Genomic DNA, 115,343 nt, shown 5'->3' with positions numbered 1-115,343 from the left:
AAAGGTAATCGCCTACATAAAGTAAGTTTCTGGCATTAATGTTCCAAAGTGTAGCAATAGCATTTAAAGCGCTGGGATCTGGTTTTGCAGGTGCATCGCTTCGCGTTAAAACTGTGCTAATAGGAAGTGGGTTATTTTGTAATTTAATTGCAGCCGCTTTATCAAAATTGCGAGTAACAATTGCCATCGGTATATTTTTAGACTTTAAAGCATTAATAGCTTCACTCACGCCGGGTAAAATACTGGCATGTTGTGCATCTATTAATTCGTGTTGGTGAACTATATTCATTGCCTCTTCACGCATATACGGTGAGGGCAACTGAGCGATGTAATCAAGCAAGTCTTGCTCGCAAGGGCAACCTATTTGGGCTTTAATTAATGTAAAATCTAGTTCGGATGAAACTAATGTTCCATCTAAATCAAAAATTACTCCAAAAATAGCCTCAACCTGAGTAGTCATATCATTCCCTGAATTTAGTTATTACTAAATAAAATTTAAACATAAAATTCTCTACTGCTTATGCCCAAGCCAGTTATAGCTAAAGGGATAAATGAAACTAACTATATTTAAATTATTTATTTGCACTGCTATCAATCTATTGATAATACAGTAAATATAATTGGTAGTTGTAGCATGCGCAAATAATGGTAAATATACAAATTGAACTACCAATTTTTACGTAAATTTACATATACCAGATCAAAAATGAACGCAGTTTAAACGTATGAAGAAAACGCGCACATTAACTGCAGTGCGCGTTGGTTGGGGAAGTTTTAACTGTTAATTTTGCTCAAAGCGAGCTTCGAGCCAAGTATCATCTTGTGCAAAGTTTAAAGTTTTAATCTTACCTTTGCCCTCAACGTTTACCATATTTACCTGAGATGGCCATAAATCACGAAGCGCGCCATTGCTCATTTTAATTCCTTCAATGTTTTCAGGAATTGGTGCTTCTTGGTAAACCCAAAAAAACTTACCATCAACTTGTGCTCCCACAAAGTTAAGTGGTAAAGGTTCACCACTTAACGTTTGTAGAGCAACATGCGATTCAACATACTTAGCAAAACGTTGTTGGTCGGCTTTATTACTAATAATATCGATTTTGCCTTCAAATAATGTTCCTACGGCGTGTTCGGTATCATGTAAATAAAAGCGATGCATTAACTCAATATTATGCGTTCGTTTATTAAAAAGCACGGTTGTAACTGACGATTTTAGTTGATGCGCCACACTCGGCGCAGCAACTAAAAGGCAAACAATAATAAGCAAAAAGCGCATTATTGCGGCTCCTCACCGTTATCTTTTTCGTCTTTCTTCTCATCAGTTTTAAGCTCAGTTTTAATATCTTGCATGATATCGCGACTTACTTTAGCTTTACTCTTTTCCTTTTTAAACACTTCAATACGTGAAGGAATAATACGACGAGGGTAGTTATTATTTTCAATATCTACATCCGCAGTTTCCCAATTAGGATCTACAGTAACTGATACAAGCGGTTTGTTTTTATCGGTAACAATTAGCTTTTGAACATTTTTATAATTACGACGCCAAATTTCAGCAGGAATATAACGCTCTTCAGTTGTGCCATCTTCATATGTTAGCTCAAGTAATATAGGCATTACCAAACCACCAAGGTTTGAAAATTCCATAACGTAATAGTTTTTATCTTCTTCTAAAGCACGCTCAAGCGTTTTACGCTCCCACGGCTCTAAGCCTTTCAAAAACTTATTGTACGAGTTACGTTCTTTATTGGTTACAGTAAAACGGTCGTTTTCGTCATAAAAATCGGTAACATCAGGGTTTTGCTCAACCCATGTTTTTTTACCTTCGGCGCGGTTACGCTCAACAAATAATGACGTAGGCTTATCTGCTTCAATATCACGTAAACGGCTGTAATCAATATCAGGGTTTTTAGTGTCTAAACGTAGTTGATATACTTTATCTAAAGAGATATCAACATGGTCTGTGGTGTAAAACCAGCCACGCCAAAACCAATCTAAATCAACACCAGAAGCTTCTTCCATTGTGCGGAAAAAATCAGCAGGGGTAGGGCGCTTGTATTTCCAGCGCTGAGCATACTCTTTAAATGCAAAGTCGAATAAGTCACGGCCTAAAATTACTTCACGTAAAATATTAAGGGCTGCGGCAGGTTTAGTATAAGCATTAGGGCCTAAACGTAATACGCTGTCTGACTGAGTCATAATTGGTACTTGGACTTCAGACTTCATGTAGCTCACTATATCGCGAGGCTCAACACCCCAAGGAATAGTAGGATCCCATTCACGACCAGCAACACCATCTAAAAAGCTGTTTAAGCCTTCATCCATCCACGTCCATTGGCGCTCATCTGAGTTCACAATCATCGGAAAGTAAATATGACCAACTTCATGAATAACTACGCCAAGTAAAAAGCGCTTTTCAGCCTGAGAATAAGTACGAGTGCCGTCATCTTGTAACTTAGTACGCGGACCGTTAAAGGTGATCATTGGGTATTCCATACCACCAACGGGGCCATTAACCGACTGTGCAGTTGGGTACGGGTAATCAAAAGAATACTTAGAGTACACTTCCATTGTGTGTACTACCGCTTCAGTTGAGTACTTTTTCCATAAGTCACCACCTTCTTTAGGGAAGAACGACATTGCCATAACTAAAGGCTGAACGTCACCACCTTGCTGATAACCCTTTGCATCCCACATAAACTTACGAGACGACGCCCAGGCAAAGTCACGTACGTTTTGCGCTTTAAAGTGCCACGTTTTAGTTTTGTCGGTGCCTTCTTTTTCGTTTTCTAGCGCTTCTTCTGCGTTAACAATAAACACAGGACGCTTAGATGTTTCAGCTTGCTTTAAACGTTTGCGCTGAGTACTTGTAAGTACTTTACTCGCGTTATCAAGCTTACCTGTTGCCGATACAATGTGATCCGCAGGAACGGTAATCTCAACATCGTAATCACCAAACTCAAGCGTAAACTCACCAGAGCCTAAAAATGGCTTGTTTGTCCATGCTTCGTAATCGGTATAAGCCGCTAAGCGAGGGAACCACTGAGCAATTAAGAATATGTCGTTGCCATCTTCTTCAAAGTGCTCGTAACCAGAACGTGCACCTACAGCATCTTCTTCAACAATGTTGAAGGCAAAGTTCATGCTAAATTCTACTTCTTTACCTGGTTTTAATGGCTCGTTTAAATCAATGCGCATTAAAGTATCAACTACAGTTACGCGTAGCTCTTTACCATCGTCATCCTTTACGCCACTGATTGTATAACCCAGTTCGTTGTCGCTCATAAATTGCTGACGGCGTAAGTCACCTAAACTTAATTTAGCAGGCTTTTGAGCTGGTAGACTTTCTAAAGTGCTTTTAAACGTTTTAGTTGTTTCGGCAATAGAATCACTTTTAAAAATATTTTGATCTAACTGTAACCATAAATATTTAAGTGTATGCGGAGAGTTATTTTTATATTCAATGCTTTGGCTACCGGTAATACGGTGCTTTTTTTCATCTAGATTTACATCAATATCGTAGTTTACACGTTGCTGCCAGTATTTTTCACCTGGTTCGCCAGCGGCACTACGATAAACGTTGGGTGTAGGAAGCGCTTCGTCTAATTGACGAAATTTATCAACAAAAGAACCTTTTGTTTGCTCAACCGAAGACGCCATAACCGCACTAGATATTGCCAAAGGCAATACAAAAGCACTTAGCGTAAGACCTATTTTTTTCATTGTTAGTCCTAATATAATTTTGTGAGCATACTTTGACAAATATACTAGTTAGCTTCAATAAATTAGCGACCAAGTACCGTATTTTTAGGGTGATGTTCACTTAGTTTATTAGATTGAAAAGTACAATTATTTTGTAACAAAATACGAATAAATAAAAACTGTAAAGGGGGTTTACAAAAGTGGGTTTTAATAATGGTTTTGAGCTATTAAATACAAGTTTTAGAGCTTTGAAAAAGCACATTAACTTTACCTACTTTGCTAAAAAAGTATTGCTTTAGCATTATCAGGTAAACCAATAATCCTATGTATAAATGCCTCAAATTTGCAACAAGTAAATGAGCTAAAAGCCCACTCTACTGAACAAAAATACAGTGAAATTAGCTGAATTATTGGCTCAAATATTGCCGAACTTCCTTAATATTCGCTATTTTTACGATAAATGATAAATAGTTCAATTTTAGGTTGATCTTTAGTGCTGTTTATATTTAAAATCGCCAACCTTTTTATTTGAGGCAAATAAATTCGTCACATTTATCCTCAAATTAATATCGATTACTAGCAAGAAATGCGGTGGGCTTATGGATTTTTACATCCTAAAAAAACAACAAGAACTAATTGCGATTCCAGCAAGTGAGAATAACTGTAAGCAGTATCTCGATTCGGGTTATTTTTATATCGATAAAGTAGCAGCGTGCAACGAAACTAATGCACTAAAGGCGCTACACGCAAAACAAACTAAAACGTTAAAAATTCCATTATTAATGGCACTTTTAGCATTACCGGTTGTTTTTTCAGCTTGGTACAGTTTAACCTAAGGTAATGCACGGCTTAGGCTTGCATCTTTAACAGCCTTGGGTATATTGGCGCTCTTACGGTTTTATTAAGAGCGCGACATGAAAGTCCTCCACACCTCAGATTGGCACCTTGGCCAACAATTTTACGAACACGATCGCCGTGTTGAACATCAAGCCTTTTTTACATGGTTATTAGCCACTCTTGTTGAACAACAAATAGACTTACTTCTAGTTGCTGGCGACATTTATCATACAGCGACTCCAAGTGCTAGCGCCGAAAATCAGCTTTACCAATTTATTAAAGACGCCAAAAAGGCATGCCCACAATTACACGTAGTAATTATTGCGGGTAATCACGACTCTGCAAATCGTATTTTGGCAGCTCAGCCATTACTAGCGCAATTTGATACTCACGTAGTAGGGCGCTTTGATGTCGCAACACCCGATGAAACTGTTATTACCATAAATACCAATGGTAAACGCACTGTAATCGTCGCTATGCCATTTTTACGCGCAAGCGATGTAAGTTTACTTAGCCAAACCGAAAGCGGCCCTAGTTATGCTCAAGGCGTTGCAAAAGCTTACGAGCTTGCACTAGAACAAGCTACTAATATAAACGAGCAAAACTCACCATTAATAGTTATGGGGCATTTACACGCAAAAGGCGGGGATATCTCAAGTGATTCTGAGCGTAACTTAGTGATAGGTGGTGAGGAGTCTATTTCAGCCAATGTATTCGGTAAACAAGCCAACTATGTTGCCCTTGGGCATTTACACAAAGCGCAACAAGTCGCTAAAAGCGATATTATTCGCTACAGCGGCACACCTATCCCTATGTCGTTTTCAGAGCGTAACTACACGCACCAAGTAAATGTTGTTGAGTTTATTATTGATGAAAAACAACATATTAGTACAACTGTAAACCCCCTTTACATTCCGCGCTCTGCCGATGTAATTATTTTACCAAAAGGGGAGTGTGTGCCATTAAGCGAACTATGCGAGCAAATTAAAGCGCTCGACACCGCACAAAATACAATAGCGCCTTATTTACGGGTAAAGCTTAAATCAAGCGATACCGACACCACCTTCAGAGAACAAATAGAACAAGCACTTGAAGGCAAGCATATTAAATTTTGTGGTATTGAACGTGTACGTGAGCAATCAGCGCAAAATGATGACAACACCGTATTTGAAGATTTAAGCGAAGTTGAAATGCTCAACCCACTAAACCTATTAGAACAAGCATTCGCAAACGATAAAGACATGGCAGGGCAAAGCGTACCCGATGAGCTAAAAGCACTTTTAAGTGACGTGATAAACGAGCTTACGGAGCAAGAACAACTATGAAAATAACCGCAGTTCGTATTCATAATTTAGCTTCAATAGTTGATGCTGAAATAGACTTTACTCAAGCCCCATTAAAAGATGCAGGCTTATTTGCGATAACAGGCGATACCGGCGCTGGTAAAAGTACTTTTTTAGATGCGATATGTTTAGCCCTTTATACAAAAACAGCGAGGCTACGCGGCGATAAAGGTAACTTAATTGAGTTTAACGGCGACAGCATTAAGCTTAATGATGCGCGAAACTTGCTACGCAGAGGTACATGGGAAGGCTACGCCGAGGTCGACTTTTTAGGGCAAGATAAACAGCTTTATCGTGCGCGCTATACAATTTCACGCACCCATAAAAAAGTAACAGGCAAACTTAAAGTAGCAGAGCACACCTTAGTAACCCTGCCAGAGCAAACCTTAATAGCAGACAAAAGCCACACAATAAAAGAAGTTGAGAGCAAAATAGGGCTTAACTTTGAGCAGTTCTCCCGTGCCGTACTTTTAGCGCAACATGAGTTTGCTGCATTTTTAAAAGCCACTGGCGATGAGCGAGCACAACTTTTAGAGTGTTTAACTGGCACCGATAAATTTAGCCGTATTGGCGTGCGTATTTTTGAGCGCCATAAAGAGCAAGTAGCAAAGCTTGAAGCGCTTAAAGCAGGCCTTGAAAGCTATACCTTATTAACGAGCGAAGAACTTGAGCTACAACAAACCAAGTTAACCGATTTAAAAGCGCAAACCGAACACACTAAAAAAGAGCTGACCAAAACCGAAAAAGCACTTAACTGGTATCAGCAAGCTACAGTGCTTGAGCAAAATTTACTGCAGGCACAGCAAACCCAGCAACAAGCAAGCTCAGCGCTTGAAAGTATCGTTGTTCAAAGCGAGCAAGCAAAACAAGCTAAACAAGCGCTTGAAATAAAAGATAACCGCAGCCGTTTTACTCAATTAACCGATCAAAATACGGCGTTAGAGCAGCAAATAACATCGCTTAAAAGTGTTGATCATTTAGCGGTAATTAACGAGCGTAACACCGCGCTTGCTAAGCATACTGAGCTACTTAATAACGCCAATGAGCAAAAACAAAATGCAGCGCCCGTTATAGCAAAAGCGAGAGAGCTCGACAGCAGCATTGCTTTGCAAACCCAAGCTGTAAAAGGCACTGAGTCGCAAATAACAAAAGAGCAATCACAGTTTGATGAGCTCAATCAGCAGCTTAAACAAAGCAATAACGAGTTAGAACTCGCTAATACCGACTCAACTAAAAGCCAAAAATGGCTTAATGAGCATGCACAGCTGCACGTTTTAGCAAAAGACTGGAGCTACTATCAGCAAAGCTTTAATACTTACTTAAATGCACAGCAGCAATTAACCGCAAACGGTGCGCAAAGCCAAACTCTTAATACCGAGCTTGCAGGTCAGAGCGAGCGATTAAATACACAAAATAATAAAGTGCAGCAGTGCGAGGCGTTACTTACGAGCGAGCAGTCAGCTTTGCAGGTTTTAAATACTCAGCTTAATGAATTTAATGCAGAGCACTGCGACGCGCAGCTAAAAAGTATTGATTACTTAAAAGAGCAGCGAGAGCGCTATAAGCAATTTAATGCAGAACTAAAACAAAGTACTCAACGCCAACAAGTACTTAATCAGCAGCTAAATGAAAGCCAGCAAGCCCATGCTTTACTTAATCAGCATTTAATAACCAGCGAGCAAGCACTTAAAGGCAGCGAGTACGCACTTAACCAAGCGCGCTTAAGAGCCAGCGAAAACGTAGAGCATTTACGCACTGAGCTTCGCCCTAATGAGCCTTGTTTAGTGTGCGGCGCAACTGAGCACCCGTACGCGGTAAACCAAAATCAGCAATTAAATAACTTAATTATTGATTTTGAAAATGCTTTTAATATAGCTAAAAAGCAATTTGACCATGCACAAAGCGAGCTGCATAAGCACCAAACTCAACATGCTGTGTTAACTGCTGAACACGGACAACTTGAGCAAATAATACAAACAGCAAAAGCCAAACAGCTCGACATTAAAAATACCATGCAAGGCGCACGTAATGAGCTTAACGACTTAACGCCTGATCAGCTTGAAGTAACTTATAAGCAATTAACGCAGCAAAAAGCGCAATACTTTGAGCAACAAAAACGCCAACGTACACTGCAAACCAAAGTAAACGAGATACAAGCAGCACTTAAAGCAGAGCAGCAAGTACAGCAGCAACTTAGTAATAAACACCTTGAGCTTACACACCAGCAAAACCAGTTAACGAGTAAGCATAGCGAGCTAAGTGCGCAAATTAACGAGCTGGGTACAACGCTCAATAATCAATTTGAAAACAGTGATTTTTGGCAGCAATTACAAGCCAATACGCTTGAACTTACCGAGCTGAACAAGCAGGTTACGCAGTATCAGCAAACTCAAACGCAACTTGAGCAAAGCCAAAAGCGCCAAGACACAGCTAATGAGCAAATAAAGCAGCTTAGCCCGCTTGTTAGTAAAAACGAGCAATCGTTAAAAGCACTTAATGAAGAGTTTGTAAAAGCTAAAGCGCTATTAGACGCGGTACAAAGTGAGCGCTCAGCTTTATTTAATAATGAGCAAATAAGCGCAGACGACTATCAAACAAAACTCACAAGTGAGCAAGAGCAAAAGCAATCGCAGGTTCAAGCGAGTCAAAAAGCCTATGACGACGCGATAAAACAACGAGATGAACACGCTATAACGCTTAAAAATGTGGAGCAACGCTTACTTGAAAACAGCCAAGAACTAGCAACACTTGAGGCACGTTATAACCAGTGGTTTGCTGACTTTAAAGCGCAATACAGCGACGTTACGCACGAACAGGTCAAAATTTTACTAACGCTAAGTAGCGAGACTATTAAAGCGCATTTAACTCAGCACGAGCAGTTAACTCAAGCGTTAACAGATGCAAATGCCGCATTAAAACAGCAGCAACTTACGCTTGAAAAACACAACAGTAGCGATAAGCCAACACAAAGTGCAGAGGCTTTAAGTACGCAATTAAGCAGCTTAAATGAGCAACAAACGCAGCTGCAAAATTCATTACTAGCAACTAATACCGCTATTGAGCAACACAACCAAAACGCAAAGGCGCTTGAAGGCAAACAAGCTGAGTTAACTACGCTTAAAACACAGGTAGAGCAGTGGCATTTGCTTAATAAAGTATTGGGCGATGCAACGGGTAAAACTATGCGTAACTTAGCGCAAACACAAACGTTAAAAATATTACTGCACTATGCCAACAGCCATTTAAAAACACTCAACAAACGCTACGAATTAACCGCCATAGCGCAAACGCTCGACATTGCAATTATCGACCGCGACATGGCCGACGAGCAACGCTCTGTTAATACGCTCTCGGGCGGTGAGTCATTTTTAGTATCGCTAGCGCTTGCACTTGGTTTAGCATCGCTTTCGTCTAACAAAGTACAAATCAATTCTTTGTTTATTGACGAAGGGTTTGGTACGTTAGATAGCGAAACCCTAAGCATTGCAATGGACGCTTTGGATTCTTTGCAAGCACAAGGCAGAAAAGTAGGCGTTATATCGCACGTAACACAAATGAGCGAGCGTGTAGCCACTCAAGTGCATGTAGCCAAAAAGCCAGGTGGATATTCCACAGTTGAAGTTTTATAAGCAACATTACTGAAAACAAGGAGATACAATGCCAACGTTTACAGGCGAGCAAGCAACACAATACGATAGCCGCATAACCCGTTTAGTTCCTGGTTATGAATTATTACATCAGCTCACTAATGCGCAACTACAAGCAACGCTAAGCGATAATGCACATATTTTGGTAGTAGGGGCAGGCACAGGCAAAGAAGTACTTGCACTGGCTGCACTAAACCCTACATGGCAATTTACTGCGCAAGATACATCAGCCGATATGCTTGCTATCGCACAGCAGCAATTTGATGAACAAGGCATAACAAGCCGCGTAGATGTACATAATGGCCCCGTTGATAAGTTATCGGTTAAAGCCGATGCCGTTTTATGTTTATTAGTAATGCATTTTTTAGAAGATAACGGCGATAAAAAAGAGTTATTAAAAGCAATTAAAGGAAGCCTTAAAAAAGACGCCAACCTTTATATTGCAGATTTAATGCGCCCTGAAACTTCATTTGAGCGCGAAGCCCAGCTTACAACGTGCGCGCAATTGGGTTTAACCGAAACAGGTAAAACACAAACAGGGCACGACTTAGAGAATGAGTTTTACCCGCTTGATAGAATGCGCTTTAGCGAATTGCTAAATGAGTGCAAATTTGGCATTCCGAAGCTGTATTTTAAAGCCCTAGGTTTTAGCGGATATGTAGTTTAAGTTTCACAAGCTAAACAAGCACCCGCTATTTAGCACCAATAAAAACACCGAGTGAACAAACTCGGTGTTTTTATATAACCCTCTCTACACCCCGAAGTTTCTCTAAGCGTAGGTCGGTTAAGCGAAGCGCCACCCGACGGGCTAATATTAACATCACTCAGATTTAACCTAGTGACCTTTTTATTATTCTATATGTCCAGAAAGCTCAATTATTTTTTGATAATCCTCCCACATCCAATAGTTACAATTATCCTGGTCTTTATAGCTTATCATTTCAGAAATTGAGCTTCCTATATTATGGTTTTTACCAAATCGCACTTCTGCAAAATTCTTAGCTTGGATGCGAAGCACAGTGCGTAGTTCTGAATACTCTCTACGGCTATTATATGAGTGGCAGATTTTACTAGTAGTAGTAGTTACACAGGCAAGCATTGAATGGATAAATTCTTTTAAATGGCTATCTAACAATGATCCATCATGAAGGTTTATTGATATGGCTATATCACTTGAATTTAGTCTTATTTTTTGTTCTTTATTTTCTAGATGCTGCTCTACTAACCCAACTATAAGTACTATTGTATTTATAAGGCTATTTGGCATAGAGTATTGATTAGCTGCATAATCTAAACTTGCGAAGAACCTACCTAATATTTGCTCAACATCTCTTAACTCGATCTTGTTTGCCTCAAATAAAGCTGCAAAAACAGTAAGGTTATTTTTTTGATCTTCTTTAAAAGGGTAAAGAAGTACGCTACTGCTTTTATATTTATTAAAATCCAGATTTCTAGAAAGTAAATAATCAATCAAAGACACTGGTGGTAAACTAACTTTCCGATCGAAAAAACGACGTAAATAGAGCTGTGCGTCAAAGTCAGCTCCATATATTGACCTTACGGAATGCTCTAGTACCTCAGTATTTGTAGCGACTAAAAAGGTACAACCTTCAGTTTCAAAAAAGTGCTTTATTACTTCTAAAACTTCAACAGCATAATTAGGTCTACATCTATCTAATTCGTCAATTAGAATTACAATTGGAATGTGTAATTCATAAATTATCTTAATGAGCTCAGATAAATAAGTAATATGTTCCTTAATATCTTTAACAGCTTGAATAGAGCTAATATGATTTTTTTGAACTTCTTCAGTATATTTCTGAAATTGCTTAGAGTCGTTTAAGTCCGGTGTAACCTCTACAATTTTAGAGATGGCTTTCACCCCTGAAATTAAAGAGAGATCCCCCGTAAAAGCTGTCGCTGGCTCAGCGTACTTTAAGCATATGCCTAACTTACTTTTTAACTTATTAAATATGGTTTTTGCTTTCCCGATCTCGACAGCTTTTCCGGTGGGAGCCTTTTCTTCAAAAACATACTCAATTTGCTGTAATAATTCACTGCAAATAATAGCAAGAGGATTATTTGAAAAGTCACTTTCCCAAACATCAATGTATACAACAGGATGGTTACGTTGAGCAAGCTCTACATACAAGCGTCTAATAAATTCTGTTTTACCAGAGCCATAAATACCATTCAGATTGAGCACACGGCTTTCTGAAGTTAAAAACTGGGCTATGAACTGACCATATTCTTTTCTATTCGTTTTACATGTATCCCAATTATACGTGTCTTTCCATTGATTAAACTTGCTAGCGTGATTTGAAACATCCATATATTTTTCCGTATATTTTTAAATAGTATCTATAGTTTACAAAAATCCTAACCAATCTCTCCAAGCGCTTTCATTGCAGCTTGTGCTTTATCTGTTTGTACAAAAATATGGTCGTGATAAAACGCAGCTACCACATTAGCACTTATATTATGCTCAGTGAGCTTTGCAGATACTGCAGCGGTTAAACCGACTGCCTCTAAGCTTGAATGTACATTAAGAGTAATTAAATTATATTTACCCTCGTAAGTAATACCTGCTTTATCGGCGGTTTCAGCTTTTAAAATAAGGGTTAGCCCTTCTTCTTCAACATAAGTGGCAAGTGGCTCTAAATGAACATAATCAGCCAATTTCCCTGCTAAGCAACAAAAAATATACTCGCCTTGCTTTAGTGCTGGCTGCATTGATTTTAATAATTCGTTTAACTCTAAAATTCCGGCCATGATCGTTCCTTACAATGTGTTATTTAGTGCCTTTTAGCTGTGCGACTAGCTCGCTTAATCTCGCTATTTTTATATTACTTAGTTGCCTGTAATCAAAATATGGGCACACAATAATGTTGTTAGTTGTGTCTATTGCAAACTCGTCGTCGAGCCAATCAAATTGTGCATGTAACTTACCTTGTTGTAATAAGTTTTTAGCGTGCGTACGACCGGCAATTATGTGTAACTGGTTTTTATTGCTAGTAGCTTTATTTGCACACGTAATAGTAATGTTGGGCGCGCTAAATAGCAGGGCGTTTTTACTATTTTTTTGCAGTAAATACTCATCGCGATATTGTTGCCAAGTAGGGGCTTGTTTAGCAAATGAATAATGCTCACTTGGCAGGGCAAATAGCACTTTTGCGTACACGTTAAACACTTTGCGCCAACCATTACCACAGTGCTGGTTTATGGTATTTATTTGCTCATTTATAACCGGTTCTAGGCATTCAAGTGTTTTAAAAAACGGCATTGGCGGCGCTTTTGCTACGTATACCGCCACGCTAAATTGCGTATCACCTAAGCCAACTAATTGGGTATTCAAGTTAGTTAGCCTTGTTTTGCGCTAAAATACGGTCAAGGTTATTTGCAAAGTTTTGGCGATCGGTTTGGCTAAGTGGCGGCGGCCCACCACTCATTTCTACGCCACTTGATCGCATGGTATCCATAAAGTCGCGCACGTTAAGTATTGAGCGGATATTCTCGGTGGTATAAAGCTCGCCACGTGGGTTGAGTGCTTGCCCGCCGTTATCAATTACTTCACTTGCTAGCGGAATATCGCCTGTAATAACTAAATCGCCTTTTTCAACACGTTTTACTATTTCGTCGTCGGCTACATCAAACCCTGACGATACTTGAACGCGGCTTATGTATTTTGACGGCGGAATACGCATTGCGTGATTAGCCACTAAAATAGTCTCGATTTTCATACGCTCTGCAGCTCTAAAAAGTATTTCTTTTATAACAACAGGACACGCGTCTGCATCTACCCAAATTTTCATGCTATGGTCATTTTTATTGCTTTAGAATTAATATGATCCTATAGCAAATTTTTTTAATCGGCTAGCAAACTTTATATCCATCTATATTTAGATAATACGTACTATTTATGTAATTTAAAAAGGAGCTTACATGAAGGCTATAAAATACGGTTTACTTATTACAGGGTTGTTTTTTCTTAGTGCCTGCACCAGCCCTCCAGAGGGAATAACACCCGTTAAAAACTTTGATATACAAAAATATAAAGGCAAATGGTTTGAAATAGCGCGGCTCAATCACTCATTTGAAGAAGGTATGGAGCAAGTTACCGCGACTTATTCAATTAACGACGACGGCACAGTAAAGGTCCTTAACAAAGGGTATTTAACGGATGATAAAAAATGGGATGACGCCGAAGGCTTAGCCAAGTTTGTTGAGGGCACCGACACCGGGCATTTTAAAGTCTCGTTTTTTGGTCCATTTTATGGCGCTTACGTGATTTTTGAACTTGACCAACCCGATTATCAATATGCATTTATAACCAGTTACAACAAAGATTACTTGTGGTTTTTATCGCGTACACCAACAGTTAGCAAAGAGCTTAAAGAACACTTTTTAACTAAAGCTAAAGAGTTGGGCTTTGCTACCGATGAAATAATTTGGGTTGAGCAATAAACAATGTAAAGCCCCTTTACAGTAGTAATAAAAGAGTCACCTAACTGTAAAGTAACTTAAATATATTATGGTTATATTGTGTGTACTTGCCGTGAGACAGTAAGTATTGGAAACACTGAATATCCCCTATTGTTGGCAAGCTATATAGCTTGCCATTTTTTTTGCCTAATCTATGGGAAAGTAACGGATCACGTTTTTACTAACTAAGGCTAGTTTAATGCTAAAAACAACCCACTTAGTACAACTAACACGCTACTTAAAACACTAAACCACTTTACGTAGCCTACTAAAAAATTATAAAAAACCATTATAATTAAGACACTTAGGCTCATAAAGCCGAAAAATAGTAATGTTCCATATCCACCTTGAGTAACTATACAAAGCACCAAGCTTAGTAAAATACTGATCCAAGCAGCTAATAGCAGCTTTTTACGTTGGGATTCTGTAGGGCGTTTTTTAAATACATCTTTAAAATGATTATACTTAGCCAACGCAAAACAGTTAAAACTGAGCAGGCATAGGCTAAACCCAAGTAAATCAATCATGGTTTTTGCCTTTTAAGGTTATTAGATTGACTAGGGCTGATTATTTTTGAGTTGTTTTTAGCAGTACGTAATTTTTCGGTTTGTATAAAAAACAATATACTAAATAACAAAAACAGTGCATCAAAAGTAAATAAAGCCCACTGTTTGTGCATCAAATAGCTAACTAGATTACCGTTAGTTGTAAGTGCATTAATAACCGGTACGCTTAAACATGCAACAGCATTTATAGCTGCCATAACTCGCCATTGCAGTGTGTCGCGCTTTATAAGTGCTAAAAGAGCAACCGCTAGCCATGTTAAAAAGAACGCGAGTATTTCTTTATCGGCGCGCTCTGCGGTAGTTGGGCTAAGTAGTCTGTTAGCAATAAAAAATGCACACGTTGCCAGTGGAAGTCCCATAATAGTGGCTAGGTTTAACCCTTCAACTAGTTTTAAACCAAACGAAGGTTTAACGTTATTTTTAGTTCGCTCGCGAATTCGTTTAGCCCACATAATACAGCCAGAGCCAATCATTACACAGCCTGCAATACCGCCTAATACGTATAACCAGCGCAACAACCACGTAGCTAAACGTCCTGTATGCATTGAATTAAGTGATTCGTAAAGCGCTTTGCTGCTAGTTAGCTCGTCATCAGTTTTAGCGACCATTTGCCCTGTAGCACCACTAAATATTAAGCGTGGTGCTTGGTCACGTAGTGTTTTACCTGCGCTTACTAATACGGTAATTGTTGAAGCCGCCATATTTGGTTGATTAACTTGTACGCGAGTAATATCTGCATGAGGCCACTTAGTATAAACCTGATCCAAAATACGTTGTATTGGCACCATTGACGATTCGCCTTGGGCTTTATCGGTCATGGTGTTGCGAGGGGTTACATCGTTAAAAAAGCCACGCATGCCGTCATCATAAGACGTTTGCGCAGGGTAGGGAAATAACATAAATATGAGCGTAATCATGCCCGTGTAAGTAATCATTAAATGAAAAGGCAGGGCAAGCACAGAGCTTAAATTGTGGGCATCTAACCACGTACGGCTACCTTTATTACGTCTAAAACTAAACATATCTTTAAAAATACGCTTATGAATAACCACACCCGATATAATGGCAATTAGCATAAAAAAGCTAGCAAAGCACACAATCCAGCGTGCGGTTATTGCATCCATGTAATGTAAATCATAGTGCAGCCGATAAAAAAAGTTACCGCCTTTAGTATCTACAAAGGGCTCAAGTTCTTGCATGGTATTAGGGTTTAGCTGTGTGTTTTCAAACTTACTGCGGCGCTGACCTGGCTCTTTTGGTTTTGCATAACCATAAATTAAATAAGGAATGCGTGGCTCAGGTAATGTAATACGCCAGCTTGATGAGTTAGCTCCATGGCTAGCTAGGTAATCGAACCCTGTAATTATTTGTTGTTTTTGCGCTTCTATACGCTGTGTTTGGGCTTGCACATTATGTATGGCTGGTTGATTCCATAAGGTTATTTCGTCTCTAAAAAAGCTAAGAGTCCCTGCAAAAAATATTAAATATAATAACCAACAAACGAGTAACCCTACCCAAGTGTGCAACCAAGTCATCGATCTGAAAAAGCTGTCTTTCATACCCAACCCTTCAGTAATGCAAGCAATCCAATGAACGCTCCCGTACTTAGTAAAATACTGATCCACACTGTTTTTAATGATTTAACGCTAAAGGCATAAATAAATACAACGGCATAAATTAAAATGCTGATTGAAACACTAAACAGCACAGCGTCTTGTTTAGCTATTGGCAACACAAAGCTTAATAACGCAGTGCTTGCAGAGGTAAAAGCATAGCCACCAATTATGGCAATAAAAAAACGTAAAAATACCAAAACTCGATAACTGCTTACGCTTTTTACTATAAGCGCAATCACGTTAACCTTATCGAATGGCGCACTGTGCAAAGGTGCCTGCATAGTTAATTAATCCCTTTATTTAAAGCTGAGGATAAAACAAAGGCGCTATTATATATGTTACAAATACAAAAGATAGTTATTCTCATTTGTGATATTTAATTTTTAAGTAAGTTATGCGTACTTAGTTACTTAGTAAAATACTGATCTGATATTATTTAATGATATTGCACAGTCTCTATGTAAAGCTTAATGTTAATAAACTGAGTAAAAATAAAGAGTGAATAACTATGAGCGATCACGAAAAACTAAATTACGTTGAGTTCCCTGCATGCGACTTACCCGCAACTAAGGCCTTTTTTAGTTGTGTATTTAATTGGCAGTTTACTGACTACGGCCCAGAATACGCGGCGTTTAGTGACCAAGGGCTTGATGGTGGCTTTTTTAATGCGCCGCTTAAATCGCTAACTCAAAACGGTGCTGCGCTATTGGTTTTTTATAGTAACGACATTCACGCCACGTATAAAAAAGTACAACTGCATGGTGGCACAATATTAAAACCTATTTTTGAATTTCCGGGTGGTTGCCGGTTTCATTTTGCAGAGCCGAGCGGCAATGAATTTGCTGTATGGGCCGAGCAACACTAGGTTTTACAAGGCTTGTAGCGCGAATGAGCTTAAAGATCACGATTTTACTAACTAACGCTCGTTTTAATTAAAATAAACCGATTTTTTACCAACTCATTTATCCTAAATGGCCATTTAGGATAAATATTAAGCATTTAAGGCCAAATAAACATGAATAGTCACCAATTAATAGAGCAAGTTAGTAAATGCGTGATCTGTGAACCTCATTTACCTTTAGGGGCTCGCCCTGTTATACAATTTAACCCAAACGCACGCATTTTAATTGCAGGGCAAGCACCTGGAATTAAAGTTCACGAAACAGGTGTGCCGTTTAATGATGCAAGCGGAAACCGCCTGCGAGAATGGCTTGGGCTAACAAGGGATGAATTTTACGATGCTAATAATATAGCCATTTTACCTATGGGCTTTTGCTACCCGGGTAGGGGTAAGTCGGGTGATTTACCACCGAGAAAAGAATGTGCCCCAGCATGGCGCGAGCAATTATTGGCTGCACTACCAAATATTGAGCTGACAATAGTATTAGGTAAATACGCGCAGGCGTATCATTTACCGGAGACTAAAAAAATGCCACTTACGGAGTTAGTAAAATCGTGGCGTGAGTATTGGCCAAATTATTTAGTGCTTCCACACCCCAGTCCGCGTAATAATATATGGCTTAAAAAGAATCCATGGTTTGAACAAGATGTACTTCCGGAACTAGATAAGCACGTTGCTGCTATTTTAAATAAGTAATACTTCTAGCATTAGGATTTATTGTAAAGGGGCTTTATACCAATCCGCAGTAATACTTAATCATTTTGCGGGGCTAAACGTGTCGCTACCTGTGTTAAAAAACTCTCATTTACGACTGCATGGATGCAGAAGGTAGAGCAATGCAGGAGCAATTGCCGAGAACAACTAAATAGCGAATTTTTTGCCTAGCTATCAACACGTTTTTCCATCCTCAAAATAGATCACTTAATTAAGCGAATTGGTATACAGTTAACTTAAAAATTAACACTCTAATTAAAAACAATAACAAACGAGGCTGTCTAATTTGAATGCATCTATATTAACTGAAGTAATACTTCCGCTCGCTCTTGCACTTATTATGTTTGGTATGGGTCTTGGGCTCACAACAAACGATTTTACTCGTTTATTTAAAAACCCGCTTGGCATTGTCATGGGTTTAATAGGCCAACTTGTAGCAATGCCTTTATTAGCATTAGGGCTGTGTTATTTACTTAACCTACCAACGCCTATCGCTATTGGTTTAATGATATTAGCTGCCTGCCCAGGCGGTACTATGTCAAATGTAGTAAGTCAGCTTGTTAAAGCTAATTTAGCGCTTTCGGTAAGTTTAACCGCTGCCTCTACCGCAATTAGTATAATAACCACACCGTTTATTATTGGCTTTGCTATGAGCCAGTTTGCCCCAGCGGACGATGCTAGCTTTTCTATTTTAACAACATCGCTTGGGCTATTTTTTATTACCTTAGTGCCTGTTGCTATAGGCATTTGGTTACGTCACTTTAAAAGTGATTTTGCCATTAAAGCAGAGCCGTTTTTTAGACGCTTCTCGTTGTTTTTTATGCTTATGATGATTGCCGCACTAGTAATAAAAGAGCGCGATTTATTAGTTAACTCATTTAACAACGTATTTTGGGCGTGCATAGCACTTAATATTGGTTCAATGGTTGTTGGCTGGCTAATTGCTAAATGTTCAAAATTAAATTTAACTGATTCGCTAACGCTTTCAATTGAGGTTGGAATTCAAAATGCATCGTTAGCTCTTTTAATCGCTATTAGCTTTTTAAATAAACCAGAATACGCAGTTACCGGTGGCGTGTATGGCCTTGCCATGTTTATAGGGCCACTGTTATTAATTGGCGGGTTAAAGCTTAAAAATAAACGTACCGCTAGGGCTTTTAACTAGGACTTTTAATTAGGGCATGTTGACCACGTTACTTTAATTTATGGCTGCGGATAACGTAGCCGTAAACTCCAGCCTAAAAATACCACCAGTTAAATGTATGCACTGCACCCATCGCGTCAACAAGTTGTAGGCTTATAAAACACTCTCAAGCTTGAATATTGCGCCAGGCGCTGAGCTTGCTCGCGCAAGGAGCGAAGCTCCTAATCACTGAGGCGCATTCTAGGGGGATAAGAGTGTAAGTAATATGGTAAAAAAGCAGTTAATTATTTGGTTACTAAAACAGCGCCTCAAATATGAGGCGCTACTTTAAAATTTACTATTTGGTTTGCATGTTTTTAGCGCGTTCTTCTGCATCTATTAATGCTTGGGATTTAGGCGCGCGTTTTTTCTCTTCTATTTTGGGTTTTTCAGTCGAGTCAGGATCCCAGCTTGAGTCTAACGACAAGTTAGCAAATGGATTGTTACTGTCTGCTTTTTTAGGCTCACTTTGTGGATCATCAACTGGCGGTGTTGTTTGTGCTTGATCAGGTGTTGCGCTTTGTTTTTTAGGCATCGGCTTTTCACCAGGTAATGGTGCATCTGGGTTAAATGTACGCACCTCTGGTTCTTTAAAGTCTTGCTCTGTTGTATATGTAGTCGATTGAGCGTCAGCTATCTGCTCTGGTACGTGTAAATCTACAACAGGCTCACTCGCTGTTACTGGCTCAGGAGTACTAATAACCGGCTCTACAGTGTTATGTTCGGCTTCCATTGGCGCAGATTCCGTTACTTGCGCTGTATGGTGCTTACGCTGTTTTTTTTCAGGCTTTGCATCTGGGTCAAAGTCGCGTACCTCTGGCTCATTAAAGCTGCTGGCATTTTTAATGCGCTCTAAGGTTGTCTTGGCGGCGGCTTCAAACTCAGCTGTATTAGGCTCAGGTTTTTGTTTTACTTCGTTAAACGTAGCGGTACTTGTTTGCTCTAAAGTATCTGCTGGCTCTATTTGTGCAGGCTCAATTTCTCTTGTTTGCGATGATGTAACTACGTTGTTTTGCTCATCTGAAATTTGCGGTGGTGTATGTTCAATATCAGCATTTTGTGCAGTGTTCGTAGGCTCTAAAGGCTCTTCATTAGCCTCTACGCTGCTCTCAACTGGTTTATTATTTTGAGTTACTTCGTTGATGACAACAGGCTCAATCTCTGGCTCTTTTGTAGTTTCAGGTTTAGCTGGCGTAGCAATTTTTTCTGATTTAACTTCAGGTGGAGCCGCTATAGTCGGTTCTGCCATCGTTTTGCTTTGTTTTGCACGGCGCAAGCGCACGACGACCATAGCGCCAATAAGTACCACTATAACAAGTATTAAAGTGGGTAAAAGTAACGAGCTTGGGCTTTGTGCTACAGGTTGCGGCGCAATTACAGGCGCTGGTTTAATTAACACCGGTGCTGGTTTTACAAGTACAGGATTTTCAGGCGTAGGTTGAACGTTTTGCTCTGGCGTTGCCGGTTTTACTTGCTCTATCACAGCTTCGTTTTTTTGCTCTGTAACTACTTGCTCAGGTACTGCTGTTGTTGGCTGTGCACCAATTACTATTTCGTTACTATTGCTATTGATATTTAGCTGATCGTTTATTTGTTGTTTTTGATCATTAGTTAAATTAAGGGTTTGCTCGTTGATGCTATCTTTAACAGCTTCTTCAGTGGGTTGTATTACAGGGGCAGGTTCAACAATTTTAGGTTGCGGCTGAGTAATAATGGCTGGCTCTGGCTCTATTATTTGTGGCTTTGGTTGTGCTTGAATTTCTTTTGGCTTATTACAGTTGTTTTTGTAATCACGCGCTGCCTTACGATATTTTTGACTCGCTTTATTATTACTGTTTTGCTGCATTTCTTGTTTAATTAAAATACACATAGCTTCGTTGTATGCAGCACTTTGCGCACTATAAAGTAGGGCAAAGCAAAGGGTAAATCTAATTAGTTTTGATATCATAAAGTTATGCGCGCTTAAATATTAATAGTTTGATTTTAAGCGCAAAATTGAAAATTATCCAGAGTAATACGACTAATCAATAACCATAAGGCTGCGATATTCATCGTAAGCAAATTGGTCGGTCATACCGCTTATATAATCTTGAATTAATCTACAGCGATAATAAAATTCATACGCTGCAAAGTGATCGGGCTCTTCTTGCATCGCATCTATTGCGTGTTGGTAACTATTTAAGTGCTTTTTAGAGAGCTTTTTAACAAGTCGCGACTCAATTAATAAACGTGAATCGCCATTTAGAGCGCGCCTAAAGTCATCGCTGTTCAATTGCAGTAGCGGTTTGTAGCAATCTAGCAAGCCATTAATTATTCTATAACCTTGCAGCTCTAATTTTTCGACTTCTTTATTTGAAAAAACATGCTCAAGTGCCACTTGCTTTAGCAATTTGGTTACAGCGTGTAGATGGCTCCTATCTTCTAAAAGTGCTTGGTTAAAATCGCCATGATAAATAGGTTCTATGTTCTCAATAAAGCGTTTTGCAGCATGTCCAACTAGCGGATGTAAAAGTGCTACGCGCAGGTATATAAAAAATTCGCTGTTAAAATTATACGGTTGTGCTTTGGCGCGTTCATGTGCGTAGTCAACTGCTTTATCTACAAAAGTTTGGTGCTCTGTGTCGTCTATTGTTAGGTTTATGAGTGCTTTTTTATAATGACTTTTAATCTGTGTACATAAGAATTCGGTGCTTATGATCCCTTTTTCAACAGCATCCTCTATATCGGCTAGGCAATACGAAATGTCGTCGGCGGCTTCCATTATATAACTTGCAGGATGGCGGCAATATGGCTCAATAGTGAGCTCTTTTTGTAGTGCTTCAACAAAGTTTTTTTCGCTGTAGTAGTAACCCACTTTCTTCATTAAGTAGTTTTTATTTTGGGGTATGTCTTTTACATCAAGCCCAGCAGGGCGAGTGTATTTTAAAATACCAGCACTTTGGCTGTAAGTTAAATTAAGCGTTTGCAACGAATGAATTATACGTATGCCTTGAGCGTTGCCTTCAAAGTTACAAATATCAAGCGCAAGGTGTTTAAAAACAACACCTATACCGGTATTGGGCTCTTTGCAGCGCTCGGGTGTTACGCTTGCTAGGTTGTTATTAAACCAGTGGTTTATTGCCGCTTCGCCAAAATGTCCAAACGGTGGGTTGCCTATGTCGTGCATTAGGCAGGCCATTTCTACTAAGCTTTCTAGGGGGCGTTCTAGATCGGTTAAGCCGTAATCTTTTTGTTGTTGGTAGCTTAAATTAGCAAAAATACGTTGCACTATAAAACGACCAACCTGTTGTACCTCAAGCGAGTGAGTTAAGCGCGAACGAACAGCTGCGTTGCGCTCAAGCGGAAACACTTGTGTTTTTTGCTGAAGCCTGCGAATAGCGGCACTGTTAATAATCCGGCCACGGTCGCTTTCTAGCGCCATTTGTAAGTTAGAGGTTGTGCGATACATTCGTGCTGGCGTTATTTTTTTACTAAAATCTATGGTCATCTTTATACTTATCCTTTTTACAATTGATGACTGGCATAGTTTTTAGCACATAGTCATTTGTCTTTAATATACAGGGTTTAATCTATCAGTTTGTATCATAAAGTAACAACTTGCTTTAAAATAATTTTTTGAGTAATTGTTGTGCATTTATAGGTGTTTATAATGAAACAGTGGATTTTAAAGGCAGTATCAATTTGCCTAATGTTAGGAATGAACAGCGCATTTGCTGCAAAAGAGCAAACTGTGGTGCTTGTATCAATTGATGGCCTGCGTTGGGATTATATTGAAAAACACGGCGCACCAAATTTAAAAGCAATGGCCGAGCGCGGTGTTCGCGCACAAAAACTAATACCTGTTTATCCGACTAAAACGTTTCCTAACCATATTTCTATTATTACGGGCTTACTGCCAGTAAATCATGGCATTGTTGATAATAGCTTTTGTGATAAAGCGCGTAAAAACGACTGTTACAGCATGGGCAAAGCATTGGGCGATAGCACTTGGGTGAAGGGGATTCCGCTTTGGAATTTAGCAAAAATGCAGGGACTTAAATCGGCTACTTATTTTTGGCCTGAGTCAGATGCGTTATTTAACGGCATGACACCAGATTACTTTTATCACTATTCTAAATACAGCGATTACCAAAGCCGTGTTGATCAAATTATTCAGTGGTTAAGTTTACCAAAAGCACAGCGCCCACGTTTTATTGCGAGTTACTTTTCGCTAGTTGATAGCATGGGTCATGAGTTTGGACCAGACGCACCACAAACGCGAGATGCAGTTAAACAACTTGATGAATTAATGGGGCAATTACAAACTCGCTTAAGTAAATTAGAGCAAGAGGTAAACTTAGTTATTGTCTCGGATCACGGTATGGCGAGTATAGATCCAGATAAAAGCATTGATGTAACCACACTACCTCAAGATGAAAACTTTTTAGTTAAAAACACCGGTCCACGTTTACTTATATACACTCAACCCGATGCAATAAATGCGGATATAGCCGGCTATAAAGCTCGTTTACAAAAAGCAGCAAACGGTCGTTATAAAGTATTAACTGACGAGCAGTTAGCAGCGTATCATTACAATAAAGGCACCCGTGTAGGCGATATTGTGGTGCAAACTACAGCGCCAGCGGTATTTACCAATGGTAAAAAACCAACCTATTTAGGGACTCACGGTTATGCATATACCGAGGATATGGCTGCATCATTTATTGCTGTAGGCCCTGCATTTAAACAAGGTGTAAGCCTTAAAGAAGTGAGTAACCTTGATATTTACCCAGTACTTGCAAAAGTGATGGGGCTTAAATTGTTAAACAAAGTAGATGGCAATGGTAAAACATTAATGCCAGCAATTAAGCAAAAAGTGGTTGTGCATTAGCTTAATCTATAAGAGCGCGTAAGCGCTCTGCAGGGAAGAACATGTTAAAACTTTAAAGTGGGCTATTTAGCCCACTTTTTAATGCGTTACTTATTTAAAGTTAGCAATACTTGTTTTTGTAGCAGTAACCGTGCGAATTGCATACGCTTGGTTTGTAATACCAAATGCAATACCATTTACGCTCCAGTTAGGGTTAGAGAAGTAATCGTACTGAGTTGCGCTACCGTAAACGTGCGGGTAAGCCATAATGCTTGCAAACTCATTTTGTACGCCATGACCCATGCCATCAACATATACACCGCCAGATGTGTCACCTTGTTTGCGTGAATGCGCTAAACCTTGGTTATGACCAAGTTCGTGTACAAATGTAGTTGCACCACAATCAATTGCAGTGATTGAGTACATACGGCTGCTCATTGAGCTATATAGATTGCCATTAGTGCCTTGGCCAACCCATGCTAAACCACATGAAATAAGCCCATTGCCAGCACTTTGGCCAGTACCTAATACGGCAATCATGTCGGCTTTCCAATCGCTGCGTAAACCATCTACGTAGCTGCTATTTGTAACCGAGTCTAACCAATCCTCAGACGGCGTTACTGCGTAGTCACCTAAGTTTTGTTTGCCAGCTAAGCGTAGTGTTATATCAACGCCATTTTGGCTATATACCTGATTACTAAAAGCAATTAGTTGATTTATTTTAGTGTCAATATTGCTAGTTGCAGCAGCTGATTGGTCGGTATATAAAATACCGATATCGATTGTTTCTGCTTGCGCAACACTTGCTGCACATAATGCCGTAGCCAGTGCGGTTGTTGTGATTACTTTTTTCATTATTGTATTTCCTTACTCTTGTTGTGGTTGGAACTGTTTTTAACTTGGTTGAGATCATAAAAAGCAGACACACGAAAGCTGCCTTATAGTGCGGCTTTAATTGCTTTTTATACTTTTTGGTTAGCCATCAATTTTTGGTGCAAATATATCGATGCTTTTATCTGATTTGGGCTTTGGTGCGGCTACTTCATGCTCTATGTGGCTTTTATATAAATCGCGTTTTGCTGCAATCCATCCGTACTTACCTTTACTTTCGAATACATAGTTGCCTGAAGGTGCAGTAAATTGGCCATATACGGCATCTTTACCTACCGTTAAAACGGTATTATGCATGCGACCGTCAACACCCACTATTTTACCAAATATGCTCTTATCGCCATTTTCAGACTCAACCACATTAGTCACTTCTGCGGTGAATGTTTCGGCTGTTTGCGGAATAGCTAAATCAAAGTTTTCGCCAGTCTCTAACGCCTGTAAAGAATTTAAATCAAACTCAATATAGGCCTCGTTATGTAAGTCGGTAGGTAAAACTTTTGCGTTTATAAGCACTTGCTTTGCTTTGTCGGATAGGCGATTTACGGCATCAAATTCTTCAAACGGTAAGCTGTTGTCAGGGGCAACAATGGGTTTTACGGTAATTGGATCTTTACTCATATCAATAGGTGCAGGGGGATGTGTATTGCGCGTTTTTTGTAAATCAATAGGAACAAAATCAATAGCAACAGGCGCGATAGGTTCGCCCGTTTCATCTGCATTAAAAAATAGCCCATAAACTGCAAATGCCGATAATGGTATAGCAATTAGTAAGACGACAGAACTCTTCATTTGTTTCTCTTTTAGTGTTTTTGGTTAACTATTTGTTACGTTTTATATTATTAAATGGATTAGATCAAGATAATAAATGTAACCGAAAAGAATTATTTCTTAATTTTATAATTCCTTATAAAATATAAGGATATTTATTTTTGGTGTGTTTTTTGCTCTTTTTAGTATTGGTTTTTAGTAGTGTTTACGCGGGCTTTGGCGCAGTTATAGGTACTTGTTTGTTTAGTTAAATACAATGGTTAAAAGTGACTTTTTGACGTTAATTACAATGAAAAATAAAAAGTGAATTTATTTCACCTTTTGTAAACCAATCGCTAATTGCAATGCATTTATCGGGCACGTATGTTGTGTGCTGCATAAATGCATTACGAGGAATTTATGAAGGTGTCTGATCAGTTGCTTAACCGAATTACAGCAGGACTTGTGGCGGTAATTATTGGTTTTTCGAGTTCTATTGCATTAATTTATCAGGTAGTGATAACCCTTGGTGGTACGCCCGATTTAGTAGCTAGTTGGATTTTAATGCTCGGTTTAGTGATGGGCACAACGTCAATTGGTTTATCGTACTATTACAAAGTACCTGTTTTAATTGCGTGGTCTACCACGGGAGCTGCATTACTTATTTCAAGTGCCCAAGGGTATAACTTAAACGAGGCTATTGGCGCGTTTATGCTCAGTGCATTGCTCGTGTTTTTGTCGGGGGTTACGGGCTGGTTTGAAAAAATAATGAACCGTATTCCAAGTGAGCTTGCATGCGCCATGTTGGCCGGCGTGCTTGTTACCTTTGGTATCGATGTGTTTAATTTTATGAACGACATGCCTTTAGTAATTGGCTTAATGGTCGTTATGTACTTTATTGGTAAACGCTTTTTTGCCCGCTTTGCTATGTTAAGCGTGCTTATTATAGGTGTATTACTCGCTTGGCAAATGGGCCATATTGATACCAGCGCGCTGCACTGGAAAATGAGCGAATTTGCTTATATTGAACCCGCTTTCCACTTGCAAGCATGTATTAGTATAGGCTTACCACTTTATATAGTTACCATGACTTCGCAAAATTTACCGGGTATTGCGGTTTTAAAAGCACATAAATATAAAGCGCCTATATCTGCATCTCTTAATGTTACTGGCTTTGTAAATATGCTTAGCGCTCCTTTTGGAGCCTACTCTATTAATTTAGCCGCGATTACCGCAGCTATATGTATGAGTGATGAGGCGGATAAAAATCATGATAAACGTTATTGGGCGAGTATAGCGGCTGGCGTATTTTATATTTTAATGGCGTTGTGCGCAGCTACATTAGTTGGCTTGGTAGCAAGTTTACCCCAGGCACTTATTTTAGCTTTGGCGGGCATTGCGCTATTTGGCACCATTGCTAATAGTTTGCAGCAAGCCCTTAGTAGTACTGAATATACTGAGGCCGCAATAGTCACTTTTTTAGTAACTGCATCTAACTTAACACTGCTTTCAGTGGGGTCGGCTTTTTGGGGGATTATAGCGGGTGTGCTAACGCTTATTATCACCAGGAAAGACTAAAAACTGTGAATATGTAAAGCGAAATTATTGCTCATATAGATGATTAAAATAGTTTAACCAAGCTTATTAAAAGGCTGCAATTGCAGCCTTTAGTTTTACATAACAGGGTTTATCTAATCATAAGTATGATGGCGAGTTACGCTAAACCGATTAAGTATATGGTGCATAACATACACAACACATAAGCTTAAGATTATAGCCACAGATACCGAACTCAACCGGTACATTGCACTATAAACAAGATCTTGGCCTGGCCCGAGTGAATTTCCAAACAAAATACCAAATGTAGTCAATACACCAAAACCAATGCCAGGTATGCCTCCGCCTAAAATATGAAAGCGCGCAAAAACAAACGAAAGTATCCACAAAATAGCCATCGGAAAAAGTAAAAAATCAGAGTGACTATACAAAAATAGTTGCGATAGTAACGCTGCATTACAGCCTATAAGCGTTCCAATTGCTCGCTGCCAACCGGCCATACCTGCAGCTTTCCAGCACAACGAAAATAAAATAAGCACAGAAGCTGCCTGCGCAGATATTGAGTCCTGTAAATCAAGAACCTGAAAAACAACAAAAGAGAGCGTAGCCACGGTTGAGCATAACAATACCTCATGGCGAATACTTTCTTTTGCTTTAGCTGGCATTACTCGCCCAGGCCTTGCGGTTACATCAGGAAATAGGCCATGCATTAATGCTCCAATAATAACGGTTAAGAATATAGCCAAACCATTAGTTAAGATTAACGGATAAATACTGCTTCCTTGATCAACATAGCTGGAAAAATGTAGCTGAATAGAAAGACTGATTACGCCTAAAGCGCCAAATAAAAAGGCACTACCGCTACTCATTTTATGAAATAAAAAGCAGAAAACACCAAACACTAACAATGTCATAACGACTGGCAAGTGAGAAAACAATCCCTGCATTATCAGCACTATAAGTGCGCTAAATGCAGCAGATGCTATAAATTGATTTATAAGCCCACGACTTAACGTAGGTACCATGCCCAATATCAACATAGGATAAACGGTAAAAAATATACCATTGGGCCAGTTCATTAATTTACTAATAGTAAAGCCAAGGGTACAGCCACCTGCAATGCGCAATGCTTGGCGAAGGCCATTGGAGTCTAATTGTGGGCCTTGGCTAACAATTTGAGTCATAAAGCCTCCATTAATAAATGTAGTGTAACCAGCTAATAAACCTGATTTGTGCAGAGCCAAACCATTGCCCAATTGTTGATTCTGGTAATAACTGTACTGTTGCACGTGAGCCACTAGGCATGTTTGCTATTAAGTCTTGATGATTAATGAGCTTTAAGTGAATGCGTTGACGCTGTGCATCACGCACCCAGCGATTACTGGTTTCTGTTGTACTTAGTAAACCATTAGCACTAAGTTGACCACTGCTAACGCCTGCTTCAAATGTTTCAAGTATTGCGTCGTAAACTTCACCTGGACGGCTATCAAATACTACGCGCGCTTGGGTGCCTTGCTTCATATTTGAGAGTGACTTTTCTCTAAAGTCGGCAACTAAATCTGCCTTTTTAGCGACAATAGCTAATAATGGGCTGCCTGCAACTGCGTATGCGCCGTCTAATAATTGTAAGTTAGCAACTACGCCGTCACTTAATGCGCGCACTTTTGTGTAGGATAAATTTAGCTCAGCCTGTGCTAACTGGTTAGCAGCGTGGCGCATGGCTAAGTTTTTGTTACCTGAGTCACCTCTAGCTAAAACCGCTTCAGCTAACTGCGCTTCAAGGGCTGCAACATTTGCTTTACTCGCTTCAAAATTAGCACGAATGCTTTCAAGTTCTTGCTCCGATATAGACTTTTGCTTATAGAGCTTTTCGCCTCTGCTTTTTAATAGTTTTTGCTCATGCTGTTTAGCGTTTGCAGCACTTATTTGTGCTTCAAGCGCTTTAACATTGGTATCAAGGCGTTTATTTTGTAATTTGGCATCATCAAGGGCGAGTTGAGCTTGTTCTTTAGCTAAATTATATGGGCCTTCATCGATACTAAATAATATATCGCCTGCTTTAACTGATTGGTTATTACTAACTTGCACACTAGTGACTCGGCCACTAATTTGCGGTGATATTTGCACAACAGGGTGATAAACACGTGCTTGTGGTGTCACAGGCAAAACCATATCGGCCACTAAATAGTAAATAAATACTAAGATAAACCCTATGAGAGAAAACCTTACATAGCGTGCAAACTTTTGATCCGGTGTCATTTTTAGCCTTACTTATTAACTTGAATACATTTAAGGGCGTTTTGCTCCATTTTGATCAAACCAAATGCAATCGCATCTAGTTGCTCAACAGATAAACCGCTGTATAACTGATTTTTTATATCGGAAATAGTCTCTTGCAATGAATGTAAAATGGCATCACTTTGCTCAGTAAAATAGAGTCTTTTACTGCGCTTATCATGTTTGTCTACACGGCGAACGATTAACGATTGTTCCTCTAATTGCTTAAGCGTACGAGTCAATGAAGGCATTTCTATCCCTAAGCTATTAGCAAGTTCAAGTTGTGTTAGTCCCTCACCACGCATACTAATATGCATTAGTGCAGTCCAGCGCGATTGAGTAAGCCCTAAAGGCTCAACCGCAATGGTTACCGCTTCGCGGCATAAACGATGAACTCGGCCCATATTACCGATAACTGTTAAATCGAGTGTTTCGTGAAAAGGTTTGTGTGTAGGCATAGCCACCCCAACATAGTTAGCAAGCTAACTATTTTATCATTACTTAGCTTGCTAAGTAAATATGTGTAAGTGCGGGAAGTAGCAAAATATTTGCTAAACCTCACTTGTAAAAATGGTGAGGTTTAGCAGGAGTTTAAAAGTTAAGTAAATTAGCTGGGGAGTATTGATCGGTAAGTACTTTTGTATCTGCGGGCCAATCTTGATCGTTTTTAGTAAATTGCATAAATTGGCTAATCGCTTTTATGTCTATACCGTATTTTACTAATTTAGGGGCGAGAGCATTTACACGCGTGTTAATTTGCGCTTCGCTCGGCATTGATTTAAGTCCCGCTAAAATAATACGATTACTACGATTTTCGCGACTTACATTTATAAAGTCGCCAAATACAGCGTGGTAAGTTGCCGACTCATGTTCATAAAGTTTACTACTTGAAAACGTATTTGCAGCTATAACGCCGCCTTCGGCTAATACGCTTTGTACTTCTTCAAAAAACTCTTTAGTAAGCAAATGCTCCGGAATATAGTCGCCGTTAAATGCATCCAAAATAATCCAATCGTACTTTTGTTTTTTAATTGCGGCACGTTTTATAAAAATACGGCCATCTTGCACGCTTGATGTCACTAAATCGTTTTCTATAAAGTTAAAGTAATCGCGTGCAACTTTAGTTACTGCAGGATCTATTTCAACATTATGAATTTTTGCAGTGGGGTATAGCTCATGAATAACGTTAGAAAGCGTACCGCCTCCTAATCCTATAATAAGTACATTTTTAGGATTATCGGCTACTAAAAGGCTCGCAAAAGTAAGTTTAGTGTAATTAAAAACAAGTTTGTCGGGATTGTTTTTATACATACAGCTTTGGCTTGTTTGGCTACTTTTAGTATTAAATTTAAGGCAACGTAAGTCGCTCGTTTCTTCAACAATAATATTGCGATAAAGCGAGCGCTCTTCGTGGATAACTTTACTGCACGCAAAACCCGAAAATGCAATTAACGGCAGTAGTAAATATTTAAGCATGAGCAAGCTCCTTATTATTAGCCAAGGTATTAATTACAATCGCGACTAAACCCAGTGACCCAAGCGTTAGAGCAAAGGCGCTAATAATAGTATTTACGTCAAACGCGAGTACAAAATAAAACGAGGTAATTATAGTACCCAGTGCACTGCCAAGCGTACTTACAAAGTATAAACGCCCAGCCACTTGGCCGCTTTTATCGCTATCTGTTACCAGTAAGCGCACAGAGTAGGGCGAGATCATGCCTAAAATAACGGTAGGTATAAAAAATAAAGCAGTTGACGCTAAGAGTGAGCCGTAGCGACTATCTTCAATATGGGTAAATATAAATTCCATTATTGGCTGCGAAAATAATGTAATAGGCACCACCATAATGCTGGCTATTAAAAATATTAAACCATATTTGGTAAGTGATGCATTTTTAGTGCTGAGTTTGCCGCCAAGTAAATACCCAAAAGATAAACTAAGCATAAATACTGTAATTATACTGCCCCAAATATGTACGCTACTACCAAAAAAAGGGGCGAGAATTCTCCCTCCTAAAAGTTCAATCCCCATAATGCAAAAACCGCTGCAAAAAGCTAAAAAGTAAATTAACGCGTTTGTTTTTATGCTCATGTAATTATCGTTATGTAACTTAAGTAGAACACTATACTAACGTGATGACACGGCAGTCGCTAGTGCATTAATTAATCGCTCAGTGATTTTTTAAAAAGAAGTTTTGTTATAAAGTAACACATGCTACAATTTTGTTATACTATAACACTTTCTTAGTTAATCAATCACATGAAGTACTCTTTAATTTATTTAGCCTGCCTAGGAATTAGTGCGCCCAGTATTGCGCAAGATCCAAAAGAAGAAATCGAAAAAATATCTGTCACTTATAAACAAGCTTATCGCGGTGATATTCCTCAAAAGCAAATGCCACAATCTATAGTTAGTATTAATAGTGCTGAGCTTAATAAAAAAGGAATTACTCAACTACAAGATGCGCTTGATTTTTCAGCTAGTATTTCACGTAAAAACAATAGCGGTGCATTGTGGGATAGCTTTTCTATTCGTGGCCTTTCGGGTAACGAAAACATGCCATCGGGCTATTTAGTTAATGGCTTTAGCGGTGGGCGTGGTTTTAGCGGCCCGCGTGATGTATCTAACATTGATTACATTGAAGTACTAAAGGGCCCAGGTTCAGCACTTTATGGGCGATCAGAGCCAGGCGGGACTGTAAATATTGTAACTAAAAAGCCACAGTTTGATTCACAGGGTGAGATAAAGCTAAGCTTAGGCAGCGACAGTTTTAATCGCGTTGAAGGCGATTACACCAGCGGCATTAACGATACCACCGCGTTTAGAATAAATGGCGCATGGCAAGATAGTGACAGCTACCGCGATGAGGTATACACCAATAAAAAGGTGATTACGCCGTCTATATATCATCAAATAAACGCATCGACCAGTGTAACTTATGAGTTTGAATACGTAGATTTAGCTCAGCTATTCGACCGTGGTGTTGTCGTTCTCGATAACGATTTTGACACCCTACCAAGCTCGCGCTATTTAGGTAACCCAAACGATGGAGACACGCAGGTTTACTCTCGAGGCCACCAAATTACGTTAAATCACGATATTAACGAGGCATGGTCACTTGTTGTAGGTGCAAATTATCGAGACTCTAGCTTAACGGGTTTTTCGTCAGATGCAGAACTTGCACCATCGCGCCAATCGTTATTTGACGATGGCCGCACACTTACCCGCCAGCAGCGCTATCGCGACTACGAAGTAGAAGATTTAAGTGTAAAGTTTGAGGTAAGTGGAAGTTTAGATACAGCCGGCATTTCGCATCATTTATTAATAGGTATTGATGCATATAAATACGATTTGCGCACATCGCTTTCTCGTTATCGTGGCGGTAATGGCACTTATACTATTGATATTTTTGAGCCGGATTATTCTGGTGAACGTCCTGCTGTTTCGCTACTTTATGAAAATGATGAAGAGCAAAACGCTTACGGTATTTACATTCAAGATCAAATGGATATCACTGATAAGTTTAAACTTTTACTTGGTCTTAGATTTGATAGCGTAGACCAAGATATTTTAGAAACCAACAGCGGTGTGTTTTCAACCAGTTCTGAAAGCCAAATAAGCCCACGCGTTGGCGTAGTGTACGAACTAAATAATACAATAACCTTCTACAGCAGTTACTCTGAAGGCTTTTTACCACTGAGCGGTACTGATGCAAACGGCGACCCGTTTGGCTTTGAGTACAGCGACTCGTTTGAAGTTGGTGCTAAGTTTGAATACTTAGGTGTAAACGGTACTGTGGCATTTTTTGATGCTTCTAAAAGTAATATGTTAGTGGCAGATCCTGTAAACGTTGGTTTTTCGGCTCCCATTGGTAAAGCTGATAGCAAAGGGGTTGAGCTTGATTTAAATACCTATATTACCGATGCAACAGCATTTAACTTATCGTACGCCTATATAGATGCCACCACAGCAAACGACATTATTAATGCCGATTGGGGCGTGCCAATAGAAAAAGGCAGCCCACTGGTAAATGTACCAAAAAACAATCTAAACCTTACACTTAGCCATCAAACAGCATTAATGGGTAAAGAGCTTGAATTTGGTGCAAGTTACCAATATACCAGCAGCCGCCTAGGTGATGCCGCAGATTTGAGCTTTAGACTACCAAGTTACCAATTGGTCGGCCTGTTTGGTCAATTAAATTTAACAGATAAAACAGAGCTAAATGTGAGCATTAATAACATTTTTAATGAAGACTACGATCAAAGTAGTTACAACGCTTTGTGGGTTTATCCGGGGGCGCCTACGCAATTTAAAATGTCGATAGCTTATAATTTTTAATAGCTTAGCTTATTAAGCTTTTAAACAGTTTTCATCCTAAAGCGCCTTAATTTAATAATTAAGGCGCTTTTTTATTTAAATTAAGGTTTCTTAAGTTTTCTTTAAGTTTCGCTCGCTAAGTTACAAACATACACTTTATATGAGCGATGTTTATGCAATTAGCACACCTACCTTCATCACCCGTTTATATTCAAAATAACTCACGCTTTGTTAGTGCTCGCGTTAATGATGAGCATAGAAGTGCGTTAGAAAACACAGTTAAAGAAGGGTTTTTAGTCGCTTATAACGCCACGCTTACCTCTTTTATGCCATTACTTTGCCAATACACGACAAACGAAGGGCAATGCACATTGGGTTTAAGGCAAGCAACAGCTCCTCTATTTATAGAGCAATACTTAGCACAGCCCATCGAGCATTTTTTACCTGAGAACACACAGCGTAATAAAGTATTTGAGCTTGGCAATCTATGCTCTACACATCGCAAAGCAACGCTTGGGCATTTTATTGTTGTTAATGAAGCCCTGCAAAGTGTAGGTGCTAAACATTTAGTATTTTGCGCCACTAAAAAAGTACGTGCACTGCTGCGCTTATTAGGCGTTAACTGCACTGAAATTGCTGTGGCAAACAGTTTTGTTGTGGAGCATCCGCTAAGTTGGGGAAGTTACTACGCTAACCAGCCTACCGTATGCGTTGTGAGTTTAGAGCAAGCTCACCAACAAGTATTAAATACCCCAATGCTTTATAGTTTGATGCAGCAAAATCACTCAAATATCAATTCTTTGGTAAATGCGTTGGTGAATGTATGAATTACTATAATACCCATGCAATATCGCCATTAATTATTGCCCATAATAAAGAGCAAACACTTGAAATTAACGGTGATGAGTTTAACCAGCAAATACAAAAAATAGTAAAAATACTACATAGCTTTAACGGCAAATGTATCGCTTATAAGCTCGATAATACGCCAGCTTGGCTTGTTATTGATGCCGCTACTGCGGTTTCTAATAAAGTGGCTGTGCCAATTGCTCACTTTTTTAGTGAACAACAAACTCAATATGTACTAGCGCAATGCGGCGCTAATATATTTATGAGCGACATACCAAACCCTTTATTTGGGGAGCCGACCGCATCAATTACTTTATTTGAGTGTTACACATTATATATTTACGAAATTGTTGTAGCTAAACCCGTCAGTTATTTTCCAGATACTCAAAAAGTAACATTTACGTCAGGATCGACTGGGCAACCAAAGGGCGTGTGTTTATCTGCAAATAGCCAAATGCAGGTAGCTCAATCTCTGTGCGATAAAATTAATATTAAAAAGCCTGTGCATTTATGTTTATTGCCGCTTGCTGTATTGCTTGAAAATATAGCCGGTGTGTATGCCCCTTTAAAAAGTGGCGGTACAGTGCATTTAATGCCGTTAAATGAATTAGGCTTTGTTGGTACTGCATTAAAACAGCCCGCACAGCTTATAGCTGCTATTGATAAAGTTAAGCCAAATACGCTTATTTTAGTGCCTGAACAATTAGCATGCTTAGTTACTTTTGCAGAAGATGGGTGGCAACCGCCTAGTTCGTTACAGTTTATTGCCGTAGGTGGTGCGCTTGTCAGCGAAATGCTAATAGTAAAAGCACGTAGCTTAAACTTACCGGTGTATCAAGGTTATGGGCTGTCTGAGGCGGCATCTGTCGTTAGTTTAAATACACCCACAAACGATAACATCCATAGTGCCGGCTCTGTGTTACCTCATATTCAAACCAAAATTGAAAATGGCCAGCTTTTTATAAAAGGCGATTTGTTTTTAGGTTACTTAAACCATCAACCTCACAACAAAGACCAGTGGTATGCAACCGGTGATCTAGTAGAGCAGCGTCAAAATACTTTATTTATTAAAGGCCGATTAAAAAACCTAATTATTACCAGCATGGGGCGTAATATCAGTGCCGAGTGGCCTGAATCACTATTACTCAGTCAAAGCGGTATTTTACAAGCCGTTGTGTTTGGTGAAGGCCGACCTTTTCTCAGTGCCATTATTTACGCCGATACAAAGCTAAGTAACCCAGTGTTAGCGCAGTACATTAAGACAATTAATAAACAACTACCCGACTATGCACGAATTCAAAAATGGCATCGTTTAGCTGCCCCATTAAGTGTGCAACAAGGATTATTAACAACAAATAATCGCCCAAAACGAGATGCCATAAGTAAGCAGTACCATGCTGTGTTTGAGCAATTTTACCGACTTGGAGAAGTAATTAATGAGTGATTTTTTTAACACCCTTAAAGAGCAAACTAAACAAGAGCAAAACTACCTGCTTGCAGCGCCGATTATTCAGCGTGTTTTTAAAGGCGAAGCATCACTTGAAGAATACGCCTCGTTTTTAGCGCAAGCGTATCATCATGTTAAGCATACTGTGCCATTAATGATGTCGGTTGGTGCACGATTAACCGACGATCAAGAATGGCTGCGCGAAGCCGTCGCAGAATATATTGAAGAAGAGATTGGTCATCAAGAATGGGTACTTAATGACATTGCAGCCTGTGGTTTTGACAAAGAAACAGTACGGTGTAGTCAGCCGCAATTTGCTACCGAAATGATGGTGTCGTATGCGTACGACTCCATTGCACGTAAAAATCCGTTGAGCTTTTTTGGCATGGTGCATGTGCTTGAAGGCACTTCTATAGCGCTTGCGGACGGCGCCGCTTCAAACATTGCAAATGCTGTGGGCTTACCTAAAAAAGCATTTAGTTATTTAACCTCTCACGGCGCACTTGATATAGAGCATGTAAAGTTTTTTGAAAACCTAATGAACCAAATAACAGACGAGGCGGATCAGCAAGCCATACTTCATGGTGCAAAGCGCTTTTATCGTTTATACGGCGATATATTTCGTGGACTCGATGACGAACCATTTTTTAAAGCACGTGCACAAGGCAAATTGGCATGAGTAGTTCTTTGTGTGTGCTCACTGGTGCTACAGGCGGAATAGGGCAAGCGATTGCTAAAGCCCTATATGCAAAAGGGTGGAAGTTACTACTTGTAGGGCGAAATACCCAAGCCCTTGAGGAGTTGAGCCGTGCATGCCCAGACAGTGAAATATTTACGGGCGATTTAACCGACGATACAACACGTATTAACCTAGCAATAAAAGCCAAGCAACTCGGCGGCGTTAAATTACTTATTAATAATGCAGGTATAAATACAATGCAAAGCCTTGAGCACACAAGTAATGAGCAAATAGATAATATGCTCATTACTAATCTGTCGGTGCCTATTAAATTATGCCAGCTATTTTTAGGACAGTTAGCGTATACCAAAGGCACTATTGTTAACGTGGGATCATCGTTTGGCAGTATTGGCTACCCGTTTCAAACGCTTTATTGCGCCAGTAAATTTGGTTTACGTGGCTTTACAGAAGCGCTATCACGTGAGTTGAATGGTTCAGGCGTTAAAGTGACCTATTTAGCACCAAGAGCAACAGATACATCCATTAATAGCAGTAAAGCGCGGGCAATGAATAAAGAGCTCGGCAATAAAATGGACTCGCCAGAATTAGTTGCTCAAGAGTTATTAGCTCTTATAAGTTCAAACCAAACAAGGCGCTTTATTGGTTTTCCTGAAAAATTATTTGCACGCATAAATGGCGTATTCCCAAGCGTTGTTGATAACGCTATTGCAAAGCAACTTCCTAAAATTAAACGTTTTTTAAGTTAACAAACACACAAAGGCAAAATTATGTATAAATTTACACTCGCATTTTATTTAATACTAACCTCTGTATTTGCAACTGCAGTACACGCAGATGAAGCGCAAGACTTAACCGATATTCAACAAAAGTGGGCAATTGCTAATTACGAACTTGAAGACGATGCGCAAATAGACGCGTTTACGCAACTAAGTGAGCAAAGCGCATTATTTGTTAAAAACTATCCAAGCTCAGCGCAAACACATATTTGGAATGGCATTGTGTTAGCTAGTTTTGCTGGCGCAAAAGGGGGCTTGGGCGCACTTGGTTTAGCAAAAGAAGCAAAAGCGTCACTCGAAAATGCACTCTCGATTGATGGCACTGCACTAAATGGCTCCGCTTACGCAAGCCTTGCAACGCTTTATAGCAAAGTACCTGGTTGGCCAATTGGTTTTGGTGATGACGACAAAGCTGAAAAATTATTTAAACAAGCGCTCGCTTTTAATCTCGAAGGCATTGATACTAATTACTTATACGGTGAATACTTGTATGACGAAGGCGATTATAAACAAGCTAAAGCGCGACTACTTGTAGCACAAGCTGCTGGGATTCGTGATACTCGGGCAAAAGCAGATAAATATCGTCAACAAGCAATAAGTCAGTTATTGGCAAAAGTAGATAAAAAATTAAAAAGATAAACACATAATGCATTTATTACTCGTTGAGGACGATCATTTAGTGGCGCAAGGGCTTATTCGCTCTTTGCGCCAAGAGGGCTACAGCGTAGAGCACAGTGGCACAGTAAAACACGCCCTAGAGTGCCTTTCTAGTGGTGATATTGAGCTTGTTATTCTCGATTTAGGATTACCTGATGGCGACGGCTCGCAAGTTTTAAAGCATATTAAAGCGCAAAAAAAAGTAATACCAGTGGTTATTTTAACTGCACGCGGCAGTATTGACGACAAAGTCCAAGGGCTCGATATGGGGGCAGATGATTACCTTGCAAAGCCGTTTGACCCCGCTGAGCTATTTGCCCGTTTACGTGTAGCAAGCCGGCGCATTAATCAAACACAATCAAGCTTATTACGCTGTGGTGATGTAGTAATGGATACTTCTGCTCATACAGTTAAACTAAGTGGGCAGTCACTTACACTACCTCGAAAAGAATACATGCTTTTAAAAGCGCTGATGGAAAATCAGGGAAGGGTACAGTCAAAACAACAACTCGAAAACAAACTTTACCAATGGGGTGAAGAAGTCGGCTCTAATGCCATAGAGGTGCATATTCATCATCTTCGTAAAAAATTCCCTAGTGATTTTATTAAAACCTTACGTGGCATTGGCTACGTGGTTGGTAAGCGTTAGAGTGTATTTGTTTTTCGAGGTTGAAAATGTCAATTCGTAAACGTCTGACCTTAATTTTACTTTCAATGATGGTGCTAACTTGCTTTTTAGCATTAGTAAAAGGCTATCAAAAAAGTATGCACCACGGTGAAAGTTTGCTTGATGATGAACTTAAAATAGTGGCTGGCGTTTTAATTGAGCAACCATTGGCACTAAGCACAGATGCAGTACAAGTCAGTAATAATAGCGCTCAGTTGTTGTATCAAATTTGGCAAAATAATAATTTACTTAGTGGCTCATCGAGTTTAACGAATAACCAAATTAGTTTTAGCGAGGGCTTTCAAACAGCCAATGTAGCAGGGCAGCGTATGCGGGTATTTGTGATGAGTAAAAACACCCGTAAAGTCATTGTTGCTGAACCTATGGCAAAGCGGTTTGAATTAGCTAAAGCCGTTATTTTATCTGCAATGTTACCAATGCTATGGGCAGTCCCTCTGCTTGCTATTTTTATTAGCTTTTTTGTTAAATACGCATTAGCCCCTCTTACTCGATTATCTAAGCAGTTGGCGTCTCGCCAAGCGAACGACTTTACGCCAATTAACTGGCAAGTAACCGACGAGGAAATTAAACCGGTTATTAATCGTTTAAACGACTTATTTAAACGCGTAGAAACGGCCTACTTACGGGAGCGTTTTTTTGCCTCAGATGCAGCTCACGAATTACGTACCCCGCTTAGTAGTTTAAAAATTAATGTACATAATTTGGCTAATAAACAAAGTAATCTGCAAGACCATCAAGAATTACAAGCTATGTCGCAGGGCATTAATCGCTTAAGTAATATTGTTGAGCAAATGCTAATTTTAGGACGCACTCAGCCTGAACAATGGCAGAGGCAATTTAGCGAACAATCATTGCTAACGATTACTCAGCAAGTCGTATCGGAGCAATACGACAAAATAGATGAAAAAAACCAAACCATTAGCCTTGAAGGCGATGATTTTGTTATTAATGGTGATGATTTTGTTATTAATGGTGATGAGTTTACATTAACCACGCTTATCGCTAATTTACTTAGCAACGCCATAAAGTACACACCCAATAATGGTCAAATTATAATTAAATTAGCATCAAGTAATAACGGCTTTAGTTGGCAAATTGATGATTCTGGTGCGGGTATGACTGAAGAGCAAAAAGAGCGAATATTCAATCGCTTTTATCGCGTAGGTGGCGATCAGCATCCATCAGGCGAGCAAGGTGCTGGTTTAGGTATGGCGATTGTTCAACACATAATTGCTATTTATGGTGCAAGTATTCATTTAGCGAATAGCCCTTTAGGTGGGCTAACCGTTAAGGTTACTTTTACAGGAGTAAAAAGTGACTAAACGTTTATTTAATCAGTGCCTTTGTTGTTTGCTATTTTTGTCGTTTAACGCGGCGAGTAAAGAGTACCTTATTATTTTAAAAGATCACTTGTTTTACCCCTCACAAATTACCATTCCCGCGAATAAAAAAGTAAAACTATTGATAGAAAACCAAGATAGCACACCAGAAGAGTTTGATAGCTTTGATCTAAACAGAGAAAAAGTACTCTACCCAAACCGTAAAAGCATTATTTATATAGGGCCGCTTAGTAAAGGGTATTACGAATTTTTTGGTGAGTTTTCGCCCAATACAGCAAGGGGCGTTGTAATAGTTGGTGATGAGGAGGCGCAGCATGCTAATAACTAGTTTAGTCATGAGCCTTAATCAATTACTACCTGTGGCTATTTTATTAGTGCTACTACAAGTAGTTAAAAAACAAAGCGCTTTAAAAATAGGATCTGCTTTACTAATTGGCGCGCTCATGTCGTTTATGTACATGCAAAGTGCATCATGGGTGAGCCAGTGGTTTGAACACCAAGGGCTAGAGTACTCACAAATAGGGCTCTGTATTACTATATTTATAGCCGTATTAGTATTTGCAATAAAGCAAAAATCAGCGGCTTTTTATATTGCTGTTATAAGCACAATAACATTGTATTTAAGCCACTATATTATTTACCTCACCAGCTTTTGGCAAAGTAATGATGCAGGGCAAAGCTTATTTATTGGCACTTTATTAGGTGTTGGAATTTGTTTAAGTTTTAGCGTATTGCTGTACTTTTTAATGAATGCAATTAAGCACCGCTTTGGTATGTATCCGCTTTTTACTTTGCTTGCTTTTAACAGCGCGGCTAAGTTATTAGTTGCACTGGATTTGGCAAGCCAAATAGACTTAATTACCAACACCGCAACCGTGTGGGATTTACGCGATGTATTAAGCGAAAACTCTGAGCTCGGGCGCGTACTGCGTGCCCTTGTTGGTTACGAGGCCACTCCTGATCTAATGAGTGTACTTATATATAGTACTAGTAGCGTGATATTTTTATCACTTTGTTATGTTATTTCGGCTTCAATGTCTAAGGAACGTGTATGAAAGCACTCAACCTATATTTAGCGCTTAGCTTTACCGTTTTTTGTTTGTTGGTACTTTCAATCCCAGCAAAGGCCGATGGAATTGTTGTTGATAAGGTATATCACCCCTATGTTTTACCTTTTGAGCGAGAGTTTGAATGGCGGTTAGTGTCGCACCAAACAGATAGTGGCAACATACTAGCGCAGCGTTTGGGTGGTGGCGGTGCTATTAACGATACAATGGCACTAGAAGGTTACATAGTTGGTGAGCGAGATGACAACGGCGACTTTGGTTTAGAAGCTTATGAGCTTGAACTACGCTGGCAATTAATTGAGCAAGGTAAATTATGGGCTGATTGGGGGGCATTATTTGAGCTTGAAAAAAAACATAATGAAGATGTGTATGAAGCAACTTCGGGTTTTGTGATAGAAAAAGAGTTTGGTAAAACAAGCTTAACTATGAATGCCTTTTTAGTGTACGAGTGGGGGCAGGATATTCAAAATGAATGGGAAAGCGAGTTTAGAGCACAATATCGCTATCGCTATCGTTCTGCTTTTCAGCCATCTATTGAAGTCTACGTAGGAGAAGACTTTGTCGGTATAGGGCCTGGTTTTATAGGTTTACAGCGCTTTGATGGGCAAAAGCAGTTAAAATGGGAAGCGGGTTTTATCACTGAGATAAGTCAATCAGAAAAAAATCATAGTTTTAGGCTCGCATTAGAATTTGAATTTTAATAACCAAGGAAAGCGGTTTTGGTTGTTTATCACCCTGATTATAGATAGGTACTTGACATATTTTAAAAAATCTATATAGTGGGCTGCAGCTAGAAAGAAAGCATGTAAGCTATAAATCTCCATTTCGATGTTGTATAAGTAATACTTGTAGTACCGTCCTGAAGTTTTTAAAGTACCATCTCATTTTTTGCTACACCCGCTCTTATGAGCATATTTTTTATTTTATATCAGGATATTACAATGTCTAACATCGTATCAGGTACAGTTAAGTGGTTCAACGAGTCTAAAGGTTTTGGTTTCATCGAGCAAGAAAATGGCCCAGACGTTTTCGCACATTTCTCAGCAATCAAAAGCGAAGGTTTCAAAACTTTAGCTGAAGGCCAACGTGTAGAGTTCACTCTTTCACAAGGTCAAAAAGGTCCACAAGCTGATAACATCACAGCTGTATAATTTTACTTTTTAAGTAAAATGAAAAAAAGCGCTTAAGGCGCTTTTTTTGTGTCTGAAATTTGACATAAACCAAGCAACGCCTGTTATTAGCCCCTCCTAGTATTTGTTTGTCTATTCTTCTAAGCCATTCTTTTAAGCAATTGTGTTAATGCAAGTGAGTTTAAGCTTGTGATTAATACCGCCCATTTCTCTTCTTATAATTTTTTAAAAAGAAAATAGATCTAATTTTTGGCTCATATTTACAGTAATGCATCAGCTGGAACCTTTGACTATAAAGTGGGAAAGGTGCTGTAAGGCTGCAAAAATTACCTATTTGTGCGCATGCTAAATTGCATCGAATTTAATAAGTAAGTAGTTGTGTGTCATAAAGCGATTTAACAAAGAATATAAAAAGTTAAAAATGAAAGATGATTTTGTCGCCCATAAGCATACTTACCTTCAATGATTTATCTTTCATAAGGGAGCCCTTTTTTTTGCTTTATTTTTAAAAAAGCAGCTTGCAGTGCTTCTATTAAATGCATATCTGTTTTTTTATTCGCAGCTAAATAAGCATCAATTGTTAGCTCATCTATTTTATAAATAAACTTTAAGTGTGCCGGTTTGAGCTTTAGGTAGTCGCTCATCTGCTTCATATATAAAGGATCATCTACAATTAAATCTACTTTTTTAGCGAGTAGTAAAGAGTATGACTTTTGAATATCAGAGGTTAAAACAACTTCAAACCCCAGTTTTGCGAGGGTTTGTGTTGAAAAGTCATTACGCTGCATAGCAATTTTGTACACTTTGGCTTGTTCAGTAGTGTTTATAATAAGATCATCTCGCTCTGATAGGCCAATAAAGCCTAGTTCAAAACGTCCGACAGGTCCTATCCAATAAAATTTGTCTTCTCGCTCTACAGTGCGTGCAAGGCTGTATATAAAGGTATTTTTAAGCTCATCTGCAATTTTATAAGCACGTGCCCAAGGGTACATTTGAATGTTAGGTGTTAGATCAGCCTCAGCAAATATATCTCTAATAAATTGAGTACCTTCACCTGCTACCTCACCATCAATCAACACTTGGTTTGGCGGTGCTAACTCTGTAACAACAAGGATGGGTTCTTTTGCTTGAACATACACAGAACAAATTAAAAAAAAAGAATAAAGAATATATTTCACAATAGCGGATCGTTAGTCGGTTAGCTTAAGTAATATAAGTGTGGCTGAAAATACGAAAAACACAAAAAATATTTATGTGAATTTGTTACTAAGATATTGGTTTATTTGAGTTATATATAACCATAAATAAGGTTAAATAGCTTGAAGGTTGGAAGTGTATAAATCTGGAAGGCCTAAAACGATAAAAGGGCCTTGCGGCCCTTGGTGAAGTATCGTTCAAGTCAGATAGAGCTTTAACCCCTTAAAGCGCTATCCTCTTGTTTTGCAACACCGGTGTTCATCTCAATAAGTTTCTAAGCTAGCGAGAGGAAAAACCCAGCAATTGCTGCGCTCATAAGGTTAGCCATAGATCCTGCTAACACTGCTCTGAGCCCTAAGCGTGCGATATCCTTCCGCCGACTAGGCGCCATACCGCCTAACCCACCTAGTAAAATGGCTATCGATGATAAGTTAGCAAAGCCACATAGAGCAAAAGTAACAATTGCTTGTGTGTGCGCGCTTAACGTATCGCGATAATTTATAAAGTCTAAGTAAGCAACAAACTCGTTCACTACTATCTTTTGACCAATAAAGCTGCCGGCTATAATTGCTTCATCCCATGGCACACCTAGTAACCATGCAACAGGAGCAAATACATAACCTAATATTTCTTGAAGCGTTAATGTTGGGTAATCAAACCACCCGCCAATACCACCTAATAAACCGTTTAGTAGTGCAATTAGCGCTACAAAAGCAAGTAACATTGCACCTACATTAAGTGCTAAATGCATACCGTTTGCTGCACCTGATGCAGCTGCATCAATTACATTTACAGGCTTATCTTCGTCATCTAAATCTAAATCAGCTAAGTTATCTTTAGGCGTTTCAGTTTCTGGCACAATCATCTTGGCCATTAAAAAACCACCTGGAGCAGCCATAAAGCTCGCTGCTATTAAATACTTAAGATCTACGCCAATAATAACGTAACCGGCCATTACAGAGCCTGCCACAGTGGCTAAGCCACCTACCATCACTGCAAACAATTCCGATTTAGTCATTGTTGCTATAAATGGCTTAACTATCAGCGGAGCTTCAGTTTGGCCAACAAAAATATTTGCCGTTGCTGAAAGCGATTCTGTGCGAGAGGTTTTCAATAATTTTTGTAAACCGCCGCCTAAAATCCTAATTATCCAATCCATAATGCCAAGGTGATACAACACAGCAACAAGTGCTGAGAAAAACACGATAACGGGCAAAACTTGGATCGCAAAAATAAAACCTAATGTGTCTTGTGAGGCAAGTGGGCCAAACAAAAACCCAATACCGTCGTTTGCATAACCAATAACCGACGATACGGCTGCTGACATGCTCGTTAACACATTTTTTCCTGCTTCAAAAAACAGGACAAAACCGCCAATAACTACTTGCATCGCAAATGCTATACCAACGGTTCTTAAATTAATTGCCTTGCGATTAGTTGATGCCGCAAAGGCAATGCTTAGTAGCACACACATGCCCACTAAGCTCATAAATGTTGTCATACAAATGTTTCCCGTTGTTATTCTTGTAGTAAATATTTTATCTTACTTTTTATTATATCAATCGCAACGCGGTTCATACCGCCTCGAGTCACAACTAAATCTGCGTTATGCTTAGAAGGCTCAATAAATTGATAAAACATCGGTCTAACAGTTGCTTGATACTGCTCAACAACAGATTGTAATGTTCTGCCTCGTTGCTCCATATCACGTTGCATACGACGCATTAAGCAAATATCTAAAGGCGTATCTATAAACACCTTAATATCAAATTCTTTATTAAGCGCTTTGTCACTCAATAATAAAATACCTTCAACAATGAGTATTTTAGCAGCAGGCACTCGGCGAGTTTTCTCGCTACGTGTATGCTGTGCATAATCATACGTTGGTACTTCAACTGAATTTCCACTACGAAGCTGTGTTAAATGCTCAAGCATTAACGCATGTTCAAATGCATCAGGATGGTCGTAATTCGTTTGCGTACGATGCGCCATCGGTAAATGCGACTGATCCTTGTAGTAAGCATCTTCTTCAATAATGGCGATAGCGCCTGGTTCAAGCTCATTAACCAATTCATTGTATATAGTTTGGCTAAAAAGAGATTTGCCCGACGCAGACGCGCCTGCAATAGCTATAATAGTAGTTCGTGTCACTAAAGTTCTCACCCACACAGAAGGATATATTGTTGGTAGATCACAATAGCAAAAAAGACACGATTAATCTCTTTTGCTTCGCTTAAGAATGCAAATTTATAATGTTTAGGTTTTATGAAACAGGACTTTTGTCCTGTACGGAAAAATCGATCAGCGGATAAAGTAACCACCTAGAATCAAAGTGAGGTCAAAATGGCAAGAGCAATTATCTTAATGGCAGATAGCCTAGGAATCGGTGCAGCACCAGATGCAGATAAATTCGGCGATCTTGGGGCTAATACATTCGCTCACTTACTAAAAGCATATTACGACGAAACAGGCGCTGCATTATCGCTTCCTAACCTATCAAAACTTGGGTTAGTGGATGCATGTGAAGCTGCCGGTGGAGAACCGTGTTTAATTTCAGACCGCCAAGCTTCTCAAGGAGCATGGGGTTACGCTAAAGAATTATCTAGCGGAAAAGACACGCCATCAGGTCATTGGGAAATGGCAGGAGTACCTGTGTTATTTGATTGGGGATATTTCCCAAAAACACAGCCAAGTTTCCCACAAGAATTTATAGACGAGTTTATAGCTCGTACTGGTATTCCTGGCATTTTAGGCAACTGCCATGCATCGGGAACAACCATTTTAGAACAGCTAGGTGAAGAGCACGTAAAAACAGGTAAACCAATCTGTTACACCTCAGCTGATAGCGTGTTTCAAATAGCCGCGCATGAAGAGTCATTCGGCCTAGAGAAGCTTTATCAAGTTTGCGAAATCGCACGGGCGCTACTTGATGAAATGAATATAGGACGAGTGATTGCGCGGCCATTTTTGGGTTCAAATAGCCAAGACTTTGCTCGAACGGGTAATCGTCGCGACTATTCAGTGCTTCCGCCAGCGCCAACATTGCTAGATGTGTTAGCAAAAGACGGCGGCGAAGTAATTAGTATTGGTAAAATTTCAGATATTTACGCGCATCAGGGCATAACCCAAAAGCATAAAGCACCTGGGCTTATGAACTTGCTAGAAAAAACCAGCGAAGTAATGAAAAGCGCACCAGAACACAGCTTAATCTTTACTAACCTAGTTGATTTTGATGAAAAATTTGGTCATCGCCGTAACCCAGTAGGTTATGCAAAAGCATTAAAAGAATTTGATGACTATTTACCAACTATACTAAAACAGTTAAACGCAGATGACATATTAATGATCACTGCAGATCACGGTTGTGACCCAACCTTTCCAGGTTCTGAGCACACTCGCGAATACGTACCGGTTATTGCATATAAACCAGGTATGAGTAACACACCACTAGGTGAACGCAACAGCTTTGCAGATATCGGTCAAACACTGGCACAGTGGTTTAACTTATCTGCGCTTGATTACGGCGACAGCTTTTTAAATGAGCTAACAACGCCAAATAAAAAGGAAAACAATTAATGAGTACTCCGCATATCAGTGCAAACGTTGGTGATTTCGCCGAAACAGTATTAATGCCAGGCGATCCGCTACGTGCGCAATATATTGCTGAAAACTTTTTAGATGATGCAGTACAAGTTACAGGTGTTCGTAACATGTACGGTTTCACTGGTACTTACAAAGGTAAGCCAGTAAGCATCATGGGTTCAGGCATGGGCATTCCATCAATGTCTATTTATGCACGTGAGCTAATTGTAAGCTTTGGCGTTAAAAATATTATACGTATTGGTACGTGTGGCGGTATTGGCACAGATATCAAAATTCGTGACGTAATTTTTGCACAAGGTGCAAGCACAGATTCAAACGTAAACCGTGCACGTGTTCGTGGCTACGATTTTGCTGCTATTGCTAACTTTGACTTACTTTTAAACGGTGTAAACGCCGCTAAAGAGCTAGGAATAGAAGCAAAAGTAGGTAACGTATTTACAACCGACACTTTCTACCAAGCAGACGACTCGTTCTATAAAGACTTAGACAAGTTAGGCATGCTAGCAGTAGATATGGAAACAGCCGGTTTATATGGCGTTGCAGCTGAATACGGCGCAAACGCAATGGCATTATTTACAGTAAGTGACCACGTAATCACCGGTGAAGCAACACCTGCTGATGAGCGTCAAAGCACGTTTAACGAAATGGTTAAAATTGCATTAGAGTCAATAGCTTAAATAATACATAACAGTTCCTTGGTAACGTATTCACTAAGTTTTGGAGACACGCCCAAAGTGAAGTGAGACTAACCTCCAAAGCCGCATTTTATGCGGCTTTTTTTATGCTTGAAGAAAATGGGTAGCATTTAATTCAACCATCTAAAAACTTCGTTTTTAAACGCCTGCAAGCAGCGCGTCTACAAGTGAATTTTAGCCACCGCGTTAAGTTTTCCACGTAGGCGCTAAGCTTGCTCGCGCGAGAAGCGCAGCTTCTAATTACTTAATCACCCATCCTAAAAACTACGTTTTTAAACGCCTGCAAGCAGCGCGTCTACAGGTAAATTAAACTGCTGAGTGTAAGTTTTCCACGTAGGCGCAGAGCTTGCTCGCGCGAGAAGCGCAGCTTCTAATTACTTAATCACCCATCCTAAAAACTACGTTTTTAAAGGCCCGCAAGCAGCGCGTCTACAGGTAAATTAAACTGCTGAGTGTAAGTTTCTCAGGTAGGCACTAAGCTTGCTCGCGTGAGAAGCGAAGATTAATCACCCATCCTAAAAACTACGTTTTTAACCGCCTGCAAGCAGCGCGTCTACAGGTAAATTAAACTGCTGAGTGTAAGTTTTCCACGTAGGCGCTAAGCTTGCTCGCGCGAGAAGCGTAGCTTCTAATTACTTAATTACACAACAAACTTTACCTTTAAAAACAAAAAAAGGGCCAAGGCCCTTTTTTATGGTGTTGCGCCTAATCATACAGGCCAAATTCTGAGTGCTTAAACAACTTCACCAGCCACTATCGTATTAAAGCTGTCGTTGTCATGCAGGCTTGCAAATGCGCTCTCGTGTAATAATTCATTACGTAAGTTTGGAGAGTATTCAAGTGCCATTTTAATATCGGCTAATGCATCAGCATGTTTGTGCGTTAGTGCATAAGCACAGGCTCGTTGCCAATAGGCATAACCATAGTCACTATCTATATCAATGGCTTGGTTACACAGCTCAATGGCTTGTGCTGTTTCGTTTATTTCTAGTAATGCATCGGCTTTATAAGCAATGGCTTCAACATCTTCAGGTTTGCGATTAAGTATTTCATCAAAAATTTCAATTTTATTTGCAAAATCACTTTCTAGGTTTGCGCGCATCCACAACGAATGAACTTCGTTAGTCACCGATATGCGCTCTTGGTTGCTGAGTATTTCTTCTGAGCGAACGCGTAGTTTTTCTTCAAGAATTTTTAATCGGTCTTCATACTCGTCTGTAATTACACTCACACGCGTATTTACAATATCTTCTACTTTATTTTTAACATCGCGCAACGAGTTCCAACCCACTAAAACTAAAATCGACGCCGTAGCGGTAATTATAAAAAACACATTATTAATGGTATCGGTAGTGTACGTTAATGCGCGATCGGCAGTATCAAGCTGCGCATGAGTAACCTGCTTAGTTACATCTTCACGAAGCTTTTGCTGATCTTGCCTAACTGCTTTTAGCTCATCTAATATGTAACGCTCCATTAGCGGCTTATACATAGGCTCTTTGAGTTGTTGAAGAGCTTGTTGCTCTTGTTGTGCTGTAGGTGAAGCTGGTTGCTTTTCAGCAGAGTTCACTATGCCTGAAAACAAAGTTAAACAAACAAAAAGTACAGATAGGTAATAACGCATTGGTACGCCTAATTAAATTAATTACTGTAATAACTTTAACATGCAGGGCTTAATGGCACTAGGGCGTGTTGTTCTTTGTGGATTAAAATTGACCTAATTTAGGTAGGAGCAATAGTTGTAAAATTTATTTAGCCTAGTGAGCTTAGCAATAATAGGGTAAAGCGTGAGCATATTACCCATGCTCAGGTAATTTGAGTAAAAATAGGCAAAAAAAAACCAGCTCAAGGTGAGCTGGCAAAAACTGCTTAAAACAACAATATGTCGTAGGGATTCACAGGAGAACAACTTCATACTAACTGAATCTTTATGAACAAATACTTAATTCAATTCAACTAGTTAAAAATATAAGAATACTCAAAGTATTCGGTTTATAAAGTAAAGGTGCATTGGGCTTAAGTAATGCACCTTTATCATTATAACTATCTAACTACAATTTCATGGTGAAGGGGGGTATTCCAATGTGCGCTTTAGTAAACTAAAGCCACTTTCAAACCCTTCACATACCATTACGCCGAAATTTTTCAATTCGATCACAGGTCTAGTAAAAAGATTAAGGTTAATTCACCGATTTTGTATTTTATTTTGCGTAATACTTTATATGAGCGCCATCTGACTTTTTTACTATTATTTTAAACGCGACTTTAAGCCTATTGTTAAGTACATCATTAACGTAAGGGCAATCAAAAATATAAATTGGAGCAATCGTTTTAAATAGTATGTTGAGGCTGGCGTAGCATAATTTATACGCCTATATTAAGGATACGTAAGCACTTAGGTAGGCACGCTGAGTAAAAAGTAAGCCTATTAAATAAAAATAACCGTTACTTTTTAAAGAGTTATAAACACATAAGCAATAATACTGATTGATTAAGTATTTTACTTTTCTATTTTAAGGATTTCACAATGAGCAAGCCAACAGCGGGTAAATGCCCTGTTATGCACGGTAGTAATTCAGTTGTTTCTAAAGTAAACACCGATTGGTGGCCAAACACACTCAACTTAGACATTCTTCATCAACACGATACTAAATCAAATCCATACGGTACTAATTTTAACTACGCAGAAGCATTTGAATCTCTAGATTTAGACGAAGTTAAAGCCGACTTAAAAACCTTTATGACCGACAGCCAAGATTGGTGGCCTGCCGATTGGGGCCATTACGGTGGTTTAATGATTCGTATGGCATGGCACTCAGCGGGTACGTACCGTTTATCTGATGGTCGCGGTGGCGCAAGTACCGGTAACCAACGTTTCTCGCCTTTAAATTCATGGCCAGATAACGCAAGCTTAGATAAAGCACGCAGACTTTTATGGCCACTTAAGAAAAAATACGGTAACAAACTTTCATGGGCCGATTTATTTATTCTTGCAGGTAACATGGCATACGAATCAATGGGTCTAAAAATTTATGGCTTTGCGGGCGGCCGTGAAGACATTTGGCATCCAGAAAAAGATATTTACTGGGGAGCTGAAAAAGAATGGTTAGCGCCTAGTGATGAACGCTACGACAATGTAGAAAAACCAGACACAATGGAAAATCCATTAGCCGCAGTACAAATGGGCCTAATTTACGTTAATCCTGAAGGTGTTAATGGTATACCAGATCCTCTTAAAACAGCGGCTCATGTACGTGAAACATTTGCACGCATGGCAATGGATGACGAAGAAACAGCAGCATTAACAGTGGGCGGCCATACAGTGGGTAAAACTCACGGTAATGGTAAAGCAGAGCATTTAGGCCCAGAGCCAGAAGCAGCAGACGTACACGAGCAAGGTTTAGGTTGGAACAGCACCAAAGAAGGCGGCTTTGGTCGTCATACTGTAACTTCAGGCCTTGAAGGCGCATGGACCACACACCCAACAACTTGGGATAACGGATACTGCCATTTACTTTTAAATTACGAATGGGAATTAACAAAAAGCCCAGCTGGCGCTCATCAGTGGGAACCTGTAAATATTAAAGAAGAAGACAAACCAGTAGATGTAGAAGATTCATCAATTCGTTTAAACCCAATGATGACCGATGCCGATATGGCCATGAAAGTGGACCCTGCGTACCGTAAAATTATTGAGCGTTTTTATAACGACTTTGAATACTTCTCTGATGTATTTGCACGCGCATGGTTTAAGCTAACTCACCGCGATTTAGGTCCTAAAGCATGTTACTTAGGTAAAGATGTACCAAGCGAAGACCTAATTTGGCAAGATCCAATTCCAGCAGTTGATTACACATTATCAGACGATGAAATCACAAGCTTAAAAGCACAGCTACTTGATTGCGGTGTAAGCGCGAGTGATTTAATAAATACAGCGTGGGATAGTGCGCGTACGTATCGTGGTTCTGATAAACGCGGTGGCGCAAATGGCGCACGTATTCGTCTAGCACCACAAAAAGATTGGCAAGGTAATGAGCCAGAGCGCTTAGCAAGTGTGCTTAGTGCCCTTGAAAAAGTACAAGCGGGTTTATCTAAGCCTGTAAGCATGGCCGATTTAATCGTTTTAGGTGGTACAGCGGCTGTTGAACAAGCGGCAAAACAAGCCGGTGTTGATGTAACAGTACCATTTGCACCAGGACGAGGAGACGCAACAGACGAAATGACTGATGCAGAATCGTTTGATGTACTAGAACCAATTCACGATGGCTTTAGAAACTGGCTGAAAAAAGATTACGCAGTATCAGCCGAAGAGTTATTACTAGAGCGCAGCCAATTAATGGGCTTAACAGCACCAGAAATGACTGCACTTATGGGCGGCATGCGTGTACTAGGCACAAACTACGCAGGCACTAAACATGGTGTATTTACCGATAATGTAGGCACGCTATCTACCGACTTTTTTGTAAACCTAACCGACATGGCCAACAACTGGAAGCCACTAGAGCCAGGTCTTTACAATATTGTTGAACGCAAAACAGGCACCATTAAATGGACTGCCACACGCGTAGATTTAGTGTTTGGTTCAAACTCTATTTTGCGTGCCCTAAGTGAGTTTTATGCACAAGACGATAATAAAGAACGTTTTGTACATGACTTTGTAAATGCATGGGTAAAAGTAATGAACGCAGACAGGTTCGATCTTAAATAATCTGTACGCTAAATAAAAACGGGGGAGTATTGAATACTCCCCCGTTTTTTATGCGTTTTAATTTCACGGCTAGATAAGCCCGCTTTTTTTTAAAGCAATAAAACTTATAAAAGTGCAAAAAGCTTTTGTAGTTGTGGCATATATTCGCTCACAAGTTCAAGGTTGTTTTCGCTTACTAAAGATTCTGTAGACTCCTCAGCAGCGCTTGATGACTTACCAAACGAACCCATTAATGAGCTAGCGCCTTTATCTTTAGCACTTTTCATACTTTGAAAACCGCCCATTACTTTATTAGCAGTTTCTTGATTATCAGCAGAAAGGCCCGACTTAAGATTTTCGATATAAGCCATTGATACTTCAGAACCTACAGTTACTAGCTGCTCTGGTGTAAAACCGTAACGGTTTGTCACACTCGCAAAGCTTTTGTATAGGTCTTGTTCTTTAATCATGCTTAATGCACTGTTAGCTAAAGAGCTTTGTTCGCCAACACTTTGATCTGCAGAACCACCTAGCATACTTGCTAAATCTAAGTCTTTTAACGACTCTTGGCTGCTTGCCCAGCTAGTCACAGCTGGCAGTGCTTTCATATAGCTTTGAAGTTGACCTTCGTTAATATCCTCTGCAAGGCTTGAGAAACTCATCGCTAATAAGCTAAGTGATACAAGTATTTTTTTCATTGAGCATTTCCTAGTATTAAAGTAGTGCCAATTAGAAACTAATAAGCAACACTTGCCAACACAAAATAAAATATTGGCTGATTTATAGTACAATTTATGAGAATTTATTTAAGTTCTAAGAATTTAGTTGATTCACCACAAGCTAATGTACTGATGATATAATGTATTTTTGACAAATAGAGCTGAACACAATGTTAACAATTTCAAATACTGTCACTATCGATGAATGGGAACTAGAGCTCACAGCTATTCGTTCGCAAGGTGCCGGTGGTCAAAATGTTAATAAAGTAGCAAGTGCAATTCATTTACGTTTTGACATTAACCGCTCTAAATTACCTGACTTCTACAAAGAACGCTTACTTGCCTTAAATGATACAAGAATTACCAAAGACGGCGTATTAATCATTAAAGCGCAAAGCCACCGTACCCAAGAGCTAAATCGAGAAGATGCCCTTAAGCGTTTAAAGGATTTAATTCTTAGTGCTACGGTAGTTAATAAAGCGCGTCGAGCCACCAAGCCCAGCCGTAATTCACAGCGAAAGCGCATGGACAAAAAAACCAAGCATGGGCAAAACAAAGCGCTACGCGGCAGCATAAAGTTTTAGCTTTAAATGGTATTAATAAAGTAGAGAAGGGGCTTGATGTTTACATGCATGCACTATTTTTACACCTTATTGCTTGTATAAAAATATAAGTGAGGGCTAGCCTCACTTATAATAACTATTAATATTTACTTAGCCATTTCTAAATCAGATTCTGCATCTGCCAACATTGCAAACTCTTCATCAGCGCTTTTAGCAACTAAGTGTTTTGAGCTGTAGCCAAAGTAATATACGGCGCCCACAATAAACAGCATCATAGTGTATAAAAATGCACGAGGGTCGAACGCATACACACCGGTTAATGCTATAAGCGAAAGCACTAAAGCAATACTTGAAGTTACTACACCACCAGGGGTTTTATACGGGCGAGGTAAATCAGGTTGTTTAACGCGTAGTAAAATATGGCTCAGCGCCATTAATGCATACGATACCGTTGCACCTACTACAGCCATTGCAAGTATTAAATCACCCTCGCCACTAAGTGATACTAAAAAACCAAATACGGCAGGTACAATCAACGCACGTGCTGGCACTTTGCGATTAGTCGTAATCGACAACGAACGCGATAAATATCCGGCTCTAGATAAAGCAAACACTAAGCGACTATAACCATAAATAATAGAGAAAAACGAAGCAACTAAACCCGCAAGCCCTAATATATTTACTACAGTTGCTAAGCCCTCACTACCCGATGCATTTAATGCATCAACCAAAGGTACAGCACTTGCGCCCATTGCAGCAGCACCGCCAGCGCCAGGCACTAAAACAACAACTAAAAAAGCAGTAAATAACAAAAAGATCATTGCACCAATAATGCCTTTTGGCACATCTTTAGCGGGATCTTTTGCCTCTTCTGCAGCAAGCGGTACACCTTCCACCGCTAAAAATAACCACATGGCAAACGGTAATGCAGCCCAAACCCCGTACCAACCTAAAGGTAAAAACTCACTGGCTCCCACTGCATCGGTTACGGGGACGTCAAATAAGCGTGATGCATCAAAATTTGTAATTAAAACAAAAGCCGTTGCAATAATAGCTAATACTGCTAAACCACTTATTACCATCATTACTTTAAGTGCTTCTCCTACGCCTGCTAAATGAATTCCCACAAATAGTAAGTAAAATAATGCATATACCCATGGTCCATTAAATCCGGTGAGGGCTTCAACTGCAGAGCCTATAAAAATAACAATAGCAGCGGGTGCTAAGGCGTATTCAATTAATACCGCAAGCCCGGTTAAATAGCCTCCCGCAGGCCCCATAGCTTGGCGCGCAAAACTATAACCACCGCCTGCTGCAGGTATTGCAGCTGACATTTCAGCAAGCGACAATACCAGCGCTAAATACATAACTGCCATTAACACTGCAGCAATGGCAAAGCCACCCCAACCCGCTTCGGCAATACCAAAGTTCCAACCTGCAAAGTCACCCGATATTACATACGACACACCCAAACCTGCGAGTAATAACCACCCCGCAGTACCTCGTTTTAACTGCCTTTTAGCAAGGTACTCTGTATTATTAGTAGACATAACCCTTCTCCGTTGATGTTTAGTTTTTATTGTTTTATTTCACGTGTTTCTAATTAAAATTACTCAGCAATTAAAAAGTTAGTGGTTGAAACCTGATGCTCAATTACATCGTCTTGTGTACGGTCTTTTAAATTAACCCCAGTTAGTTTTAGTTTTTTAGCTTCACGTAATAAGTACAGCGCACGCCTAGCCGCTTCTGTATAAGGTAGGCCTGCTGGGCGAATATTCGATATGCAATTACGACATGCATCGTTAAGTCCTGTTTTAGGCTCCCATGTTAAATACAAGCCAAGGCTATCTGGCGAACTAAGTCCTGGGCGCTCTCCTATTAACACCATAACCACCTGCGCATTTAGCAACTCACCTATATCGTCGCCAATTGCTACTCGACCTTGTTCAACCAAAGTAATGGGGGCAATTTTAAATGGCTTGTCTGTTGTAAGGTGCGCTAATAGCTCTGTTATAAATGGGCATGCATTTTTTTGTACCGCCAACGAGGAGAGTCCATCAACCACTACAATCGCTAAATCGTATTTAGCCTGCGTAGTGTGCTTTTGTTTATTCATATAGCTGAGAAGTATTTGCCTACCATTTTCATCAAGCTTGCGGCCTAAATCGGGTCGCTGAAGGTAAGTAACCCTGTCAACAGCTTGGCTGTGTAAATGCAGGGGAGGGGCAACTTCTTTTAACGCGTTAATACTGCCTAGTTGCTCAGTCATTTCGTTAATATCAAGCGGAAAACTCACCGCATCGCGCGCTTGTGCGTGAGATAGCTGAAAAGCCAGCATTTCTGAGGTTGGCAAACTTATACCCGCACGCCCAAGACCAATACGCGCGTCGGTAAAACGGCGTAAATCACTCCAAGGGTTATGCACTACATTACCGTTATTTTTATGCTCGTTTACTGAGTCATCTAAAGGAGTGCTCTGTTTTGAACGTGATTTCATGAGTCACCTCCAGTAATTGCACCCAGAGGTTTAGCAAAAGCGGGAGGCAAGGTATCTGAAAGTGTAATATCGGTAGTGCTCTGCATTATTTTCATTTTGCTTAGCCATGCTTCAAACTCGGGGGCAGGTCTAGAGCCAAGTACACGGCGAACATATAATGCATCATGAAAAGACGTAGTTTGGTAATTAAGCATAATATCGTCAGAGCCAGGTATTCCCATTACAAACGAGCAACCAGCAACACCTAATAGCGTAAGCAAGTTATCCATATCGTTTTGATCAGCCTCTGCATGATTGGTGTAACACACATCACATCCCATCGGTATGCCTAGTAACTTAGCGCAAAAGTGATCCTCAAGTCCTGCTCGGGTAATTTCTTTACCATCAAACAAATATTCAGGGCCAATAAACCCCACCACGGTATTTACCAGTAACGGGTTAAACTTACGAGCAACGGCATAAGCGCGAGCTTCACACGTTTGCTGATCAAGCTCATGATGCGCATTTGCTGAAAGCGAACTGCCTTGCCCAGTTTCAAAATACATTACATTATTGCCAACAGTGCCACGCTTTAAACTCAAAGCGGCATCTTGCGCTTCAGCCAAGGTATTTAAATTAAAACCAAAACTTGAATTAGTAGCCTCTGTGCCACCAATCGACTGAAATACTAAATCAACTGGTGCGCCAGCTTCTATACATTCAATGGTGTTAGTAACATGGGTGAGTACGCAACTTTGGGTTGGTATGGCGTACTTTTGAATAACATCATCCATTAACGTCATTAATTTAATGGCTTGGGCAACGTTATCGGTTGCTGGGTTTATACCTATTACTGCATCGCCATTACCGTATAGCAAACCATCAAGCATGCACGCAGCAATACCATTAATATCGTCAGTTGGGTGATTTGGTTGTAAACGTGTAGATAAATGCCCGGGGAGGCCAATAGTATTTCTAAAAGCACTCGTAACATGGCACTTTTTAGCAATTAATATGAGATCTTGATTGCGCATTATTTTGCTAACTGCAGCAGCCATTTCCGGCGTAATACCTTGCCTTATACTTGCAAGTACAGCAGGTGTTGCAAAGTCACTTAAAAGCCAATTACGAAAATCGCCTACGGTTAAATGTGCAATAGCCATAAAGGCATTTGCATCGTGCTCGTCAATAATTAAGCGTGTAATTTCGTCATCTTCGTAGGGAATAAGTACCTCATTTAAAAATGTTTTAAGAGGTACATCGGCCAATGTCATTTGTGCCACAGCACGTTCTTGTGCTGATTGTGCAATTACGCCCGCTAAGCGATCACCCGAACGCTGCGGTGTAGCTTTAGCCATTAATTGGGCTAAGTTCTTGAATTTATAAGTATGTGTACCTAAAGTGTAACCGTACGCTTGCCCCATGATTTACTCCACATAACTAATATGATCAACCTTGGTATAGGTTTTGCTGCATCTTTAGCTATAAATCAATATTGAATAGTTACAAGACAGCTTATTTTGTACCAAGTAACTATCGAATTTCGGCAAAAGATTATTTATTAATCCAATTCAATTGGTTACACACGCAAAGCGGTGTTAACTTAAGCATAATGAAAGTGTAACGATAAAGAGCATCCCCGATATGGCGCAGCAAAGTAGCTTTAACGCACCACTAAAGAGCAAGGTGCAAACACACGATATAGACGAGCAAGCGCATAGCCTTACTCAATGGCAGCAAAAATACGATCAAATGAGCGACGGCAGCTTTTATGGTTGTATTGAAGAAACGGATTACGCCAATATTCATGTGTTTAAAGAATACACTGAGCGAGCGCTTCGTCAGCAATGTAACATAGCCCCTAATTCGGTTTGGCTTGGCATTCCTTGTCAGTCACAGCAAAGTAAAATTAATGGTTTAAGTGTGGCAAGTAATCAATTTATGTGCCGTACAAGTGATAACGACTTTGAGTTGATAACCCCTGAGCAATTTAATATTTATGGTTTGGTAATCGATTGGAACTCAATTGAATATATGGCGCAGCTTCAAGGCGTAACATTGAAAAACCTGGCATCTGCACAATCAGCTCGCTTATCGGTGAGCAACTCATCTTTGCAAACGGCAAGACAAATAATTAATAGCATGGTTATAGGCAAGGGCTTTGGACTTAGAACCGAATCACAGCAAGATATGCTAAACATGTTGGCACTAAACTTATTACAAGCAGACAATCCGCAGCAAAATATTGCGCCAAGTTATAAACACCGAAAAGCCGTAGTAGATAAGGTAAAAGATTACGTGGCCACAAATCCACAAAACCCAATAACCATAACTGAGCTGTGCGAGCTTTCCTTTGTAAGTAGGCGCACACTTCAGTATAGCTTTGAGAGTATTTTAGGAATTAACCCTTTGCGGTTTTTACGTTTAACCCGCTTAAATAATGTAAGGCGGGAGCTAAAAAAACCAAACCAAGATAAGCCCATTTCAGTAATAGCTGCCAATTGGGGATTTTGGCATGCGGGACAATTTGCTAAAGATTACACGCAACTATTTGGTGAAAACCCATCACAGACAGTTAAAAATAATAGTTTTAAAGGTTAAAAACTACACTTCTAACGTGAGTGAAAACACCTGTAGACGCGCAGCTTGCTGGCGTTTAAAAGCATCGCTTTTACATTTAGTCGGATGCATTAGTAACAAGTAACTTAATCACCACCGAAAAGTGAAGGAGAAAACAATGAGCAGTGACTAACCATTACTCTTGTTTTCTCTGTGTAGCGCACAGCACCTCGGTGGTGAAATATCATATAACTTAAACAAATGGACTTTGTCTTCTCATTTACTCCTCTTTTTCTTCTCTTTGTGCATTCATATTTTTAAGGGCTGTTATTCACAAAGAGGTTTAGAGGCGCTGCGCTTCTAGAGGATAGCTTGCGAGTTAAAATAATAAAGAACTAAAAGTAAAAGCGAGGTATAAAACCTCACCTACATCGTGCAAACCCATCACAAACAGAAAAAATAAAAGTCTTAAAGGTTAGAAATTACACTTCTAACTTGAGTATAAGCACCTGTAGACGCGCAGCTTGCTGGCGTTTAAAAGCACCGCTTTTACATTCAGTCGGATGCATTAGTAAACAAGTCACCTTCTACAGACCATACTCTAACTTGAGTATAAGCACCTGTAGACGCGCAGCTTGCTGGCGTTTAAAAGCACCGCTTTTACATTTAGTCGGATGCATTAGTAACAAGTAACTTAATCACCACCGAGAAGTGAAGGAGAAAACAAGGAGCAGTGACTAACATTACTCGTGTTTTCTCTGTGTAGCGCACAGCGCCTCGGTGTTGAAATATCATATGACTTAAAAAAATGGACTTTGTCTGCTCATTTGCTCCTCTTTTTCTTCTCTTTGTGCATTCATATTTTAAGGGCTGTTATTCACAAAGAGGTTTAGAGACGCTGAGCTTTTAGAGGGTAGCTAGGGAGTTAAAATAATAAAGAACTAAAAGTAAAAGCGAGCTATAAAACCTCACCTACATCGTGCAAACACCGAACCCGTAGGTGCGAATTTATTTCGCGCTTATGTAACGTGGCTTAAATGCTTTAAAGTAAAAGCGAGGTATAAAACCTCGCTTATTATATTCAAAAGCCCTATTTGATCGGTGCTATTTAAGCCGCGATTAAATAGGACTCTTGTCCTGAATGCTTGTTGTTGCGTTTAAACGAACCTTTGCCTTTTTTAGCTTTAACCACTTGTGGTTTAAATAATTTAGAGGTGACCATTGCCGCTAGTGCATTGTGGTTTATAACGCCTCGTCCTGTGTCTACCGCGCTGGTGTTTGCGGTTTTTGTTTTAGATTTTTTAGTCATATATTTCCTATCAACTAATGGTTATTTTAAGTTAAATAATAAAGAGGCTTTTATATTGGCCTATTTAAGAGATGGCGATTGTAGGCTTAATTTTCAACCGCGCAAGTGTTTTTAATGCCCAACAGGTAGTTTTTTAATAATAAAAAAGCATAAAAAAAGCGCAGTTAATAACTGCGCTTATAATTACTTAGTTTACTTTATAAATTAAAAACTAAAACTTACTTTTGCGTAATACGTTCTGCCGTCAAAGCCGTATGGCAATGCGCGTACAGGATATTTAAATGCGCCGTTGGTGATAAAATTAAGTACTTCGTCATCACCTAATTCGTCTGGTGTTTCGTCAAATACGTTATCGGCACCTACCGAAAGCGCAAACATGTCATTAATTTGGTAACTAACATTTAAATCAACTAACACAGCAGACTCAACCGTACTTGTTGGTTTAAATGACCCCGTAGGCGAAAGCTCACCTGGTAATGAAATATGGTCGTTACCAAAGTATTTTACATCTGTTTCGCCAAAGTAGTTAAAGCGAATGGTTGATGTGTAGGCATCGCGTTCGTAGTCAAACGTAAGCGTTGCACGCTCACTTGGTTGTCCGTCGGTAAAAAAGCTACGTTGTAAATCATCAAAAGCAACCGCTTCAGGAATACCGTTTTCTGCATTTACGCTGTCAATTTTAGTATCGTTTAGGTTACCTGCAAAGGTTACTCCTAAATTACCGCCTTCGACTTCAGTGCGGTACGATGCAATAATATCAACACCTTGCGTAGTAGAATCAACCGAATTTGAGAAGTAGTTAGCTTGCACTGCACCAGTTGCTTGTAGCGCTGCAACAGCTTCTGAGCTAAACGATACATCGTCAGCCGAAAGCAAGCTGCCAAGCGTTATACGGTCTTCAATTTCTACACGGTAAAAATCAACCGTTAACGAAAGCTCGCTTGTTACATCGTAAACAAAACCTGCGCTGTAGTTTGTTGAAGTTTCAAGCTCTAAGCTATCTACGCCTAACGCACTTGGGAAAGCGGTCCCTGTGTTTGCTGTGAACGACTGCGTTAATGTGCCGTCTGAGCCTAAGTTAGTTGTAAAGGCTGTATAACCACTTTGTTGAAGTGATGGTGCTCTAAAACCAGTAGATACCGCACCACGTACAGCAAAGTCATCTGAAAATTCATAACGTGTTGCTAATTTACCAATTAAATCATCCCCAGCATCTGAGAAATCTTCATAGCGTAGCGCACCACTGACGTTCCATGCATCGGTGATCATAGTTTCTACGTCTACATAAACTGCGTAGCTGTTACGGTCGCTGTCGTTAGCCGCTTCAGGGCGAAGGCCGTTATAAGCTTGAAAACCACACTGTGCAAATTGATCCGGATCGTTTACTGATGGGTACGAGGTATCCATATTTGCTAACCCACACGCGTATGATGCTTCATCGCCAGGTACTATTTCGTAGTTTTCTTTACGGTATTCGGCGCCTACTGTTACATATAAAGGCTCACTACGGCCAATATCTACAATACCGTTTACATCAAGGTTAACCGTTGTTTGATCGAATCTAAAACCACCTGAGTAACCGCCAGTAGGGCCTGAGTTTGCTGCAATGTCGGCATCGCTTGCATCTGGGTTATTAAATAAATATTCAGCCGCGTAAGAAGCATTTAATGTATTGCGTGATGTAAAATCGTATTGGTTTTCACCATAAACAGCCGATACATCGTAAGTCCAGTCTGTGTTTATATCGCCTTTAAACCCAAGCGCTACTGAAATATCTTGTGCTTCGTTATATATGCGCGGTAAAAAACCATCGCTGTATACTTGTGTTACGTTTTTAGACGCTTCGTTAAAGTTACGGTAAAAACCATTACCCAGCGCCGTGCGCTCAGAGTAGCCACCAAACGAGTAAAGCTCGCCGTCGCCCACTGGTAATGCCATGTTGTAAAATAACGACGTAAATTCACTTTCTGAGTTACCTTGGCCCCAGCGTACATCTTCACTTAGTGTACCTGGTTCAACATTAAGCGAACCACCCGTATCGCGCTCTGCGCGGTTAGTGCCGTCGGCATCACGGTACTCAAGCGATAGGTTAATAAAGCCGCCTTCGTTACCTAATTCAAAACCACGGTTTAAACCTGCTGAAATAGTGTCGCCGTCACCTTCACTTGTGCCGCCGTATTGTACAAAACCCGTTGTAATACCGGTTGAGTTATTAAGAGATAAGTTAATAACACCTGCAATCGCGTCAGAGCCATACTGCGCTGCAGCGCCGTCGCGTAATACTTCAACGCCTTTAAGCGCTGTTAGCGGAATGGCATTCATATCAGTACCCGCAGCGCCTGCGCCTACTGTACCGTTAAGGCCAAAAATTGATTGGTTATGACGACGTTTACCATTTACTAACACAAGAGTTTGATCTGGCTGTAAACCACGAAGTGTTGCGGGTCTAAATAAATCTGAACCGTCTGATACTTGTGTACGCGAAAAGTTAAATGAAGGCGCTGTCGCTTGAAGGCTTTGGCCTAATTCGGTAAAACCACCTTTAGTTAAATCATCTGCGTCAATTAAATCAATAGGAGAAGAAGACTCTGTAGAGGTGCGGTTAGATACACGCGATCCTAATACAGATATTTGCTCTATGTTTTTAGCAGCTTGCACTGGTGCTTCTTCAGCGTTAACAATGCTTGGTGCGCTAAACGCGAAAGCAACGGCTACAGCAAGTGTGTTTAAACGGTATGTTGACATAGTGACGACCCTGTTTTTTTGTATTCTTAATAATATGTGTGTGGTTATGATGCTCATAACCTGTTGCAAACATCCTAGCAACATATGCAAACAAAAAGAAATGAAAAAAACTAAATATTTGGTCTAAGTATGCAAATAAACTTCAAGATAAGAAAAAACCACATCAAATCGGTTAAAATACGCGCTAAGAAGGGATTAAACATCAAAAAATAGAATGTTTAACACTTTATTTACAATGTGGTTTTGTTCGTTATTTTACACTTTTAAAGGTAATAGGCAGCGAATGGTCGTACCTGTGCCTAATATACTGTTAACTTCTATTTTTCCACCGTGATCGCTCACCATAGCGTATACAAGTGTCATACCCATACCGGTGCCTTTTCCAACTTCTTTTGTTGTGTAAAAAGGGTCAAACATATGCGCTATTGTGTCTTCATTCATGCCACAACCGTTATCTTTTATTTCAATACAAATATTTGTGTTGAGTTCAAAAATATTGACTTCAATAATGCAGCCTTTTTCTAAATCTAATTCGCAAGCTTGCCAAGCATTCATTAAAAGATTTACAAAAATCTGATTAATTGACGATAAATTGCACCAAATGAGTGGTAGGGGTTCAAACCGCGTTTTTATTTCGCATAATTTAAGTTTGCTACTCAATAACCTTAAAGCATTATTAGCACCCGTTGTTACATCGGCTAATTGTTTATCTTGAGAAGAGGTGGGGTGGGCAAAGTTTAATAAGTCATGCACTATTTGTTTTATACGTTTAAGTCCTTCAACGCTGTCGTTAATTTGTCCCTGCAAATTGTTATAAATCCACGCGTACGGATACTGTAAATTTAGTATGTCGATTTCGTGTTTAAAACGGCTCTCTTTAATTTCGTTATTTAAATATTGTTCGTTAAGTTTTAGCAGCGCTACAAGTAAAGGGCTTGCGTTTTGTAGGCTCTCTACGTTACTCATTGCATAGGCAAGTGGGGTATTTATTTCGTGGGCAACGCCTGCGCTCAGTGTACCTAAGGTTGCCATTTTTTCTGTTTGCACAAACAGCATTTGTTGGTGTTCTAAGTCGGCTACTTTTTTTTGTAGTTCATTATTTATGGCAACTAAAACGCTACTTTTATCTTTGAGTAATTGCTCTGCAGCTAAGCGCAGCTTTTGTTCGTTTAAAAAAGCACGTTCAAAATTACCATCTGATCCATCCATTCCCTTCATCCATATAGATAACTTTATACATAACGTTTAGTCGTCTGTATGCAAATTTGCAACTTTAGTGCAGCCAAGGCCTAATATTATGCATGAGTAATTATCCACTTATTGCTAATAACTCCATTATGTAAATACCACTTAATATAAAAGGTAGGCACAAACACACCATAGAGTATTTTTTTAAGCTATTATTTAACCAGAAGTAATTTAAAGGCGACTCAATGACTCAAGTAACACCAAGCACACCAATAAATCAGGTTGATGTACTTTGCATTGATGATGATGAAATAGTACTACGCACGTTAACACGGCTACTTGAAGTAAATGGCCTGTCGGTTATTGTTTGCGATAACCCGCAAAGTGCACTAACGCTTTTTAAAAATCATGAGTTTGGTTTAATTATTAGCGATATGCGTATGCCGGTAATGAACGGTGCCGAGTTTTTAGAAAAAGCGCGTGCGCTGGCGCCCGACACCCAACGCATTTTATTAACCGGTTACGCCGACATACAAACCACCTTAGCGGCTGTTAACCAGGGCCAGATAAATGGTTATATTCAAAAGCCTTGGCAAAACGATTTATTACTTCGTAGCATTAGAGATAGCCTAGAGAAATTTGCACTAAAAAAACAAAATCAAAAATTAGAGGCACAAGTTAAAGCGCAAAACCAAGAGTTGCTAGAGCTTAATAACTCGCTTGAGCAACGAGTAGAAAAACGCACCTTACAAATCAAACAGGTTTTAAAAAAGCTTGAAGACGCCAACGAGCGCGAAAAACAAGAGCATAAATCGACCGTAGAGCTGCTATATAATTTTGTTAACGCAAACCCTTACCTAGATGGCAACAAAGCACAAAATATTGCTAATACCTGCACACAAATAGCACTTTACTTAAACTTGTCGCAAAAAAGCATTGATCTTGCCCCTATGGCTGGTTACTTGGCGCAAATAGGCTTGCTTGCTATGGATCCTGATCTTTATAAAAAACCAGTTAACCGCTTAAACGAGCAACAACGCAAAACCTTTTATACTCACCCAAGTACTGCACAATTAATGTTAATGCCAGCAATACATTTACATGACTTGTCGGATGCTATTTATTATCAGTTTGAGCGCTTTAACGGAAACGGAATGCCCAAAGGCCTTGCCGGAAACGACATACCAATAGGCGCTATGGTGCTAGGTTTAGCGCGCGACTATTGGGACGCGTTTGACCAGAGCAATGCTAGTGATGAAAAGCAGCGCCACGATGACGCACTCGAAAGTGTAAAACTTTATAGTGGATCGTTTTATCATCCTAAAATTGTACGTGCACTTGAAGCAAGCCATGCAAAACTACACGAACAAAAAAGTTCAGCAGGATCAGTGCTAATTTGTAACGCCCATGAACTCAAAGAGCAAATGGTACTGGGGCATGCTCTACACAGCCATACGGGCATAATGTTGCTGCCTAAGGGTCATGTATTTAGCCGTAAATCGATAGAAAAACTCCAACAGCTAGAATCGAAAAAACCAACCCCGTTCAGAATAATGGTGAAAACTGCTAAATGATTGATCTAAACCGCAGTTTTTTTCGTTACAATGTGCATAAAATAGATTATTGAATTTGCTTGAAGGAGCACTCTGTGTCGCGATTTTCTGCGGTTACTGACAACCCCCATGATGGGCGTTTTAACCAAAAAACGGGAATACTGCTAACTAACTTAGGCAGCCCTGATGCACCAACAGCGGCTGCGCTTCGTACATATTTACGCGAATTTTTATCAGATCCACGCATTGTAGAAATACCACGCTTGGTATGGATGATAATTTTACATGGCATTATTTTACGCGTACGCCCAAAACGTTCGGCTAAATTATACGAGAGTATATGGACCGAAAACGGCTCACCACTTACTCACATTACTCGCCAGCAAAGTGTAAAGTTAAATACCTTATTAAAAGAGCAAGGTTATACCAATACTGAAGTAGTAATGGCAATGCGTTATGGCAACCCTTCAATAGAGGCAGGCCTTGAAGAGCTTCGTGATAAAGGCTTAACGCGTATAATTATTTTACCAATGTACCCGCAATATTCTAGCCCAACTACGGGTTCTACGTTTGATGCTGTATCGAGCGTACTGCGTAAATGGCGCTGGGTGCCAGAACTACATTTTATAAATGGCTATCATAAAAACACCCGTTACATTGAGTCGCTTGCTAATAGTATTAGTGAGGATTTAGAAGCGAATGGTATGCCACAAAAAATTGTTTTTTCGTATCACGGTATGCCTAAATTGTTTTTAGAGCGTGGCGATCCGTACCATTGCCTATGTTTACAAACCACGCGTTTAGTTGTCGAAAAACTAGGCCTTGATAAAGACAAAGTAATTAGTACTTTTCAAAGTCGATTTGGTAAAGCAGAGTGGTTAAAGCCTTATACCGACGCAACCCTTGCAGCCTTACCTGATGAAGGTATTACCGATGTAGCTATTATAAGTCCTGCTTTTAGCGCCGACTGCCTAGAAACACTTGAAGAGCTAGAAGGTGAAAACCGTGAAATATTCGAAAACGCAGGCGGCGAAAAATACCGTTACATAGCGGCACTAAACGACAGAGACGACCATATAGAAGCTGTGTTTGATGTTATAAAACCTATGTTGTAACCCAAGCTTACTAAAGCTAAATATATTTCGCATTAAGCGGTGTTAAAATTAACACCGCTTTTTTTGTTTTTAGGGCTTTTAAAATTTTGTTGTAGAGGGGCAGCCATGGCAGCATGTAAAAACGTAGTTTTTAGGTGAGTAAATAATCAAAAGCTGTGCTTCTCGTGCAAGAAAGTGCTCTACAAGTCATACTCTTAAACTTTAGTATAAACACCTGTAGACGTGCAGCTTGCTGGCGTTTAAAAGCAACGCTTTTACAAAATTGTTAAGCTACATATGTATCAAAGCCTATACACAAAACAGGGAGAAGCTACGCTTCTAACGTGAGCAAGCTCTACATCTACAAAACAACGTATTACGTCAAATTAGATACAATTTTTACCGTAGACGCGCAGCTTTTTGGCGAGTAAAAACGTAGTTTTTTAATAGTAATTAAAATAAATAAAAATGTACGTTTGAGGGGAGGCAATACCTAAGCAACAGCACTTAAACGCTATCGCTTAAAGTATAAATCAATCGCTTTTGTGAGGAGCTCGTCGAGTTGTTCTTCAAATTCTTCAATATTAATATCAAAGTGCTTTAAGTAAGCCCGAGCCTGAGCAAGTGATAAATTACGGCTGTTAACGCTGTATTGTCGCTCGTCTATGGTTTTATCGTAACGTGGTAAAAATACAAATTGGCCATAAAAGGGGGATTTAATATGCTTGTTTGCAAAACGACAAAAATCTTCAATATGCTCAGCACCCTTAGGTCCAAGGCAACCTGGCTCAATGCGATACATTAAGCGAATTTTTTTGTCGTCATTTATTTGCATTTAAAGCCTTTATCTAAAAAACAGTACGCGTACTATTTTCCCATCTTTAATTTGATAACTCGAAATAAGCTCTGAGCGTTTATCAACTACGTTTTCGTCAGTTGAACAAGTTTCTGAAAGTTCGTGATCAATCACTATATCACCGTGCACTATGCGCTTAATTGGTGATGAGTGAATACACTTTAACTTTTTAAACATTAGCCCATAACGTTCTATTAGTTTTTCTTTACCTTTAAATAATAGCTCATTAGGGAAAATATAAAACTCAACATCTTCGGCATATACACGAAGAAACTCTTCAATGTTACGTGCGTTATATGCTTTAACTAGCTGCTCTACCACAGCAAGTGATTCGCGCGATTGTTTAGCTTTAGTTTGCTGCTTAACTGTAAGTGCTTCTTTTGCTTGCGTTACTGCTTTTTCAGCTTCGGCTACAGCCACTGCTTTTTCTATTTTATTTTTAGGCTTTTCAGCAGGTTTAATTTGCTCGTTACCTAATACTTTTGAATCGTCTGGTTTAGTCGCATCAATTGTTGGCTTTTTAAGCTCTGGCGCTTTGTATTCAAGCGTATTTACTTTGTCGTCAGTGTTGGTTTGAGTTACTGATTGCTCATTTTCAACTTTTGGCTTTTCAACGCTTGTTTGAGCTTCAACTTGCGGCTCTTTTTGCTCAGGCTCGCTTTGCTCTGCAGCATAAGTAATTAGCGCAACGGTAGTGACTAATGAGGCTAAAATAATAGATAACGGTTTCATAACTTTCCTAAAATGAACACTAAATACGTGTAATACCAATTACATTAAATAGGCGATCTATTATAGCGTTAAAAAATAGCGCAATAACAACGCGAAAATTGTGACATATAGTTGTTCTATATGAATAATTTTTAACGCAGTTAGTGAGTTATTTAATGCGATAGAATGATCATATTTTTGATAAAATTAGTATAAGGGTGCAACATAGCAAATTTTAACGTTATCGGGTAGTTAATACCACCACTGAAGCCTACCAGTACTGCTCTACGGTAATATTGCCGGGGTTTTTACGGCGGTTACGCGTAAAGTTTTTATCGAGAAGTAGCGCGGTTGTGTCTTTTACCATTTGTGGATTTCCGCAAATCATAAATTGCGCGTTACTAGGCTCAGGGTTTAATTTTACATATTCAAACAAGCGGTTGCTCTCAATTGCGTTAGTAATTCGCCCACTTAAGCCTTGTAATGGCTCCTCTCTACTTACAACCGGAATATAGTTGAGTTGTGCTGGGTACACTCTTAATAGCTCGTTAATAAGTGCCTGATAGCTTAAGTCGTTATTAAACCGTACGCCATGCACTAAATTTATAGTTTTGTATTTTTTCCATACATCGGGCTGTTGTAATATCGATAAAAAAGGGCCTATGGCAGTGCCAGTCCCTAACATCCAAAGCTGATCACTTTGTGGTATTTCATCAAGGGTAAAAAAGCCGGTTGCGTGTTGTTCTATTAATACTGTGTCGCCAGGTTGTAAGGTAGCTAAACGAGGAGAAAGCAAACCGTCAATTACGTTAATAAGATAAAATTCGAGATCGGGGTTTTCAGGGGCATTCACATATGAATAAGCCCGAGCAATACGTTTGTCGCCATCCATTATTGAAAGCTTTGTAAATTGACCAGCTTTAAACGGCTCTACGTTTGCATTAACGGTTAAGCTAAAGAGTGTTTCGCTCCACCACGTGACATTTTTTACTGTTGCTTCAACCCAATTAGACATAGTTACCTCTTGGTTTAGCTATTAAAGTTTTAAATAATTCACTCCATCAACATTAGCATTAAGTGACAAAGACTTACAGGAGAATATGACTAGATTTAAAGCAGTGATGTGTGCAGAATTTACCAATAAAATAATGTGAATAATTAGCATCTGCGATGCTGTACACGTAGAGCTTGGTCACGCGAGAAGCGCAGCTTCTAATTACTTAACTCATGATCACAAAGATAAACACAATCCCAAAATGGATATTCACCAACATCATTTACAAGCTCAGCGCGTAACGGATTTGAAATGATATAGCGTGCTTGGTTAATTAAATCATCTTCTGCTCTAAGCTGGTGCTCAAAATAGTTTTGTTGCCAAACTGGCCCTGTAGAGCAATTGAGCTTATTTATTTTCACAGTGGTAATGCTTTTATACTGCTTCATAACATCAGCAAGCGGTAAATCTTTCAATTGAAATAACCAATGAAGATGATCTGGCATTAAGGTATAACAAATTGTATGCACCTTATTTTGCATATAAACCAAGCCTCTTGTCGCAGTACATGCATTTTCAAAGTTCTTAAATAACGGAATTCTTTGTTTTGTGCATATTGTTACAGAGTAAAATTTATTTTTAGAAGAGTGGCGCCCAACTAATAATTTTTTAGAGGAGTACATAAAGGTTTTAATTTATTGGTTTTTATAAATATAGATAAAAAAGGGTGTTCAACAAGTTAAATTAAACCACAGCGTTAAGTTTCACGGTGGGCGTAAAGCTTGCTCACGCGAGAAGCGTAGCTTCTAATTACTCAATCACCCATTTTAAAAACTGCGTTTTTAAACGCCAGCAAGCTGCACGTCTACAAGTTAAATCAAACCGCAGTGTTAAATTTTGTGGTAGGCGTAAAGCTTGCTCACGCGAGAAGCGCAGCTTCTAATTACTCAATCACCCATTGTAAAAACTGCGTTTTTAAACGCCAGCAAGCTGCGCGTCTACAAGTTAAATCAAACCGCAGTGTTAAATTTTGTTGTAGGCGTAGAGCTTGCTCACGCGAGAAGCGCAGCTTCTAACTACTCAACCACCTATTGTAAAAACTGCGTTTTTAAACGCTAGCAAGCTGCGCGTCTACAGGGGTTATGGCCTCTAAAAATTTAACTATTCACCACACATAAAAAAACGGCGCTAAATTTAGCACCGTTTTTATAAGCAATAAGAAAAAATTTACGCTTTTTTCTCTTCACAACTTGCTAGGTATTCGTCAAACGTACCTTGGAAGTCGATTACTTTTTTATCTTTAATATCAATGATACGTGTAGCTAATGACGAAACAAACTCACGGTCATGGCTTACAAAAATAAGCGTACCTTGGAAATCTTTTAACGCGTTATTAAGCGCTTCAATGGCTTCCATATCCATGTGGTTAGTTGGTTCGTCCATAACAAGCACGTTAACGTCTTGCATCATTAACTTACCAAATAACAGGCGGTTTTTTTCACCACCAGAACAGTTACGCGCTTTTTTGTTTGAATCGTCAGCTGTAAACAACAAACGGCCTAGCATGCCACGAACCATTAAATCGTTGTGCTTAGCTGTACGCCATTGCGACATCCAATCAAATAACGTTAAATCGTTATCAAAATCTTTAGTGCTGTCTTGCGGGCAATAACCAAAGCTCGCATTTTCAGACCATTTAATTTCGCCTTCATTACTTTTAAGCTCGTCTACTAAACAGCGTAAAAATGTAGTTTTACCAACACCATTTTCGCCAATTACAGCAAGCTTAGCGCCAGCTTCAAGTAAAAAGTCGCCGCCGCTAAATAACGTTTCGCCATCAAAACCATGGCCAAGCTTATTAACTTCAAGCGCCTGACGATACATTTTTTTACCTTCGTCAAACGAAAGCGACGGGCTCATACGGCTTGAAGATTTAACTTCATCAAGCTTAATTTTATCCATTTTTTTAGCACGCGAACTTGCTTGCTTAGCTTTTGAAGCGTTAGCACCAAAACGGTTAACAAAGTCTTGTAGCTCGTCAATTTCAGCGCTCTTTTTAGCGTTTTCAGCTAAAAGTTGCTCGCGTTGTAAGCCCGCAGCTTCTAAAAATTTCTCATAGTTACCAGGGTAAATACGCAGCTCACCGTAATCAATATCGGCCATGTGTGTACATACCGAGTTTAAAAAGTGACGGTCATGCGAAATAATAATCATCGTACATTTACGTTTGTTAAGCTCGTTAGCAAGCCACGTAATTGTATGAATATCCAAGTTATTGGTAGGCTCATCAAGTAGTAAAATGTCAGGGTTTGCAAATAACGCCTGTGCTAAAAGCACACGTAGTTTCCAACCTGGGGCAACGTTTGCCATTAAACCGTAATGAAATTCTTTATCGATACCCGCTTCAAGCAAAATTTCTTCAGCGCGGCTTTCTGCCGTGTAACCGTCCATTTCAGCAAATACACTTTCAAGATCGGCAACTTTCATACCGTCTTCTTCGCTCATTTCTGGTAACGAGTAAATACGTTCGCGTTCTTGCTTTACTTTCCAAAGCTCCACGTCGCCCATAATTACCGCGTCTACAACGCTGTATTGCTCAAAAGCAAACTGGTCTTGGCTTAGGTTACCTACTTTTAACCCTGGAGTAATAGATACATTACCCGCACTTGGAACAAGCGCACCGCTTAAAATTTTCATGAAAGTCGACTTGCCGCAGCCGTTAGCGCCAATTAAACCGTAACGGTTACCGTTACCAAATTTAGCTGAAATGTTTTCAAACAACGGCTCTGCGCCAAACTGCATCGTAATATTTGCGGTGGAGATCAAAAAAGGTAATCCTAGATTAGTACTGACAGGAGTACGCTGCAGCAAAACGCCACAAACAAGAACCAGACAATAGGGTAAATTAGCTGGCGAATTATACAGATCAGCCACAACGAATGAAAGATAAAAGGCAGCTAATTTATAACCAAGTAAAAATAACGGCAATTCTCGGTTTTAAGTCACTATTTTTAACGTATGTAGCGTTGAATGTACTTACAGCCACAATGTAAATAATTACTAATGCCAAGCAATATTAAAGAGGGGGCGCCAAATAGCTAAGTTATTAGCTATGTTTTAATGCATAGGTTGGTAAATTGACTTTATAGCCGCCTCGTTTTTGGTAATTAACTGATTAACAGTCGCCACGTCATCAAGTGTTAGCGACTCCTTGCTTAGCATAAAGTGCACATTGTTAACGTTAATCGGTGTAATAGTTTTTACCTGCGAAATTGAGGAGTGTTTTTTCACAAAGTACTGCGCAACTACGGAGTCTTCAATAACATAGTCGATTCGTTTTTTATCTAACATGCTAAATCGATTATTTGCTTGAGCAGTAAGCACGACCTGTTTTGAATATTTGGTTTTGAGTTGTTCAAGCTCGTCACCAAAAAAGCTTCCTCGGTTAATACCTGCTGTAAAATCTTGACTAAAAAGATCAGCCAAGCTGGTTACATCAGCCGAATCTTTATGTTTATAAAGCAGCATTATTTCTTCGCGATAAGGCAAACTAAAGTGCGCATATTGAGCACGTTGCTCTGTATAACTTGCCGCGTAGGTTATATCTACTCGACCATTTTTAAGCTCAGCTTGAACACGCGAAAAACTCGGAAAATAAGTCCATTTAATACAAAATTTTGAATCTTTAAAAATAGCCCTAACAGCATCCACTTCTGTGCCTAAAAATGTATCACCTTGTTTTACAAGATAAGGCGGCCAATTAGTTTCGTTAGTGCCCATTACCAATGTTTTAGTACACGCAAGGGCGTTAAACTGAGTAAATAGCAGCGTTGTAAACGCTAAAAATAAAGTTTTCATTACGCTCCTACTATTCAAACAGCGCTTTTAGTGCTGTTTTGTTTTTATTTATGTGCTCATTAATTATTGCAAGCTCAGTAACCGACACCGTTTGTTTGCTAAACATTAAATAAATATCGTCTTTATTTACATGCTCAATGTCGGTTACTAATTTGATATTTGAGCCTTTTTTGCCAAAATAAGCACCCACTAACTCGTCTTCAATAGCAAAATCAATACGTTGTTTATTAAGCATTTCAAAGCGTTTACTGGTTGCACTGGTGTATTCAATCTGCTTTTTATATTTAGTTTTATATTGCTCAAACTCCTCGCCGTAATAGCTTCCAAAGTTAGCGCCAACAATAAAGCCTTGTTTAAAAATGTCTTCGAGGTTTTTAACACTATGCTGATTATTTTTGTTTTCGTATAAACGCATAACCTCAGTTCGGTAGTTATCACTAAAGTGCACATATTTAGCGCGCTCGTCTGTATAACTTGCAGCCCACCCTAAATCAATACGGCCGTATTTAAGCTCAATAAAAGCCCGCTTAGAATTTGGCAGTAACTTAACTTCAAAACAAAAAGGGGAGTCAGCAAATATAATGTTGAGTGCATCAACCTCCGAGCCTTGCAGCTTACCGTTAATGCCCATTACATAAGGCGGCCAAAAAGCATCGTGCGATGCCACGCTAAAGGTTCTTTCGCAAGCAAATACATTAAATGGAGCCGTAAACAGCAAACATAAAAATACGGTAATTAATTTATTCATTACGCCTCATAGTTATTATTTTGCTCATTATTACAACAGTATAAACCAGCTTTTGTATTTTAGCGGCACGGGTTTGTTTAAATATGTAAATAAGTCGTTAAAAATTTATTTAATGATAAAACAACCGAACTAGCGTTGTTGGTAACCTTATCTGTGGGTACACTAATAATAAATTTATACATAGCAGGGCACGTTATGTCGCCAACTAAAATTCGCAACAATGTTATAAAACTCAGTGAATTAAGCACTAAAAAACCAAACTACTATTTTATACAAGGTTATTTAATGGGGTTAGGTGTATTACCCCAAATGCTTCCCCCAAGCGAGTGGCAACCTGATTTATTTGGAGATATTAACCTTCAAAAAGAGAGCGAGATAAAATACCTCGAAAGCTTAATGGCGTTGTATAACCAAAGCATGGATAAAGTAATTCAAAACGAATTAAAAATGCCAGCAAAATGCAGCCTATCTAAGCAAGACTATCGGGATTCGCTAAAGCCGAACATGCCCCTACCAAGTTACTGTAAAGGGGTTTTACAGGCGCTTAAAAATATAAATAAACGTATGCTTGATGCAGGGCAAAAGCAGGCTCTTAATAACCTAAGCAGCGTTTTAAAAGCATTTTCTAATGAAAAAGCAGCAACAAAAGAATTTGGTGAATTTGCCCAATATAACGCCCAAGAATATAAACGTAATTATGTGTATTTTATGGCCGACGCTATTTTTGAACTTCGATTTAGTAACGACCTAACTTTAAGTGATGAAGATGAGGCTGAATTTAACAACAGCTTTTTAGACGAAGAACCAAATGAATTAGATGAGCTTGATGAATTACTTGAACTGGTACTTGCCGACACCGAGCTAAAAGCACTTGAGCCAATACAAATGTTGCTAGACATAATGGAAAGTGGGCTCATAACAAAGCAATTTATTAAAGACAACACTGGGCACTTTTGGGGCTTGCACGAAACCCGCCCTTATATGATGCTTCGCGCGCATCGAGCAAATATACACGCACTGCATGGTTATACCCAAAAAGCGCAGTCAGAACTCGAAGCGTTATTAACGCTAAACCCAAACGATAATCAAGCAAACCGCTTTTTATTAATGAACTGCCTAATCATCAATAAACAATGGGACAAGTTGGATGCTCTATTGGCCGACTTTGATTTTCAAGAACTACATGCAACAGCCAGCCGAGCGCTAAGTGCTTTTGTAAAGCATGGTGATTCAAAACCCGCTAACGATTACAAAAAAATGCTCCAGCAGCAAAATAAACACTTTATCAAAATACTCACAGGCCAAGAAAAACTAAAAGAACAACAGCCGCCATATTACAGCCCAGGCAGTAAAGAAGAAGTCGCTGTTTATCTTGATTCGTTAGGTAAGCAGGCTTGGATTTCGGTGCCTGCGAGTCTTTTTTGGTTGAGAAAAAAGTAACGAAAAACGTTTAGCGTGATTTATATCGCGCTCAGTGCTCAACATAAGCACTTAATAATAACAGCGTATTAATTTAAAAATTTCTACTTATTAAGCCTATATTTAATGCGCTTGTTCCTGTAGATTAAACAAATAATGAATGCAGTATTAACAGTATCTTAGCTGTTAAACGATTAGCCAAGGAGCGGTGAGTCTCGTGTCAAACACCACACTTACTTATTACAACCAAAATGCCAAAGCTTTTAGCGACTCAACACTTAACGTTGATATGTCGGCGCTTTATGCTGAGTTTTTACCGCACGTTGCACAGCACGGGAGTATTTTAGATGCCGGTTGTGGCAGTGCGCGCGATGCCGCATTTTTTAAAGCGCAGGGTTTCACTGTAAGTGCGTTTGATGCAAGCCCAGATCTGGCAGAGTTGGCAAGCAGTTACTTACAACAACCTGTAGCGGTTAAAACATTCCAAGAGCTAAATTGTGTAAATCAATACGACGGGATTTGGTGCTGCGCTAGTTTATTACACGTTCCAAAAGCTGAGTTACCGCAGGTGTTTTTAAACCTACAAAATGCGCTTAAACCGAATGGCGTTTTGTATGTGTCGTTCAAATATGGTGATACAGAGCGTGTGCATAACGGTCGTGAATTTACCGATTTAAATGAAAATGCTTTAACGCATTTACTTAGCGATACGCAGTTAAAAGCTATTAAACAATGGCAAAGTGTTGACAAGCGCCCAGAGCGCGAAAGTGAAGTGTGGCTAAATGCGCTTATAAAAGTAGTGCACGTTTTATGATTGGAGCAATGCAGCAACAGCTCGACTTTATTGCATATATTCAGCGAATGTTAGTTGAAGGTGAATTCACAGCTACTTATAAATATGCATTGTTACATGCAATTGCTGATGTGTGTGTAGAGCATAAAAATAGTAACCCCGAAGCTCCAATGGAAATTGAAATTGACACTTTGGTTGATAAGTTTATTCAACTGTATTGGAATCATTCGGTGCCATATGCATTGGGCACAACAGATATAATAACCAATGCCGAAGATATGTTACTTAAGCAAAATAGCTTAGGCCAAGCAAAGTTCATTACCGAGATATTTAGGCTGCAAAATGCAGGTATTAAAAGTTATAACGCTTTCAAAAATCATCAGCAATACAGCAAAGTAATAAGCTCATTACGGCGTACATTTATTGATGGGCCTCTTTGGCGCTTGCAGTTACTTTCGGGAAAAGAAGAGTGCTTTTTATATCCTCATACACTTTTAGGTAAAGGCAGAGAGCCAAAGCGAATTGTTTTAAATGTAGGTATTGCTCAGTGCTTTAGGCGTTTTTACGATTTGGTTGTGCATCTTAGTGTTACTGAATGGGTAGAAAAAGTACAAACAATAAAAGCGAATCAAACGCTATTAGGATCGCAAAGCCAGCTACAAGAGTTTTTGTTTGGTACTAATAGAACTGCTTTAAAAGTAGTTGCGCCGCTGCTTATTGATATTCAAAAAGGGCTTTGCTTTTATTGCCAAAAGCCAATGAACCTAAAAAACGAAAAAGAAACTAAAAAAACACCAGAGGTCGACCATTTTATTCCGTTTAAGCGCTATCCAAACGACTTAGCTCATAACTTTGTTGCTGCGCATGCTGATTGTAATAACAATAAGCGAGACCACCTCGCAGCATTCGCTCACCGCGACCGCTGGCTAGAACAAAACCTCGATACGCATAAAGCCGAAATTGCCAATAAACTCCAACCTTACTTTTATTGTGATTCAGATAAGTCACTTGCAGTCAGTAATTGGGCATATCAGGTTGCGCAGGCTAACAGTGCAAAGTTATGGGTAAAGAAAGGTTATTTTGAAGAGGCGGCTGGTTTTAAATATCAGCAACCAAGTACAGGGCTGGATTTAGTGGCGGAAGAAAAGCCAAGGTATGACGTGTAATACAGAATTTGTAGTTCGTGCTGTAGGTGGGAGTTTATCTCGGGCTTCTGGGTTGTAGGCGCAGAGCTTGCTCGCGCGAAAAGCGAAGCTTTTAAATTTCGGTGTAATTAATATGTAGGTGCGATTTTATATCGCGCTCATAAGTTGTTTTTTTGCTTGGGATTCAAGGGATTCAAGGGATTCAAAACCTCTATTCGAGGTTATATCGCGTTGGCGATGGCAACCAAAGGGCGGCTGCCGCCGACCGCCCTTTGGAATCCCACGGCGCACCCGAGGATCACACTTTATCTTCAACTTACGTGAATGATGTGAACGTAACCAGCGTAGATAGGCCATCCATGGCCAAGCTACGCTTTGTACAGCATTCATGCTGTAAATTACTCATCATTAACAAAGTTTCAGGTGTGAACACGGGGAATTGGAGTGTGTTGGTCGATTGGTGTTTGTAAGTGCAGGCGGGAGTTTATCTCGCGCTTTTGGGTTGTAGGCGCTGAGCTTGCTCGCGCGAAAAGCGAAGCTTTTAAACTTCGGTGTAATTAATGTGTAGGTGCGATTTTATATCGCGATCATAAGTTTTTTTTGCTTGGTATTCAAGGGATTAAAAACCTCATTCGAGGTTTTATCGCGTTGGCGATGGCAATCAAAGGGCGGCTGCCGCCGACCGCCCTTTGGAATCATACGGCGCACCCGAAGATCACACTGTATCTTCAACTTACGTTAATGATGTGAACGTAATCAGCGTAGATAGGCCATCCATGGCCAAGCTACGCTTTGTACAGCATCCATGCTGTAAATTACTCATCATCAACTAAGTTTCAGGTGTGATCACGGGGATTTCGTGTTTACATATGGAGTTCTTATTCGATTTTTAAATATAAGTTATTACTTATTTAGAAGGTGATCCAGTAAGCTTTATTTTTTTTGATAGTGATTCTAATAATTTTATTGTAACGTCCCAGTTATATCCAAATACAAATCCGAAGGCGGCAAAACCATATGGAGGAGCGCTATTTGTTGTCAAATCCAAGTTGTTTCCTGTAAGAAAAATGAAGCTACCATGAAAAAGGCTATAGGCTAAAACTCCTGTTATTGTAGTTAAAATTGGGTTTAGAAAGTAGCCATATGAGTGGATACACTCAAAGTTTTTTGAAATTACTAAATGTCTGTGAATGGAAGTTATACTAAGGATCGCTCCTCCTAAAATTGCTCCTGCAATACATGATATAAACGCATTAAAGTTAAATTTTTGCTCAGGTTCTATAATGTCACCAGGTAAGATTAAGGATGTGTTGAACCAGACGTCAAATAATAATGAACATGCAAGGATGGTATAGCTACTAACAAATATACATATAAGTACAATTAACATACTTTTAAAAAAATATTTCAACTTAAACTCCATTTTAATTCATATAAACATATGTTACTTTCGAGAGATTGAATATAATGTTTATTAGCTCCAAATCAAAGCATTATAAATAATAAGGATATTTATTAGTATGTTACATAGTGATTATCAGTGGCCAATTACTTTTCCTGAAAACGTCCCAGATGATAGCGCCATTCCTGCATGCGGAGAGGCTTACCGCTTAGTTAGTGCAATCCCCCCTACAAGCGATGATTTTAAAATTTATAAGGAAGATAACCCAAGTTTTAAGCCATCAAAAGACGACAAAAAGTATTCTTTTGGTGTCTCATTTTGGTCTACACTAGATATGGCTCGTGAAATCAAGAGGCGATACCCAAAACCTAATCAATTCGGCAATAAAAAAATAGCTCTAGTTAGCTTTAAGAAAGAGATCGGTATGATTGCTATTGATAAGCCAACAGATTTTCATGTTAGTTTATGGAAACAGAGCGGTTACTGTCCATCAAGCTGCTTTGTGAAGGAAGAGCTATGAGTACTTCTATCCCACGAGATACATTTTTAGGGAAATTAAATTTCTATGAAGTTTATGATGACTTTATGGGCCCAAAATGTTTTACGTTAAAAAACCAATTTGGACAAATATATTTAGTATATTGGAATGGAGACTTTGAAGGGTACTCAGAATGGCTTTATATATTAATATCTGAAGAAAGAATAGATGCTGTCACACGACAAGAGTTGTCTTTGAGAGAAGCATTTAAATATCCTGAGAGCAGCCAATTAATAATAGTAAAGACATTTGATTGTGAATCAAAAAAATATCAAATTGATATTCAACTTGAATTTGATGATGATTTACTCCCGCCAAAAAATATCTATATTAACCCTGAGACGATAAAACCTTACATGCCCGAATCTGCATGGGGTTTCAAATTAAAGATAGCCAAAAAAAATAAAAAACATGAAGCTCCAGAGAGAACTGTTGTAACAAAAATAATGGATTCGTTTAGTGAGCTAATTGAATCATTAATGGATAATTTAATTAATGATAAGTCTATTCCGCGCCTATATCCTTTATCAGCTAGCTTTGGTTCTTTTGAAGTAAGTTTAAAAACAAGTCACAAAGAACACGCCGCAATAGCTATGGAACAATTGAGTGCACTCTTAGATGATCCAAAAGAAATAGAGAGTAAATTACACGAACTTAACTTAGATCCATATCGGTTACAGCAACTACTTGAATCGGTTCGCGATAATAATGTAGTACTTAAATTAACACCTAAGACTACAAGTTACCTAAAAAAACCTTTTGAACTAGGTAAATTAGGCACTTCGGATTTAATTGAAAGATTAAATACCAGTACAGTATCATTTATAGATTCGTATAAAGTACCGCAGGCAAATAACTTAGAAAGACTCATCGACATTATTACTAGAAAAGTAAAGGGTGAATATTTAACGTATACAAATGTTGAAGGTTTGAACTCAAAAAGACAGCTGCAATATTATTTAAAAGCAGCTGTGTGCATGGGGCTTCTAAATGAAAATAATACAGTTGCTTCTACAGGCCGCTTTTTAGCATCTATAGAAAGTAGAGAAGGGCAATATCAATTCCTAGCCGATAGATTCGAAAGTGCTGAATTTGGTTGGGCTTGGATGAAATGGGCTGGAGTTAAAACTATACGAGAGTTAGAGCCTGAATCTGCAGCTTTATTCGTAAAGGATTCTGTAAAGGGGCTTAATGATAATACTAGTTTTAGGCGTTCGTCTTGTTTATCTACTTGGTTAAAGATTTTACAAAAACATAGCCGAGAATATTCAGCTATAAATTTAGATAAATAGTTTTCTCTTAATCATATGCTTTTGATTAGGGCTTATCCATTGCAAATGTTAATTGGGTGGTGTGCTATCAGAACTTTTAAAATGATGAAAGTTGATAATTAAATAGTCACATAAAATACTACCCAACTGCTAACTTCCCAGCCTCATGCCACATTTCACTTGGCATGGGGCTGGTTAATTTCCACGTTATATTTATTGGCTGACTGCCGTTGTGGCTTTGGTATTTTACCTCGCCGTAGTTTACAAAACCCATAGTTCGGCCATTTTCGTCTTTGCCTTGTTCGCGCACAAATAACAAGATGGTTTTGCCTGTTTGCTGGTGCTGAATATAACTAAGGCCACGGCCGTGTTCTGGGCGGGCGCTGTTTTGCGTTTGCCAGTGGAACAGGGTAGGGCTGATTGCGTAGTCGTGATACAGCGTGGTGGGTGAATATGTTTTTTCGCACTTGTTGAGCGTTACAAATAACAGCTCTAGGTTTTGGTTTTTAAATTCTAAAACGCCTTCGCGGGCGGTCGATTTTTTATCAAACGAGTGCGCCCCAAATGCTGCGAGTATTTGTTGGCGTGTGTAGCGGCTGTGTAATTTAATTGCGTGGTTTGGTAGGCACGCTAAATCGCTTTCTTGCTGGTGAATACGGTTTATTAATAGCGTAATTACTTGAGCAAGTTCCTGCTGTAGCTCTTTGTGTTTAAGTGCTTGTAAGCTTTGTTCGAGCGTTTTAAAGCCTAAACTTGTGCCTGTGTTATCCCAAAAGTTGTAATGCACCATAAGCGCGTACTGTTGGTTTTGCGCTGTTGGCGTAAAGCTAAAGTCGTTATTACATAAATCACGTAAAAAGCATAAATAACTGATTGAGTCGCAGCCGAGTAATTGAGTGTTTATGGCGCGGTAATATGCGGCGTAAATATCGGCTTGTTCTACTGGAATTTCATCGCCTTTAAGCCAATGCCAGCCGCCGAGCTTTTTGTCTTTTGGTTTGTAAATATCTTCAAGAGTAACTTGTGGGTTTATGCGCAAAAAGTTACTTAGCGTAAGCGCGTCGTTAGTGTGTTGCGAATAGCTATTTATAAGTTGTTGTAAACGGCGTTTAGAGTTTATAGCTTGCTGAATATTTTTTAGAATTGTTTGTTGTGTGCGCTTTTGTAGCTCAATACGACAACCCAGCGGTAAATGCGGGAAGTTGTTTTCAATCTCGGTTTTTATCGGTTGGTTGCTTTTACCAATGAGTGCGCGAAATTTACTGGCAAAGTCGTATTCTGGGCGAGCATTACCTACAAAGTCGAGCACGGTACAGCATTGCTTTTGGCTGTTGTCGGGTAAACGCAAACCACGGCCTAGTTGCTGTAAAAACAGAGTTAGGCTTTCAGTTGGGCGTAAAAACAGTAAAGTATCAACTTCTGGAATATCGACCCCTTCGTTAAAAATATCAACCACGCAAAGTATTTGTATTTCGCCTTGGCGTAGTGCTTGCTGTTTAGCCGCGCGCTCATTGGTGTTTTTGCTGGTGAGTACATCGGCGTTTATGCCTGCTAAGTTAAACTTTTTAGCCATAAATTCTGCGTGTTTTTGGCTTACGCAAAACGCGAGTGCTTTAATGGCGTGAACATTGGTAACTATATCAGCAAGGCTCGATATAATTTTGTTAGCGCGGCTGTTCTCCCCTGTATAAAGGTTACTTAGCTCACTTATATCGTAACGGCCGCCTCGCCATGTTATTTGGCTTAGGTCGGTGTCGTCATCCAATCCAAAGTATTGAAATGGGCATAAGTGGCGTTGATTTATTGCCTCTGGTAAGCGAATTTCAGCGGCTATTACGCCGCAAAAATCATCCAATATATTTGCGTCATCTTGTCGCTCTGGTGTGGCGGTGAGGCCAAGTAATATTGTGGGCGTAAAGTGGTTTAAAACATCGCGATAACTTTCAGCGCTTACGTGGTGTACTTCGTCTATCACTATGTAGTCGTAGTAATCGTGAGTTAAATTGAGCGATTCAATTTGGCTGTTCAGCGTTTGGATTGATGCAAATAATTGGTTGTAGCGTTGTGGTTTGTAGTTACCTACCCACAACTCACCAAAGTCGTTATTTTTAAGCACGCCACGGTAAGCGCTTTGCGCTTGTTTTAGTATTTCTTCGCGGTGGGCTACAAACAAAAAGTGTGCGTTTGGGTTTTTATCGTAAACAGTTTTAAAGTCGAACGCCGATATTATGGTTTTACCTGTGCCGGTTGCAGCAACTACTAAGTTTTTAAAACGATTATGTACGCTGCGCTCAGCACTTAGCTTTTCTAAAATAGCGAGCTGATGCGTTTTTGGTGTTATATCAAAATAAAACTGGCTGCTTGATTGCCCAACACCGCGTTGTTCGTTAAGTGAATTAATGAGCTTTTCTTTACACTCAACAGCGCCTGTAAATAGCTCGAAGTCTTTTGATTCCCAGTAGGTTTCAAAGGTACTTTTAGTTTTAGCTATGATGTGTGGGATTTCTTGTGCGGTAATTTTTAAGTTCCATTCAAGGCCGCTGGTAAGCGCCGAATGCGATAAGTTAGACGAGCCAATATAGCCTGTATGAAAACCCGTATTGCGCATAAATAAGTATGATTTAGCGTGTAGACGTTCTTGCTGATTATTATAACTTAGCTTTACTTCGGTATTTGGTAGGTTTGCTAAAAACTCAACGGCTTTAGCATCCGTTGCGCCCATGTACGAAGTAGTAATAACTTTGAGTTTATTACCGCTTTTAGTAAACGCTTCAAGCTCATTTTTAAAAATGCGCAGCCCCGTCCATTTTATAAATGAGACCAGCCAGTAAATAGTGTCGGACGATTTAATCTCGCGCTTTAGCTCGGTTTCAAGCGATATACCTGCATTAGCACCGCTAAATAATTCGCTTTGTGTAAGGCCTGTGAGTGGGAATATATCGCTTGAGTAATCTTTAAGGTTGGCCGCAATAGGGTTTTGGGTATTAAATAGCGCGGTAAGTATTCGGCCTTGGCTGTCGATAAGATTTTCGTTGATTAGTTCGTCATCACGAATGTGATCTTTAAGCCAAAGTACAAGGTTGTTGGCAAGGTCAATTTGTTCTTCTAAGCGCTTTTTTGAATTAGGGATTGCATCAATCGCATGTTCAACAAGCTTACCTAAAAAGCGTGAAAGCCATGTTGCGGCTTCGGCCGTTTCAAGCTGGCGCTCACCTACATAAAATTGATCACGATTTAAGTTTTGCTTAATTACTTGCGTAATTAACTGCTCGTAAATACCAATTTGCTGCATTAAAACCACTCCCTGTTTGCGAGTAGTTAGTTTACTTAAATACGGTACAGCTACAAGTAATAATCGACTAAGTTACTAGTAATTAAGTACAAACGTGTGAGTTAAGTATTAGCCGAGAGAGTAATCAAATGATGATGCTAAGAAATTCCCCCCTTCAACTTCACCTGAGAACACATAATTAATGAGTAATTACCTCGCATGGATTCGAGGAAAGGGATGCTTGCACATGGATGTGCGTTCATCGCGTTTACGTTCATATTAATTATTTGTTTAAGGATAAGTGAAATTGAGGGGCGCCGTGGGGTTCCAAGGGGCGGTCGGCGGTATCCGCCCCTTGGTTGCCATCGCCAACGCGATATTTGTAAATTATTTTAAAAGCTTAGCTTTTCGCGCGAGCAAGCTGAGCGCCTACAGCAAACTTTAAGGCCGCTGCTAAGAAAGTTCCCCCGTGATCACATCCGAAATTTAATTAATGATGAGTAATTAACAGCATGGATGCTGTTAAAAGCGTAGCTTTGCAGCTTGAGGAAGTGGAAGCTTGGATGCTGACAGGAACCCGACTTCAGGGATGAATTATTAGCAGCAGAGCTTATTTGAAGAAAGCCGCCCCTTGGTTGCCATCACCAATGCGATATTTGTAAATTCAATTTAAAAGCTTCGCTTTTCGCGCGAGCAAGCTGAGCGCCTACAGCAAATTTTAAAAACGCTGCTAAGAAAGTTCCCCCGTGATCACACCCGAAATTAAATTAATGATGAGTAATTAACAGCATGGATGCTGTTAAAAGCGTAGCTTGGCCATGGATGGCCTATCTACGCTAGTTACGTTCATATCATTAATTTAAATTGAGGAATTAGTGTGATTCTCGGGGCGCCGTGGGTGACGAATGACCAAAGCGTAGCTTTGCAGCTTGAGGAAGTGGAAGCATGGATGCTGACAGGAACCCGACTTCAGGGATGAATTATTAGCAGCAGAGCTTATTTGAAGAAAACCGCCCTTTGGTTGCCATCGCCAACGCGATAATTAGGTATGTATTATTCTAGAAACATAGATATGATTGAAATATAGAAAAATTAATTTAAGGGATTAAAGAATGAACTTATCTGATGTAGTAGTAGAAACTCTGAACGACTTTAAAAAGAATACAGGAATTCTGTTACCGGTAACAAAATTTATTGTAAGTAATACTTTGCTTTTGGGTGTGCTATTAGTGCTTCCATTTAAAGTGTTGTTTTGGATATACCAAATAGGTTATTTATCCACGTTTGGCATAAACTACGAGCTGCTTACAAGGAGTAGTGTTAGCGCTCAAGGCTTGTGGGGAGAGTTATTTACGTCATTTATTGACGCATTTGGACAGCTAATATCACTTTTTTTATTCGGATTTTTTATAATTTTTATCTATGGTTCTATTAAAAGCTATTATTTATTGCACAAGAAATTAAAGCTATTTAGATTTAAGCCGAAAATTACCAATCAAGAGTTTAAAGTTATTATTAAAAGAAAAAATCCATATTTTAGAAAGTTTAAAGTATGGTGTTATATCGGCGCTAATAGATTTAAAAATACATTTCTATTTGCTTATGCCTCATATTTTATGTCAGCACTTTTTCTTATCGTCTTTATTTTGTTTTGTGTCTTCGCTAATTATATTCATGGTCGGGGGCAAGAACGTTCCGAATCTAGATTGAATAAATTTCTAGTGGAAAGCTTATGTAACGATGGTTGGGGGCAGTCTGGTTGTTATAAAGTAACTAAAGGCAGTGATGTTTTTGAAGGGAACTTGATAGCTATGAATGATAAGAGTATCTATTTTATTACTAAAAGTGAGCTATTAATATTACCTAGAGATAAGGATGTCATTATATCAAGAAGCTTGATTAAGAAAGCAAAAAAAAATGATGATGAAAAGGCAGATGAAAACTCCTGATTAGCCATTTAAGTTACTCAAATTATGTATAAATTTAATATACCTAACTCTAAGTCCATCGACAAATTTAGCTTAAACGCTACAGCTAAGACATCCCCCCGTGATCACACCCGAAATTTAATTAATGATGAGTAATTAACAGCATGGATGCTGTTAAAAGCGTAGCTTGGCCAAGGATGGCCTATCTACGCTGGTTACATTCATATTATTAATTTAAATTGAGGAAATAGTGTGATCCTCGGGGCGTCGAGAGATTCCAAAGAGAAGTCGGCGCTTGTCTTTCTTTGGTTGCCATCGCCAACGCGATATAAAGAAATTATTTTAAAAGCTACGCTTTTCGCGTGAGCAAGCTGAGCGCCTACAGCAAATTTTAAGGCCGCTGCTAAGAACGTTCCCCCTTCAACTTCACCTGCAAGCACATAATTAATGAGTAATTACCTCGCATGGATTCGAGGAAAGCGATGCTTGCACATGGATGTGCTTTCATCGCGTTTACGTTCATATTAATTTAGTGTTTAAAGATAAGTGAAATTGTGGGGCGCCGTGGGTGACGAATGACCAAAGCGTAGCTTTGCAGCTTGAGGAAGTGGAAGCATGGATGCTGACAGGAACCCGGCTTCAAGGATGAATTATTAGCAGCAGAGCTTATTTGAAGAAAGCCGCCCCTTGGTTGCCATCGCCAATGCGATATAAGTAATTTACTTTAAAAGCTTCGCTTTTCGCGCGAGCAAGCTTCGCGCCTACAGGTGTTGAGCTTGGCCTTATTTAAAAGCCAAAGCGCGATATAAAATCGCACCTACGCTTTTGTTAAGAGCGGTGTTTGCATTAATGTAGGTGAGGTTTTATACCTCGCTTAAAAATACATTTTTTATCACAGGAAAATGAATTATTGTTCTGTTTAACGCTTAAAAGTAATGAGGCAATTAACTCTTCTATTCGCCTCATTGCATGAGGCAAATAAATAACATAGACTGAAGCTAATTACCTTTAGGACTAAAGACTATGTGGATATGGCAACAGCAAAACTGGCCTAACTTTACGTGGGATGATGCGGTGCTTGCTCCTTTACTAAGGGAGCTTTCATATAATCAAGGTTTATTAGTAGGGCGTATGGGCGTGCAAAGTGCTCAACAAAAGCAGCAGGCCCTTGATACCTTACTTGCAAATATTATTCACTCCAGTGCGATTGAGGGCGAAAAGCTTAATGCATTTTCGGTTCGCTCTTCTCTTGCTAAAAAGCTCAATATTAATGAGCAACCTTACCCAACAACAGTGCAAAGCGATAATCTTGCAGAGATTATGCTTGATGCAATAAATAACACAGACTCACCGCTTAATTTAGAGCGAGTGCTTAATTGGCATCGCTTATTGTTTGCAGGTGAGCAAAGCTTATTTACTAAAATTGAGGGCGGGCAATTGCGTGGTGACGAGCCAATGCAAGTGGTATCGGGGCGCTTAGATAAACCGGTATTACATTTTACGGCGCCTCTTAAAGAGCGAGTAAATAAAGAGCTTTCGTTATTTTTTAACTGGTTTAACAAAACGCAAAACGAACCTCAAATAGATCCTTTTATTCGGGCAGCTATCGCACACTTATGGTTTGTAACAATACATCCACTTGAGGATGGTAATGGGCGTATTACACGCCTTATAACCGACCTGGCATTAGCGCAAGAACATGCTGAGTCAATTCGGTTTTACGCTATGTCGGTGGCTATTTTAGAAGACAGAAAAAGCTACTACGAGGTGCTTGAGGCCACTCAACGTGGAGATCTTTGTATTACCCAATGGGTTAAATGGTTTTTATGTACGCTTAATAATGCGATACACCATACGCTTAATAATATTGAGCAAACAATTTTTAAAACCAATTACTGGGCAAGTAAAGATCAAACAAAGTTAGGTGAGCAGCAAGTAAAAGTGCTTAATAAGTTACTTGATGGCCAATTTGAACAGGGTATTAGTGCGAGTCAGTACCAAAAGGTAGCTAAGGTTAGCCGTGCAACCGCAACACGCCATTTATCGGACTTGCAAACGCTTGGGTTTTTAACAAAAACCGCCGCAGGCGGGCGTAGTACACGTTACAAAATTGCCTAATGAGGCAATTACACATATTGTTTGCCTCATTGTGTGAGGCGAATAGGTGTTTTAAATTGTTACAGGTGAGGTTTTATACCTCGCTTAATGTTTTTATAAAGCCAAAGCGCGATGTAAAATCGCACCTACGGTTTTGTTCAGTGTAGTGGTTTAATTATTGTAGGTGAGGTTTTATCTATGAATCTTTGTTTAGCTCTGTAATCGCTTTAATACTAAATGCGTGCATAGTTATGTAGTGTTGCTTTTTAATGATTGTTTTAACGATACTTTGGTCAATATTTAAGTAATCGTGAACAAGAGCATTTCGTAAGCCTATAATTTTACGCCATGACAGTAGTTCTGCCTCGCTCAAAAAGCCTAAATTAGTAAGTTCGCTAAATGTTTGATAGGCGTTGCTACTGGTACTACTTTTGTGCTGCTTTAGCCAATGCTTTGATAAACCAATACACACCTCGGTCATTAACTGTAGTAATCGCTCTGCAGCTCGGTAGTCTCTACTATTAAGTGAATCGATTTGACTGAGTTCGTCGAGTTCTTGCATATATTCGTCAATATGGCGTGTTACTTCACTTAAATAAAGTGTAATTCCGGTATCAGTCATGTTTACTCGCTATGGTTTCAAATTCGAACTGGCTATATATACGCTGCTGCTCTTTCATCGCTCTAACACTATTATTGCTTATAATTATTTTTCCATATTCAATAACGTTGAAAGCTAAATAACTTGGAATAATATTTATATCAACAATCGAAATAAGTTGTTCGTTAAGATTAAGTGCATTACTTATTTCAAGCTCAAGCTCTTTTGGCCTAAGGCGCTTATCGAACGATTCCAGATCAAAGTTTTTAAATGCTATGGCTAAGTCAATGTCACTATGAGGCTGAGCTGTCCCTTTTGCATGGGAGCCATATAGCCAAACTACATCAATGTCGGTGTTTTGATGTAAATACTCAATTATTTTTTGTATAACTTCATTTGCCACGAAAAAGTAACCATTGATAAAAACAGTAATAATAACCTATCAGTTTTATAGTGAACATTAAAACTGATATTTGTTTTATTTAATTTAAAAGCTTCGCTTTTCGCGCGAGCAAGCTGTGCGCCTACAGGTGTTTAGGCGGGCTTTGTGGTGTTTGAATTATTGTAGGTGAGGTTTTATACCTCGCATGGTGTTTTTTATAATGCCAAAGCGCGATGTAAAATCGCACCTACGGGTTTGTTGAGTGTGGTGTTTGAGCTGTTGTAGGTGAGGTTTTATACCTCGCATGGTGTTTTTATAAAGCCAAAGCGCGATGTAAAATCGCACCTACGGGTTTGTTCAGTGCAGTGGTTTAATTGTTGTAGGTGAGGTTTTATACCTCGCATGGTGTTTTTATAAGAGCAAAGCGCGATGTAAAATCGCACCTACGGTTTAAAAGCTTCGCTTTTCGCGCGAGCAAGCTTTGCGCCTACAGGAGTTTAGGCGGGCTTTGTAGCGTTGATTGGGAGTTATGAGCCGTTACTAAAGAACAAAGCGCGATGTAAAATCGCACCTACGGGTTTGTTGAGTGTGGTGTTTGAGTTGTTGTAGGTGAGGTTTTATACCTCGCATGGTGTTTTTATAAAGCCAAAGCGCGATGTAAATTCCAGCCTACAATTTAAAAGCCTCGGTTTCCTCTTATTCCAACCGCGTTACTTTCACTTTTATTTTTCCGGCATTAGCGCCATAAAAGCGGCTTAGGTCGTTTGCGAATGGGCAAAACTCGCCAGATTTATCCATTTTAATGTCGGCGCCGTTGGCTATTTCAAAAAGGTGGTCGTCGTTTTTATTTATAGCACCAATGAGTGAAAACCATTGTGCACGAGGAAATCGTCTAAATGGTTCAAGCACAGCCATGGGGATTTCTTTTACGCCAAGTTGTACGTTATCGCGGTTCCAGCCTAATGGCGTGCACTTTATGCCATCGTCAAACCAATATTGATTTGGGTATGGGGTAAAGCGGTACGTAGCGCCTTGCTCTAGCATAAGGCCGGTTGTGTTGTATTGCTCTGAGGCAAATACCATTACATCTTGGCTTTGGTTAATGCTCAGCACATTCATGTTTTGATTAGCCAGTTCTATATGTTGGCTTAAACCAATAAAGCTAAGTGTGGTGTTGTCGTTATAGCTAATTTTGTAATGCAGTTTTTTTAGCGATTCTGGGCGGTAACTGGTTAGCTTATTAATGCGTTCGGCTACGCTGTAGTGCACTAAAGGCTTAAGGTTGCTGGCTTCGTCATCAATTAATACATAGCACTGCCTATCTACTAATTTAAAAAATGGGTTAAACCAAAAGTAATTTTGTTGATGGCTTAATGCGAGCGGATCGGGCGTTACGGTTACGTCATCTTGTGCTACTAAGTTGCTATCGGGGAGTAGGTTTTCGTAATCTATATCGTGGCTAGTGAGTAACGATATATTAAGCGGTTGTTCTATTAACCACTCAAGTGCGTAGCGCAAGCAAATATCGGCTAGGCCATCGCGGTAGTAACCGCCGCCAATGTCTGAATGCGCTCCTGCAAACCATAGCTCGGTAATATTGCTTTGATGGTTCATGAGTGTGGGTTCAAACGCACGGCGTTTTTCGTCAAGGGCTACGCAGTGCAGCGCGTGAGTAATGTTGTTGGCAATGGTGTGGTTTTCAAAAATAACGTGCTCTGCGCCGCGTGTAGCTTTACTTACTTTTGATAAGCCAATAGAGGCGACAGTATCAAACACACATACGTAAACATTATCAGCAATTAAAGGCTCTAGGATTTTAGCAAAACGTCTGGCAAGCGCAGCGCCTCGGCTAAAGCCCGTTAGCAGTATGGTATCACCTATTAGGTAGTGAGCTTTAAAGTCGCTTAACGCTTGATTTAAAATACTGGCTACGTCGTCACCACGAGGTGCAAGGGTTTGGTTTAAAATGCGTTTAAGGCGGCTGCCTTTAGTGCCAATACCTTGATAATAAAAACTGAGTTGGTTAGCAAAAGGAGTAATGGAGGAGTCTTCTAATTTACCGCCAAGCAGTAAATGCAATTTTAGAATGTTGGTAATATTAGAGTCTTCTTTAAAATGCTCTGAGCTAAATTGCTCTGCATCACGGGGCTCGTTTCCTGTGCCGTCAAAATTAAAAATTAGCGTTTTACCCGTCATAACCCAATTTCCTTAGTTGTTTTAAATACTCTACACAGACAATGTTAAATATTAAAGACAATATTTTGGTTAGTAACAAATACGCCAACTAATTTGTTGGCGTATTAAAAGTGCGGGTTATAGGTTATTAAAAGTATAGTGATTTAGCTGCGTGCCCTCTGCGGGTTTTAATGCGGGGTTTAACTTAATTAATTGCTCGTAAACCTCAGGATAAAACGTTTTTAATCGTGCTGCGCGAGAAAGGTGATTCGGTTCAATTTTTTCAACAAGCTGTAAGGCTAAAGGAATCATTGGGCTTAACTCCCCTTTGGTATAGCTTTGCTCAAGCGCTAAGTCGAGTATATCTACGCCTAATTTTTCTGAATCAGCGGGTATTTTATTATCAATTAGAAATTGTACTACCTCGACAGAAGACGATGCAGCTTGTACATAAACGTCGCGCCCATACGTATCGGTAATCGAAAAATCAAAACCAGCTTGTTTAAGCTTTTGCCATTGACTAAGAGGAAAACGACTTAATCTTGCTAAATCACTCGGTGGCTTAGGTTCAACTCGGCTTTGCCAGATCGCTATAAAGTCATGAGGCTCTAATAGTAGGAATGAAAAAAGTGTATCGGTTTCTGTTTGAGTTAATGGTTTACTAAGGCTGTACTCATAAGCTTTTTGGTAATCTTTTTTAGACAAATATTGGCTGAACGCGCTATGACTTCTATCGTTTGAAAGCTGATTACTTAGTATACTCCACCAGTAATTAACTAATACGGGGTCTTGTTCTTGTAAAACATATTCGAAGTTATTACCGTGCTCTTTTTTTACCTCTAGCACCGTATTATATGCTCGCATAGTAGAGTGTAATTGTTCAGTAGCGCTTAGCTGCTGCTGTAATAGTTCACAGTTTTGTCTTTTATTATCTAGATCTTCCTTTTGTTGCTTCAAATCTACTAAAAAACGTGCAACATCAGAATTATCGGGCTCACTCACTTGGGGCAATGTGGCGTTGTCTATTTTACCAATAGGGTTAAAGTAAGCATATTGCTCAGGGTTTTCCTGGCCATTAATATAGGCGCCTTGCTGGTAAATAAAATCACTTACAAAAGAAACGCCTTTGCTATTTAGAGCGTCACTAGCATTGCCGATATGAGCTTTATAGCCCTGATCTGTAAGGTAGTTTAACATTTGAGTATGCTTTGCATCTAAAGGGGCTAGCGTTAAGTTACCACTTTTAGGCAGGCTTACTATTGCAACATCTAAACCCGTAAATAAGCCTGGCTGATTGGTTGGTGTTACGCCTAGTTGCTGCAGTGCTTTTACAAGCGGTAAATTAAACTGGCTTACGGCAATATCAGCCATGTTATATAAAACAGAATTTTCTTCGTACAGCGGCATAGCATCCAGTGCCGGCACCTGCTTCATAAGCGCAAAAATATACTCATTAGGAATGTTGTTTTTAATCGCAGTAGCTACTTCATTTACTGTAAATTGATTAGATGAAATTGCCTGCTCAAACTCTTTTGGCGTAAATTTATTTGCATTAAGCACAAATAATGTAGCCGGGGAAATAACCTCACTGCCTTCAAGTTTAATAAACGTTTTAGAGTAAGTGGTAAATGTATCTGTGTTGTTTAATAAAGCATAAAGGGTTTCTTTTTGTACATTTTCATCAAGGGGTACACTCAGAGTAAGTCCTGGAGGGCTATGCTTATTATCTCCAAGCTGTTGAATCATTTCTTTTACTTTATCATTGGTGAAGCCTTTAATTGCCTCAATGCCTTGCCAATTAGCTAATTCGTTTAAAGAGCTAGTAATATTAAGCTGCTGTTTTTGCTCAGTAACTATGGCATCTCTTAAAAAGGCAATGTATTGACGCTTATTGATTTCTGATAGGTTTGCATACTTTAAAATCGTAGGGACCGACGTCCCTTTTTTAAGCTCACTCACAAAAAATGAAACAAGCGATTGGTTTAAATTATTTATTTTTATGTGTTGTTGCTGTGATTGATCTCTGCAAAGGCGAATATCTTTTTTTAGATCTGTGACTATTCGTAGCGGGGTGCCTTCTGCAGGCTGCTTTTTATTAACTAAGTTAGGCTCAGTGGCATTTGGTGTAGCCACGTTGGGCTGCTCTACAGCGGCTGTGTTAGGCTGGGTTTTAAATAGATATACTGCCAAAGCCGCTATAATTATAAGTCCGAGAAGTAGCTTTTTCATAACCGCCAATCCTTTGATGTTATTAAAATATTCTCACATCGTACTACTTTAGGTACGCAAAGTGCAAAAAAGCTTTAAGAGATAATACTTATTAACTCTTAAAGCTTTTTTGTGGTTTTGTGAGCGTACTTAATTTTTTAGTGCAACTTCATTTTAGGGCGCACTACACGCAGCACTTTTTCGCTTATCCATAATGCAAAGGTTTTTGCGCTACCGTGTATGGCGCGTTGGTGCATACGGTATAAAGATATATACATAAAGCGGGCAATTTTACCTTCAATAAAAAAGGTATTGCTGGTTAGGTTGCCCATTAAATTACCCACAGTGCTGTAGCTTGATAAGTTAACCAACGAGCCATGGTCGCTGTATTTAAAGCCGCGTAGTGGTTGCTGCTTTAGCGTTGCGATTAGATTTTTTTCGACGCACTGCGCCATTTGATGCGCCGATTGTGCACGAGGTGGTACTTGCTTGCCATCGGCTTGGGTAAATGCGCAGCAATCGCCTAATACAAAAATGCTTTCGTCTACGGTGCTTTGTAAAAACTCGTTTACTTGAATTTGGTTGCTACGCGTCAGCTCAAAAATACCTAAGTCTTTAATAAAATCAGGTGCTTTTACGCCTGCTGCCCACACCATAATATCGGCATCAATGTGTTCTTCGTCTTTGGTGATAAAGCCTTGTGCGGTGCCTTCTTTTACTTGTGTTTGCTCGCGCACGTTTACGCCAAGTTTTAATAGCTCACGTTTAGCACTTACGGCAATACGCTCTGGTAATGCTGGTAAAATACGTGGTCCGGCTTCTATTAAATGTATATGCAAACGCTTAGACGACATATTTGTTAAGCCATAAAGCTTTAATAGCTCAGACACATGGTAAAGCTCAGCTGAGAGTTCAACACCCGTAGCACCGCCGCCTACAATGGCAATATTAAGTGATTGCTGTTGGTTGTCGTCTTGGTGAAGGCGTGTAAAACTATCTAGTAATGAATGCTGAAAGCGCTCTGCTTGTTGGTTTGAGTCTAAAAAGTAGCAGTGATCTTTTATACCTGGGGTATTAAAGTCGTTACTTACGCTGCCAATGGCAATTACTAGGTGGTCGTAGCGCACGGTGCGCTCGGGTAAAATTGTGTGGCCTAGCTCGTCTAAAAGTGGTGCAAGGGTAACTGTTTTATTGCTTTGATCTATATTGCAAAAAGTACCAAGTTGAAAGTTATAGTGGTGTTTTGCAGCATGGGCTGAATACACAACGCCATCTAAATCGGGGTCAATAGAGCCTGTCGCTACTTCGTGCAGTAACGGCTTCCATATGTGGGTACGGTTTTTGTCTATTAGTAGAATTTCAGCTTGTTTTTTCTTTCCTAATTTATGACCTAATTGCGTTGCGAGTTCTAATCCGCCAGCACCACCGCCAATAACGACGATTTTAGGTGTAGTAATATTCATAACGTTGCCCTCAAAAATAATATACCCAAGTGATCTGTATTTTTATTAGTTTTTTAAGATGACTTGGGTATCAATAAATTATTTTGGCAACAAGCAGTTACTACTCATTTTATAGTGCTCTAGTTTGCGCTTAAATAAAGGTGATGTCAGCAAAAAATGCTGAATAAAGGCATATAAGTTATACTCACTTTCTTATAGTTTAGCTGTGCAGTTAAATTGCTGTTAAATACACCGAAAAGGACATTTATGACCACGCCACTAATTCAATCACTTGAGCAGCACTTTGGTTTTAGCCAATTTAGAACAGGGCAACAACAAACTATAGAGCAGCTTTTAAATGGTCAATCGTCGTTGGCTATATTTCCGACCGGTTCGGGTAAATCGTTGTGCTATCAATTAACTGCGTTGCATTTACCAAATTTAACGTTAGTGGTTTCGCCTTTACTTGCATTGATGAAAGATCAAATTAGCTTTTTAAATAGCAAAGGTATTTATGCTGCTAGCCTTGATTCGAGCCAAGATCAAATGCAAAGCAGCACCGTAATGAATGATGTGCGAAATGGTAAAATTAAAGTATTAATGGTGTCGGTTGAGCGCTTTAAAAACGAGCGTTTTAGAGAGTTTATAAGCCAGGTGGCGCTTTCGATGTTAGTGGTAGACGAAGCGCACTGTATATCTGAGTGGGGCCATAACTTTAGACCCGACTACCTTAAACTGCCACGTTACCGCGAAGAGCTTAATATTCCTTTAGTATTGCTGCTTACGGCAACGGCGACTAAAAAAGTTAAACGCGATATGGCAGAGCGATTTGCTATATCGCCTGAGTGTATTGTGCAAACGGGCTTTTATCGCGCCAATTTAGATTTAAGTGTGTTGAGCGTTAAAACCGCCGATAAAAACACCGAGCTTACCAACATTGTGCGCGCGCAAAGTGGCCCTGGTATTGTGTATGTAACGCTACAGCAAAGCGCCGAGCAAGTTGCTAATGTGCTAAGTGCACAAGGTGTGCACGCGGTGGCGTATCATGCGGGGCTTGAAGATACGCTACGCTGGCAAATTCAAGATGACTTTATGGCGGGTAAAATTAACGTAGTGGTGGCAACCATAGCCTTTGGTATGGGTGTTGATAAGTCAGATATTCGTTTTGTTATACATTACGATTTACCAAAATCGATTGAAAACTACAGCCAAGAAATTGGCCGAGCAGGGCGCGATGGCAATCCATCAAACTGCTACACCCTTGCCAATTTAGATGGGCTAAATACGGTTGAAAACTTTGTATATGGCGACACCCCTGAGCTTAGCGGTATTGAATACGTAATTAACGATATTCGCCAAAGCCACCAGCAATGGGAAATGCAAGAATACAGCTTATCAAGCGAAAGTAATATTCGCCAACTGGCACTTAAAACCTTACTTGTACAGCTTGAAATGCAAGGCGCTATAACGCCGCAATATGCCTACTACGCTGATTTTAAGTACAAATTTTTGGTTGATAAAAACGAGCTACTAAGTCAGTTTGACGAGCAACGCCAAGCATTTTTAACACAAATATTTAGCCATACCGATTTTAAAAAAATATGGGGCACGCTAAATTTTGACTCCCTTACGCAAGCCGCGCAGGTTGATCGAAAACGCGTAGTGGCAGCCCTTGATTACCTAGCCGAAAAAAACCTAATAACGCTCGAAACCAAACGTATTACCCAAGTATACAAAGTGCATAGCGAGGTTATAAATAACCCAGAACTTGCCCAGCAACTTCACGACTACTTTAGTGATAAAGAACAAGCCGAAATTAAACGTATTGCTGCACTTGTACGCTTTTTTGAGCTACAAAGTTGTTTAAGCTATAACTTAGCGCGCTATTTTGACGATCAAAATGCACCACAGCAATGTGGGCATTGTAGTGTGTGTAGAGGCCATGCGGTTAAGCTTGAATACTCTATAGAGCCTGCATATATTGACGAGCAACTTATTTATCAAAAGGTGGATGAGTTTTTAGCGCATATGGCAGACAAAGGTAATCATAATGTGGGTATTGAAACCCAATGCCGCTTTTTAGCGGGGATGAGTGTACCGTTATTTGCACGTAATAAAGTGCGCCAATTGAGTGGTTTTGCACTGTGCGAGCAGATGCGTTACAGCGATATAAAAGCAAAACTACTAGCGCGTTAAATTAGTTACTGTATCCTAGTGGCTTATTCAAAAAAGTAAGCCACTATGCCTTATATTGTTATTCCCGTTGAAAATATTTCTACTACCCCAGAGCCTGTTACGTGTGCTAACTGCCAAGCCTGTTGTTGCCAATTAGAAGTGCGCATAGTAACCGACACCGGCGTGCCATTTAACTACATTGAATACGATAAATGGGGCAGCGAAGTAATGAAACGCGCTGACGACGGTTGGTGCCAAGCACTCGACCGCAATACGCTTATGTGCTCCATTTACGAAAACCGCCCATTAGTTTGCCGCGAGTTTGAAATGGCCTCAGACGAGTGTATTACCGAGCGCGATTTAGCGGGTATATAGTCCGCTATTATTAAAGTACATAAACATCAAAGGGGCTTAAAAGCCCCTTTGTTTATTACTTACTATAAAAATTAAACTTTAAAGTAGCTAATATACTTTTTAAGCGTGTTTGAAAGGTCAGCTAATGCAACAGCTTCTTGTGCGTTACTGTTAAGCGACATGCTGGTTTCTTTAGACATACTGGCAATTTCTTCCACGCCGGTACTAATTTGCGCCACGGTGGCTACTTGGTTTGATGTTGATTCAACAATTTCAAGCACGTTACTTAATGAGTCGTTAGCTTGTTGCTGTATTTGATGCAGTAACTCGTTTGCCTCATGGGTAAGCGTTAGGCCATTTTCTACTTGCGGTACTGTGGTTTCCATAGCTGTTACCGACGCTTGCGTGTTTTCTTGTACTTGCAAAATCATCTTTTCAATGTCGCCTGTTGCATCACCAGTACGCTGGGCAAGTTGCCTTACCTCGTCAGCTACAACAGCAAAACCTCGGCCTGTTTCGCCTGCTCTTGCAGCTTCTATTGCCGCATTTAGTGCAAGCAAGTTTGTTTGATCAGAAATACTGCGGATCACACTTAAAATATCGCCAATGTGTTTTACATGTTCTTGCAAAACATTTACTTGGGTAACTGTGGCTTTTACGGTTACTGAAATTTGCTCAATTTCGGCCGCTACTTTTTGCACTGCAATACTACCTTGCTGCGATAGTTGTGCAGTTACTTTTGAGTTATCTTCTGTTTGTTTAACAGAGCCTGCAACTGCATTTATACTGCGGCTCATTTCTTCTAAGCTGCTTACTGCCGAGTTTGTATAGGTTACTTGTGCGTCAGCGGCACTAAGTGCTTGCTGCGAGCCAGACGCTACGCTTGCAGAGTGAGTAGAAAGCTCTTCAGATGAGTTAATAATGCTATCTACAATGGCTTTTAATTTAGATTGCATCACCCCTACAGAAGCCATCATGCTATTTGGGCAACACGACTGTACATCACCTCTTAAATCGCCTTGGGCAATAAGGGCAATTACTTCGGCGGCTTCTTGTGGTTCGCCACCTACTGACTTTCTGATCAGTTGGCTAATAACATACGCAACGCTTGCACCTATTAAAATTGCAAGCGCGGTGAGCGAAATCATCCAAATTTCAAATGAACTGGCAATATCGAGAGTATCAATAGTAGTGGTTTGATTTGCTTGCTCTTGCAGGTTTATAAATTGGTTTATAACATTTAGCCACTGAGTAAATGCAGGGCGCGCATCGGTTAATAAAATGCGTTTAGCTTCGTTTAGGTTTCCTGCATTTTTAGCGTTTATTACACCTTGAATGAAAGGCTGAGTGCGCTGCTCTATTTGATTTATTTTATTAATTAAAGCGCGCTCTTCACTATCCATATCACCCATTAGCTTAGCCATAGCGCGGCTTGACGTTTGGTAAAATGCGTTTAGCTCTCGTATGTTATTTAACACGGTACTTAAACTGCTTTGCTCGGTAATTAGCACTACGTCGCGCACAGCTATTGCTCTGTCGTGTACGCTGCCTCTGAAGTTAATTGCGTAACGTTGCTTTACCGAATTTACGTCGGTCATGTGGGTAATGTTATTATTAATAAGGCTAACGCGCGAAATTCCAATAATGGTTAAAATAATCATCATTGATAAAATTACGCCAAAGCCGGTCGTTAAACGCATGTTTATGGTCATGGTTGATCCCAAGTGTGAGTCAATACGCGCAAGAGCAGCTTGTATTATTAGTGAAAATACTTAAACAATAGCAGCATTATGCCTTATTAATTAAAGTTTTATTAGCAATAAGGTAGGTGATTGTTAATTTAGTTTACAAGCGTAACTTTGGCGGGGCATATTTTACAGGTATTAAAAAAGGGGCTAAATGCCCCTAGTGTTATATAAAATATTATATAAAGGTTTAGTCGTACTTTGCTTCTAGCTCATTAGCTGTATGAAACTTCTCATGGCTTTGCAATTGCTCGTCGTATTTAACAAGGTTTTTAAAGTGCGCTAATTGACCTGAGTTTTTAACTATTTCAACAATAAACGACATCATAAAGTCAGCGCCCGTTAGGGTATCGCCCACTAAATAACGTTTACCTTCTAGGCGGTCGTTAAAGTAGCTAATTACTTTGGCTGTTTCAGCGTCGGCATAGCCTTCTAAAAACTGTGTTTTAGCGCCGTCTTTTAGTACAAACATTTTAAGTAAAAGCGGTAAAATTGCTGAGCTTTCTGCAAAGTGCAGCCATTGCTGGTAGTCAACATATTCAGCGGTATCTACTTTTGGAGCAAATTTACCGTTGCCGTATTTAGTAATAAGGTAGTCGGTAATAGCGCCTGATTCAGCAATAATTAAACCGCCATCTTCAATTACCGGTGACTTACCAAGTTGATGAATATGCTTTAGTTCGTCAGGTGCTAGGAATGTGTCTTTATTACGCTGATAAGCCACAATTTCGTAGTCAACATCTAGCTCTTCTAAAAGCCAAATTATACGTTTAGAACGGGATTTATTTAAATGGTGTAGTTTAATCATGTCAGTCCTTTTGTGGCTTGTAAGGGCTTTGCCTTACAAGCCGTATAAAATTAAAGTGGGTTATTAATTTTAACCACAGTTTTACCAAAGTTTTTACCGCATATCATATCGTTGAACGCGTCTACTGTATTTTCGATGCCTTCTACCATGTGCTCACGGTATTGAATTTTTCCGTCTTGTAGCCACTTTTGCATGTCTTGTGCAAACTCGTCATAACGGTCGCCGTAATCATCAAAAATGATAAAACCTTGCATTTTAATACGCTTAGTAAGTAATTGACCCATTAGCATACCTAAACGGTCTGGCCCTTCTGGCAAGCTAGTAGCGTTGTATTGCGATACTAAACCACACAGTGGTACGCGCGCTGCGGTATTTAGTAATGGTAGTACGGCGTCGAATACTTTTCCGCCCACATTTTCGTAGTAAACATCAATGCCTTTATCGCAGGCTTTTTCTAGCTGCTCCGCAAAGTCATCAGCTTTGTGATCGATACAGGCATCAAACCCTAGTTTTTCAACGGCGTGTGCACATTTTTCGCTACCACCAGCAACACCCACTACTTTACAGCCTTTAATTTTAGCTATTTGACCAACCGTTGCACCTACTGGGCCTGTTGCTGCTGCAACAACTACGGTTTCGCCTTCTTTAGGCTGGCCAATATCAAGTAAACCCATGTAAGCAGTAAAGCCAGGCATACCCATAATACCTAATGCGTATGAAGGGTTTGCAGGCTCTTTACCTAACTGCATTAAGCCTTCGCCGTCGGTAATGGCGTAGTCTTGCCAACCTGTGTAGGCAAGTACCCATTCACCTTCGCTAAACTTATCGTTTTTAGACTCTTCTACTTGGCACACTGTTGCGCCAACCATTACATCGCCAATATTAACTGGGTCAGCGTACGACTTAGCATCGCTCATACGACCACGCATATACGGGTCTAGCGATAGGTAAATAGTGCGTAGTAAAACTTCACCGTCTTTTAAAGCCGGAAGCTCTACCGTTTTTAATTTAAAGTTTTCATCTGTTGGAGCACCATTAGGGCGTGATTCAAGAGTAAGTTGGCGACTAGTCGTAGACATAAAAGATCTCCTATTAATATAAATAAACTACTTACCGAATGTTTACGCTTTAAAAATCGTGTTCAGCTAAACAATAATGCGCGGCTAAGCAGTATGAATATGTACAATGCGTACCTTAATAAAGGAGTTTTGGGCGGGTGGTTGATAATTCAACCTTTGCGCAGATTTAATTAGAGTAATTAGTCTGCTTTGAGCTTACTAAATATATGATTGTTGTAAAATACCCCGTTTTTATAAATGGCCTGTTTAAGCACAGCCTCTTGCTCAAAGCCGCTCTTAGTAAGTGCTTTCATAGAGCCGGTGTTACCAGCAAACACGGCACCAAAAATTCTGTTTAAGTGTGAGCTTGCAAACGCTTCACTGCATATAAGTTCAATAGCGCGAGTAATAATACCTTGCCCCCAATAAGCTTTATTAAGCCAATAACCAATTTCGCCACTGCGGTTGTATTCAAATTCGCCGGGAGTTATACCAATACAGCCCGCAAATTGCCCATTTACAACAATGGCCTTAATAATGCCGTTTTTTGAGCCTTGGCTTATCCACCAGTTTGCATCGGCTTGCGTATACGGAAACGGAATTTTTGACGATAAATAACGCGTTACCTGTTCATCATTTAAGGTGTTAATAATAAAAGGCGCGTCTTGGGCTTTAAACTCTCTGAGGGTGATCATATTTTTTCATAAATTTTTAGTATGCACACTAACTTAACAATCATTTAAGAGTTAAACAATCAGAACCTAAATTAAACGCTTTACGGCTATTACTTTGTTTTAAAGTCCTCTAATATAAGCAAAATATTACACCTATTTTAGATGCCACTATGCACCCTCACATTAAAGCGCTTTATAACAGCGCCCTAAAACCAAGCCGTTTAATTATTGGTTTAATGAGCGGCACCTCGTTGGACGGGCTTGATGTTGCACTGTGTAAAGTAACGGGCGCAGGCTTAAATACACACATTGAGGTTTTAAATTTTACCACCGTTGACTACAACGACGATTATAAAACTAAAATAAAGCAGGTATTTGCCAAAAGAGAGTGTGATTTAGAGCTTGTAACTTTACTGCACCCGTGGGTAGGTAAACTCCATGGCAATATGGTTAATCAGTGCTTAGCTAAGTGGAATATAAACCCAGCAAGTATTGATGTAATAGCAAGTCACGGGCAAACCATTTACCACTGCCCGCAGTCGCAGCATAACCACAAAAGCTTTACTAATGGCACCTTACAAATTGGCGATAGCGACCAAATAGCCGTTACTACGGGTATTACAACCATTGGTGATTTTAGGCAAAAACACATAGCCGCAGGAGGCGAGGGCGCACCACTTGCTGTGTATGGCGATTATTTGTATTTTTCGAGCGCTGCTGAGAGTCGGATTTTGCTAAATATGGGCGGCATAGCTAACTTAACGTTTTTACCCAAAAATGGTGATGCAAACGGTGTGTTTAGCTCCGACATTGGCCCAGGTAATACCATTATGGATGCCTACATACAGCAACATTTTAAAGATATGCATTATGACGATGGCGCAAAAATAGCAAAAGCAGGCAAGGTAAATACATCATTATTAAATGCATTATGTAATAACGCATTTTTTAAACTTCCAATGCCTAAAACCACAGGGCCTGAGGTATTTAACTTAGCGTATTTAAACGCTGCACAGCAGCTTACAAATACACAGCACTTAAGCCATGAAGATGTAATGGCCACCTTAAATATCTTTACAGCAACCACTATAGCAAATGCATTAAACGAGTGTGCAGAGCGCGAACAAAATTGTGTGGTGTATGCAAGTGGTGGGGGTATTCATAACCCATTACTAATCGCGCAACTTACAACGCTTTGCCCACGTATTAAGGCTTTTAAAAATACTGATGATTTAGGTATAAACCCCGACGCAAAAGAGGCTGTGTTATTTGCTATTTTAGCAAACGAATGCCTAGCCGGAGAGCAGCAACACCTAAGTAACACCGCACAAGGTATTGCGGGAGTTACTATGGGTAAAGTAAGTTTTGCAGACTAATAACTTATAAGTCGCGTAATTTAAGTGCAGCCAGCATTAAAACAGCGATAAAAACGTAGAACCCATACTCGCAAAGTAGCTACGAACGCCCTGTGACTTGGTATGTTCAGTTTTTATTTGCTCAGGAATATAGCCTTGCTCAAATGCTTTAATGTACACATCGAGTTGCTGGCTTTCTTTTAAGGTCGTGTTTTTTCCGTGCAGCATCATTTGCACTACAAAACACTGGCTTTGTGTAATGTTACTTAAAGTAAGATTTACAGTACCAGATTCAAGGTCTGCATTGCTCAGCGTTTTTTCAGTAAAATACTGCGCCCCACGCGCACTGGGCTGCGTTGCACTTAGTGAAATAACATCGCTCTCATTTGCGCCATCAGGCAACACACACTGCAGCGTAATGTTATGCGCAGCATTGGCTTTTAGCGATAGCTTTTCATATTCCATAGCGTGGCTCATCGCCGCAGACATAGAATCATCAAATGATTGCAGTGCAAATGTTAGTTGCACTAAGGGTGTACTCATCTTACTTAATCTTCTTGAGTCTATTCATTTATCGGATAGAGATTATCGCGGATCAAAGTTACAGATTTATGACTAATTGCATTATTTAGTACAATTATTGAGTAGTTTGATCAAAGAGGATCTTTTTGTTTTCGTGTTCAAATAAAACTAACGAAGCACGCTTTTTATTCCCTCCAATTTTTACAGAGTTAATTAACAAACTTAGTATTAGCGATCTCTTACATAATTTGTTAAAACCAACTCAAGAAATTATTAACTCATTACACAAGGACGTTAAATATGGGAAGCTATAGTAAGAGCATATCAAAGCGATTTGAGCATACAAAAATTCAAGCTGGGTTTTGCTTGATTTGCGGTATTTACGGCCGGCTTTCTCAAGACCATGTACCTCCAAAAGGTGCGATAACAATAACTAAGGTTGAGCAGCGTCATATTACAGAGTTGATGGAGGTTGAAGCATCAAGAGTTAAAGGCGTACATTCACCAAATGGTAGTAAGTTCAAAACTATTTGTCATAATTGTAATAATACTCACCTAGGTGGTAACGATGATGAAGTTGCTAGGGTCTGTAAATCTCTAACATTGCAAATAAAGGATTATTTCTTTCATAGTGGCAGCCCATACACACTTATCAATACAAATATTGATGCTAAAAAGTTTTCAAGGGCAATGATTGGTCATGTTCTGGCCGCAACTTCGGTTAAAGAATGTAAAGATGAGCCACAGTATTCGCCTTATTTTCAGCCACTAAAAAATTTTGTTCTTGGTGAAGATAGCGCTATTGATGACACTCACGATATATATTATTGGTATTACCCTTATAATAAACATTTAAGCGCGAAGTGTGTTGGGTTTTATAACAATGGAAATATTTCTACTGTCAGTTTATTAAGCTTTTTTCCAATCGCATTTATGGTAACTAAGAAAAATGAAGGTATATATCCAGCTCATGCACGGAAACTAATGTTAACCGATAGGAAAATATGTCTAGATTTAAACTCAAGGGGTTACGAGTTTGCAGAATTCCCATTTCATGGATTAAAGGGTAACCAGATGATGGCATTAGCCGACTATCAAACAATAGTCAGTTACCCAATTGGGCAGTAATCATCAGTAAGATCTTCATCACTCAATATTGATAGCGAATGAAAGGCAATCTAGACGTTATCTTAAATCTTGGACTTTAAGTAGTTACAAAGTAGTTTTTTTATTACGACAAAAAAGCAGATACCTAATTAGCATCTGCTTTTAAATTGTACAACCACAGTGCTAAGCGCTGTGGTTTTTAATTTTTAACGAAGAATATTTAATTAAGCTTGAGGTTTAATTAAGTACTTCTCGCCGGTAGCTTGTTTAGAATAAGCGGCAATTGACTGTAAATGTAATACCTCAGCTAATGACACTTCGTGCGTGTAATTGCTCGCAAATGTAGTGGTGATTTCATCAGCAACGCGTTTGCGCATTTTCATTACTGTATCTGTGCCTAATTTACCTAAAGCATTAAATAACAAGAACCCGTTTACAGCCCAAGCAAAGCCAAAGTTACGGTTTAATGTAATAGGGCCGCGGTCTAGTGCGCCGTAAATGTACACTTGTTTAAATGTATCAGAGCCATAAATTGTGTGCTCTTTCATATCGCGCGCAGCTGCAACTTCCATACAGTTAAGAATGTCACTTGTTAGTTGGCCGCCACCAATAGGGTCGAACGCTATAGTTGCACCGGTTTCGATTATTGCAGCTGTTAGGTCAGCAAGAAAAGTGTCGCTGCTTGAGTTAACAATATATTTTGCACCCATATCGCGCAGTAATTTTTCTTGTTCTGGTTTGCGAACAATATTAATTAAATCAACGCCATCGGCAATACAAATACGGTTTAGCATTTGGCCAAGGTTAGAAGCCGCTGCGGCGTGAATAATAGCTTTATGGCCTTCAGCGCGCATGGTTTCTACCATTGCTAGTGCGGTAAGTGGGTTAACAAAAGATGATGCACCTTCTTTTGCAGTAGTCCCTTCTTTTAGCTCTAGACAACTTTGTACATTGGCACATATAAATTGACGATACGTACCGCCGCCAATTACTGCAACGGTTTTACCCATTAATGCTTGTGCAGCAGGTGATGACCCCGCAGCTACTACGGTGCCTGCGCCTTCATTACCTACGGGGGTTGCTTTTCCAACACGGGTTTTAAGTGATGGCATAAATTGAGCTGGAACATCGGCAGTAATTACTGGGTCTTCATCAGTACCCGATTGTTTTGCAGTAGACATATCAGCTGCGCTGAATAAAACGCCTAAGTCTGATGGGTTTAATGGTGCAGCTTCAATACGAATAACCACTTCATCGGCATTTGGCTTTGGCATCTCGATGTTTTTTAAGGCAAGTGTTAGTTTATTGTCTTCGCTGATAGTTGAAGTAAGTTGGATATTTTTATCTGTCATAGGTGTCTCCTGCAAAGAATTAAATTTGTTAAGCCAATAACATTATTGTATTGGCGATACTGAGTTAGTAATTGAAATTTAGAATAGATATTTTTATAGCTATGCGTTATTTAGCGTTTGCTGCTTGAATTTGCGCTTTCACTTTTTGCATAAATTCAGCCATATTTGATTGCCGATCGGCCTCTATGCTTTGGGCAATGGCTAATTGGCTCATTGATTCGTTCCACTCTTTCATGCCGGGTACTTGTGCTAGTACATCCCAATCAAGCTGGCTTGAGCCAAATGCGCTAACTATGGTGTTTACGTAATAAACGTAAATGTCTGCCATTGTGAATTGCTCGCCTGCAATCCAAGGTGAAAACTTACACACGCTACTCAAAGCGGTTACGCCACGCGTTAATACTTGGCGTACTTCGGCTTTAGTTGTGTCGGTTACTTCAGCGCCTGAAAATACATAAGGGATGAACCGTCTGCTTGGCAGTTCAAAATAAAGCTCTGCCATTTTCATAATTTGACGTACAACTGCGCGCTCACCTGCATCTGTAGGATATAGCGGGGTTTGTGGGTACGACTCTTCAATAAAGTCGCAAATAACACTCGACTCAGAAATATTAAGGCCATTAGCTGTTGTGATTGCAGGCACTTTGCCTGCAGGGCTGATTGCTAGTAACTCTTCACTACCGCCGTAAACAAGGTGTTCTTTAAATGGCAGTTGTTTGTGTAAAAGTACATGTTTAACTAGGTTGTAATAGTTACTAGCAGCAAAACCGTGCAAAGTAATCATAAGTCAGCTTTCCATTATTAACGTGAAGATACTCATTGCCAAAAAATGCAATTTAAGTCCCTGTCTTTAGGTTGAGTACATTATTACTTGTTTTAATTTGCTTATATATAGGGGAAAATGCGAATCACTTTTGTCTTTAAGACAATAAAGCATTTTATTTAATGGAGAGGCAACTTGGATCAACTAAAAGCCATACGGTATTTTATCAAAGTGGTTGAAACGGGCAGTTTTACCAAAGCCGCCAAAGCTTTTGGTGTGCCGCCTTCGTCGTTGTCGAGGCGAGTTGCTGATTTAGAAAAAAGCCTAGGTGCGACGCTTTTAAAGCGCTCGACCCGCATAGTTAAATTGACCGAAGTTGGGCAAATTTACTATAACGATGTTCAGCAAATATTAAATCAGCTAGAGCAAAGCCACGAAACTGTACGCAGTTATCAAACAACACCAATGGGGCGATTATGCATAAGCTCAATGGTGAGTTTTGGTGACAAAATATTACTGCCTCTGCTTGATGAATTTAGCGCGCTATACCCTGAAATTATATTAGATGTTAGCTTAAGTGATGAGCTGTCGACACTTGGGCGTGACGATGTTGATATTGCTATTCGCGGTGGCTATGCGCCAAATGAGCGCGTGCTAGCAATAAAACTAATGGATAACGGCTTTATTCCTGTTGCGTCACCCTGCTATTTACAAAAATACGGTGTGCCCACTAATGTTATGGAATTAAAGGGCCACAGTGGCCTTTATTTTAAAACGCCAGCGGGGCCAACGCCGTGGTTATGTAAAGTGGATGAGCAATGGCACGACGTTTCTGGGCCTGCGGTCGCTATTTCAAATAACGGATCGTGGCTGGCTAAAAAAGCGTGTAATGGCGAGGGCATTTTAATGTCAACTCGGTGGGCGCTCGACTCATACCTTGAGTCTGGCCAGTTGCAAGAGCTTAAGTTTGAGCATGAATTAGCGATAAGCCAAAATGCGACTATGGCGGTTTATTTGTTGTATCAAAAGCAGCGCTATTTAGTACCAAAGGTAAAGGCGGCGGTCGACTTTTTAGTACAAAGAATAAAAGAAACAAATGAAGAGTAATGAGCGAGCAGAATAGCGCTTAAGACTCAGCTGGGTAGTAGATAAATAGAGTGGTGAATTGGTGAATTGGTGAATTGTCGCATGGCGCTGCGCTTATTCGATTTAGATTTATGCTTATTTAATTTATTAATGGGTTGTTTGTATAAATAATAGGTAAAAAACGTCTCCTTAAGCTAAAGCTTTTAATGCTGCGTCCGATAAATTACTTAATAGGGCTTAGCGATTAAGGATAATCATGGTTAATAATGCACTTGGCAGCCAGTCTAATTTAAGCACTTTACTTGCCCAATCAGTTAATAACGCTAACCAAGCCTCTGTGAGTCCTTCGCTACACACCAGCAGCGACCTTCAAGCTATTAATGATTTACAAACTAACGAGTCAAAAATAACCGATGGGTTATTAAACCAGTTAAATAATGAAACTCTTGATGAAGCACTAGCCAGTAATCAAAAGGTAGAGGACGTTTTAAAGCAGCAACTTACCTCGTTATTTACTATTTCAAGCACGCCCAGCATGCTTAACTATAAACTCTCCGATGAAGAACTCGCCCTGCGCACCGTAATAAGCTCTCAGCATGAGGGGTTATTAAAAAACGAAAATAGCACCCAATTAATTGAGCGATTAAATACGTCGGTTAAAAATATTCGGGGTGCTTATGCTAATACCAGCGATATTTTATCGAGTTTAGGTCAGCTTGGGCATGAGCAAAAAACGTTTTTAGCCTCAAGCCAGCAACGTGTAGAGCGCTCACTTAATCCATACATGGAAAGCCTTAATCGCGCAAAATACGAGGATGACGATAACTACCTGTTTGAGCTCTCGGTAAAAACTAAAGAGGGTGATGTTATAAACATTACCTTTAACTCATCGCAAGGTTATGACGAAGAAACAGGTGAAGCGATAGATGGCTTTGGTATAAGTTACGAAGTTAATGGCAATTTATCTGAGGCTGAACATACGGCTTTAACGCAGGTTATGTCGGGTGTTGGTGAAATGGCCGATGAGTATTTTAAAGTAAGCGAAAACTCATTTAACCCTATTACTCTGTCAAATCAATCAGACATGAGCTTAGACTTTTTAGCAGGCTTTAATAGTCAGCAGCTAGCGGGTTTTAATGTGTCGTTTTCAACAACGCAAAATGATGCGCTTGATTCTGGTGAGAGTACACTTGATTTAAGTTACTCCATTGATGAAGCATCAAACCAGCAAGCACTTGTGTTTAAAGCCGAGAGTGGGAAAAACGACATTGATTTTGCACTCGATATGTCAACCATTGGCGCTAAAGACACGCAGCAAATGCAGCAGTATTTAGCGTCGCTTGATCAAAGCTTAGAAGATAGCCGAGTAAACAGTACCGAGGATAGTAAAGACTCGGCATTTGGGCGCAAAGGCGATGATGCAATGCAGCAAGGTTTCTCGCTGTTTAAAAGTGCTTTTACGAGTATGTCGTCGGCGGCTGAGCGTTATAGCAATTTGGAGTCACTTGCAGATCAGCAATTTAATGACGGGCGCGCCATGGTTGCCGATTTAGTTAATAACATGATTACAAACGATGCCCGTTACCAAGGGCTTAATAATAAGGCGCCAAATACATTAGGAGCGGGTATTTCTAAGCTCGCTGATTTTGATGCCACGTTTTCTTATGTACTGGATAATGGCGACTATCAACCTAAAAGTACCATTGAGCTAAGCCAAGTAACTGAACAAGCCCAATTAGGGGATCTTAGCGGTGTAACGCAAAGTAAAAATGTAAGTAGCCATTTTGATTATCAATACAGTCGCCCTGATTATTACGACAAAGAAGAGAGTTATAACGTAGGTACCGCCGTTAAAAATAAAGAACTTGTGGGGCTTGATCAGTCACACGAGGTTGATGTTGATACAAAAATGTTTGAGTTTAATCCGCAAACTAATCAATACGAGCTGCAAATGGCGATGCAAGAACAAACCATTAGCAAAAGTGACATTCGCTTAATTGACGATATTTGGCTCGAAGAAAACGAAAACAGCTACTCTATGCATAAAAAAGAGCGCGATGAGAATGATGAGAGTGATGACAAGCAAGACGATTTTATAGAAACGAACCGCCACTCGCATACTAAGCTTGTAACCTTAATTGGTGATTTAGATAAGCTAGCTGAGAATAAAGACGTAAGGCGAGAATATTTAACTAACTTATCGCAAGTAAACTTTTTTATGGATAAAAAGTAACGCCTGAGAGCTGTTCACTCCACACTCAATATTGGGTATAGTCGTTTGATACCTAAATTAATACCTAAATTAAGAGCAACCTTATGTTTAAACAATTAATTTTACTGTGCGCTTTAAGTATGCCGCTTGTAAGCTGCGCTGCTACGGCGCCATTTTCGGGCGAGATAAGTACGCAAGCACTGTTAAGCGACTACGACAAATTTAACGAACAATACAAGGCGTATACACCAACAGCACAAGATATAGCCCTAATGCAAAAACTAGAAGGCAAAGAGCTTATTGTATTATTTGGAACGTGGTGCCATGACAGCGAGCGCGAAGTGCCAAAGCTTATTAAGTTGCTAGATGAATCTAAAGTTACACTTGCCAGTATTGACTATGTGGCCGTAGGTTACAACAAGCAAGACGATGCAGGCATTGCACAGGCTCACGACTTACAATACACGCCAACGTTTATTGTTAAACAAAATGGCAAAGAGTTAGTGCGCGTAATTGAAAAGCCAACGGGTACGTTAGCGCAAGATCTAACTCAGGGGTTGTAAGGTCTATTCTTATGCTATGGCAATTCAATTAAAAGGATGTATAAAGGTTGGTTTTCTGTGATTTGTTGCTAATTATAGCCTGTCATTTAACGTCAATTAAGTAAGCGTTTTGTGAGCATCAACCCGCGATTTTATTTATAATTAATATGGATATTTATGAAGTGCAAAAAGTGTAAATCAGGAATTACCTCCCCAATTGTTAAAACGACAAATATTAACGGGACTCCAATCGCGTCATCATCTTGCCCAGTCTGCGGTGAAAATTTAGATGGTTCAAAAAGGTATTGGGTTTTATTAATTATTTTACTTATCGGCATTGGTGTAGCATCAAGGTATTTTTCTTAACTCTAGTTATATTACCTACACATGTGAATGAGCAAGACTTTGGTTTTGATTATTAGTCTTTTATTTTATCCGACTGATTTAGTCTTTTACATAAAAGTTATGTGACTTATGAAATTAATGCGAACTGAAAAAGTTCAATTGTGGTTTATGATAAATGCCAACAAATTGTATGTAGCTGCAGCTGTTTTTGGTGCTATTTTTGTGTTGATTTGGGGGGATGCTTCTCAATGGAAATACGAGGAAGATAAAAATCACTTCAGCACCTTTTTTTCATCCATTGATAGCCGAATTAGTTTTGTAAGGCATGGTTATTCAGGTACCAGTTTAAGAGTCGTTGTGAATTTTGATGCCGAAGGGCTCACTCTTGATGAAATTAAAAATATAACTCCAAAATATAAACATTTGATTCTTGAGCGCATTTGCAATGATTTAGAGAGTTTGAAAGTTTTAGAAGACGGCTACTATTTTGATGTGGATTTAAGGGATACCAGCTCTGAACACATGTTCAAAAATTATTTTAATTTAATAGTAAAGCATGAAAGGTGTATCACGTAACACAAGTGAGTTTTAACTTAGCTAATAGGCATTAGAAAGACTAAAGGGCTCAAATTTTGACTTCAAAGATTAAACTTTATGTAAATTTGCTACTGGTGCCTTACTACTTACAGATTGCGAGCATTATTCACTAAACAGGCTTTTTTCGAATGCTTGCGCAGCATGTGAAGACGGTCTGTCTTTATAATGCAGTTGATAAAGTGGCCGAGAGAGTTGCTCGTTATTTTTTTGGCTCAGGCGTGTTAATTTGCCTAGCTGCACTAAATCCTCAGTAACTACATTTGGCAATAAAGCGACCCCCATACCTTGAGCAACAGCCCTTGCTATGGCTTCATTGCTGCCCAATTGCATACTGCGCTCTGCTATTACACCATGTTGGGCTAATAACTTTACCGACATTTCTAAAGTGCCCGAGCCCGGCTCGCGCAGTAGCCAAAACTGTTTGTTTAACCATGCTTTTAAGTCTTTCGTGGGCTTAAAGTTACTCGGTATAACAACACTCATCAAATCGTTTTGCCAGTGCTTACTTATAATATGCGGCTCGGTAGGTGTGCCCTCAACCAGTGCTAAATCGATAGTGCATTCAAGTAGAGCGTGCTCAATTTGCGCGGTATTAGCAACTTGTACTTCTACTTTTATATGGGGGTATTGTGCGCAAAAATTGGCTAAATAGGGCGGTAGCCAATAGCTGGCAATGGTTGTACTGGTGCCTATAACGAGTGTGCCGCGCTTAAGCCCTGTGCGTGATTTAATATCTTCAATGGCGGCTTTTTCAATGGCAAAAATGCTACGTGCATGATCATACAAGGCTTGGCCACCCTCGCTTAAGGTAAGTTTTTTGCCTTTAGATGCACGCTCTATAAGTTGAATATTTAATTGGTGCTCAAGCTCTTTTAGCGCTTTAGATACAGCGGGTTGGCTTATAAAAAGCGCCTCGGCTGCGCCTGAAAAACTGCCAAGCTTTGCTACCGTATAAAACACCCTAAGTGCATGCAAGTTCATTGTGTCTCTCAAATTACATAACTTTAAGTTATCAAATCATGATTTTAATGTATTGGAGTTATATTTTGCGCTTTCTTAAAATGAAGTCAACAGTTTAACGTTGTTCAATTGAGAGAATATTATGCTTAGCGCTATTAAAAATTTGGGTATTAATACTAAGCAATATGGCGATACGCGCTGGTGGTTAGGTATGCTGCTGGTGGTTGTTTTGGCGGGAGCATCTGTTGCATTAAGTAAGTTACCCGTAATGCAAAGTGCCCAGTTTAGCTCTTTAACGATTGGTATTGTGCTTGGCATTATTGTGGGTAACAGTGTGTTTTCGCGCATTGCTACGCAAACCGATATAGGTGTTGATTACGCTAAAAGTATATTGCTTAAAGCGGGGGTTGTGTTGTTTGGGTTTAGAATTACCTTTGCGCAAGTAGCGGGCGTAGGCTGGGAAGGCTTATTAACCGATGTTGTAATGCTGTTAGGCACATTTATTTTGGCAGTGCAGCTAGGTAAGCGCGTATTTAAGCTTGATGAACAAACAACCATATTAATTGGCGCGGGTAGTTCTATTTGTGGTGCCGCTGCGGTTATGGCAACTGAGCCAGTTATAAAAGCGCAGGCGCATAAAGTATCGGTAGCGGTGGCAACGGTGGTGGTGTTTGGCACGTTAAGCATGTTCGCCTACCCAATTATGTTTGATTACATGGGATTGAGCGAGCACGCTTACGGTATTTTTGTAGGCTCAACTATTCATGAAGTAGCGCAAGTGGTTGCAGCGGGCACAGCTGTAAGCGCCAATGCTGCAGATACCGCCGTTATAGAAAAAATGCTAAGGGTGATGATGCTTGCGCCATTTTTAGTGGGCTTATCGTTTTGGCAAAGTAAAAAGCATGCTAAAACAAACAATAACGTGCATGGCGGCAAGCAAAAAGCGGGTATTACAATCCCTTGGTTTGCTGTGTTATTTATTGTGGCAAGTGGTGTGCATTCACTCTCTATTATTCCTCAAGTGGCTACAAGCGCAGTTGTTTGGTTTGATAATATATTACTCACCATTGCGATGGTGGCTTTAGGTTTACGCACACATGTTGGCGCTATTCGCCAAGCGGGTATAAAACCGCTGTTATTAGCAGGCTGTTTATTTTTGTTTTTAACCTTGGGTGGTTACGCTATTAATATAGGTATTGCTGAGCTGTTTTAAATATAATCTGCTGGAGGTAAATTGGCTTAAATAGGCCAATCTACCTCGTTTAAGTGATCAAGCTGCTCTGTTTTATTATTGTGCCCTTGCCATTTATTGGTATAAGTACCATTTGGATCAAACTGCGCCGTTTGCTTTTGTATATTAAAGTGGCGGCCGCCCCGCGGGTCAACCCCTACACCGGCTATGTACTGCCAGTTGCCCCAGTTAGCCGCTACGTCGTAATCAATCAACTGCTGCTCAAAATAGGCTGCGCCGTATCGCCAATCAAGGTCAAGCTCGTTTACTAAGCAGCTTGCTGCAATTTGCCTTGCTCTATTTGATATATAACCCGTAGCGTTTAGCTCGTTCATAATGGCATTGACTAATGGGTAGGGTGTTGAGCCATTACACCACGTAGCAAATCGGCTTGGCATAAATGTAGTAAGGGGTTTTGTTTGCTTTTGACCTTTAAAGCTAAACAGGCTTTTACCGGCCTTAAGTGCATGCCATTTAAAATATTCTCGCCATAGCAATTCAAATTTAATCCAGTAAGTAGACTCGTTTACCGTGTTGCTTTGCTCGTAATCCTCCACGGCTTTATACACTTGTTTTGCACTTAAACAGCCAAATGCAAGCCAAGTACTAAATTTGGTCGTGTTGTTAAAGCCATCAAGCTCGTTGCGAGTCGTTTTATAAACGCTAGGCATTGCGCCTGCAAAGTACTGCCTTAAATGTGCTTGCGCACTTTTAAACCCGCCATGCATTACACCATTATTTGCTATACGCTCTAAAGGTTTTTTAGCGCACAAGGTTATTGGTTGAGGGAGCAAACCGTTTGGTAAAGTAGAAGGTATAATAGGGTTATTAGTGGCCTCTACCTTTTTACGAAACGGGGTAAAGTGTTTAGGTAATTCGTTTAAATCAAAGGGTAGGTCACTTTGTTTAAAGAGCGTGTCTTGCTGCGACCCTGTAAACTGTACATTGGGACAATGTGCTTTGAGTAAGTTTATTTGGCGTTGCTCGTACAGGCCAAATTGCTCGCTGTATACAACTTTATCTATATTTTTCTCATTAATACGCGCTTTCAAAAGCGATACAGGTTCGCCTTCAAGCACATGCAGGGTTTGCCCGCGCTCAATAAGTGCTTGTTGTAGTTCGTACAAGCATTGCATTAAAAACTGCTGTTTGTGCACGCCATATGGCTTTTGTTGATAGTTATTATTTTTAAACCAGTGCGGGTTTATAACAAATACAATATCAAGCGCGCATTGCTCAGTAGCAAGTTCGCTTAAAATAGGGTTGTCGTCTATTCGTAAATCGTTTTGTAGCCAATATAAAATGCGTTTGCTCATAGGTTTGCTCAGGTTTTTAAACTCTAAAGCTTTACGAAGCAAAAGCGGGTAGGGATTGATTTTCACTTGTATTTAATTAAGAAAGGATGAGCAAGTGTGACTTGCTCATATAGGTTTACTTAGAAGAATGAGTTGCTTGGCGTATATTTTTAGATATATAGGCAATTAAATAAACAAAAATAGTTAGTGGTAAACCAAGTACAAATAAGGCAATTTTATACTTATTTGCAATAGTTGATTTAGGTAATGTTATTGCGAAGCAAACGCTCATGGCTAACCAAAAGAAAGCTAAAAGTGGTGATATGTTTGATTGAGAGTTAGCTAAATCACATGTGCCAAATGAAATACTGGCAATAGATGCGTTACCTATTTCTATACACTCGTTGCTGTTGATAAGGCTTAATGTAATTACTGTTATGGTTAATACTAATAATAGAGGTAATAAGTGTTTCATATTTTCTTCCTTAATTGTTTAATTTTATGGGTTGCTCTACAGCGCCTAAACAAATTAAAACGATTGGCAAAAAATAACGATAACAAAGCCATTAACTAGGGCGTGTTGATCTTTGTGGTATGAAAAACAAACAGCATGAAGATAAGGTATAATTGAATTCGCCAGAAAACTTT

Annotated in this window: 99 protein-coding genes (1 of these 99 running past the window's edge); 45 read left to right on the top strand and 54 right to left on the bottom strand. The window is 39.6% G+C overall.

Annotated features, from left to right (window positions below; genetic code table 11):
• From I6E69_RS09425 to I6E69_RS09415, 3 genes are all read right to left on the bottom strand, one after another.
• Window positions 1-460 carry the 5' portion of an HAD family hydrolase gene (locus tag I6E69_RS09425; RefSeq protein WP_002959195.1) on the bottom strand. 158 nt of this gene lie to the left of the window's left edge, so only the first 460 of its 618 coding nucleotides appear in the window; the start codon lies at window positions 458-460; its stop codon lies beyond the left edge, outside the window.
• Between the two features lie 321 nt (window positions 461-781).
• Window positions 782-1,276, bottom strand: coding sequence for a DUF6702 family protein (locus I6E69_RS09420; RefSeq protein ID WP_197121126.1), 495 nt, complete (start codon window positions 1,274-1,276; stop codon window positions 782-784).
• Window positions 1,276-3,723 carry a M1 family metallopeptidase gene (locus I6E69_RS09415; RefSeq protein WP_197121125.1) on the bottom strand — a complete coding sequence of 816 codons (2,448 nt, stop codon included), beginning with the start codon at window positions 3,721-3,723 and terminating at the stop codon, window positions 1,276-1,278. Before I6E69_RS09415 ends, I6E69_RS09420 begins: the two co-directional genes overlap by 1 nt.
• A 578-nt stretch (window positions 3,724-4,301) precedes the next feature.
• On the opposite strand from I6E69_RS09415, the gene I6E69_RS09410 reads away from it, so the two are divergent.
• The 4 genes from I6E69_RS09410 (at window position 4,302) to I6E69_RS09395 (ending at window position 10,196) form a co-directional block, all read left to right on the top strand.
• A complete protein-coding gene (locus I6E69_RS09410) occupies window positions 4,302-4,538 on the top strand; it encodes a hypothetical protein (RefSeq protein WP_002959190.1) in 237 nt (78 codons plus the stop codon).
• A 78-nt stretch (window positions 4,539-4,616) separates the two neighbouring features.
• The gene (locus I6E69_RS09405) at window positions 4,617-5,864 is read left to right on the top strand and encodes an exonuclease SbcCD subunit D C-terminal domain-containing protein (protein WP_197121124.1); all 1,248 of its coding nucleotides are present in this window, start codon (window positions 4,617-4,619) and stop codon (window positions 5,862-5,864) included.
• Entirely contained in the window at window positions 5,861-9,511 is a 3,651-nt protein-coding gene (locus I6E69_RS09400) for an SbcC/MukB-like Walker B domain-containing protein (RefSeq protein WP_197121123.1), read from the top strand. Before I6E69_RS09405 ends, I6E69_RS09400 begins: the two co-directional genes overlap by 4 nt.
• 28 nt (window positions 9,512-9,539) lie before the next feature.
• Window positions 9,540-10,196 (top strand): class I SAM-dependent methyltransferase, encoded by a 657-nt coding sequence (locus I6E69_RS09395; protein ID WP_197121122.1) that lies wholly within the window; start codon window positions 9,540-9,542, stop codon window positions 10,194-10,196.
• Between the two features lie 183 nt (window positions 10,197-10,379).
• Here I6E69_RS09395 and I6E69_RS09390 read toward each other — a convergent pair whose 3' ends face one another.
• Genes I6E69_RS09390 through I6E69_RS09375 form a run of 4 tightly spaced genes read right to left on the bottom strand, consistent with a single transcriptional unit; the run spans window position 10,380 to window position 13,341 of the window.
• The gene (locus tag I6E69_RS09390; RefSeq protein WP_197121121.1) at window positions 10,380-11,861 is read right to left on the bottom strand and encodes a P-loop NTPase fold protein; all 1,482 of its coding nucleotides are present in this window, start codon (window positions 11,859-11,861) and stop codon (window positions 10,380-10,382) included.
• A gap of 47 nt (window positions 11,862-11,908) precedes the next feature.
• Window positions 11,909-12,301: an ACT domain-containing protein gene (locus tag I6E69_RS09385; protein ID WP_197121120.1), complete on the bottom strand. Its 393-nt coding sequence runs from the start codon at window positions 12,299-12,301 to the stop codon at window positions 11,909-11,911.
• A 19-nt stretch (window positions 12,302-12,320) separates the two neighbouring features.
• Window positions 12,321-12,884 (bottom strand): hypothetical protein, encoded by a 564-nt coding sequence (locus I6E69_RS09380; RefSeq protein ID WP_197121119.1) that lies wholly within the window; start codon window positions 12,882-12,884, stop codon window positions 12,321-12,323.
• A 1-nt stretch (window position 12,885) separates the two neighbouring features.
• Window positions 12,886-13,341: a YaiI/YqxD family protein gene (locus tag I6E69_RS09375; protein ID WP_002959175.1), complete on the bottom strand. Its 456-nt coding sequence runs from the start codon at window positions 13,339-13,341 to the stop codon at window positions 12,886-12,888.
• A 130-nt stretch (window positions 13,342-13,471) separates the two neighbouring features.
• Between I6E69_RS09375 and I6E69_RS09370 the strand changes: the two genes are divergently transcribed.
• Window positions 13,472-13,993: a lipocalin family protein gene (locus I6E69_RS09370; protein WP_007376693.1), complete on the top strand. Its 522-nt coding sequence runs from the start codon at window positions 13,472-13,474 to the stop codon at window positions 13,991-13,993.
• Window positions 13,994-14,202: 209 nt separating this feature from the next.
• Here I6E69_RS09370 and I6E69_RS09365 read toward each other — a convergent pair whose 3' ends face one another.
• From I6E69_RS09365 to I6E69_RS09355, 3 genes are read right to left on the bottom strand one after another with little or no spacing between them, the layout of a single operon-like run.
• Window positions 14,203-14,538 carry a DUF3325 domain-containing protein gene (locus tag I6E69_RS09365; protein ID WP_197121118.1) on the bottom strand — a complete coding sequence of 112 codons (336 nt, stop codon included), beginning with the start codon at window positions 14,536-14,538 and terminating at the stop codon, window positions 14,203-14,205.
• Entirely contained in the window at window positions 14,535-16,136 is a 1,602-nt protein-coding gene (locus tag I6E69_RS09360; protein WP_197121117.1) for a PepSY domain-containing protein, read from the bottom strand. Before I6E69_RS09360 ends, I6E69_RS09365 begins: the two co-directional genes overlap by 4 nt.
• A complete protein-coding gene (locus I6E69_RS09355) occupies window positions 16,133-16,474 on the bottom strand; it encodes a hypothetical protein (protein WP_002959167.1) in 342 nt (113 codons plus the stop codon). Before I6E69_RS09355 ends, I6E69_RS09360 begins: the two co-directional genes overlap by 4 nt.
• Before the next feature lie 227 nt (window positions 16,475-16,701).
• On the opposite strand from I6E69_RS09355, the gene I6E69_RS09350 reads away from it, so the two are divergent.
• The 3 genes from I6E69_RS09350 (at window position 16,702) to I6E69_RS09340 (ending at window position 18,973) form a co-directional block, all read left to right on the top strand.
• Window positions 16,702-17,058, top strand: a complete 357-nt coding sequence (locus I6E69_RS09350; RefSeq protein WP_002959165.1) for a VOC family protein — start codon at window positions 16,702-16,704, stop codon at window positions 17,056-17,058.
• 150 nt (window positions 17,059-17,208) lie between these two features.
• On the top strand, window positions 17,209-17,790 hold the full coding sequence (locus tag I6E69_RS09345) for a uracil-DNA glycosylase family protein (protein WP_138490136.1): 582 nt from the start codon (window positions 17,209-17,211) through the stop codon (window positions 17,788-17,790).
• Window positions 17,791-18,094: 304 nt separating this feature from the next.
• Window positions 18,095-18,973, top strand: a complete 879-nt coding sequence (locus I6E69_RS09340; protein ID WP_197121116.1) for a bile acid:sodium symporter family protein — start codon at window positions 18,095-18,097, stop codon at window positions 18,971-18,973.
• A gap of 316 nt (window positions 18,974-19,289) precedes the next feature.
• On the opposite strand, the gene I6E69_RS09335 is transcribed toward I6E69_RS09340, so the two are convergent.
• Both I6E69_RS09335 and dgt read right to left on the bottom strand, forming a co-directional pair.
• Window positions 19,290-20,939 (bottom strand): cell surface protein, encoded by a 1,650-nt coding sequence (locus I6E69_RS09335; RefSeq protein WP_197121115.1) that lies wholly within the window; start codon window positions 20,937-20,939, stop codon window positions 19,290-19,292.
• Window positions 20,940-21,011: 72 nt separating this feature from the next.
• Window positions 21,012-22,478 carry a dGTPase gene (dgt, locus tag I6E69_RS09330; protein ID WP_197121114.1) on the bottom strand — a complete coding sequence of 489 codons (1,467 nt, stop codon included), beginning with the start codon at window positions 22,476-22,478 and terminating at the stop codon, window positions 21,012-21,014.
• A gap of 162 nt (window positions 22,479-22,640) precedes the next feature.
• Between dgt and I6E69_RS09325 the strand changes: the two genes are divergently transcribed.
• Complete coding sequence (locus I6E69_RS09325) at window positions 22,641-23,861, top strand: alkaline phosphatase family protein (RefSeq protein ID WP_197121113.1); 1,221 nt, start codon at window positions 22,641-22,643, stop codon at window positions 23,859-23,861.
• 90 nt (window positions 23,862-23,951) lie between these two features.
• Here the strand turns inward: I6E69_RS09325 and I6E69_RS09320 are convergent, their stop codons facing one another.
• Entirely contained in the window at window positions 23,952-24,695 is a 744-nt protein-coding gene (locus tag I6E69_RS09320; RefSeq protein WP_197121112.1) for a zinc-dependent metalloprotease family protein, read from the bottom strand.
• Between the two features lie 120 nt (window positions 24,696-24,815).
• Window positions 24,816-25,520 (bottom strand): hypothetical protein, encoded by a 705-nt coding sequence (locus I6E69_RS09315; protein WP_197121111.1) that lies wholly within the window; start codon window positions 25,518-25,520, stop codon window positions 24,816-24,818.
• A 378-nt stretch (window positions 25,521-25,898) separates the two neighbouring features.
• Here I6E69_RS09315 and I6E69_RS09310 point away from each other — a divergent pair, with 378 nt between their 5' ends.
• Window positions 25,899-27,056 (top strand): benzoate/H(+) symporter BenE family transporter, encoded by a 1,158-nt coding sequence (locus I6E69_RS09310; protein ID WP_002959155.1) that lies wholly within the window; start codon window positions 25,899-25,901, stop codon window positions 27,054-27,056.
• A gap of 113 nt (window positions 27,057-27,169) precedes the next feature.
• Here I6E69_RS09310 and I6E69_RS09305 read toward each other — a convergent pair whose 3' ends face one another.
• The 5 genes from I6E69_RS09305 to I6E69_RS09285 form a co-directional block, all read right to left on the bottom strand.
• Window positions 27,170-28,219: a DUF2955 domain-containing protein gene (locus I6E69_RS09305; protein ID WP_197121110.1), complete on the bottom strand. Its 1,050-nt coding sequence runs from the start codon at window positions 28,217-28,219 to the stop codon at window positions 27,170-27,172.
• 10 nt (window positions 28,220-28,229) lie between these two features.
• Window positions 28,230-29,294: an HlyD family secretion protein gene (locus I6E69_RS09300; RefSeq protein WP_024595850.1), complete on the bottom strand. Its 1,065-nt coding sequence runs from the start codon at window positions 29,292-29,294 to the stop codon at window positions 28,230-28,232.
• Window positions 29,295-29,302: 8 nt separating this feature from the next.
• The gene (locus tag I6E69_RS09295) at window positions 29,303-29,770 is read right to left on the bottom strand and encodes a MarR family transcriptional regulator (RefSeq protein WP_002959150.1); all 468 of its coding nucleotides are present in this window, start codon (window positions 29,768-29,770) and stop codon (window positions 29,303-29,305) included.
• A gap of 133 nt (window positions 29,771-29,903) precedes the next feature.
• Complete coding sequence (locus I6E69_RS09290; protein ID WP_002959148.1) at window positions 29,904-30,788, bottom strand: spermidine synthase; 885 nt, start codon at window positions 30,786-30,788, stop codon at window positions 29,904-29,906.
• Window positions 30,781-31,404 (bottom strand): fused MFS/spermidine synthase, encoded by a 624-nt coding sequence (locus I6E69_RS09285; RefSeq protein WP_039488814.1) that lies wholly within the window; start codon window positions 31,402-31,404, stop codon window positions 30,781-30,783. The genes I6E69_RS09290 and I6E69_RS09285 overlap by 8 nt, the downstream gene beginning before the upstream one ends.
• 168 nt (window positions 31,405-31,572) lie before the next feature.
• On the opposite strand from I6E69_RS09285, the gene I6E69_RS09280 reads away from it, so the two are divergent.
• From I6E69_RS09280 to I6E69_RS09225, 12 genes are all read left to right on the top strand, one after another.
• A complete protein-coding gene (locus tag I6E69_RS09280; protein ID WP_197121109.1) occupies window positions 31,573-33,654 on the top strand; it encodes a TonB-dependent siderophore receptor in 2,082 nt (693 codons plus the stop codon).
• 152 nt (window positions 33,655-33,806) lie between these two features.
• Entirely contained in the window at window positions 33,807-34,460 is a 654-nt protein-coding gene (locus tag I6E69_RS09275) for a thermostable hemolysin (protein WP_002959142.1), read from the top strand.
• Window positions 34,457-35,926 (top strand): AMP-binding protein, encoded by a 1,470-nt coding sequence (locus I6E69_RS09270; RefSeq protein ID WP_197121108.1) that lies wholly within the window; start codon window positions 34,457-34,459, stop codon window positions 35,924-35,926. The genes I6E69_RS09275 and I6E69_RS09270 overlap by 4 nt, the downstream gene beginning before the upstream one ends.
• Window positions 35,919-36,608, top strand: a complete 690-nt coding sequence (locus tag I6E69_RS09265) for a TenA family transcriptional regulator (RefSeq protein ID WP_138490150.1) — start codon at window positions 35,919-35,921, stop codon at window positions 36,606-36,608. The genes I6E69_RS09270 and I6E69_RS09265 overlap by 8 nt, the downstream gene beginning before the upstream one ends.
• Window positions 36,605-37,375 carry an SDR family oxidoreductase gene (locus I6E69_RS09260; RefSeq protein WP_197121107.1) on the top strand — a complete coding sequence of 257 codons (771 nt, stop codon included), beginning with the start codon at window positions 36,605-36,607 and terminating at the stop codon, window positions 37,373-37,375. Before I6E69_RS09265 ends, I6E69_RS09260 begins: the two co-directional genes overlap by 4 nt.
• 21 nt (window positions 37,376-37,396) lie before the next feature.
• Window positions 37,397-38,044 carry a hypothetical protein gene (locus I6E69_RS09255; protein ID WP_039488809.1) on the top strand — a complete coding sequence of 216 codons (648 nt, stop codon included), beginning with the start codon at window positions 37,397-37,399 and terminating at the stop codon, window positions 38,042-38,044.
• Window positions 38,045-38,051: 7 nt separating this feature from the next.
• Complete coding sequence (locus I6E69_RS09250) at window positions 38,052-38,711, top strand: response regulator transcription factor (protein WP_197121106.1); 660 nt, start codon at window positions 38,052-38,054, stop codon at window positions 38,709-38,711.
• Between the two features lie 26 nt (window positions 38,712-38,737).
• Window positions 38,738-40,072 carry an ATP-binding protein gene (locus tag I6E69_RS09245; RefSeq protein WP_197121105.1) on the top strand — a complete coding sequence of 445 codons (1,335 nt, stop codon included), beginning with the start codon at window positions 38,738-38,740 and terminating at the stop codon, window positions 40,070-40,072.
• Window positions 40,065-40,418, top strand: a complete 354-nt coding sequence (locus I6E69_RS09240) for a cupredoxin domain-containing protein (RefSeq protein WP_039488807.1) — start codon at window positions 40,065-40,067, stop codon at window positions 40,416-40,418. The genes I6E69_RS09245 and I6E69_RS09240 overlap by 8 nt, the downstream gene beginning before the upstream one ends.
• Window positions 40,405-41,145 (top strand): hypothetical protein, encoded by a 741-nt coding sequence (locus I6E69_RS09235; RefSeq protein ID WP_039488806.1) that lies wholly within the window; start codon window positions 40,405-40,407, stop codon window positions 41,143-41,145. The genes I6E69_RS09240 and I6E69_RS09235 overlap by 14 nt, the downstream gene beginning before the upstream one ends.
• The gene (locus tag I6E69_RS09230; RefSeq protein WP_197121104.1) at window positions 41,142-41,858 is read left to right on the top strand and encodes a hypothetical protein; all 717 of its coding nucleotides are present in this window, start codon (window positions 41,142-41,144) and stop codon (window positions 41,856-41,858) included. The genes I6E69_RS09235 and I6E69_RS09230 overlap by 4 nt, the downstream gene beginning before the upstream one ends.
• Window positions 41,859-42,098: 240 nt before the next feature.
• Window positions 42,099-42,308 (top strand): cold-shock protein, encoded by a 210-nt coding sequence (locus I6E69_RS09225; RefSeq protein WP_002959120.1) that lies wholly within the window; start codon window positions 42,099-42,101, stop codon window positions 42,306-42,308.
• A 446-nt stretch (window positions 42,309-42,754) separates the two neighbouring features.
• Here I6E69_RS09225 and I6E69_RS09220 read toward each other — a convergent pair whose 3' ends face one another.
• The 3 genes from I6E69_RS09220 to udk form a co-directional block, all read right to left on the bottom strand.
• On the bottom strand, window positions 42,755-43,465 hold the full coding sequence (locus tag I6E69_RS09220; protein ID WP_197121103.1) for a transporter substrate-binding domain-containing protein: 711 nt from the start codon (window positions 43,463-43,465) through the stop codon (window positions 42,755-42,757).
• A 293-nt stretch (window positions 43,466-43,758) separates the two neighbouring features.
• Window positions 43,759-44,985 carry a NupC/NupG family nucleoside CNT transporter gene (locus I6E69_RS09215; protein ID WP_039488805.1) on the bottom strand — a complete coding sequence of 409 codons (1,227 nt, stop codon included), beginning with the start codon at window positions 44,983-44,985 and terminating at the stop codon, window positions 43,759-43,761.
• 17 nt (window positions 44,986-45,002) lie between these two features.
• Window positions 45,003-45,635: a uridine kinase gene (gene udk / locus I6E69_RS09210; protein ID WP_024596281.1), complete on the bottom strand. Its 633-nt coding sequence runs from the start codon at window positions 45,633-45,635 to the stop codon at window positions 45,003-45,005.
• 192 nt (window positions 45,636-45,827) lie between these two features.
• On the opposite strand from udk, the gene I6E69_RS09205 reads away from it, so the two are divergent.
• Together I6E69_RS09205 and deoD are read left to right on the top strand one after the other, a co-directional pair.
• Window positions 45,828-47,060 (top strand): phosphopentomutase, encoded by a 1,233-nt coding sequence (locus I6E69_RS09205; RefSeq protein ID WP_149592761.1) that lies wholly within the window; start codon window positions 45,828-45,830, stop codon window positions 47,058-47,060.
• Window positions 47,060-47,764 carry a purine-nucleoside phosphorylase gene (gene deoD, locus I6E69_RS09200; RefSeq protein WP_024596283.1) on the top strand — a complete coding sequence of 235 codons (705 nt, stop codon included), beginning with the start codon at window positions 47,060-47,062 and terminating at the stop codon, window positions 47,762-47,764. Before I6E69_RS09205 ends, deoD begins: the two co-directional genes overlap by 1 nt.
• A 751-nt stretch (window positions 47,765-48,515) precedes the next feature.
• On the opposite strand, the gene I6E69_RS09195 is transcribed toward deoD, so the two are convergent.
• Window positions 48,516-49,406, bottom strand: a complete 891-nt coding sequence (locus tag I6E69_RS09195; protein WP_002959108.1) for a tetratricopeptide repeat protein — start codon at window positions 49,404-49,406, stop codon at window positions 48,516-48,518.
• Between the two features lie 903 nt (window positions 49,407-50,309).
• Here I6E69_RS09195 and katG point away from each other — a divergent pair.
• Window positions 50,310-52,490 carry a catalase/peroxidase HPI gene (gene katG, locus I6E69_RS09190; RefSeq protein WP_197121102.1) on the top strand — a complete coding sequence of 727 codons (2,181 nt, stop codon included), beginning with the start codon at window positions 50,310-50,312 and terminating at the stop codon, window positions 52,488-52,490.
• A 104-nt stretch (window positions 52,491-52,594) separates the two neighbouring features.
• On the opposite strand, the gene I6E69_RS09185 is transcribed toward katG, so the two are convergent.
• Window positions 52,595-53,167: a hypothetical protein gene (locus tag I6E69_RS09185; RefSeq protein WP_002959106.1), complete on the bottom strand. Its 573-nt coding sequence runs from the start codon at window positions 53,165-53,167 to the stop codon at window positions 52,595-52,597.
• 191 nt (window positions 53,168-53,358) lie between these two features.
• On the opposite strand from I6E69_RS09185, the gene arfB reads away from it, so the two are divergent.
• Window positions 53,359-53,772, top strand: coding sequence for an alternative ribosome rescue aminoacyl-tRNA hydrolase ArfB (gene arfB, locus I6E69_RS09180; RefSeq protein ID WP_002959105.1), 414 nt, complete (start codon window positions 53,359-53,361; stop codon window positions 53,770-53,772).
• A 125-nt stretch (window positions 53,773-53,897) separates the two neighbouring features.
• On the opposite strand, the gene eat is transcribed toward arfB, so the two are convergent.
• Genes eat through I6E69_RS09165 form a run of 3 tightly spaced genes read right to left on the bottom strand, consistent with a single transcriptional unit; the run spans window position 53,898 to window position 57,651 of the window.
• The gene (eat, locus tag I6E69_RS09175) at window positions 53,898-55,301 is read right to left on the bottom strand and encodes an ethanolamine permease (protein ID WP_182736600.1); all 1,404 of its coding nucleotides are present in this window, start codon (window positions 55,299-55,301) and stop codon (window positions 53,898-53,900) included.
• A gap of 59 nt (window positions 55,302-55,360) precedes the next feature.
• Window positions 55,361-56,248 (bottom strand): ethanolamine ammonia-lyase subunit EutC, encoded by an 888-nt coding sequence (gene eutC / locus I6E69_RS09170; RefSeq protein ID WP_197121101.1) that lies wholly within the window; start codon window positions 56,246-56,248, stop codon window positions 55,361-55,363.
• On the bottom strand, window positions 56,245-57,651 hold the full coding sequence (locus I6E69_RS09165) for an ethanolamine ammonia-lyase subunit EutB (protein WP_197121100.1): 1,407 nt from the start codon (window positions 57,649-57,651) through the stop codon (window positions 56,245-56,247). Before I6E69_RS09165 ends, eutC begins: the two co-directional genes overlap by 4 nt.
• A 220-nt stretch (window positions 57,652-57,871) precedes the next feature.
• Between I6E69_RS09165 and I6E69_RS09160 the strand changes: the two genes are divergently transcribed.
• Window positions 57,872-58,828: a helix-turn-helix domain-containing protein gene (locus I6E69_RS09160; protein ID WP_197121099.1), complete on the top strand. Its 957-nt coding sequence runs from the start codon at window positions 57,872-57,874 to the stop codon at window positions 58,826-58,828.
• 1,066 nt (window positions 58,829-59,894) lie between these two features.
• Here the strand turns inward: I6E69_RS09160 and arfA are convergent.
• From arfA to I6E69_RS09145, 3 genes are all read right to left on the bottom strand, one after another.
• Complete coding sequence (gene arfA / locus I6E69_RS09155; protein WP_182693223.1) at window positions 59,895-60,095, bottom strand: ribosome alternative rescue factor ArfA; 201 nt, start codon at window positions 60,093-60,095, stop codon at window positions 59,895-59,897.
• Window positions 60,096-60,299: 204 nt separating this feature from the next.
• Window positions 60,300-62,840: a TonB-dependent siderophore receptor gene (locus I6E69_RS09150; protein WP_197121098.1), complete on the bottom strand. Its 2,541-nt coding sequence runs from the start codon at window positions 62,838-62,840 to the stop codon at window positions 60,300-60,302.
• A gap of 255 nt (window positions 62,841-63,095) precedes the next feature.
• Complete coding sequence (locus I6E69_RS09145; RefSeq protein WP_138490166.1) at window positions 63,096-64,049, bottom strand: sensor histidine kinase; 954 nt, start codon at window positions 64,047-64,049, stop codon at window positions 63,096-63,098.
• Between the two features lie 224 nt (window positions 64,050-64,273).
• Between I6E69_RS09145 and I6E69_RS09140 the strand changes: the two genes are divergently transcribed.
• Together I6E69_RS09140 and hemH are read left to right on the top strand one after the other, a co-directional pair.
• A complete protein-coding gene (locus I6E69_RS09140; protein WP_197121097.1) occupies window positions 64,274-65,602 on the top strand; it encodes an HD domain-containing phosphohydrolase in 1,329 nt (442 codons plus the stop codon).
• Between the two features lie 74 nt (window positions 65,603-65,676).
• The gene (gene hemH / locus I6E69_RS09135) at window positions 65,677-66,696 is read left to right on the top strand and encodes a ferrochelatase (RefSeq protein WP_024604224.1); all 1,020 of its coding nucleotides are present in this window, start codon (window positions 65,677-65,679) and stop codon (window positions 66,694-66,696) included.
• A gap of 493 nt (window positions 66,697-67,189) precedes the next feature.
• Here the strand turns inward: hemH and I6E69_RS09130 are convergent, their stop codons facing one another.
• The 7 genes from I6E69_RS09130 to I6E69_RS09100 form a co-directional block, all read right to left on the bottom strand.
• Window positions 67,190-67,510 (bottom strand): hypothetical protein, encoded by a 321-nt coding sequence (locus I6E69_RS09130; RefSeq protein WP_002962108.1) that lies wholly within the window; start codon window positions 67,508-67,510, stop codon window positions 67,190-67,192.
• A gap of 9 nt (window positions 67,511-67,519) precedes the next feature.
• Window positions 67,520-68,263, bottom strand: a complete 744-nt coding sequence (locus I6E69_RS09125; protein ID WP_002962106.1) for a nuclear transport factor 2 family protein — start codon at window positions 68,261-68,263, stop codon at window positions 67,520-67,522.
• Window positions 68,264-68,513: 250 nt separating this feature from the next.
• The gene (locus I6E69_RS09120) at window positions 68,514-69,257 is read right to left on the bottom strand and encodes a ferredoxin--NADP reductase (RefSeq protein WP_002962105.1); all 744 of its coding nucleotides are present in this window, start codon (window positions 69,255-69,257) and stop codon (window positions 68,514-68,516) included.
• A gap of 197 nt (window positions 69,258-69,454) precedes the next feature.
• Window positions 69,455-69,919, bottom strand: a complete 465-nt coding sequence (locus tag I6E69_RS09115) for a transposase (protein WP_082007379.1) — start codon at window positions 69,917-69,919, stop codon at window positions 69,455-69,457.
• Window positions 69,920-70,463: 544 nt separating this feature from the next.
• The gene (locus I6E69_RS09110) at window positions 70,464-72,062 is read right to left on the bottom strand and encodes an ABC-F family ATPase (RefSeq protein WP_076914907.1); all 1,599 of its coding nucleotides are present in this window, start codon (window positions 72,060-72,062) and stop codon (window positions 70,464-70,466) included.
• A 291-nt stretch (window positions 72,063-72,353) separates the two neighbouring features.
• The gene (locus tag I6E69_RS09105; protein WP_002962095.1) at window positions 72,354-73,094 is read right to left on the bottom strand and encodes an ABC transporter substrate-binding protein; all 741 of its coding nucleotides are present in this window, start codon (window positions 73,092-73,094) and stop codon (window positions 72,354-72,356) included.
• 10 nt (window positions 73,095-73,104) lie between these two features.
• Complete coding sequence (locus I6E69_RS09100; protein WP_039488792.1) at window positions 73,105-73,842, bottom strand: ABC transporter substrate-binding protein; 738 nt, start codon at window positions 73,840-73,842, stop codon at window positions 73,105-73,107.
• A 195-nt stretch (window positions 73,843-74,037) separates the two neighbouring features.
• Between I6E69_RS09100 and I6E69_RS09095 the strand changes: the two genes are divergently transcribed.
• The 3 genes from I6E69_RS09095 to I6E69_RS09085 all read left to right on the top strand — a co-directional run bounded on the left by I6E69_RS09095 (window position 74,038) and on the right by I6E69_RS09085 (window position 77,220).
• Window positions 74,038-75,282, top strand: coding sequence for a UPF0149 family protein (locus I6E69_RS09095; protein WP_197121096.1), 1,245 nt, complete (start codon window positions 74,038-74,040; stop codon window positions 75,280-75,282).
• Between the two features lie 196 nt (window positions 75,283-75,478).
• Entirely contained in the window at window positions 75,479-76,075 is a 597-nt protein-coding gene (locus I6E69_RS09090; protein ID WP_197121095.1) for a bifunctional 2-polyprenyl-6-hydroxyphenol methylase/3-demethylubiquinol 3-O-methyltransferase UbiG, read from the top strand.
• A complete protein-coding gene (locus I6E69_RS09085) occupies window positions 76,072-77,220 on the top strand; it encodes an HNH endonuclease (protein WP_197121094.1) in 1,149 nt (382 codons plus the stop codon). The genes I6E69_RS09090 and I6E69_RS09085 overlap by 4 nt, the downstream gene beginning before the upstream one ends.
• Before the next feature lie 886 nt (window positions 77,221-78,106).
• On the opposite strand, the gene I6E69_RS09080 is transcribed toward I6E69_RS09085, so the two are convergent.
• Window positions 78,107-78,610: a hypothetical protein gene (locus tag I6E69_RS09080; protein ID WP_197121093.1), complete on the bottom strand. Its 504-nt coding sequence runs from the start codon at window positions 78,608-78,610 to the stop codon at window positions 78,107-78,109.
• Between the two features lie 109 nt (window positions 78,611-78,719).
• Between I6E69_RS09080 and I6E69_RS09075 the strand changes: the two genes are divergently transcribed.
• Both I6E69_RS09075 and I6E69_RS09070 read left to right on the top strand, forming a co-directional pair.
• Window positions 78,720-79,121: a hypothetical protein gene (locus I6E69_RS09075; RefSeq protein ID WP_197121092.1), complete on the top strand. Its 402-nt coding sequence runs from the start codon at window positions 78,720-78,722 to the stop codon at window positions 79,119-79,121.
• Window positions 79,118-80,431: a DUF6575 domain-containing protein gene (locus I6E69_RS09070; RefSeq protein WP_197121091.1), complete on the top strand. Its 1,314-nt coding sequence runs from the start codon at window positions 79,118-79,120 to the stop codon at window positions 80,429-80,431. Before I6E69_RS09075 ends, I6E69_RS09070 begins: the two co-directional genes overlap by 4 nt.
• Window positions 80,432-80,549: 118 nt before the next feature.
• Here I6E69_RS09070 and I6E69_RS09065 read toward each other — a convergent pair whose 3' ends face one another.
• Complete coding sequence (locus I6E69_RS09065) at window positions 80,550-83,702, bottom strand: DUF3427 domain-containing protein (RefSeq protein ID WP_197121090.1); 3,153 nt, start codon at window positions 83,700-83,702, stop codon at window positions 80,550-80,552.
• 1,091 nt (window positions 83,703-84,793) lie between these two features.
• Here I6E69_RS09065 and I6E69_RS09060 point away from each other — a divergent pair.
• Window positions 84,794-85,630, top strand: a complete 837-nt coding sequence (locus I6E69_RS09060) for a hypothetical protein (protein ID WP_197121089.1) — start codon at window positions 84,794-84,796, stop codon at window positions 85,628-85,630.
• 1,002 nt (window positions 85,631-86,632) lie between these two features.
• A complete protein-coding gene (locus I6E69_RS09055; protein ID WP_197121088.1) occupies window positions 86,633-87,727 on the top strand; it encodes a Fic family protein in 1,095 nt (364 codons plus the stop codon).
• A gap of 175 nt (window positions 87,728-87,902) precedes the next feature.
• Here I6E69_RS09055 and I6E69_RS09050 read toward each other — a convergent pair whose 3' ends face one another.
• From I6E69_RS09050 to I6E69_RS09030, 5 genes are all read right to left on the bottom strand, one after another.
• Window positions 87,903-88,328: a DUF86 domain-containing protein gene (locus I6E69_RS09050; RefSeq protein WP_033037879.1), complete on the bottom strand. Its 426-nt coding sequence runs from the start codon at window positions 88,326-88,328 to the stop codon at window positions 87,903-87,905.
• The gene (locus I6E69_RS09045) at window positions 88,321-88,710 is read right to left on the bottom strand and encodes a nucleotidyltransferase domain-containing protein (protein ID WP_002962075.1); all 390 of its coding nucleotides are present in this window, start codon (window positions 88,708-88,710) and stop codon (window positions 88,321-88,323) included. The genes I6E69_RS09050 and I6E69_RS09045 overlap by 8 nt, the downstream gene beginning before the upstream one ends.
• Window positions 88,711-89,385: 675 nt before the next feature.
• The gene (locus I6E69_RS09040; RefSeq protein ID WP_197121087.1) at window positions 89,386-90,885 is read right to left on the bottom strand and encodes a DUF2235 domain-containing protein; all 1,500 of its coding nucleotides are present in this window, start codon (window positions 90,883-90,885) and stop codon (window positions 89,386-89,388) included.
• Window positions 90,886-91,002: 117 nt separating this feature from the next.
• A complete protein-coding gene (locus tag I6E69_RS09035) occupies window positions 91,003-93,093 on the bottom strand; it encodes a cupric reductase (protein ID WP_197121086.1) in 2,091 nt (696 codons plus the stop codon).
• Between the two features lie 137 nt (window positions 93,094-93,230).
• Window positions 93,231-94,535, bottom strand: coding sequence for an NAD(P)/FAD-dependent oxidoreductase (locus tag I6E69_RS09030; protein WP_002962796.1), 1,305 nt, complete (start codon window positions 94,533-94,535; stop codon window positions 93,231-93,233).
• 246 nt (window positions 94,536-94,781) lie between these two features.
• Here I6E69_RS09030 and I6E69_RS09025 point away from each other — a divergent pair, with 246 nt between their 5' ends.
• Together I6E69_RS09025 and I6E69_RS09020 are read left to right on the top strand one after the other, a co-directional pair.
• Window positions 94,782-96,710, top strand: a complete 1,929-nt coding sequence (locus I6E69_RS09025; protein ID WP_197121085.1) for an ATP-dependent DNA helicase RecQ — start codon at window positions 94,782-94,784, stop codon at window positions 96,708-96,710.
• A gap of 45 nt (window positions 96,711-96,755) precedes the next feature.
• Window positions 96,756-97,064, top strand: a complete 309-nt coding sequence (locus I6E69_RS09020; RefSeq protein ID WP_197121084.1) for a YkgJ family cysteine cluster protein — start codon at window positions 96,756-96,758, stop codon at window positions 97,062-97,064.
• Between the two features lie 71 nt (window positions 97,065-97,135).
• On the opposite strand, the gene I6E69_RS09015 is transcribed toward I6E69_RS09020, so the two are convergent.
• The 4 genes from I6E69_RS09015 to I6E69_RS09000 all read right to left on the bottom strand — a co-directional run bounded on the left by I6E69_RS09015 (window position 97,136) and on the right by I6E69_RS09000 (window position 101,349).
• The gene (locus I6E69_RS09015) at window positions 97,136-98,755 is read right to left on the bottom strand and encodes a methyl-accepting chemotaxis protein (protein WP_197121083.1); all 1,620 of its coding nucleotides are present in this window, start codon (window positions 98,753-98,755) and stop codon (window positions 97,136-97,138) included.
• A 223-nt stretch (window positions 98,756-98,978) separates the two neighbouring features.
• Complete coding sequence (locus tag I6E69_RS09010; protein WP_024597791.1) at window positions 98,979-99,596, bottom strand: glutathione S-transferase family protein; 618 nt, start codon at window positions 99,594-99,596, stop codon at window positions 98,979-98,981.
• Between the two features lie 50 nt (window positions 99,597-99,646).
• A complete protein-coding gene (locus tag I6E69_RS09005; RefSeq protein WP_197121082.1) occupies window positions 99,647-100,675 on the bottom strand; it encodes an NADP-dependent oxidoreductase in 1,029 nt (342 codons plus the stop codon).
• Window positions 100,676-100,854: 179 nt separating this feature from the next.
• Window positions 100,855-101,349: a GNAT family N-acetyltransferase gene (locus I6E69_RS09000; protein WP_197121081.1), complete on the bottom strand. Its 495-nt coding sequence runs from the start codon at window positions 101,347-101,349 to the stop codon at window positions 100,855-100,857.
• A 149-nt stretch (window positions 101,350-101,498) separates the two neighbouring features.
• Here I6E69_RS09000 and I6E69_RS08995 point away from each other — a divergent pair, with 149 nt between their 5' ends.
• Window positions 101,499-102,704 (top strand): anhydro-N-acetylmuramic acid kinase, encoded by a 1,206-nt coding sequence (locus I6E69_RS08995; RefSeq protein ID WP_197121080.1) that lies wholly within the window; start codon window positions 101,499-101,501, stop codon window positions 102,702-102,704.
• A 36-nt stretch (window positions 102,705-102,740) separates the two neighbouring features.
• Here the strand turns inward: I6E69_RS08995 and I6E69_RS08990 are convergent, their stop codons facing one another.
• The gene (locus I6E69_RS08990; RefSeq protein WP_010554987.1) at window positions 102,741-103,226 is read right to left on the bottom strand and encodes a hypothetical protein; all 486 of its coding nucleotides are present in this window, start codon (window positions 103,224-103,226) and stop codon (window positions 102,741-102,743) included.
• Window positions 103,227-103,505: 279 nt separating this feature from the next.
• Between I6E69_RS08990 and I6E69_RS08985 the strand changes: the two genes are divergently transcribed.
• Window positions 103,506-104,333, top strand: coding sequence for a metal-binding protein (locus tag I6E69_RS08985; protein ID WP_197121079.1), 828 nt, complete (start codon window positions 103,506-103,508; stop codon window positions 104,331-104,333).
• Between the two features lie 203 nt (window positions 104,334-104,536).
• On the opposite strand, the gene I6E69_RS08980 is transcribed toward I6E69_RS08985, so the two are convergent.
• A complete protein-coding gene (locus tag I6E69_RS08980) occupies window positions 104,537-105,664 on the bottom strand; it encodes a zinc-binding dehydrogenase (RefSeq protein WP_007583457.1) in 1,128 nt (375 codons plus the stop codon).
• A 106-nt stretch (window positions 105,665-105,770) separates the two neighbouring features.
• Window positions 105,771-106,448 carry a glutathione S-transferase family protein gene (locus tag I6E69_RS08975; protein WP_149603450.1) on the bottom strand — a complete coding sequence of 226 codons (678 nt, stop codon included), beginning with the start codon at window positions 106,446-106,448 and terminating at the stop codon, window positions 105,771-105,773.
• Between the two features lie 174 nt (window positions 106,449-106,622).
• On the opposite strand from I6E69_RS08975, the gene I6E69_RS08970 reads away from it, so the two are divergent.
• The 4 genes from I6E69_RS08970 (at window position 106,623) to I6E69_RS08955 (ending at window position 111,188) form a co-directional block, all read left to right on the top strand.
• A complete protein-coding gene (locus I6E69_RS08970) occupies window positions 106,623-107,534 on the top strand; it encodes a LysR family transcriptional regulator (protein ID WP_197121078.1) in 912 nt (303 codons plus the stop codon).
• Window positions 107,535-107,769: 235 nt separating this feature from the next.
• Window positions 107,770-109,746: a hypothetical protein gene (locus I6E69_RS08965; protein ID WP_197121077.1), complete on the top strand. Its 1,977-nt coding sequence runs from the start codon at window positions 107,770-107,772 to the stop codon at window positions 109,744-109,746.
• A gap of 83 nt (window positions 109,747-109,829) precedes the next feature.
• Window positions 109,830-110,288: a thioredoxin family protein gene (locus I6E69_RS08960; protein WP_138490212.1), complete on the top strand. Its 459-nt coding sequence runs from the start codon at window positions 109,830-109,832 to the stop codon at window positions 110,286-110,288.
• A gap of 453 nt (window positions 110,289-110,741) precedes the next feature.
• Window positions 110,742-111,188 carry a hypothetical protein gene (locus I6E69_RS08955; RefSeq protein WP_182692302.1) on the top strand — a complete coding sequence of 149 codons (447 nt, stop codon included), beginning with the start codon at window positions 110,742-110,744 and terminating at the stop codon, window positions 111,186-111,188.
• Between the two features lie 123 nt (window positions 111,189-111,311).
• Here the strand turns inward: I6E69_RS08955 and I6E69_RS08950 are convergent, their stop codons facing one another.
• Window positions 111,312-112,190, bottom strand: coding sequence for a LysR family transcriptional regulator (locus tag I6E69_RS08950; protein WP_197121076.1), 879 nt, complete (start codon window positions 112,188-112,190; stop codon window positions 111,312-111,314).
• Between the two features lie 121 nt (window positions 112,191-112,311).
• On the opposite strand from I6E69_RS08950, the gene I6E69_RS08945 reads away from it, so the two are divergent.
• Complete coding sequence (locus tag I6E69_RS08945) at window positions 112,312-113,382, top strand: YeiH family protein (RefSeq protein ID WP_197121075.1); 1,071 nt, start codon at window positions 112,312-112,314, stop codon at window positions 113,380-113,382.
• 26 nt (window positions 113,383-113,408) lie between these two features.
• Here the strand turns inward: I6E69_RS08945 and I6E69_RS08940 are convergent, their stop codons facing one another.
• Together I6E69_RS08940 and I6E69_RS08935 are read right to left on the bottom strand one after the other, a co-directional pair.
• Window positions 113,409-114,716, bottom strand: a complete 1,308-nt coding sequence (locus I6E69_RS08940) for a DASH family cryptochrome (RefSeq protein WP_197121074.1) — start codon at window positions 114,714-114,716, stop codon at window positions 113,409-113,411.
• A 115-nt stretch (window positions 114,717-114,831) separates the two neighbouring features.
• Window positions 114,832-115,170 carry a hypothetical protein gene (locus tag I6E69_RS08935; protein WP_002961307.1) on the bottom strand — a complete coding sequence of 113 codons (339 nt, stop codon included), beginning with the start codon at window positions 115,168-115,170 and terminating at the stop codon, window positions 114,832-114,834.
• Window positions 115,171-115,343 lie beyond the last annotated feature (173 nt).

Origin of the sequence: Pseudoalteromonas sp. NZS100, assembly GCF_015864815.1 — a bacterium.
GTDB lineage: Bacteria > Pseudomonadota > Gammaproteobacteria > Enterobacterales > Alteromonadaceae > Pseudoalteromonas > Pseudoalteromonas distincta.
Note: the sequence above shows the minus strand (reverse complement) of the source record. Positions and strands in the feature narration are given on the sequence as shown.

What these genes read in the sequence shown, in the direction of transcription:
- I6E69_RS09275 (WP_002959142.1), top strand. Translation starts at nt 33,807, where the DNA reads ATGCAATTAGCACACCTACCTTCATCACCCGTTTATATTCAAAATAAC.
- I6E69_RS09140 (WP_197121097.1), top strand. Translation starts at nt 64,274, where the DNA reads ATGACTCAAGTAACACCAAGCACACCAATAAATCAGGTTGATGTACTT.
- I6E69_RS09360 (WP_197121117.1), bottom strand. Translation starts at nt 16,136, where the DNA reads ATGAAAGACAGCTTTTTCAGATCGATGACTTGGTTGCACACTTGGGTA.
- I6E69_RS09370 (WP_007376693.1), top strand. Translation starts at nt 13,472, where the DNA reads ATGAAGGCTATAAAATACGGTTTACTTATTACAGGGTTGTTTTTTCTT.
- I6E69_RS09205 (WP_149592761.1), top strand. Translation starts at nt 45,828, where the DNA reads ATGGCAAGAGCAATTATCTTAATGGCAGATAGCCTAGGAATCGGTGCA.
- I6E69_RS09280 (WP_197121109.1), top strand. Translation starts at nt 31,573, where the DNA reads ATGAAGTACTCTTTAATTTATTTAGCCTGCCTAGGAATTAGTGCGCCC.
- I6E69_RS09085 (WP_197121094.1), top strand. Translation starts at nt 76,072, where the DNA reads ATGATTGGAGCAATGCAGCAACAGCTCGACTTTATTGCATATATTCAG.
- I6E69_RS09035 (WP_197121086.1), bottom strand. Translation starts at nt 93,093, where the DNA reads ATGAAAAAGCTACTTCTCGGACTTATAATTATAGCGGCTTTGGCAGTA.
- arfB (WP_002959105.1), top strand. Translation starts at nt 53,359, where the DNA reads ATGTTAACAATTTCAAATACTGTCACTATCGATGAATGGGAACTAGAG.
- I6E69_RS09385 (WP_197121120.1), bottom strand. Translation starts at nt 12,301, where the DNA reads ATGGCCGGAATTTTAGAGTTAAACGAATTATTAAAATCAATGCAGCCA.
- I6E69_RS09000 (WP_197121081.1), bottom strand. Translation starts at nt 101,349, where the DNA reads ATGATCACCCTCAGAGAGTTTAAAGCCCAAGACGCGCCTTTTATTATT.
- I6E69_RS09420 (WP_197121126.1), bottom strand. Translation starts at nt 1,276, where the DNA reads ATGCGCTTTTTGCTTATTATTGTTTGCCTTTTAGTTGCTGCGCCGAGT.
- dgt (WP_197121114.1), bottom strand. Translation starts at nt 22,478, where the DNA reads ATGACCATAGATTTTAGTAAAAAAATAACGCCAGCACGAATGTATCGC.
- deoD (WP_024596283.1), top strand. Translation starts at nt 47,060, where the DNA reads ATGAGTACTCCGCATATCAGTGCAAACGTTGGTGATTTCGCCGAAACA.
- I6E69_RS09020 (WP_197121084.1), top strand. Translation starts at nt 96,756, where the DNA reads ATGCCTTATATTGTTATTCCCGTTGAAAATATTTCTACTACCCCAGAG.
- I6E69_RS09055 (WP_197121088.1), top strand. Translation starts at nt 86,633, where the DNA reads ATGTGGATATGGCAACAGCAAAACTGGCCTAACTTTACGTGGGATGAT.
- I6E69_RS08975 (WP_149603450.1), bottom strand. Translation starts at nt 106,448, where the DNA reads ATGATTACTTTGCACGGTTTTGCTGCTAGTAACTATTACAACCTAGTT.
- I6E69_RS09400 (WP_197121123.1), top strand. Translation starts at nt 5,861, where the DNA reads ATGAAAATAACCGCAGTTCGTATTCATAATTTAGCTTCAATAGTTGAT.
- I6E69_RS09160 (WP_197121099.1), top strand. Translation starts at nt 57,872, where the DNA reads ATGGCGCAGCAAAGTAGCTTTAACGCACCACTAAAGAGCAAGGTGCAA.
- I6E69_RS08950 (WP_197121076.1), bottom strand. Translation starts at nt 112,190, where the DNA reads ATGAACTTGCATGCACTTAGGGTGTTTTATACGGTAGCAAAGCTTGGC.
- I6E69_RS09375 (WP_002959175.1), bottom strand. Translation starts at nt 13,341, where the DNA reads ATGAAAATTTGGGTAGATGCAGACGCGTGTCCTGTTGTTATAAAAGAA.
- I6E69_RS09270 (WP_197121108.1), top strand. Translation starts at nt 34,457, where the DNA reads ATGAATTACTATAATACCCATGCAATATCGCCATTAATTATTGCCCAT.
- I6E69_RS08990 (WP_010554987.1), bottom strand. Translation starts at nt 103,226, where the DNA reads ATGAGTACACCCTTAGTGCAACTAACATTTGCACTGCAATCATTTGAT.
- I6E69_RS09365 (WP_197121118.1), bottom strand. Translation starts at nt 14,538, where the DNA reads ATGATTGATTTACTTGGGTTTAGCCTATGCCTGCTCAGTTTTAACTGT.
- I6E69_RS09150 (WP_197121098.1), bottom strand. Translation starts at nt 62,840, where the DNA reads ATGTCAACATACCGTTTAAACACACTTGCTGTAGCCGTTGCTTTCGCG.
- I6E69_RS09355 (WP_002959167.1), bottom strand. Translation starts at nt 16,474, where the DNA reads ATGCAGGCACCTTTGCACAGTGCGCCATTCGATAAGGTTAACGTGATT.
- I6E69_RS09040 (WP_197121087.1), bottom strand. Translation starts at nt 90,885, where the DNA reads ATGACGGGTAAAACGCTAATTTTTAATTTTGACGGCACAGGAAACGAG.
- I6E69_RS09120 (WP_002962105.1), bottom strand. Translation starts at nt 69,257, where the DNA reads ATGTCTAATTGGGTTGAAGCAACAGTAAAAAATGTCACGTGGTGGAGC.
- I6E69_RS09285 (WP_039488814.1), bottom strand. Translation starts at nt 31,404, where the DNA reads ATGAGCATAAAAACAAACGCGTTAATTTACTTTTTAGCTTTTTGCAGC.
- I6E69_RS09255 (WP_039488809.1), top strand. Translation starts at nt 37,397, where the DNA reads ATGTATAAATTTACACTCGCATTTTATTTAATACTAACCTCTGTATTT.
- I6E69_RS09105 (WP_002962095.1), bottom strand. Translation starts at nt 73,094, where the DNA reads ATGAAAACTTTATTTTTAGCGTTTACAACGCTGCTATTTACTCAGTTT.
- I6E69_RS09015 (WP_197121083.1), bottom strand. Translation starts at nt 98,755, where the DNA reads ATGACCATAAACATGCGTTTAACGACCGGCTTTGGCGTAATTTTATCA.
- I6E69_RS09345 (WP_138490136.1), top strand. Translation starts at nt 17,209, where the DNA reads ATGAATAGTCACCAATTAATAGAGCAAGTTAGTAAATGCGTGATCTGT.
- I6E69_RS09070 (WP_197121091.1), top strand. Translation starts at nt 79,118, where the DNA reads ATGAGTACTTCTATCCCACGAGATACATTTTTAGGGAAATTAAATTTC.
- I6E69_RS08935 (WP_002961307.1), bottom strand. Translation starts at nt 115,170, where the DNA reads ATGAAACACTTATTACCTCTATTATTAGTATTAACCATAACAGTAATT.
- I6E69_RS09265 (WP_138490150.1), top strand. Translation starts at nt 35,919, where the DNA reads ATGAGTGATTTTTTTAACACCCTTAAAGAGCAAACTAAACAAGAGCAA.
- eat (WP_182736600.1), bottom strand. Translation starts at nt 55,301, where the DNA reads ATGTCTACTAATAATACAGAGTACCTTGCTAAAAGGCAGTTAAAACGA.
- I6E69_RS09005 (WP_197121082.1), bottom strand. Translation starts at nt 100,675, where the DNA reads ATGTCTACGACTAGTCGCCAACTTACTCTTGAATCACGCCCTAATGGT.
- I6E69_RS09010 (WP_024597791.1), bottom strand. Translation starts at nt 99,596, where the DNA reads ATGATTAAACTACACCATTTAAATAAATCCCGTTCTAAACGTATAATT.
- I6E69_RS09130 (WP_002962108.1), bottom strand. Translation starts at nt 67,510, where the DNA reads ATGCAAATAAATGACGACAAAAAAATTCGCTTAATGTATCGCATTGAG.
- I6E69_RS09125 (WP_002962106.1), bottom strand. Translation starts at nt 68,263, where the DNA reads ATGAAACCGTTATCTATTATTTTAGCCTCATTAGTCACTACCGTTGCG.
- I6E69_RS09335 (WP_197121115.1), bottom strand. Translation starts at nt 20,939, where the DNA reads ATGATATCAAAACTAATTAGATTTACCCTTTGCTTTGCCCTACTTTAT.
- I6E69_RS09095 (WP_197121096.1), top strand. Translation starts at nt 74,038, where the DNA reads ATGTCGCCAACTAAAATTCGCAACAATGTTATAAAACTCAGTGAATTA.
- I6E69_RS09320 (WP_197121112.1), bottom strand. Translation starts at nt 24,695, where the DNA reads ATGAAAAAAGTAATCACAACAACCGCACTGGCTACGGCATTATGTGCA.
- I6E69_RS08940 (WP_197121074.1), bottom strand. Translation starts at nt 114,716, where the DNA reads ATGAGCAAACGCATTTTATATTGGCTACAAAACGATTTACGAATAGAC.
- I6E69_RS09025 (WP_197121085.1), top strand. Translation starts at nt 94,782, where the DNA reads ATGACCACGCCACTAATTCAATCACTTGAGCAGCACTTTGGTTTTAGC.
- I6E69_RS09235 (WP_039488806.1), top strand. Translation starts at nt 40,405, where the DNA reads ATGCTAATAACTAGTTTAGTCATGAGCCTTAATCAATTACTACCTGTG.
- I6E69_RS09290 (WP_002959148.1), bottom strand. Translation starts at nt 30,788, where the DNA reads ATGCTTAAATATTTACTACTGCCGTTAATTGCATTTTCGGGTTTTGCG.
- katG (WP_197121102.1), top strand. Translation starts at nt 50,310, where the DNA reads ATGAGCAAGCCAACAGCGGGTAAATGCCCTGTTATGCACGGTAGTAAT.
- I6E69_RS09415 (WP_197121125.1), bottom strand. Translation starts at nt 3,723, where the DNA reads ATGAAAAAAATAGGTCTTACGCTAAGTGCTTTTGTATTGCCTTTGGCA.
- I6E69_RS09145 (WP_138490166.1), bottom strand. Translation starts at nt 64,049, where the DNA reads ATGGATGGATCAGATGGTAATTTTGAACGTGCTTTTTTAAACGAACAA.
- I6E69_RS09030 (WP_002962796.1), bottom strand. Translation starts at nt 94,535, where the DNA reads ATGAATATTACTACACCTAAAATCGTCGTTATTGGCGGTGGTGCTGGC.
- I6E69_RS09390 (WP_197121121.1), bottom strand. Translation starts at nt 11,861, where the DNA reads ATGGATGTTTCAAATCACGCTAGCAAGTTTAATCAATGGAAAGACACG.
- arfA (WP_182693223.1), bottom strand. Translation starts at nt 60,095, where the DNA reads ATGACTAAAAAATCTAAAACAAAAACCGCAAACACCAGCGCGGTAGAC.
- I6E69_RS09300 (WP_024595850.1), bottom strand. Translation starts at nt 29,294, where the DNA reads ATGACACCGGATCAAAAGTTTGCACGCTATGTAAGGTTTTCTCTCATA.
- I6E69_RS09350 (WP_002959165.1), top strand. Translation starts at nt 16,702, where the DNA reads ATGAGCGATCACGAAAAACTAAATTACGTTGAGTTCCCTGCATGCGAC.
- I6E69_RS08965 (WP_197121077.1), top strand. Translation starts at nt 107,770, where the DNA reads ATGGTTAATAATGCACTTGGCAGCCAGTCTAATTTAAGCACTTTACTT.
- I6E69_RS08945 (WP_197121075.1), top strand. Translation starts at nt 112,312, where the DNA reads ATGCTTAGCGCTATTAAAAATTTGGGTATTAATACTAAGCAATATGGC.
- I6E69_RS09075 (WP_197121092.1), top strand. Translation starts at nt 78,720, where the DNA reads ATGTTACATAGTGATTATCAGTGGCCAATTACTTTTCCTGAAAACGTC.
- I6E69_RS09195 (WP_002959108.1), bottom strand. Translation starts at nt 49,406, where the DNA reads ATGCGTTATTACCTATCTGTACTTTTTGTTTGTTTAACTTTGTTTTCA.
- I6E69_RS09245 (WP_197121105.1), top strand. Translation starts at nt 38,738, where the DNA reads ATGTCAATTCGTAAACGTCTGACCTTAATTTTACTTTCAATGATGGTG.
- I6E69_RS08985 (WP_197121079.1), top strand. Translation starts at nt 103,506, where the DNA reads ATGGGAAGCTATAGTAAGAGCATATCAAAGCGATTTGAGCATACAAAA.
- I6E69_RS09060 (WP_197121089.1), top strand. Translation starts at nt 84,794, where the DNA reads ATGAACTTATCTGATGTAGTAGTAGAAACTCTGAACGACTTTAAAAAG.
- I6E69_RS09250 (WP_197121106.1), top strand. Translation starts at nt 38,052, where the DNA reads ATGCATTTATTACTCGTTGAGGACGATCATTTAGTGGCGCAAGGGCTT.
- I6E69_RS08995 (WP_197121080.1), top strand. Translation starts at nt 101,499, where the DNA reads ATGCACCCTCACATTAAAGCGCTTTATAACAGCGCCCTAAAACCAAGC.
- I6E69_RS08980 (WP_007583457.1), bottom strand. Translation starts at nt 105,664, where the DNA reads ATGACAGATAAAAATATCCAACTTACTTCAACTATCAGCGAAGACAAT.
- I6E69_RS09050 (WP_033037879.1), bottom strand. Translation starts at nt 88,328, where the DNA reads ATGACTGATACCGGAATTACACTTTATTTAAGTGAAGTAACACGCCAT.
- I6E69_RS09325 (WP_197121113.1), top strand. Translation starts at nt 22,641, where the DNA reads ATGAAACAGTGGATTTTAAAGGCAGTATCAATTTGCCTAATGTTAGGA.
- I6E69_RS09295 (WP_002959150.1), bottom strand. Translation starts at nt 29,770, where the DNA reads ATGCCTACACACAAACCTTTTCACGAAACACTCGATTTAACAGTTATC.
- I6E69_RS09100 (WP_039488792.1), bottom strand. Translation starts at nt 73,842, where the DNA reads ATGAATAAATTAATTACCGTATTTTTATGTTTGCTGTTTACGGCTCCA.
- I6E69_RS09260 (WP_197121107.1), top strand. Translation starts at nt 36,605, where the DNA reads ATGAGTAGTTCTTTGTGTGTGCTCACTGGTGCTACAGGCGGAATAGGG.
- I6E69_RS09395 (WP_197121122.1), top strand. Translation starts at nt 9,540, where the DNA reads ATGCCAACGTTTACAGGCGAGCAAGCAACACAATACGATAGCCGCATA.
- I6E69_RS09305 (WP_197121110.1), bottom strand. Translation starts at nt 28,219, where the DNA reads ATGACTCAAATTGTTAGCCAAGGCCCACAATTAGACTCCAATGGCCTT.
- I6E69_RS09315 (WP_197121111.1), bottom strand. Translation starts at nt 25,520, where the DNA reads ATGAAGAGTTCTGTCGTCTTACTAATTGCTATACCATTATCGGCATTT.
- I6E69_RS08955 (WP_182692302.1), top strand. Translation starts at nt 110,742, where the DNA reads ATGAAATTAATGCGAACTGAAAAAGTTCAATTGTGGTTTATGATAAAT.
- I6E69_RS09405 (WP_197121124.1), top strand. Translation starts at nt 4,617, where the DNA reads ATGAAAGTCCTCCACACCTCAGATTGGCACCTTGGCCAACAATTTTAC.
- I6E69_RS09115 (WP_082007379.1), bottom strand. Translation starts at nt 69,919, where the DNA reads ATGTACTCCTCTAAAAAATTATTAGTTGGGCGCCACTCTTCTAAAAAT.
- I6E69_RS09165 (WP_197121100.1), bottom strand. Translation starts at nt 57,651, where the DNA reads ATGGGGCAAGCGTACGGTTACACTTTAGGTACACATACTTATAAATTC.
- I6E69_RS09065 (WP_197121090.1), bottom strand. Translation starts at nt 83,702, where the DNA reads ATGCAGCAAATTGGTATTTACGAGCAGTTAATTACGCAAGTAATTAAG.
- I6E69_RS08960 (WP_138490212.1), top strand. Translation starts at nt 109,830, where the DNA reads ATGTTTAAACAATTAATTTTACTGTGCGCTTTAAGTATGCCGCTTGTA.
- I6E69_RS09215 (WP_039488805.1), bottom strand. Translation starts at nt 44,985, where the DNA reads ATGACAACATTTATGAGCTTAGTGGGCATGTGTGTGCTACTAAGCATT.
- I6E69_RS09185 (WP_002959106.1), bottom strand. Translation starts at nt 53,167, where the DNA reads ATGAAAAAAATACTTGTATCACTTAGCTTATTAGCGATGAGTTTCTCA.
- I6E69_RS09310 (WP_002959155.1), top strand. Translation starts at nt 25,899, where the DNA reads ATGAAGGTGTCTGATCAGTTGCTTAACCGAATTACAGCAGGACTTGTG.
- eutC (WP_197121101.1), bottom strand. Translation starts at nt 56,248, where the DNA reads ATGAAATCACGTTCAAAACAGAGCACTCCTTTAGATGACTCAGTAAAC.
- I6E69_RS09230 (WP_197121104.1), top strand. Translation starts at nt 41,142, where the DNA reads ATGAAAGCACTCAACCTATATTTAGCGCTTAGCTTTACCGTTTTTTGT.
- I6E69_RS09225 (WP_002959120.1), top strand. Translation starts at nt 42,099, where the DNA reads ATGTCTAACATCGTATCAGGTACAGTTAAGTGGTTCAACGAGTCTAAA.
- I6E69_RS09410 (WP_002959190.1), top strand. Translation starts at nt 4,302, where the DNA reads ATGGATTTTTACATCCTAAAAAAACAACAAGAACTAATTGCGATTCCA.